Below are 113456 nucleotides of genomic sequence, written 5' to 3' on the forward strand. Positions count from 1 at the left end.
TCGACGCCGAGGACGGTGCCTTCCGGGCCGACGGCGGCGCGCAGCAGCGGGAGGGCGCGGCCGGTGCCGCAGCCCGCGTCGATCACGAACTCGCCGGGAGCCAGGCCGGTGTCGGCGATCGCGGCGGCGTACCGCGGGCTGTCGTCCGGGTACTTGCTGTCCCAGGTGGCGGCGCGCTCGGCGAAGAAGGCCCGGGTCCCGGCCAGTTCGCGGGCGTGGGCAGTGGTGTCGTCCATGGACGGGAGGCTACTCGGGCGGTGGCCGTGACCCGTCGCGGTCCGGCTCGTTGGAGCGGTGGGGGTGTCCAGCAGGGGCCGGGACGGGGGGCGGGCGGAGGAGTTCGCTCACCCGGACGGGTGATTCGAAGGGCCTGGTGGCGGCGGCTACCGAGCCCTCAAAGATAAGGTTAGGCTCACCTAACTTTTCAAGGGAGCTCCTGCTGTGACCCTCACCGTCGGCACCCCCGCCGCACCGGCCGGCGACGCGATCCTGCGCCGCCAGCGCATCCGCGAATCGGCCGCCCGCACCTACGCCCGGTCCTTCCCGATCGTCCCGGTGCGCGCGAACGGCATGACCGTGGAGGGCGCCGACGGCCGCCGCTACCTCGACTGCCTCTCCGGCGCGGGCACCCTCGCCCTCGGCCACAACCACCCCGCAGTGCTCGACGCGATCCGCCGCACCCTGGACAGCGGCGCCCCGCTGCACCTGCTCGACCTCGCCACCGCCGAGAAGGACGACTTCACCACCGCCCTGCTGGAGAGCCTCCCGGAGAAGTTCGCCGCCAGGTCCCGGATCCACTTCTGCGGCCCGGCCGGGACGGACGCCGTCGAAGCCGCCCTCAAGCTGATGCAGACCGCCACCGGCCGCCGCGGCGCCCTCGCCTTCACCGGCGCCTACCACGGCATGACCGCCGGGGCCCTCGCCGTCACCGGCAACACCGCCGTCAAGGCCCCGCTGCCCAGCGGCGGCGAGGTCACCCGGCTGCCCTACCCGTACGCCTACCGCTGCCCGTTCGGCGTCGGCGGCGAGCGCGGCGCCGAACTCGCCGCCGCCTACACCGAACGCCTCCTCGACGACCCCTCCGGCGGGGTGCTGCCGCCCGCCGCGATGATCCTGGAGCCGGTGCAGGGCGAGGGCGGCGTCGTCCCCGCCCCCGACGCCTGGCTGCGCGAGATGCGCCGGATCACCGCCGAACGCGGCATCCCGCTGATCCTGGACGAGGTGCAGACCGGCGTCGGCCGCACCGGACGGATGTGGGCCGTCGAGCACAGTGGCATCGAACCCGACGCGATGGTGCTCTCCAAGGCCATCGGCGGCAGCCTCCCGCTCGCCGTGGTGGTCTACCGCGACGAGTACGACGGCTGGCAGCCCGGCGCCCACACCGGCACCTTCCGCGGCAACACCCTGGCCATGGCCGCCGGAGCCGCCACCCTTCGGTACGTCGCCGCCAACGGCCTGGTCGCCCGCGCCGAGACCGTCGGCGCCCGGATCGCCGCCCGCCTCGACGGCGCCCGCGACCGCCTCCCCGTGATCGGCGACGTCCGCGGCCGCGGCCTGATGCTCGGCGTCGAACTCGTCGACCCCGCGGGCGAACCCGACAGCTGCGGCGCCCGCCCCGCCGACCCGCGCCTCGCCGTCCGGGTCCGCGAGGCCTGCCTCGCCCGCGGCCTGATCGTCGAACTCGGCGGCCGCCACGACGCCGTCCTGCGCCTGCTGCCGCCGCTCACCATCACCGACGAACAGGCCGAAGCCGTCCTCGAACGCCTCTGCGAGGCGATCGAGTTCGCGATGCGGCAACCGGTCAGCGACAAGTAGGCACTGCGGCAAGTGATGTGACGGAACGCCAGGAACGGACGAGGGTGGGGCGATGGACGGGCAGGTCATGAGTGGCGGGGCGGCCGGACTCTCCGGCGGGGTCGCCGGTGCGGAGGCCCTGCGGCCGCTGATCGACGAGGTGCTGGCCGGGCTCGGCGCCGGGGCGCGCCGCCGCGGCGGACCGATCGTGCCCGGCGAACCGGCCGAGGTCGCCGCCGAGGTTCGGGCGGTCCTCGCCGAAGCCCAGGGCCCCGGCGCCCTGGGCCGGTTGACGGAACTGCTGGCGTACGGCGCGGCCGACCCGGCCGACCCGCACTGCGCCGCCCACCTGCACTGCCCGCCGCTGGCCGTCGCGGTCGCCGCCGACCTCGCCGTCAGTGCGCTCAACCCCTCTCAGGACTCCTGGGACCAGGCGCCCGCCGCCACCGCCCTGGAGAGCGAACTACTCGCCGAACTGGCCGAGTTGGTCGGCTTCCGGGCCGACCGGGCGGCCGGGGTGCTGACCACCGGCGGCACCGAGTCCAACCTGATGGGGCTGATGCTCGCCCGCGACCAACGCCTCGGCCCCGACGTCGAGTTGAACGGCCTGCCGAGCGGCGTCCGCCCCCGCATCCTGGCCTCCGAAGCCGCCCACTTCTCCGTCCAGCGCGCCGCCGCCCTGCTCGGCCTCGGCGAACGCGCCGTCCGCGCCGTCCCCGTCGACCGCCAACTCCGGATGGACGCAGCCGCGTTGGCCGAAGCCTTCGCCGAAGCGGGCTGGGAGGGCGCCACCACCATCGCCGTCGTCGCCACCGCCGGAACCACCGACACCGGCGCGATCGACCCCCTTCCCGCCGTCGCCGACCTCGCCGCCCGCCACGGCGCCTGGCTGCACGTCGACGCCGCCTACGGTGGCGGCGCCCTCTTCTCGAAGCGGCTCGCCCCGCTCCTCGACGGCCTCGACCGCGCCGACTCCGTCTCCCTCGACTGGCACAAACTCGGCTGGCAACCCGCCGCCGCCGGAGTCTTCCTGGCCCGCGAAGCCCGCACCTACGCCTCGCTCGCCCGCCGCGCGGTCTACCTCAACCCCGCCGACGACGAAGAAGCCGGCTACCCCAGCCTGCTCGGCCAGTCCCTGCGCACCACCCGCCGCCCCGACGCCTTCAAACTCGCCACCACCCTGCGGGTCCTCGGCCGCGACGGCCTCGGCGCGCTGGTCGACCGCTGCCACCAGAACGCCCTGCGGGCAGCCGAACTCATCCGCGCCGCACCCGAGTTGGAACTCCACTGCGACCCGGTCCTGACCACCGCGGTCTTCCGCTACGCCGTGCCCGACCCCGTCGAGAGCGACCGCGTCAACGCCGAACTCCGCCGCCACCTGCTGCGCACCGGCCGGGCCGTCATCGGCCGCACCGAACTCCCCGGCCACGGGCCGGGCCGCGTCCGCCTCAAGCTCACGCTGCTCAACCCGCACACGACGGAGGCCGAACTGGCGTCCCTGCTCAGTGCCGTGGCCGAGAGCGGGAGAACAGGGGCGCGGGGAACTGCGCGCCCGGCCAAGTGAACGTCAGCGAGGTCGCGGGACAGTGCAAGTGATCATCCTGCATCGCGACCTCGCTGACGTGCTCCTCCGCTGCGCGCAGTTCCCCGCGCCCCTGGCGGTGCGCTGCCCGGCGGTGCGCTCTTCGTTCCCTACACGCCTTCGAGCAGGATCCCCCGGAGGGTGTCCCACTGGTCGGGGTCGGCGGCGACCAGGAGGCCGTTGGTGCCGGCGAGGGGTTCGGGGTGGTACGGGGTGCCGTCGAAGCGGGCGCTGCGGCCGCCCGCTTCGGTGACGAGGAGGGAGCCGGGGGCGTGGTCCCAGGGGAGGGTGCGCCAGTAGAGGAGGAAGTCGTGGGCGCCGATGGCGACGAGCGGGTACTCGATGCCCGCCGCGCCGCGGCCGGGGTCGAGCGGGCCGAGGGCGAGGGTGTTGGCGAGGAGCCGGTGACCGGTGGGCGGGGCGAAGTAGCGGGTCTTGAGGATGCCGGTCCACTGCTCGGGAGCGGTGGTGACCTTCGGCAGGGTGAGCCGTTCGCCGTTGCGCCAGGCGCCCGCGCCGAGCTCGGCGGTGTAGGCGGTGCGGCTGCAGGGCTGCCAGATCCAGGAGGCGACGGTCTCGCCGCGGCGGACCAGCGAGGCCATCACCGCGTACGAGGGGTGCCCGGCGACGAAGTTGCGGGTGCCGTCGACCGGGTCGACCAGCCAGGCGGCGGGTTCGTCGCGCAGGGCGAGGGCGAGGTCGGGGTCGGCGGCGACGGCCTCCTCGCCGACGACGGGGACGGGGAGCAGTTCGTGCAGGCGGCGGGCGATGATCCGTTCGGCCTCGCGGTCGGCGACGGTGACGATCTCGCCGGGGGCCTTCTCCATCACCTCGCCCTCGGCCAGCGCCCGGAACCGCGGCTCCACCGCTTCGGCCGAGGCCTCGACCAGGATCTCGGCGACCTTCTCCATCAACACGCCCGTGCTCCCTTCACCGCCTCCCACTCTCCCACGCCGGGGCGGTGCGGACGGTGCGCAGGTGACGGGTGGGGCGGGCGGCGGGCCCGGGGGCGGGTCACCGACCGGTGAGGTCCTCGTACTCGGCGCGCACCCGGCGGTCCATCGCGAGGGCGAACTGGGCGTCGTTGACGGCCCGGGCGAGCGGGCGGACGCGCTGGATCCGCTCGGTGAGCCGGGCGGCCTCGGCGGGGGTGAGGTCCTGGACGCGGGTGAGCCCGTCGAGCAGGTGGTCGCGGACCAGGGCCACGAAGAGGTCGGCCATGGCGTCGGCGTACTCGGCGGCGCGGCGGCTGACGTCCAGGACGGCCGCCAGCGGGACGCCCTCGCCGACCAGGGCGACGGTGGCGTCCATCAGGCGGCGGCTGACGTGGGTGATGCCGTCGGGGTGGACGGTGACGTAGCCCTGGGCGACGGATTCGGCGGTGTTGGCGGGCGTGAGCTGGTCGCCGAAGGCGGCGCGCAGCTCGTCCCAGTCGAGGTGGACGGGGGTCTCGTCCGACCAGGGGGCGACCAGGGCGGCCTGCAGGCCGATGAGTTCGGCGACGTCGCGGCCGTCCTGGCCGGCGTCGATGAGTTCGGCGATGCCGCCCAGGGCGTGGCCGCGCTCCAGGAGTTCGGCGATCAGCCGGAGCCGGGCCAGGTGCTCGTCCCCGTACCAGGCGATCCGGCCCTCCTTGCGGGGCGGCTGGAGCAGGCGGCGTTCGCGGTAGAAGCGGACGGTGCGCACGCTGATGCCGGCCGCCTCGGCGAGTTCGGCGACCCGGTAGGCGCGGGGGTGCTCGTCTTCCTGCTGGGTCTTCGCCACGCCGGTCAGCATAGGGCTCCCGGACGGCGCGCAAACAGCGCGGCCCCGCGCTATTCCACTGAGTGTCAACAAGGGCTACTCTGCCAAACGCGCCAGTGATTACTGGCAGCGTTCGCCGCCCGACCGCCCGACCGCCCAGCCACCAGCCAGCGCCCCCCACCCTCGCCAGGAGGCCCGCCCATGGCACCCCGCACCAAGAAGCCCCCCGCGCCCGCCACCGCCACCGGCCCGGAGCCGGACGCGCCCGTCCCGCACGTGCGGGTCGCCGTCGTCGGCTCCGGCTTCGGCGGCCTCGGCGCCGGCGTCCGGCTGCGCCGGGCCGGGATCACCGACTTCGTGATCCTGGAACGCGCGGACTCCGTCGGCGGGACGTGGCGCGACAACTCCTACCCGGGCTGCGCCTGCGACGTGCCCTCGCACCTGTACTCGTTCTCGTTCGCGCCCAACCCCGAGTGGCCCCGGGTGTTCTCCGGCCAGCCCGACATCCGCGCCTACCTGGAGCGGGTCGCCGACACCTTCGGGCTGCGCCCGCACCTGCGCTTCGGCGCCGAGGTCACCGAGCTGCGCTGGGAGGAGGAGCACACCCGCTGGCGGGTCACCTCGCGGGCCGGGAGCTGGACCGCGGACGCGGTGGTCTCCGCCGCCGGGCCGCTCGCCGACCCGCAGATCCCCGACCTGCCCGGCCTGGACTCCTTCCCCGGCAAGGTGTTCCACTCCTCCCGCTGGGACCACGACTACGACCTGGCGGGCAAGCGCGTCGCCGTGGTCGGCACCGGCGCCTCCGCCGCCCAGATCATCCCGGCCATCCAGCCCACCGTCGGCCGCCTGACCGTCTTCCAGCGCACCCCCGCCTGGGTCCTGCCGCGGGCCGACCGTGAGGTCACCGGCGTCGAGCGGTGGCTGCACGCCAACCTCCCGCCGACCGGGCTGCTGCGCCGGGCCGGACTGTTCGTGATGCGCGAGCTCCAGGTCGACGCGTTCGTCCGCCGCCCGCAGCTGCTCAAGCTCGTCCAGCAGGTCGCGCTGCGGCACCTGCACAAGGCCGTCGCCGACCCGGCGCTGCGCGCCAAGCTGACCCCCGACTACCGGATCGGCTGCAAGCGCATCCTGCTCAGCAACACGTACTACCCGGCGCTCGCCGCCCCCAACACCGAGGTCGTCGCGGGCGGCCTGCGCGAGCTGCGCGGCTCCACCCTGGTCGGCGCGGACGGCAGCGAGCACGAGGTCGACGCGATCGTGTTCGGCACCGGCTTCCACGTCACCGACCTGCCGATCGCCGAGCGGGTCTTCGGCATCGGCGGCACCTCGCTCGCCGAGGCCTGGAAGGACGGCATGGAGGCGCTGCGCGGCTCCACCGTGCGCGGCTTCCCCAACCTGTTCTTCCTGATCGGCCCGAACACCGGGCTCGGCAACAACTCGATGATCCTGATGATCGAGTCGCAGCTGAACTACCTGGTCGACGCCCTCGCCACCCTCGACGCGGTCGGCGCCGCCGCCATGCAGCCCACCGAACGCGCCCAGCGCCGGTGGAACCTGGAGCTCCAGCACAAGATGGGCCGCACCGTGTGGACCACCGGCGGCTGCCGCAGCTGGTACCTCGACCAGGACGGCAAGAACACCGTGCTGTGGCCCGCCTCCACCAGCGCCTTCCGCCGCGCCACCCGGCACGTCGACCTCACCGAGTACGAGCTGCTCAAGCGCACCGCGCCGGTCGCGCCCGCCGACGCCGAGGCGGTGACCGCGTGAGCCGCCGCATCCCCGCCGACTGCGTGCTGCCCGACCCGGCGGCCGTGCACACCGTCCGCTCCGCCGACGGCGCCGCGCTGAACGTCGAGGAGTACGGCCCCGCGGGCGCCCCGCTGGTCGTGCTCGCCCACGGCTGGACGTGCTCCACCGCGTTCTGGGCGCCGGTGGTCAACCGGCTGGTCGCCGACTTCCGGGTCGTCGCCTACGACCAGCGCGGCCACGGCCGCAGCCCCGCCCCCGCCACCGCCGACGGCTACTCCACCGAGAAGCTCGCCGACGACCTGGAGGCGGTGCTGGCGGCGACCGTCCCCGCCGGGCGGCGCGCCGTCGTCGTCGGGCACAGCATGGGCGGCATGACGATCATGGCGGCCGGCGACCGGCCCGGCGTCGCCGACCGCACGGCCGCCAACCTGCTGGTCAACACCGGCCCCGGCGCGCTGATCGCCGAACTGGCCGTGCTGCCGCCCGCCGTCCGCGGCAAGGGCCTGCGGCGCTTCCTGCACCGGCAGATCCTGCGCTCCCGGCTGCCGCTGGGCCCCGTCACGGCGCTCAGCCGGGCCGCCCTCAAGTACGCCACCATGGGCCCGGCCACGCCCCCCGACCGGGTCGAGGCCTGCGCGCAGGTGGTGCACGCCTGCCCGGCGAAGGTCCGCTTCCACTGGGCGGGCGTCCTGGAGACCCTCGACGTGCAGGACGGACTGGCCCGGATCACCGCCCCCACCGCCGTCGTCGCGGGCAGCCGCGACCGGCTCACCCCGCCCGTCCACGCCCGCCGGATCGCCACCGCCCTCGCCGACCCGCGCGGCCTGCTCGAACTGCCCGGCACCGGCCACATGAGCCCCGTCGAACGCCCCGCCGAGGTCGCCGCCGAGATCCGCCGGATCGCCGCCCCGGCCGCCACGCCCCTTGAGGAGACCGCATGACCCCGCCGCTGTCCTCGCAGGTCGTCGTCATCACCGGGGCCGCCCGCGGCCTGGGCGCCCTGATGGCCCAGAAGCTCTCCGAACGCGGCGCCAAGGTCGCCCTGGTCGGCCTGGAGCCCGCCGAGCTCAAGGCGGTGGCCGCCCGGTGCGGCGAGCACGCCTCCGCCTGGGAGGCCGACGTCACCGACCTGGACGCGCTCACCGAGACCGCGAACCGGATCAAGGACCGGTACGGGCGGATCGACGCCGTCGTCGCCAACGCGGGCATCGCGCTCGGCGGCCCGCTGCAGGACAGCGACCACCGGGCCTGGACCCGGGTGGTCGAGGTCAACCTGCTCGGCTCCGTCGCCACCGCCCGGGCCTTCCTGCCCGCGCTCGCCGAGAGCCGCGGCTACCTGCTGCAGATCGCCTCGCTGGCCGCGCTGACCCCCGCCCCGCTGATGTCCGCGTACTGCGCCTCCAAGGCGGGCGTCGAGTCCTTCGCCCACGCGCTGCGCGCCGAGGTCGCCCACCAGGGCGTCAAGGTCGGTGTCGGGTACCTGAGTTGGACCGACACCGACATGGTGCGCGGCGCCGACCAGGACGCCGTGCTGCGGCAGATGCGGGCCAAGCTGCCCTGGCCCGCCAACAAGACCTACCCGATCGGCCCGGCCGTCGACCGCCTGGTGGCGGGCCTGGCCCGCCGCTCCGCGCACGTCTACGCCCAGGCCTGGCTGCGCGGCATGCAGTCGGTCCGCGGCTTCCTGCCCGGTCTGATCGCCGCGGTCGGCTCCCGCGACGTGGCCCGGCTCGCCCCCGAGCTGAAGGCCACCGCCGCCAGCCGCCTGAACCCGGTCGGCGCGGGCGGCCTGGCCGACCAGCGGGCCCGGGCGGACCGGGCGGACCAGGTGGAGTGACCGGGCCGCCCGGTCCGCCCCGGCCCCGGACGCGCGTCGGGCCCGGCCCCGTGGGGAGGGGCGGGCCCGGGCGTGCGGAAGCGGTGCCGGGCCGTCAGTGCCGCGAGGGGCGGGGACGGACCGGCGGTGCGACTTCTATGGAGCGCGGGTGGAACTGGACGGGCATCGGTTCTCCTGGAAGGGATGGGCACCGCGTGGGACGGCGGTGCTGCCCGAAACCGTAGGGTGATCCGAAGAACGCCGGTGCGGGGCGCGCCGTCGGCGTCCCGCGGGTCGCCCGAAGGGCCGAGGCGTCCGTGGTCCGGTCGGTCGATGCGGCACCGGACTACCGCCCGGTACGGTCGGGTCCATGACCACCGCTCTCATCACCGGCGCCACCGCCGGCATCGGCGCCGCCTACGCGAACCGCCTCGCCCGCGACGGCCGCGACCTGGTGCTGGTCGCCCGCGACACCGAACGCCTCGCCGCCGCCGCGGCCGAACTCTCCGGCCGCTACGGCGTCCGGGTCGAGACGCTCACCGCCGACCTCGCCACCGAGGCCGGCATCGAGACCGTCGAGGACCGGCTGCGCGACCCCGCCCGCCCCGTCGACCTGCTGGTCAACAACGCGGGCTTCGGCCACCGCGGCACCTACCTGGACGTCCCCGTGCAGGACGAGCTCGACATGCTCAAGGTGCACGTCGAAGCCGTGCTGCGGCTCACCACCGCGGCCGTTCCCGGGATGCGGGAGCGCGGCTTCGGCGCGATCGTCAACGTCGCCTCCGTCGCGGCGTTCCTGCCCCGCGGCACCTACGGCGCGACCAAGGCCTGGGTGGTCAACTTCACCCTCGGCATCGCCCGCGACCTGGCCGGCAGCGGCGTCCGCCTGCAGGCCCTGTGCCCCGGCTTCACCCGCACCGAGTTCCACCAGCGGGCCGGCATGGGCACCTCCTCCATCCCCGCCTGGGGCTGGCTCACCGCCGACCGCGTCGTCGACGACTCCCTGCGCGACCTCGCCCGCAACCGCCCGCTCTGCGTCCCCAGCAAGCGCTACAAGGCGGCCGTCGCCGCAGCGAGGCTCCTGCCGCCGGGCGGACTCGGCAAGCTCTCCAACACGGCGGGACGCGACTACCGCAAGCCCTGAGCGGGCAGCGCGAAGCCAGGAAGCGCGAACCGGGAAGCGCACCGCCGGGAAGCGCACCGCCAGGGGCGCGGGGAACTGCGCGCAGCGGGAGTCGCACGTCAGCAAGGTCGCGAGATAGTGCAAGTTCGTGTCCTGCGTCGCGATCCGGCTGTGCGTGCTCGCTTGGCCGCGCAGTTCCCCGCGCCCCTGGTTGTGCTTCTGTCGGCGAGGCGGTTCTCCTCGCGCCCCTGGTTTCCCGTCCCCGCGGAATGTTCAGAAGCTTAGGTTTGCTAATGGTGAGCAAGGCTCGCTAAGCTCGGCGCGTCATCGCGCCCACCGACCCCGGGAGGTCCCCGTGCAGTTGAACCGGATCGACTGGGCCCCGCCCGAGGGGGAGGGCAAGCAGCCCGCGCAGGTGCGGCGGATCCTGCGGCTGTTCCGGCCGTACGCGGGGCGGCTGGGGGTGGTGGGGCTGCTGGTGGGGGCGTCGGCCGTCGTCTCGGTGGTGACGCCGTTCCTGCTGCGGGCGGTGCTGGACACCGCGATACCGCAGGGGCGGACGGGGCTGCTGAGCCTGCTCGCGCTGGGGATGATCGCCGCCGCCGTGGTCACCAGCGTGCTGAACGTGCTGCAGACGCTGATCTCCACCACCGTGGGCCAGCGCGTCATGCACGACCTGCGGACCTCCGTCTACCGGCACCTGCAGCGGATGTCGCTGGCGTTCTTCACCCGCACCCGCACCGGCGAGGTGCAGTCCAGGATCGCCAACGACATCGGCGGCATGCAGGCCACCGTCACCGGCACCGCGACCTCCCTGGTGTCGAACCTGACCGCGGTGGTCGCCAGCGTGGTCGCGATGGTCGCGCTCGACTGGCGGCTGACGATCGTCTCGCTGCTGCTGCTCCCGGTGTTCGTGTGGATCAGCCGCCGGGTCGGCCGGGAGCGGAAGAAGATCACCGGCGAGCGGCAGCGCCAACTCGCCGAACTCTCCTCCGCCGTCCAGGAGTCGCTGTCGGTCAGCGGCATCCTGCTCGGCCGCACCATGGGCCGCTCCGGCTCGCTGACCCGCGAGTTCGCCCACCGCTCGGACGAACTGGCCGCCCTGGAGGTGCGCTCCAGCATGGCCGGGCGCTGGCGGATGTCCACGATCGGGATCGTGATGGCGGCGATGCCCGCGCTGATCTACTGGGCGGCGGGCCTGACCTCCGCCGCCGGGGCGCCGATCGTCTCGCTGGGCACCCTGGTCGCGTTCGTCTCGCTCCAGCAGGGCCTGTTCCGGCCGACCGTCGGCCTGCTCTCCACCGGCGTGGACGTGCAGACCTCGCTCGCCCTGTTCCAGCGGATCTTCGAGTACCTCGACCTGCCGGTGGAGATCGACGAGCCGGAGCACCCCGTCCACCTGGAGCACGTCCGCGGCGACGTCCGCTTCGAGGGCGTCGAGTTCCGCTACCGCCCCGACCAGGACCGCCCCACCCTGTCCGGCATCGACCTGACCGTCCCGGCGGGCGGCTCGCTCGCCCTGGTCGGCGAGACCGGCTCCGGCAAGTCCACGCTGTCCTACCTGGTGCCGCGGCTGTACGACGCCACCGGCGGCCGGGTGCTGATCGACGGGGTGGACGTGCGCGAGCTGTCCTTCGAGACGCTGGCCCGGGCGGTCGGCGTGGTCTCCCAGGAGACCTACCTGTTCCACGCCTCGGTCGCCGACAACCTGCGCTTCGCCAAGCCCGACGCCACCGACGCCGAACTGGTCGCGGCCGCGAAGGCCGCCCAGATCCACGACATGGTCGCCGCCCTGCCCGACGGCTACGACACCATGGTCGGCGAGCGCGGCTACCGCTTCTCCGGCGGTGAGAAGCAGCGCCTGGCGATCGCCCGCACCGTCCTGCGCAACCCGCCGATCCTGGTCCTGGACGAGGCCACCAGCGCCCTCGACAACCAGACCGAGCACGCCGTCCAGCAGGCCCTGGACGCGCTCGCCGCGGGCCGCACCACCCTCACCATCGCGCACCGGCTCTCCACCGTCCAAGGCGCCGACCAGATCGCCGTCCTGGACCGCGGCGAGATCGCCGAACTCGGCACCCACGACGAGCTGGTGGCCCGCGGGGGCCGCTACGCCGCGCTGCTGGGCCGCGAGGCGCCGGTGCCCGCGGCCTGAACGCCGGGAACCAGGGCGGGGCAGGACAGGGCAGGACGGGACCGGGGCGGGGCTCACTGCCAGGGCCGGAGCTTCTCCGGGTTGCGCACCACCCAGACGTGGGTGATCCGGCCCCCGGCGGCGTGGAAGGCGAACACGCTCTCGGTGACCCCGTCCAGCTGCGCGACCAGCCCCGGCAGGCCGTTGACCGGGCACTCCAGCAGCACCGTCCCGGCTGGCCCGCCGGTGAACGAGGCCAGCGCGCGGGCGATCCGCTCCCCGCCCGCCAGCGGCTCCAGCAGCGCGCCGACCAGGCCGCCGCCGTCCGCGACCACGGTCGCGTCCGGGTCCAGCAGGGCGACCAGCGAGCGGACGTCCTTCGCCTCCCAGGCCCGCTTGAACTCCCGCACCAGCGCGCCCTGCCCCCGGGCCGGGGCGACCGCGGGCCGCGCCTCGCGCACCCGGCGGCGCCCCGAGGCGGCCAACTGGCGGCAGGCCGCCGCCGAACGGCCCACCACCTCCGCCACCTCGGGGAACGGGTAGCCGAACACGTCGTGCAGCACGAAGGCGACCCGCTCGGCCGGGGTCATCGACTCCAGCACCACCAGGAACGCCATGTGCACCGACTCGTCCAGGGTGATCCGGTCCGCCGGGTCCCCGTCCGGGCCCCGCCCCGCGCCGTCCCCCGGCACCGGTTCGGGCAGCCACTCGCCCACGTACCGCTCCCGCCGCACCCGGGCCGAGCCCAGCAGGTCCAGGCAGATCCGCCCGACCACCGTGGTCAGCCAGCCGCCCGGCGCCGCCACCTCGGCCCGCCGCCGCGGCGCCATCGCGTACCAGCGGGCGTACGCCTCCTGCACCACGTCCTCGGCGTCGGCCAGTGAACCCAGCAGCCGGTAGGCCACGTTGGTCAACTGCCGCCGCTCGGCCGCCACCGCGCGCAGCGCCTCGTCCCGCCGTCCGTCCACGCCGTCCTCCACCACGCGCCTCCTCGCCACCGGTCCCGTCGCATCCGTCGCAGCAGAAGACCGGACAGCGCCCCGGAATGTGACATCCGCCCCGCACCTCACACTTCGGCGGGCCGTTTCGTCGTACCGGCAGGAGCCGGAAGAGCGGCACCAGACGGACGGAGAAGAGCGATGGACACCTTCCAGCCGGTCGCGGACCGGGTCGAGATCCAGGCCCTGCAGGCCGAGTTCACCGACGCGGTGATGATGCGCGACCGCCCCCGGCTCGCCGCCCTGTTCACCCCCGACGGGGTGCTGCGGATGCCCGACGTCCCGATCGAGCTGACCGGCCCCGAGCAGATCCGGGCCGGGGGCGAGAAGCTCCAGGAGCAGTGGGAGTTCTTCGTGCAGAACACCCATCCCGGCACCGTCCGGATCGACGGCGACACCGCCACCGGACGGGCCCACATGTACGAGCTGTTCCGGCTGCGCGACGGTCGGCAGGGCGTCAACCACGCCCTCTACCACGACCGTTACCGGCGCACCCCGGACGGCTGGCGGTTCACCGAACGGGTCTACGAGATCCGCTACCTGGACACCGCCCCGCTCGGCGGCACCGCCCCCGGCAGCGCCCGTCCCGACCCCACCGCCCCCGCCACCGAGGACCGGCTCCAGCGGGCCGCCGCCGCGCTCGCCGCGCACGGCTTCGCCGTCGAGGTCCTGGACGGCGCGGAGGCCGCCCGCGAGCGGGTCCGCGCCCTGCTCCCCGACGGGGCGAGCGTGCTCACCACCGCCAGCGAGACGCTCCGGCTCTCCGGCATCGAGGAGGACGTCGACGCCCGCCCCGGCGCGGTCAGGCCCCGGCTGCTGGCCATGGACCGGGAGCGCGAGGCCGACGCACTGCGCCGCCTGCTCGCCGCCCCCGACGTCGTCCTCGGCAGCGTCAACGCCCTCGTCGAGACCGGCGCCCTCGTCCTCGCCTCCGGCTCCGGCAGCCAACTGCCCGCCCACGGCGGCGGCGCGGGCCACGCCATCTGGGTGGTCGGCGCCCAGAAGCTCGTCCCCGACCTGCCCGCCGCGCTGCGCCGCGTCCACGAGCACGCCCTCCCGCTGGAGAGCGCCCGCACCGAGGCCGCGTACGGGCAGCCCAGCGCCGTCAACCAGCTCCTGGTGCTGCACGCCCCGCCCCGCTTCGCCCGCGGCACCGTCCTGCTGCTGCGGGAGGCCGTCGGCTACTGAGGACGGCGCCGGGCGGCGGGGCGGGACGGTGCGGCGGACGGTGCGGCGGGCGGCGGTTCAGCCCCGGAAAGCGGCCGGGCGCTCCGGGGAGGCCTTCGCCAGCGCCTCGGTGACCGCCTCGACGCCGGCCCGCAGGCCGTAGACGGGGGTGTCGGGCTGCTGGCGCCAGGAGTCGTCGATGCCGCCCGCGTCGACGGTGTCGAAGCCGAGGGCGTCGATCAGCTCGCGCACCAGCTGCTTGGCGGCCGGGTCGTCGCCCGCGACCGGGAGGGCGATCCGCTCGGGGTCGCCCGCCGGGCGCGGGGCGTCCAGCAGGTCCTGGGCGTAGGTGCCGTTGAAGGCCTTGACCACCGGGTGGCCGAGCTGCTGCTCGACCCAGCGGCTCTCGGTCAGGCCGCCGTCCTCGATGGCGTCGATCCGGCCGTCCCGCTGCTGCGGGTAGTAGTTGTTGGTGTCGATCAGGACGAAACCCTCGGCCGCGCCCGCGAGCAGGTCCTTGGGCAGGGCGGGGACGTTCTTCAGCGGGACGGTCACCACGACCAGCTCCGCGCCGTTCGCGGCCTCGGCGGCCGGGACGGGGGTCGCGCCGGTCTCCGCGGCCAGCTCGGCCAGCGTCTCGGGGCCGCGCGAGTTGGCCACCGCGACCTGGTGGCCGAGGGCGGTGAGGCGGCGGGTCAGGTTGCCGCCGATGTTGCCCGCTCCGATGATGCCGATCTTCATGGATGCGCTCCGTAGCCTGTCGGGTCCGTGTCGCGGGCGCCGGGAGGGGCGCCCACGGAGATCCCGAACCGGCGGGCCCGCGCGGTTGTTCCCGGCGCCGGGGAACGGGACCCGAACGGCTGACGGGGCGTCAGGCGGCCTTGGGCGCCTCGTTGTACTGCTCGGCCGACTCCTGGCCGGAGAGCGCCTGGATCGCGGCCATCACCTCGTCGGTGACCTGGCGGCGGGCCTTGGCCGAGCGGGCCTGGCCGTGCAGCTCGTCGAAGCGCAGCGGCTCGCCGAACTTCACGCTGATCTTCCGCAGCCGGGGGATCCGCTTGCCGACCGGCAGGATGTGCTGCGGGCCCTCCAGCGCCACCGGCACCACCGGGACGCCCGCGGTCAGCGCCAGCCAGGCCACGCCGGTCTTGCCGCGGTACAGGCGGCCGTCCAGCGAGCGGGTGCCCTCGGGGTAGATGCCGAAGGCCCGGCCGGAGTTCAGGATCTCCAGGCCCTCGTCCAGCGAGGCGGTGGCGGCCCGGACGCTGCCGCGCTCCACCGGGACGGCGTTGATCACGTGGGTGAAGAAGAACCGGGAGACCGCGCCCTTGAAGCCGGTGCCGGTGAAGTACTCGGCCTTGGCCAGGAAGAACACCTGGCGCGGCGCGGCCAGCGGGATCACCACGCTGTCGACGAACGACAGGTGGTTGCTCGCCAGGATCACCCCGCCCTTGCGCGGCACGTTCTCCAGGCCCTCGATCGTCGGCCGGTACAGGGCCTTCGCGAGCGGCTTGAGCACGAGCTTGGTGACGAGGTCGATCACGGTGTGGCCCTCCCTGGCCGAATGAACGGTTCCGGCCGGGGGACGTCCCCGGCCGGGGTCCCGCCCCCGAGGGGCGAGGCGCGCGGCTCGGACTGGGCCGGACCACTGGGCAACGGATCGCAGACTACGACATGCACCCCGAGGTCCGTCCACATCCGCCGCCGTCGCGGGGCTGCGATCCTTGTCACGCCCGCCTGGCGGACGGATCGCCTCTCGCATGCTGAGACGGCGGCGGGTCAGGCCCGGACCGGGAAGATCCGGCTGACCACCCGTTCGGCGGCCCGTCCGTCGTCCCAGGGGCAGAACCGCTCCCGGAAGCGCTGCCGGGCCTCCGGCTCCGGGTCGCCCGCGAGCAGCGCCTCGACCAGCGCGTCCTGCTCGGTGGTGACCGCGCCGGGCGGCTCCTTCATCAGGTCGAAGTAGACGCCGCGGACCTCCTGGTACTCCTCCCAGTCGGGGGCGTACACGGCGATCGGACGGTCCAGCACCGCGTAGTCGAACATCATCGAGGAGTAGTCGGTGACCAGGACGTCCGCGGCCAGGTAGAGGTCCTCGACGACGGGGTGGTCGGAGACGTCCAGCAGGGTCGCCGCGCCGGGGGCGGCGGTCAGGTCGCCCGCGCCGCCGTCGTGGAAGTAGTGGGTGCGCACCATGACCGTCCAGCCGGGGCCGAGCCGCGCGGCCAGCGCGGGCAGGTCCAGCAGCGGCAGGTAGCCGCCGCGGGACTCGCGGTGGGTCGGCGCGTACAGCACGGTGCGCTGCCCGTCGGCGATGCCCAGGGCGCGGCGGGCGTCCACGCACTCCTCCAGGGTGGCCAGGGCGAGGCGGTCGTTGCGCGGGTAGCCGGTGTCGAGGATCTGGTAGGTGCCGGGGAAGGCGCGGGCGAAGTGCTCGCTGGTGTGCGGGTTCGGCGAGACCAGGTAGTCCCAGCGCCCGACCACCTCGCGCAGCCGCTCGAAGTCCATCCCGTCCGCGGCCAGCGGCCGGTCCACCAGGTCCATGCCCATCGCCTTCAGCGGCGTGCCGTGCTGGGTCTGCACGTGCACGGTGCCGGTCCGCTTGGTCATGGTGTGCGGGAAGTTGACGTTGTTGACGAAGTACTTGGCGGTGGCCATCACCTTCAGGTACGCGGGCGTGTTGACGATCACGTACGGCACCCCGGCGGGCAGCGTGGCGGCCCGCTCGGCGTTCTCCACCACCCACACCCCGCGCACCTGCGGGGCCAGTTCCCTGGCCTTGGCGTAGATCGCCGCCGGGTTGCAGGCGTACCCGCGGTGCCAGTACGCCGCGTACACCGCCAGGTTCTCGTCGATCGGCAGCCGCTTGAAGGCGTTGTACGCGGTGAACCGGGCCCCGCTGCGGACGGCCTTCTTCACGCCGGGCGCGACCGCCTTCGTCCCGCGCCTGACCGCGCCGGGCAGCCGCCCGCCGCGGCGCAGCTCGGCGTAGGCGCGCCGGGAGCCGCGGGCGGCCAGCCGGTACTGCACGCCGCGCACGCCGGACGGGTACTGGTAGCCGGCCGGGCGGTGCTCGGCGAAGTGGGCGGCGATCCGGGCGAAGAACTCCGGGCGCAGCTCGACCGGGACGAGCCCGGGGGTGTCGTAGAGGGTGAGGGCCTGCTTGACGGTGCGGTCGAAGACCAGGGTGCGCAGCCGGTTCGCGCGCTCGTTGCGGTCCAGGAAGGCGAAGATCGCGTCGTACTGGGCGAAGGCGTCGGCGTGCTTGGCGGAGGCGGTGGCGGTGATCGCGCCGGGGCGGCCGCGCCGGTAGTTGTAGCAGGGGCGGTCGAGGTAGAGCAGCCGGTCGGCGGCCAGCAGCGCCGGGTAGGTGACCGAGATGTCCTCGTAGTGGCCGCGGCCGAAGTGCACGTCCAGGCCGAGCAGGTAGTCGCGGCGGATCACCTTGTTCCACACCGCGAGGACCGAGTTGAACAGCGCCGGGTGCTCGGCGGCGGTGCAGCCGGAGACCAGCGGGGAGCCGGCCAGCACCTTGCGCCACGGGTTCGGCTCGGTGCCGCCGTCGTGGTAGACGTGCGTGAAGTCGGTGAGCAGCACGTCGGCGGGCACCTCGCGGGCCGTCTCGGCGCGCAGCTCGGCCAGCACGGCGTCGACGGTGCCCTCGGGCAGCCAGTCGTCGCTGTCGACGAACCAGACGTAGGTGCCGGTGGCCTCGGCCAGCCCGGCCGTGCGGGCGCCGCCGAGGCCCCGGTTCTCGGGCAGGTGCAGCACCCGCATCCGCGGGTCGGTGGCGGCGTGCGCGTCGAGCAGGGCGCCGCAGCCGTCGGGGGAGCGGTCGTCCACCGCGATCAGTTCGACCTCGCCGGGGGCGGCCCCGTCGGCCCGCAGCGAGCCGAGGCACTGCGGCAGGAAGCGCTCCACGCCGTGAACGGGGAGGACGATGCTGAGCAGGGGTGGCACGTGCGTTCACTCCGCGAAGGGATGGGGGCTGACGGCTGGGCGCCCGGTGAGGACACTCTACCGAGCGGGCCTGGGCACTCCCTGGGAGCGGAGGCGTGCGGAGGAGGGGAGGGCGGTCGTCCGGCCGGACCGCGGCACCCCGGGCGCAGGTGGTCGGGGTGGACCGGGGTGTCGCGGACGGCGGGGAAACGCGACCGCCGGTGCCGCGCCGTACCAGCGGCGGCACCGGCAGTCCGGTTGGCGGTCCGACCGACCCTCAACGATCGACCGCCGGTCCGTCCACCACATCGGAGTCGGGCCGCCGCAGCGTCGAGACGGCCTGACAGTGACTCACCGTGGTGTCGGAAGTATAACGGGATGGTCGGGTGATCTGTTCATACTTGAAATCACCCGACCGGGGATGGGTGGGTGATCCCCGCTATCCCGTGTCGATACAGATATTGCTTGGAGGTTTCGGCCGCGTCAATCCCTCGCGCGTGTTCAATTTCTGAACTCAAGGTGTCATGTCTGCGGGAGTGGCGTGCGCGGGGCGCGGTCCGGCCCGGTCCCCGCTCCGTTGCTGACATCAAGTCTCACAATCGGGGGTGCGCCGAGGGCGGCCGCCGCGCTCCGGCCGGCCGCCCGCGCGCCCGGCGCGCCCGCCGCCACCGGTGCGCCCCGGCAACGCCCCCGACCGCCGCGGGGACTGACGACCGGTCAGCGCCCGGATGGTGCACCATCAACCGATGCGTAGTCGTGACCGAGACCACCGAGCCCTGGTGAAGCGTCAGTTCCGTTCGCACGATACGGTGGCAGAACACCAGGACGGTTGTGTGAAGGCCGTCATAGCCGGATAGTCTTCGCCTCACGGCCCTGGCGCCTCGTAGGGGTGGGAAACAGATGGAACAGATGCAAGTGCGACCGCGGCCCCGGGTGCCCGCGATCCAGTGCGGTGTCGGCACGACCGGCCGCCGGATCGACCGACACCTGGCCGTCCTCGGCGCGCCCGCGCTCCCGACGGTGGACACGGCAGAAGCGCTCGGCCTGATAAGGGAACTCACTCCCCGCGGCCCCGGCGCCGCCACCCCGGCCGCGGCTCCGCGCCGCAGTGCCCGGGTCTCCCTGATGGCCCCGCTGCGTCGCCTCAAGCGGAGCCTCTTCGGCAGCCGGGGCTGACCCGGGGCCGGGCGCAGCCGCTCCGGCGGCCCCGCGCACCGGCCCGGGCGGCCTCCGCCGCCCGCTGCCACGACCCGACGGACGGGGAGTCCGTCGGGCTTTCGGCGTCCCCCGGCCCGTCTCCCGTCCCGTTCTCCGGCCGGTTCCCGGGCCGGTTGCCGGGAGCGGGCGAGCGCTGGCGCGCCCTGGCGAGACCCTGGCGGTCGGTGGCGTTCGGCCGTCGCCCCTACGAGGCGTGCCGCAAGATCGGCCAGGATGGCTCCATGTCCGACACTTTCCACACCCAGACGTTCGACATCGCCACCGGCCGCGACGAGGTCGCCCTCGACGTCACCGACCGCTGCCACGCCTTCCTGAGAGAGGTCGCGGACGGTCGCGACGGACTGCTCAACGTCTTCGTCCCGCACGCCACCGCGGGCATCGCCGTGATCGAGACCGGCGCGGGAAGCGACGACGACCTGCTCGCCGCCCTGCGCGACCTGCTGCCCGCCGACGACCGCTGGAGCCACCGCCACGGCAGCCGCGGCCACGGCCGCGACCACGTCCTGCCCGGCCTGGTCGCCCCGCACGCCACCCTGCCCGTGGTCGGCGGCCGGATCGCCCTCGGCACCTGGCAGTCCGTCGTCCTGATCGACACCAACCGCGACAACCCGCAGCGCACGCTCCGCCTCTCCTTCCTCGGCTGACCGCCCGGCGGGAGCCCGCGGTCACGGCGGTGCGGCGGGCGCCGTGGTGGGGGGCGGCCCGCCGGTCGTGGTGAGCGCGGAGCGGACCGTCCACGGTCGGGAGGCGGCACCGGCCGCCGGGTGAGCGGCGTACCCTGTCCGGCATGGGAGAGCACGCGGAGAGCGGGACCGAGACCGTTGCCGGGGCCGTTGCCGGGGCCGGGGTCGAGCAGGTCTGCGAGGTGGCCGCCGACCCGGAGCGGGCGCTGCGCGGGTTGCAGCCCGGCGGGGCGGGGGAGCGGGCCGCGTGCGTGCTGTGCGGGGAGCCCACCGAGTACCCGGCCGACGCCCCCGGCAGCCCGCTGTGCCCCGTCTGCACCTGGCAGCAGGCCCAGCGCGCCGCCTGCTCCGGTTGAGCGCCCCGTCGGCCGTCACCGGGCCGGACGCCGGGGCCGCCGAGGGCCGGTTGGAGCGGCCGCACGCCACCCTCGCGTACGGCGTCAGCGGGCGGCGCGGGCCGCTCGTGGTGCACGCGCACGGGGCGCTGTCCAGCCGGGCGCACGAGCGGCGGGCCGGACTGTTCGACTGGACGCCCGTCACGGCGACGCACCGGCTGGCCCGGTACGACGCGCGCGGGCACGGCGAGTCCACCGGGCGGGCGGTGCCGGACGACTACCGCTACGCCTCGCTCGCGGACGACCTGCTCGCGCTCTGCGACCACCTCTCGCCCGGCGCGCCGGTCAGCGGGTTCGGCGCGTCGATGGGCAGCGCCACCGTGCTGTGGGCCGCGCTGGCCCGGCCCGAGCGGTTCGAGCGGCTGGTGCTGGCGATCCCGGCGGTCGCCTGGGCGGCCCGGGAGCCCCGTCGCAGCGGGCTGCTCGCCGCCGCGTCCCTGGTCGAACGCCGCGGCCGGGGCGCGCTGCACGCCGCGGCGCGGCTGTCCGGGCCGCCCGCCGTCCTGGCCGGGGCCCCGCAGTACACCACCGAGTTCGACCTCGCCGAGCCGCTCCTCCCGGCCGCGCTGCGGGCCGCCGCCGCGTCCGACCTGCCCGCCCCCGAGAGCCTGCGCGGCCTCACCCACCCCGTCCTGCTGCTCGCCTGGGACACCGACCCCCTGCACCCCCTCGCCACCGCCCGCACGCTGGCCGCCCACCTCCCCAACGCCCGCCTGCACGTCTCGCATACCCTTGCGGAGGTGCGGAGTTGGGGCCGCCTGGCGGCCGCGTTCGTGGCGGAGGGGGAGCAGGACGATGACGACGATCGAGGTGCCGGGGCCTGAGCCGGACTGGGAGGAGGCGCCCGCCTACCAGGGCGGCAAGCGCAACCCGGCCTTCCAGCAGAGCCTGCTGGAGCACGCCCTCGGCACCTGCCGGGTGATCGCGGGGCTGCAGGTGCCCCTGGAGCCCCTGGCCGCCCGCCTGCGACTGATCGTGGAGCGGGGCTGGGAGGACATCGGCTACGCCAGCGCCGCGATGTTCATGATCGGCCGGACCTGCTTCGGCCTGAGCCGGATCGACGGCGACGCCTACACCCTCGTCCACGTCGACCGCGCCGTCACCGACCACGACGCGGCCCTCGCCACCCTGCTCACCGCCCTCGGCCTCGACTCCACCGCCCTGGCCTTCCGCGGCACCGTCGAGGACGGCTTCGAGAACTGCAACGGCTGGACCGGCTGAGCGGACCGCCGCGGGCAGGAGTCAGGCGTTCTCGCGGGTGGTGTGGTGGACGGTGGAGCCGGTGCGGTGCTTGCGGACCAGGAGTTGGGCGGGGATGCGGGTGCGGAGGTCGGCGACGTGGCTGACGATGCCGACGGCGCGGTCGCGTTCGCGGAGGGAGTCGAGGACGTCCATGACCTCTTCGAGGGCGTTCTCGTCGAGGGTGCCGAAGCCCTCGTCGATGAAGAGGGTGTCCAGGGGCATGCCGCCGGTCTCGTCGGTGACCACGTCGGCGAGGCCGAGGGCGAGGGCGAGGGAGGCGAAGAAGGACTCGCCGCCGGAGAGGGTGGCGGTGTCGCGTTCGCGGCCGGTCCAGGCGTCGACGACGTGCAGGGAGAGGCCGGAGCGCTTGGTGCCGGAGACCAGGCCGTCGCTGTGGACCAGGGTGTAGCGGCCGCCGGACATCTTCAGCAGGCGCCGGCTGGCGGCCGCCGCGACCTGCTCCAGGCGGGCGGCGAGGACGTAGGACTCCAGGCGCATCCGCAGCGCGTTCTCCGCGGGGGCGCCCGCGAGCAGGGCGGCCAGGCGGCTGATCCGGGCGTGGGCGTCCAGGACGGGGGCGAGTTCGGCGGCCAGCGCGGCCAGGTCGCGGCCGATCCGGGCCAGGTCGGCGACCCGGGCGCGGGCCTGGTCGTGGGCGGAGCGGGCGCGGGCGAGGCGTTCGTCGGCGCGGGCGGCCGCGGCGAGGGCCGGGCCGGTCTCCGCGGGCGGGAGTTCGGCGGCGGCCAGCAGGGCGGGGTCGGCGAGTTGGGCGGCGGCCAGTTCGAGGTCGGCGTCGAGCTGCTTGAACTTCCTTCGCAGCGCGTCGAGTTCGTACGAGGGCAGGGCGGCGGAGTCCAGCGCGGCCAGGTCGGGGAAACCCGCGTCGCGGGCGGCGCGCAGCAGGGCCTCGGCGGTCTCCCGGTGGTGGGCGGTGGCGGTGGCGGTGGTGCGGGTCGCGGTCAGGGCGGCGGTGGTGGCGGTGGCGAGCGCGGTGACGGCGGCGGCGCGGGCGGCGACGGACGGGGCGTCGCCGCGGGCGGCGGCGAGGCGGGCCTCGAGGGTGGTGAGTTCGGCGGTCAGAGCGCCGAGTTGACCGGCCAGGCGGGCGCTCTGCTCGCCCGCCTGGCGGAGCTGCTCGCGGTGGGCGGCGCCGTCCCGTTCGAGGCGGTCGAGCTGCTGGCCCAGCGGCAGCCAGCGCTCCGCGGCCTGCCGGAGCTGCTGCTGATGTGCCGTCAAGTCGGAGAGCGAGGCGGTGATTTCGGCGGCGGTGCGGCCTCCGGCGGCGGCCCCGGCGGCTGCGGCGGCCGCGGTGACGGCGCTCACCTGCCGGGCGGCGGCGGCGAGTTCGTCCTCGGCGGCGTGCTGGGCGGCGCGGGCGCGGCGTTCGTCCTCGGCGGTGACCTGCCCGGCCGCGGGCTCGGCGGGGGCCGGGTGCGCGGGGGAGCCGCACACCCGGCACGGGGCGCCGGGGGTCAGGGCGGCGGCCAACTCGGCGGCCATGCCCGCGAGTCGGCGCTCCTGGAGGTCCAGGGCGTGCTGCCGGGCGGCCTGCGCGGCGTCGGTGCGGGCGCGGACGGCGTCCTCGGCGGCGGTGAGTTCGTCCAGCAGTCGCAGGTGCCGTTCGGCGGAGCGTAGCTGCTGCGTCAACTCCTGCTGTCGGGCGTCGAGTTGCTCCAGTTCGGCGCGGGCCTCGCGGGCGGCCTCGCGCTCCTGCTGGAGCCGCTTCAGCTTCTCCTCGAAGTCCTCCAGCCAGCGGCGGGAGTCCTCGGCGAGGGCCTCCGCCTCCTCGTGCTTGCGCTGCAGCCGGGCGCGGTCGGCGAGCAGCGCGCCGTGGCGGGCCTCGTCGGCCGCGGCGGCCTCCAGGCGGCCGGTCTCGGCGCGCAACACCCCTTCGGCGGCCTGCAGTTCCTCGACGGTGCCGAGCGGGGAGCGCCAGTCGGCGGCGGCCGCGCGGGCGGCCAGCGCGGTGCGGCGGGCGTCCTCCTCGGCGGCGGCGGCGGCCAGCGCGGCCTGCGCGGCGCGGTGAGGGGCGCGCAGCGGGGCGGGGGCCTCGGCGGCCAGCGCGGCCTCCAGCCGGGCCCGTTCCGGGGCGGAGCGGGCGGCCAGGTCGGTGAGCCGCAGCCGTTCCCGCTGGGCCCGCTGGTGGCGGTGCTGCCGTTCGGCGAGGGCGCTCTGCCGTTCCGACCGCTCGCGGGCGGCGGCCCGTTCGGCCTCGGCGGCGGCCAGGTGCAGGGCTGCGGCGTCGGCCCGTTCGGCGGCGGTGGCGCGCAGCATCGCGGCCCAGCCGAGGGCCTCGGCGATCGGGGCGTCCTCGCCGGGGTGGTGGGCGGCCGCGTCGGCGGCCAGCGGCCCGGCGGCCTCCTCGGCGCGGGCCAGCAGGGCGTGCACCCGCTGCCGCCCGCCGAGCACCTCGCGCTCGTGGCGCAGCCGCAGCTCGGCCGTCCAGCGCTCCAACTGCTCGAACCGGCCGGTGTCGAAGAGCCGCCCGAGGAGTTCGGCGCGCTGCTTGGAGTCGGCCCGCAGGAAGCGGGCGAAGTCGCCCTGCGGGAGCAGCACCACCTGGCAGAACTGCTCGCGGTTCATGCCCAGCAGCCTGGTCAGCTCCTCGCCCGCCTCCTGGTGCGAGCGGCTGACCGCGACCCAGCCGGGCGCGCCCTCCCCGGCGTCGGCGGCCCACTCGCGCAGCAGGGTCTGCGCCTTCTCCGGGGTCAGGCCGGTGCCGCGCTTCTTGGGGCGCCACTGCTCGGGGCGGCGGGTGACCTCCAGCCGCCGCCCGCCGAGCGTCACCTCCAGCACCACCTCGGTGCGCACGCCCGGGGCGGCGTGGTCGCTGCGCACCCCGTTGCTGCGGCGGGTGCCGGGCAGTTCGCCGTACAGGGCGTAGCAGACCGCGTCCAGGACGCTGCTCTTGCCCGCGCCGGTGGCGCCGCGCAGCAGGAACAGGCCGGCCGCGGAGAGCAGGTCGAAGTCGACCCGCTCGGTGCCCGCGAACGGGCCGAAGGCGGTGACGGTGAGCCGGTGCAGCCTCATCGGGCGTCCTCCAGGGGGCGGGGGCGGGTCACCGGGCGTTCTCCTCGGCCCGGGCGGCGGCGGTGCGGCGCACCGCCTCCAGGCCCTCCAGCAGCCAGGACCGCTCGGCGCCGTCGAGCGCGCGGCTGGGGCGGACGTGCGCGACGAAGCCCTCCACCACCTCCCGGTCGGTGCGCCCGCTGACCCGCTGGGCGTACGAGGCCCGGTCGGTGCGCTCGCCGCCCTCCGGGTCGAAGAGCAGTTGCAGGGTGTGCGGGAAGCGGGCGCGCAGCCGCTCCATCGCGTCGGCCGGGCGGACCGGGTCGGTCAGGGTGGCCTGCACCCAGCGGTCGACGGCGTACTCGTGCTCGTCGCCGTCCAGCAGCTCGTCCAGGCGACCGCGCAGCTGGGCCAGTTCGCGCGGCACCGGGCAGTACACCCGCCGGGCCTCGACGGCGCCCGCCGCGTCCAGGTCGACCAGCCACATCGACTTGCGGTGCGCCGTCTCGGAGAAGGAGTACGCCAGCGGGGAGCCGGAGTAGCGCAGGTGCGGGGCCAGGGTCTGGCAGCCGTGCAGGTGGCCGAGCGCCACGTAGTGCACGCCGTCGAAGACCGCGGCGGGGACGGACTGCACGCCGCCGACCGCGATGTCCCGCTCGCTGTCGCTGGGGGCGCCGCCGGTGACGAAGGCGTGCGCCAGCACCACGGCCCGGGTGCCCGCGGGGCGGGCGGCCAGGTCGGCGCGGACGCCGTCCATCGCCGCGGCCAGCACCTGCTCGTGGCCGCCCGCGGCCAGGCCCAGCCGCTCGCGGACCAGGGCGGGCTCCAGGTACGGCAGCCCGTACACGGCGACCGGGCCGTGCTCGTCGGCGAGCAGGACGGGCTCGGCCAGGGCGCCCGGGTCGGTGCGCAGGTGGATGCCGGAGCGGTCGAGCAGTCGGGAGGCGGTGCCCAGGCGGCGGGCCGAGTCGTGGTTGCCGGAGATGAAGACCGCGGGCACGCCCAGTTCGGACAGCCGCCACAGCGCCTCGTCGAACAGCGCCACCGCCTCCAGGCCGGGCAGCGCCCGGTCGTAGACGTCCCCCGCGACCAGCACCGCGTCGACCCGCTCGGCGGCGACGGTCGCCACCAGGTGGTCCAGGAAGGCCTGCTGCGCGGCGTGCAGGTTCTCCCGGTGGAAGGACCGGCCCAGGTGCCAGTCCGAGGTGTGCAGCAGCCTCACTCGCCCGCTCCCCGCCGCATCGCCCTGCCGCCCCTCGTCCGTCCGGTGCTCAGGTACGAGTATCACAGGTCCCGGACACCGCTCCGGGGCCGCCTTAGCAGACGCGGTGACCCGGGTGGCGGTCGGGGCTGTTCATCGGTCGGGTGTTCGGGGAAGATCATCAGGTGGTGCGGCGGGCCGGCCGGAGAGCGGAGGGAGTGGCGATGGGCATCGAGTACAGCCCGGAGATCTCCGAGCTGCTCGGGCGGGTGCGCCGCCGTCCCAACGCGGGCTGGCCGTGGCGGCCGGGGGAGCGGGTGCCGGCCGGGCTGACGGTCAAGCAGTCCTGGGGGTGGCTGTTCGCGCCGGACGGGCGGGTGCTGACGCTGGTCAACCCGCGGGACGGCGTGGTCAGCCTGCCCGGCGGGTCGCTGGAGCCGGAGGACGGCGGGGACCCGGGCCGCGCGCTGGCCCGGGAGGCGGGCGAGGAGGCCCAGGCGGTCGTCGAGGGGCCGGTGTACCTCGGCTACCTGTACGACCGGGTCGGCTCGGCCAACGGCGGCCACGAGTGCGCCCGGGTGCGGATGGCCGCGGCGCTGCGCGCGGTGGGCCCGTCGGCGCCGGACCCGGCCTCGGGGCGGCACTACCGGCGGCTGCTGGTGGCGCCGGGGCTGGCGGTGGAGCTGCTCGGCTGGGGGCCGCCGGGGCTGCGGCAGGCGCGGGCGGCGGTCGCGGCGGCGGCCGCGCGCTGGGGCGTGCCGGTGCGGGCGGACGAGACGATCGAGGAACTGCCGTTCGCGGGCTGCCGGTTCCGCTGAGGAGGCGGACCCTCCCGTTCCGCCGGAACGACGGTCCGAAGATCCGACGAGGGGATTTCTGCAGCCCAGGTCAGGGGTGGGTCTGCGCGCGTAGCGGACGTTGGGGTCCCGTTCGGTGAGTGTTCGTCAATTTCTTTGGCATGACCGCTTCCCCGGGAGGCTACCGACTGGTATCCAAGTGTGGCCTGCGTCACTCCTGGAGGATCAGATGTCTCGCGTCCGTGCCCTCACCGTCGCGCTCACCGCGGCGGCCCTCTCCGTCACCACCCTCGTCGCCGCCACCCAGGCGAGCGCCGCCGGGGTCAACTACGTCGCCCTCGGCGACTCGTACTCGGCCGGCGTCGGCTCCGGCAGCTACACCAGTGACAGCGGCAGTTGCAGCCGCAGCACCAAGGCGTACCCGTACCTCTGGAAGACCGCGCACGCGCCGACCTCGTTCTCCTTCGTGGCCTGTTCGGGCGCGCGGACCGACGACGTGGTGGCCAACCAGCTGAGCGCGCTGAGCAGTTCGACCACGCTGGTGTCGATCACCATCGGCGGCAACGACGCGGGCTTCGCCTCCACCATGCAGACCTGCGTGCTGGACAGCGAGAGCTCCTGCCTGAGCGCCGTGAGCGCGGCCAAGAGCTACGCCACCAACACGCTGCCGGGCAAGCTCACCAGCCTGTACGGGCAGATCAAGGCGAAGGCGCCCAACGCGCACGTGGTGGTGCTCGGCTACCCGCACCTCTACCAGGTGCCCGGCACCTGCATCTTCGGCATCTCGAACACCAAGCGGACCGCGATCAACGGCGCGGCCGACACCCTGGACACGGTGATCGCCAAGCAGGCGGCGGACGCCGGGTTCACCTTCAAGGACGTCCGGTCGGCCTTCGCCGGGCACGAGATCTGCGGCTCCTCCACCCAGTGGCTGAACAGCACCACGCTGCCGGTCAGCGACAGCTACCACCCGAACTCGACCGGCCAGGCCAACGGCTACCTGCCGCTGTTCAGCGCCGCGGCCTGAGTCGTGCGGTAGGGCGCGAGGCGTCCGTGGGGGACGAACACCGGTGGCCGGGCCCGTACGACGGGCCCGGCCACCGCTGTCGTGGCGGCGTCGTCGCGGCTCAGCGCAGGTAGTCGGTGAGCGCCGCGGGCCGCAGGCCCGCCCGGGCGGCGGCGTCCAGGGTGCGCTGCAGGTCGCCGGTGAGGGTGTCGGTGAAGTGCAGGATGACGATGTCGCCGGGCTGCAGCGCGCCGCCGGGGTGGGAGGTGTTCGAGGCGCCCCAGCCGAAGTCGGCGTTCGCGGTGACCAGGTGCGTCATGCCGCAGTTCGCGGCGGCCTGCCGGGTGTCGGCGTTCCAGGCGAAGTACGGCGGGCGCAGCAGCGTCGGGACGGTGCCGTAGTGGGCGGTGACCGCGTCCCGGGCGTCGCAGATCTCGGCCTGCTGCTCGGCGAGCGACAGGGTGGTCAGGTCGCGGTGCGAGACGCCGTGGTCCTCGATCGCGGAACCGGGCACGGCGGTGGCCCGGGCGAAGTAGTCGGGCTCGAAGCCCTCCGGCATCGGCAGCGGGAACGCGGTGACCGGGACCTGCCGGTCGGCGATCAGCCGCGCGGCCGCCGGGTCGCGCGTCCAGCCGTCGTCGACGGTGACGAAGACGACCGGGTCGGCGGTCGGCACGCTGCTGGTCGGCGGCGCGGGCGCCGGGCTGTCGCCGCTCACCTCGACGTCGTCCACCGCGATCGGGCCCTGGCCGTACCAGCCGTGCACGTACAGCTGCACCGAGCCGGTGGCCGCCCCGGTGGTGAAGGAGGTGGTCAGCTGCTGCCAGCCGTCGCCGGTGGCGGCCGTCCAGGCGGGGGAGACGTCGTGGCCGGTGCCGGTGGCGCCGAGGAAGGCGTACGAGCCGTGCACCCAGGCGCGGTAGGTGTAGGTGGTGTTCGGGCGCACCGCGAGGGTCTGGGTGCACTGACCGGTGGAGTCGGCCGAGGCGGGGGTGATCGCCAGGGCGGAGCCGCCGGTGCGGGCCGCGGTGGTGACCGCGCCCTCGCCCGCCGCGCAGTGCCAGCCGGGGATCGAGCCCCAGTCGGCCAGCGGCAGGGCGGGGATCTCGAAGCCGGGATTGGTGGCCAGGTTCGGCGCGGGGGCCGCGGCCTGCGCGTGCGCGGCCGGGGCGGTGCCCAGGCAGGCCAGTGCGGTGGTGGCGGCGAGGGCCGCGAGGCGGCGGCGGGCGGAACCGATCACGGGTCAACTCCAGTGTGGGGGACGGGCGGAGGAGTGACTCCCGGAGGGGGCGGGGGTCGGTGGGGGCCCTGCCGCACCAGGCCGCAGCACACAATGGACTGGACCAATCCCGGCGGTCAAGCGGAACGGCCCGACCGGTGGGCGAGATCGGTCAACCGGCGTAGAGCTCCTCGATGTCCTGCGCGTAGCGCTCCGCCACCGCCGAGCGGCGGATCTTCAACGAGGGCGTCAGCAGCCCGTCCTCCACCGAGAACTCGCGCGGCAGCAGGCGGAACGCCCGGATCGACTCGGCCCGCGACACCGTGGTGTTCGCCGCCCCCACCGCCCGCTGCACCTCCTGGTGCAGCTCCGGGTCCGCCAGCGCCTGCCACACGTCCAGCGGAGGCCGCCCGCGGGCCCGCAGCCAGTGCGCCAGCGCCACCGGGTCCAGCGTGATCAGCGCCGCCAGGTAGGGCCGCCGGTCGCCCACCACCAGGCACTGGGCGATCAGCGGGTGCCTGCGCACCCGCTCCTCCAGCACCGCCGGGGCCAGGTTCTTGCCGCTGGAGGTGACGATCACCTCCTTCTTGCGGCCGGTCAGCACCAGGTAGCCGTCCTCGTCCAGCTCGCCCAGGTCCCCCGTGGCCAGCCAGCCCCGGCACAGCGCCTCGTCCGAGCAGCGCGGGTGGTTGAGGTACCCGGAGAACACCCCCGGCCCCTTCACCCACACCTCGCCGTCCTCGGCGATCGCCACCGTCGAGCCCGGCAGCGGGCGGCCGACCGTGCCGAACTTCGCCCGCCGCGGCGGGTTCGCGGTCACCGGCGCGGAGGACTCGGTCAGCCCGTAGCCCTCGTACACCGTCACGCCCGCGCCCGCGAAGAACAGGCCCAACTCCCGCGCCAGCACCGACCCGCCCGACATCACCGTCCGCACCCGGCCGCCCAGCACCGCCCGCACCCGCTGGTACACCAGCCGTTCGTAGGCCGCGTGCCGCAGCCGCAGCGCGGGCGAGGGGCCCGGGCCGCGGCGGTGCGCCCGGCGCTCGCGGGCCGCCGCCCACTCCACCGCGACCTGCTCGGCCTGCTCGAACAGCTCCAGCCGCCCCGCCGCCTCCGCGGCCTCCCGGGCCCGGCGGTGGATCCGCTCGAAGACGTACGGCACCGCGTGCAGGAAGGTCGGTTCGAACGAGGCCAGCGCGGGCAGCAGGCTGTCCGCCGACACCCTCGGGTGGTGGCCGATCCGGATTCCGCCGCGCACCGCCGCGACCTGGGTGATCCGCCCGAACACGTGCGCCAGCGGCAGGAACAGCAGCGTCGCGGGCTGCCCGCCGCCGGTGTCGCGGAACGCCTCGTCCCAGCCCGCCAGCATGGCGTCCGCCACCGCGGCGAGGTTCCCGTGCGTCAGCAGGCAGCCCTTGGGGCGGCCCGTGGTGCCCGAGGTGTAGACGACGCTCGCCAGCGAGTCCGGCGACACCCCCAGCCGCTGACGGTGCACCAGGGCGTCCGGCACGCCCGCGCCGTCCGCGGCCAACTGCGCCACGCAGCCCCGGTCCAGCTGCCAGATGCCGGTGAGCTCCGGCAGCGCGTCGCACACCGCGCCCACCGTCATGGCCTGGTCCTCGTCCTCGACCACGCAGGCCACCGCCGAGGTCTCCGCCAGGATCCAGCGCACCTGGTCCGGTGCGGCCGACGGGTACACCGGCACCGGGACGGCGCCGACCGCCCAGAGCGCGTAGTCGAACAGCGTCCACTCCCAGCGGGTCGCCGACATCACCGCGACCCGGTCGCCGTAGCGCACCCCGCGGGTCAGCAGGCCCTTCGCCAGGGCGAGCACCTCGTCCCGGAACCGGCGCGCCGTCACCGGCTCCCAGCCGCCGTCGCCCGTCCGCCGGGACAGCTGCACCAACTGCGGCTCCCGCTCCGCCCGGTCGAACACCGAGTCGGCCAGCCCGCCGGTCGGCGCACCGCCCAGCGCGGGGCTGCTGAACTCTCGCACGGTCCCCCCGATCCCGCCGTCCCCCGTCTCCGGTCCGCACGGCCGGAGCGGTACCGGCGAAGCTACCGGATCGGCGCGGCGCTGCCCAGAGTCACCGAGCGGCGACGCCCCGCACCGGCCGCAGGGATGCAGGTCGGGGCCATGACAGAACCCGGCCGGGAAATTAAAGGACGATCCGGACAACAGCCGATCACGATGCACTTTCACCCTACGAACGGGTGGTCAGGAAGTAGTAGGCTCGCGGCTCTCGACCCCCGCCGTACCACCCCCCTGCCCGCACCCTCCCCTGCCCACGCGCTCCCACCCGCGCCCGCCCACCCGCGTCCCGGGGCCCCTCCCCCGAGGACCACGAAGGACCCGTATGCGCCTGCGCCGCAGCTCGATCCGCGCGAGGATCGTCGCGCTGCTCCTGGTGCCCATCGCGGCGCTCAGCGGTCTGTGGGTCTACGCCACCCTCGTCACCACCGGCGACGTGCGGGGACAGCTCGACCTCAGCTCCACGTACACCGCCTTCGGCAACCCGGCCGACCAGTACGCCTACGACCTCCAGCAGGAGCGCACCGCCGCCGTCCTGCGGCTGGCCGCCCCCACCAACGCCGACTACGCCGCCGCCTACGCCAAGGCCCGCACCACCACCGACCGCGACCTGCAACTGCTGCGCTACCAGGGCGCCAGCCACGACGCCGACAAGCTCGACGCCGACCAGCGCGCCCGCTACCAGGACCTGCTCGCCGTCGCCGACCAGCTCGGCGCCATCCGCAGCCAGATCGGCCAGCAGAAGCAGAGCTGGGACGGCGCGCTCAAGGACTACAGCGACCTGATCACCCCGGTGTTCGCGTTCCGCTCCTCCTTCATCGCCAAGCAGTCCGGCTCGCTGCCCCGCCAGGGCACCATCCTGGTCGAGCTCTCCCGGGCCGGCGAGTACCTCGCCCAGGAGACCGCCGCGATGCGCGCCCTGCGGGCCGGCACCGAGGCCGCCGCCCGGGACCCCCGCAAGCAGCAGGTCGCGCTGGACGCCATGAACGCCCAGCAGGCCCTGTTCCGGATCTACGTCGCCGAACTCGACGGCGAGGACCGGGAGGCCTACAACGCGCTGCGGATGCAACAGGACTGGAGCTGGCTCACCGCCGCCGAGAACGGCTTCGACAAGGCCGCCGACCGGGCCCTGGAAGTGCGCGGCGGCCCCGTCGACTCCTGGGGCGAGACCGCCGACAAGGTCCTCGCCGAGATCGACGCCGTCAACTCCCGGCTCGCCGACAACCTCGGCAAGCAGGCCCGCCAGAACGCGATCGACGCGCTGGTCCGCGGCGGCACCGCCGGTCTGATCGGCCTCGCCGCCGTCATCCTGTCGATCGTCATCTCCTACCGCACCGGCCGCCGCCTGGTGCGCGAACTCGTCGGCCTGCGCAACGCCGCCGCCGACCTGTCCGCCACCCGGCTGCCCTCCGTGATGCTCCGGCTGCGCCGCGGCGAGGCCGTCGACGTGGTCGCCGAGGTGCCCCAACTCGACTTCGGCGCCGGGGAGATCGGCCAGGTCGGCCGGGCCTTCAACGAAGTCCAGCGGGTCGCCGTCGAGGCCGCCGTCGAACAGGCCGAACTGCGCCGCGGCGTCTCCGCCGTCTTCGTCAACCTGGCCCGCCGCAGCCAGGTCCTGCTGCACCGCCAGCTCACCCTGCTCGACACCATGGAGCGCCGCACCGAGAACCCCCGCGAGCTGGAGGACCTGTTCCGGCTCGACCACCTCACCACCCGCATGCGCCGCCACGCCGAGGGCCTGATCATCCTCTCCGGCGGCTCGCCCGGCCGCGCCTGGCGCAAGCCGGTCCGGATGGTCGACGTGGTGCGCGCCGCCGTCGGCGAGGTCGAGGACTACGCCCGGGTGCAGGTGCGGCCCTTCCCCGGCACCGGCCTGCTCGGCTCCGCCGTCGCCGACGTCACCCACCTGATCGCCGAACTCGTCGAGAACGCCACGGTGTTCTCCCCGCCGCAGACCCAGGTCACCGTCCAGGGCGAGGTGGTCGCGCACGGCTTCTGCCTGGAGATCGACGACCGCGGCCTGGGCCTGAGCGAACAGCACCTGGAGGAGATCAACCAACGCCTCGCCGTCGAGCAGGAGTTCGACCTCGCCGACACCGACCGCCTCGGCCTGTTCGTGGTCTCCCGGCTCGCCCGCCGCCACGGCATCCGGGTGCACCTGCGCCCCAGCGCCTACGGCGGCACCTCCGCCGTCGTGCTGATCCCGCGCGAGCTGCTCGCCGAGACCGTCGAGACCGCCCCCGACGCCCCCCGGCAGAGCGGCGAGGACACCGGCAGCCACCGGCAGCCTGCCGCGCCCGCCAGCAGCATCGCCCGCGGCAGCCTCGGCCGCACCGGCGCCGCCGGGCCGGGCCGCCGCCAGGGCGCCCACGCCGCACCGGCGGTGGCCGCACCGGCCGCCACCGCCGCGCTCGGCGGGCCCCGCCCCGCCACGGCCGAACCCTCCGCCACCCCCGGCGGCCTGCCCCGTCGCCGCCCCGGCGCCGCCCAGCAGTCCGCGCCGGGCGCGGGGGGTGCCGGGGGCACCGGGCGCCACCGCCGCCCCGAGGAGGATGCCGCCGCCGCGGTGGCCGCCGCCGTGCAGTCGCCTGCCGCTGCCGGGACGCCCGCTGCCGGGGCGCCCGCCGTTGCCGAGGGGCCCGCCGGGGGGCCCGCGCTGACCCCGGTGGCCGGGGGGCTGCTGCCCAAGCGCGTCCGGCAGGCCAGCCTGGCGCCCCAACTGCGGCCCGGCGCCGGGCCGGAGCCCGCCGAACCGGTCCGCGAGCGCAGCCCCGAGGAGGCCCGTTCCACGTTCGCCTCCTTCCAGCGCGGCTTCGCCCGCGGCCGCGGTGACCGACTGCAGCCCGCCTCGCTCACCGTGGTGCGCTCCGAGCCCGACCCGTCCGGCGCCGACGAGGGCGCCGAACGGCCCACGCCCGTACGGCCGTCGCTGCCCGGGCAGTCACCCCGACTGCGGGTCGCGCTGCCCTCCGCCCCGGTGCCGCACGCGCTGCCCCCCGCCCGCTCCGTCCCGTCGGCGCACCAGACGCCGACCGCACCGCCCGCACCAGCAGAAGGAACCGAATCATGACCGCAACAACACCGCCGTCCGGGGACCTCGACTGGCTCCTCAACGACCTGGTCGGCCGGGTGGCGACCCTTCGGCATGCGGTGATCCTGTCCAGCGACGGCCTCGCCACCGGCGTCTCCAGCGGCCTCGGCCGCGAGGACGCCGAGCACCTGGCCGCGGTCGCCGCGGGCTTCCACAGCCTCGCCAAGGGCGCCGGACGGCACTTCCAGGTCGGCGGCGTCCGGCAGACCATGGTCGAACTGGACGAGGCCTTCCTGTTCATCACCGCGGCCGGTGACGGCAGTTGCCTGGCCGTGCTCAGCGACGCCGAATCCGATGTGGGCCAAATAGCGTACGAAATGGCACTGTTGGTCAAGCGCGTCGGCGAGCACCTGGTCGCCGAACCGAGGACCGATACCACCCTGCCCGGGAGATGACCCATCCGATGAGCGAGCCCGACCCGACCGAGCCGACCGAGGCCCCCGCCCCGGCCGACCTCAGCGGTGCGACCGCGGACGGCGAGCCGGCCGACGAGCCGTCGGCCGACCTGTTCGCGCCCCGCACCCCGGTGGACGACCGCTGGTTCGACGACGACGCCGGACCGGTGGTCCGGCTGTTCTCGATGACCAGAGGACGCGCCCGCCCGGTCGACGACGGCCTGTTCGACCTCATCTCCCTCGTCACCGCCGCGGTGCCGGCCCTGGCCGGCCCCGGCGGCGGTCCGGACCTCGCGCTCGACCCGGAACACCACGCGATCCTCGAACTCTGCCGCGAAGAGCCGCTCAGCGTCGCCGAGTTGGGGTCCTACACCGACCTGCCGGTGAGCGTGGTGCGGGTCCTGCTCGGCGACCTCCACGACGCCGAACTGATCAGCGTCACCCGACCCGTCCAGCTCGCCCACCAACCGGACGAGCGCCTGCTACGAGACGTGATCAATGGCCTCCGTGCACTCTGACGCACCGTCAACTTCCCCCCTCCGCAAGGCCCCCTGGGGTGCCAACGCGGTCAAGATCCTGATCGCCGGAGGCTTCGGAGCGGGCAAGACCACCCTGGTCGGCGCGGTCAGCGAGATCCGTCCGCTGCGCACCGAGGAGTCGCTCAGCGAGATCGGCCGGCCGGTCGACGACACCGCCGGGGTGGAGGCCAAGCGCACCACCACCGTCGCCATGGACTTCGGCCGGATCGACCTCAGACCCGGCCTCGCGCTCTACCTGTTCGGCACCCCCGGCCAGGACCGGTTCTGGTTCGTCTGGGACGAGCTCGCCCGCGGCACCCTCGGCGCCGTCGTCCTCGCCGACACCCGCCGCCTCGCCGACTCCTTCCCCTCGGTCGACTACTTCGAGCAGCGCGGCATCCCGTTCGTGGTCGCCGTCAACTGCTTCGAGGGCACCGAGGTGTACGCCCCCGACGACGTCCGCGCCGCGCTGGACCTGCCGGCCGCGGTGCCGGTGCTGCTGTGCGACGCCCGGCGGCGCGAGGACGGCAAGGAGCTGCTGATCCGGCTGGTCGAGCACGCGGCCGTCCGGGCGGGCGTGCGGCTCTGACGTCCAGGCAGTTCCGCCCCGGGCGGTTCCGCTCGGGGCGTTCCGCCGCCGATCCCGCAGGTAGTTCTGCCTCCGATGTTTTTTCCGTTTCCGCAGGTCGGGGCGGTGGCGTCCGGATCGTGGACGTTTTCTGTCTCGGCCTGCGGATGTTACCCTCCAGCGGGTTGCCTTCCGGGCACCGGGCGTGGAAGTCTCGTACCCGTGCCCGCCGCCGTTCCGCCGCGGGCCGACGAAACGCAGGGGGAGGAGCCGCACCATGACCGCCACGGTCCGCATCGCCGCCCTCCCCGTGCTCACCGTCCGTCGGTACATCGACCACGGCCGGATCTACAGCGCCTGCTGTCGCTGACGCACCGCCACCCCTCCCCGTACCCGCGTACGCCGTCGGGAGGGCGGCGGTTCCGTGCGTCCCCGTCGACCCGTGCCGCGCTCCGGAGAGCAACCGTGCAGACCCGCACCCTCCTCGAACCCTTCTGGCCCTCACGCCGGAACCACCACTTCGACCAGACCTGTCGGCGCGCGACCCGCGCCTCCCGGCCCCGGACCTGACCAACCGTCAACTCCCGTGCGCCGGAAGCGCAGACGACGACCACCCACCGACCGTCACGCGCGAAAGAGCCCTCACATGTCGTACGCCACCGCCACCGCCACCGCGACCCCGCACCTGCGCGCGGTCCGCTCCCTCCCCAACCTCGCCCCCGCGACCGCCGCCACCGCCGAGCACCGGCGGGCCGCCGCGCCCCGCCCGGTCGTTCCGGCCGCCGCGTCCGTCGCCCCGGCCCCGGAGAGCCTGCTCGCCGGGCTCCAGGACGGCGCCGCCGTGGTCGCCGCCCTCCCGCAGTCCGTCCTCCCGCAGGGGCTGCTGGCCCAGCTCGGGGCGGCCAACTCCCCGCTGGTCGGCTACCTGGTGCTGGTGCCCGCCGAGACCCAGGCCCCCGCCGTGCCCGTCGCGCCCGTCGCGGAGGCCCCGGCCGCCCGGTCGTTCACCCGCCCCGCGGACAGCGGCATCTCCGTCGACCTGGACCGCCGCAACGCGTACGTCGACGGCTCGCTGCTCGACCTCACCTACCTCGAGTTCGAGCTCCTCGCCCACCTCACCGAGCACCCGCACCGCGTCCACACCCGCGACCAGCTCGTCCACACCGTCTGGGGCTACGGCCACGTCGGTGACGGCCGCACCGTCGACGTCCACGTCGCCCGCCTGCGCCGCAAGCTCGGCGCGGCCTACCGCGACACGATCGTCACCGTCCGCCGCGTCGGCTACAAGTACGCGCCCGCCGCCTGAGACCAGGGGCGCGGGGAACCGCGCGAGCGCCACACGCGCACAGCAAGGTCGCGACAGGGCATCGACTCACTGCCCCCGTCGCGACCTTGCTGGCGTTCTTCTTCCGCTGCGCGCAGTTGCCCGCGCCCCTGTCGGTGCGCTCCGGGGCTCGCTAGCGCTGGTCCGGGGGCAGCAGGAGAATCGCCAGGGCCTGTGCGCAGGACTTCGCGTGGGCGAGGGCGCGCGGCAGGGTCGCGTCGGTGAGGTGGGCCGGGGTGGAGCGGACGGCGAGGGCGAAGCGGGCGGTGGGGGTGCGGTCGAGGACGGGGACGGCGAGGGTGCGGACGCCGGGGGTGGACTCGCCGTCGTTGAGGGCGTAGCCGCGTTCGCGGGTGAGGGCGAGTTCGGCGTCCAGGGCGGCCGGGTCGGTGAGGGTGTGCGGGGTGTAGGCGGGCAGCGGCCCCTGCAGCGGCGGGTCGGCGGGGGAGGGCCAGGCCAGCAGGACCTTGCCGAGGGCGGTGGAGTGCAGGGGGCGGCGCAGGCCGAGGCCGGTGGAGGGCAGGACGGAGCCGCCGACCAGGATGACGGCGTGCGGGCCGGAGCGGATGGCGAGGTCGGCGGTGGCGCCGGTGCGCCGGGCGAGCTGGGCGAGTTCGGGGGCGGCGAGGTGCAGTCCGCGCTGGTGGAAGGTGAGTTGGCCGAGTTCGGCGACGGCCGGGCCGAGCCGGTAGCGGGCGGTGCGCTCGTCCTGGTCGAGGAAGCCGGTGGCGACCAGGGTGCGGGCGAGGCGGTGCGCGGTGGAGACGGACAGGCCCATCCGGCGGGCGAGTTCGGAGGCGCTGAGGTCGGGCCCGTTGTCGTGGAAGCAGTGCAGCAGGCCGAGCGCCCGGTGGACCGCCTGGGCGCCGCCGGGCGGGGCGGGGAGGGTTCCGGGGGCGGGCATCGCGCTTCTCCGGTTCGGCTCGTCGGTGGTCGACGTCGGTGACCGACGCCGCTGGTTGACGTCATGGTCAACTCCGGTGCTGTTTCCAGGATATGGGAGTGATCGCTGCGGCAGTGTGTCGGCAGTGTTGCGGCTGTCCGGCCTGCCGTGAACAGGTGATCCCATCATCTGGCAAGGCTTGATTCGGCCCCCGGTCAGGTGGAACGCTCGGTCCATCAGCCGGTTCGAACAGGAGGGAGTCCACCGTGAAGACGCACCGGTGCCACTCCTCCTGTTGTCGCTGACCCCTTCGCGAACCCCCTTCTCCCGCGCGGCCGTTCCCACCATGTGGCACGGTGCCCGCGCGCCTCCTGCCGATTCCCGGAGCCCCGCCATGAGCACGCCCCCCGCCGCGCCCCCATACCCCGACACCCTGTGGTTCACCCGCTGCCCCGTGCCGACCGCGACCGGCATCGCCGCCGACCGCGGCTGGCTGGCCGAGGAGTTCGCGGCCGAGGGCATCGCGGTGCGCTCGCTGCAGGACGTCCCGCCGGAGGTCGCCGCCGACCACCACTACACGCACGCGCTGACCGGCCTGTTCCGGGAGGGCGGCAACGTCCCGGCGCTGTGGGCCCGTTCGCGCGGCGAGCGGACCAGGCTGATCGGCCTGACCTGGATCGAGGAGCGCCAGACGGTGCTCGTCCGGGAGGGCAGCGGCATCGCCGCCGCGGAGCAGCTGCGCGGGCTCCGGCTCGCGGTGCCCCGGCACCCGATCGCGATCGACTTCTGGCGGGCGATGGCCCTGGCCGGGCACCACGGCGCCCTGGCCTCCGCCGGGCTGACCCCGGACGACGCCGAGTGGGTGGACGTCGAGGCCGCCCCCGGCGGCGGCCAGTGGGAGGCCGAGCTGGCCGCGCTGGCCGAGGGCCGGGTGGACGCGGTGTACGTGAAGGGTGCGCTCGCCGTGGAGGCCGCACGCCGCCACGGGGCCGTGCCCGCCGTGGAGCTGGACGCACTGGCGGACCGCCGCCACCGGGTCAACAACGGCACGCCCCGCCCGATCACCGTCCACCAGCAACTCCTCGACGAACAGCCGGAGTTGGTGGCGCGCTTCCTGGCGGTGCTGCTGCGCGCCGCCGACTGGGCGGCCGACCGGCCCGCGGACGTGGCCCGGATCCTCGGCGCCGAGACCGGGGCCGGCCCGGAGGGCGTCGCCGGGGCGTACGCGGCGGGCAGCCACCGCACCCTGCACCCCGACCTCTCGGCCGACCGCCTCGAACTCCTCGCCCAGCAGGAGCAGTTCCTGCACGCCCACGGCTTCCTCGCCGACCGGGTCGACGTCCACGCCTGGGCCGACCCCGCCCCGCTGGCCGCGGCCCGCGCCCTGCTCGCCGCCCGCTCCTGACGACCCCCACTGTTGGAGAACCCCATGCGCACCACCGTCCGCCGCCCGCTGCTCGCCGCCACCGCGCTGACCGCCCTCGCCGCGCTCGCCCTGACCGCCTGCTCCTCCGCGAAGGACACCGCGGCCTCCGCCGACGGCAAGGGCGGCGCCGAGGTGGTGCTGCGGGTGCCCGACCCCGGCAACTCCGGCTTCCTCGCCAAGGGCAAGAAGGACGGCTCGCTGGACAGGGCGCTGGCCGCCGTGCACGCCAAGGTGGTCTGGACGGGCAGCGCCGGGCCGTTCGCCCCCGCCGCCCAGGCCCTCAACGCCGACCAGCTGGACGTCGCCCAGGGCTCGATCACCTCGGCCGTCGCCGCGCTCGCCCAGAAGCCCGGCTTCAAGCTGTTCGCGCAGACCGAACCGGACGAGGCCGGCGAGGGCATCCTGGTGAAGAACGACTCGCCGATCAAGGAGGTCAAGGACCTGGTCGGCAAGAAGGTCGCCGTCTCGCAGGGCGGCACCTCCGAGTACCTGCTGCTCAAGGCGCTGGAGAAGAACGGAATCCCGGCCGACCAGGTCCAGCGGGTCTACCTGCGGGCCGACCAGACCTCCGGCGTCTTCAACTCCGGCCAGGTCGACGCCTGGGCGACCTGGGGCACCTTCTCGATCCCCGCCATCGCCAACGCGAACTCACACTTCCTGGCCAACGGCAAGGCCGTCGGCAGCGACAACTACGCGGTGTGGGCCGTGCGTTCGGCCTTCGCCGAGAAGCACCCCGAGGTGGTGAAGGCGTTCTACGGCTACCTGCACGAGAACGGCGCCAAGGAGAAGGCCGACCCGGCCGCCTATCTCAACGTGTTCACCGACGCCGGGCCGACCGCCGTCACCCCCGCCGAGAAGGAGATCGCCGTCGAGTTCGGCAAGCAGCGCGCCGTCGACTCCCCGATCACCGACGCCGACACCGCCCGGTTCGCCGTGGTCGCCAAGTTCTACGCCGACCAGGGCGTCACCAAGACCCTGGTCGACGTCAAGCCCTACCTGATCGACGTCAACTCCCTCGCCGGGAGCGGACAGTGACCACCACCACCGAGGCGGCCCGGGCGGCCGGACTGGTCGCCCCCCGGGCCCGCGCCACCACCGCCCGGCCGCGCGGCCTCTCGCTCGCCCTGCGCGCCCTGGGCCCACTGGCCCTGCTCGCCGCCTGGCAGATCTCCTCCGCGACCGGCGCGCTCACCCCCGACGTGCTCGCCTCGCCCGGCCAGGTCCTGCAAGCCGTGCAGGAGTTGTGGGGCAACGGGCAGCTCACCGACGCGCTGTCCACCTCGCTGACCCGGGCCGCCCTCGGCCTGCTGTTCGGCGCCGGCACCGGCCTGGTGCTCGGCGTGGTCACCGGCTTCTTCCGGCTCGGCGAGGAACTGCTCGACTCCGCGGTCCAAGTCCTGCGCACCGTCCCGTTCCTGGCGCTGGTGCCGCTGTTCATGGTCTGGTTCGGCATCACCGAGACGGCGAAGATCGCGCTGATCGGCGTGGCCACCTCCTTCCCGATGTACGTCTCCGCCTCCGGGGGCGTCCGCAACACCGACCGCAAACTCGTCGAGGCGATGCGCAGCTTCGGCCTCTCCCGCTGGGCGGTGGTCCGCGAGGTCGTGCTGCCCGGCGCGCTGCCAGCCCTGCTCTCCGGACTGCGGCTGTCGATGACGCTCAGCGTGATCGCGCTGATCGCCGCCGAGGAGATCAACTCCACCGAGGGGATCGGCTACCTGATGGCCCAGGCGCAGAACTTCTCCCGCACCGACGTGCTCGCCGTCTGCATCCTGATCTACGGCCTGCTCGGCCTGGCCGCCGACGGCGCGGTCCGCGTCCTGGAACGCGTCCTGATGCCCTGGCGGCCCGTCACCGGACGGCAGGTGGCCGGACGATGAGCACCTCCGCCACCACCGCCCCCGCCACCACCGTGCCCGCGGTCCACCTGCGCGGCCTGCGCCGGGTGTTCGGCACCCGCGCCGTCCTGGACGGCATCGACCTGGACATCGCCCGCGGCGAGTTCCTCGCCCTGCTCGGCGCCTCCGGCACCGGCAAGACCACCCTGCTGCGGATCCTCGGCGCCCTCGACCGCGCCGACCAGGGCACCGTCCTCGTCCCGCCCTCGCGCACCGTGGTCTTCCAGGAACCCCGGCTGATCCCGTCCAAGCGCGTCCTCGGCAACGTCACCGTCGGCCTGCCGCGCGGCGCGGCCACCCGGGAGACCGGCCGCCGGGCGCTGGCCGAGGTCGGTCTCGCCGACCACGCCGACGCCTGGCCCGGCACCCTCTCCGGCGGCGAGGCGCAGCGCGCCGCGCTGGCCCGCGCCCTCGTCCGGGAGCCCGAACTCCTGCTGCTGGACGAACCGTTCGCCGCCCTGGACGCCCTCACCCGGCTGCGGATGCAGGACCTGGTCGGCGAACTGTGCCGCAAGCACCGGCCCGCCGTCCTGCTGGTCACCCACGACGTGGACGAGGCGATCCGGCTCGCCGACCGGGTCGCCGTCCTGCGCGACGGCGCCCTCGTCCGCGACGAGACCGTCACCGTCGAACGCCCCCGGGACGCCGCCGACCCCGAATTCGCGGCACTGCGCCGCCGCCTGCTCGCCGACCTCGGCGTGCACCGGGGCGCCGCGCCGCAGCACGCCAACTAGCCACTCCTGCAAGGAAAGAGACCGCCATGACGATCACCGTCGGGGTGCACCGCTCCAACCCCTCCCTCTACCACCTGGCCCGACTCGACTACCTGCAGCAGGAGTTGGCCCCGCTCGGCGAGAGCGCCGAGTTCCACCACTACACGGACGGCACCAAGACCGGCCCCTACCTGGCCGACGGAACCATCGACTTCGGCGGCACCGGCTCCACCCCGCCGATCACCGCCCAGGCCGCGGGACACGACATCGTCTACACCGCCGTCTCCGCGCCCCGCCCCGACCACGGCGCGCTGCTGGTCGCCGCCGACGGGCCGGTGCACTCGGTCGCCGACCTCAAGGGCACCACCGTGGTGCTCGGCATCGGCTCCTGGCAGACCCACCTGCTCGCCAAGGCCCTGCACCAGCACGGCCTCTCGTACGGCGAGGACGTCAGCGCCGAGCGCCCGGCCGGGGACGAGGCCGAGCGGCTGCGCAGCGGCGCCATCGCCGGCTGGATCGCCCAGGGCGCCGAACTCGCCGCCGCCCGACGCACCGGGGAGTTCCGCGAACTGATCCGCACCGGCGACGTCATCACCGACCGCTCGGTGTTCTTCACCCGCCGCGAACTCGCCGTCCAGCGGCCCGAGGTGGTCGCCGCCGTCGTCACCGCCCTGCAGCGCGCCGACCACTGGGCCGCCGCCCACCCCGCCGAGGCCGCCGCCATCGCCGCCGAGGACCAAGGCGGCGAGGCCGCCGACTGGCACACCGCGCTGGCCGCCCTGCCCTGGCAACTGGAGCCCGCCACCGCCGAGTTCGTCGCCGAGCAGCAGGAAGCCGCCGACATCTTCCACCGGGTCGGCTTCATCGACCGGGCGGTCACCGTCGCCGACATCCACCTGCCCGAGCTGGAGCAGCCCGTCGCCGCCGCCATCTCCCGCGCCGCGAAGGAAGCCTGAGCACCATGGCCACCGAAGTCCTCTGGTACCTGATCCCCCGCGAGGGCCACTACCCCTGGGAGCCCGAAGGCCGCCGCCCGGTCGACCTCGGCTACCTCCAGCACCTCGCCGCCACCGTCGAACGCCTCGGCTACACCGGCGCGCTGCTCGCCACCGACCAGTACGACGTGTGGACGCTCGGCTCCGCGCTGGCCGCCGCCACCGGCCCCGGCTTCCAGCCCCTGCTCGCCGTCCACCCCGGCCTGGTCTCGCCCACCCTGCTGGCCAAGATGGCGCTCTCCTTCGAGCACCTGCACGGCCCCGGTCGACTGCGCTTCAACGTGGTCAACGGCTCCACCGGCCAGCTACGCGAGTACGGCCTGCACGTCGAGCACGACGACCGCTACCGGCTGTCCGCCGAGTACTGGAGCCTGGTCAAGCGCCTCACCAGCGGCGAAGTCTTCGACCACGAAGGCGAGTTCTACCAGCTGAAGAACGCCGGGGCCTCGCTGCGCGACCTGCCGCCGCTGCGCGAAGGACACATCCCGCTCTGGTTCGGCGGCTCCTCCCCGGCGGGCATCGAGGTCGCCGCCGAGCACGTCGACGTCTACCTCACCTGGGGCGAACCCCCGCACCTGCTCAAGGAGAAGCTGGAGCGCGTCCGCGAACGCGCCGCCGCCCACGGTCGCACCCTGCGGCTCGGACTGCGTCTGCACCTGATCGTCCGCGACACCGAGGAACAGGCCTGGGCCGCCGCCGACCGGCTGCTCGACGTCACCAGCGAGGCCACCTACGCCCGCCAGCTCGGCGGCCGGGCCGAGGAGGACGGCGTCGGCTGGCAGCGCCAGTTCCGCCAGCACGGCGGCCGCGTCCCGGCCCGCGCGCGGGAGTTGGAGACCCACCCCAACCTGTGGCCCGGCATGAGCCTGTTCCGCCCCGGCCCCGGCACCGCCGTGGTCGGCTCCACCGACCAGGTGGTCGAACGGCTGCGCGAGTTCCAGGAGTTGGGCGTGGACACCTTCATCCTCTCCGGCAACCCGCTGCTGGAGGAGGCCTACCGGGTCGCCGAGACCGTCCTGCCGAAGCTGCACCCCTGACCGCACCGGTGAACGGGCGGGTGGCCGAACTCCCCTCGGCCACCCGCCCGTTCACCGCCGCTACCGCCTCACCTGCCGATCCGGTCGATCTCCGCCAGCTCCTCCGCGGACAGCGGACCGGCCGCCAGCGCGTCCAGGTTCTGATCCAGCTGCTTCACGCTCGACGCGCCGATGATCACCGACACCACCCGCTCGTCCCGCAGCACCCAGGACAGCGCCAGCTGCGCCAGGCTCTGCCCGCGGCCCTCCGCGACCTTCGCCAGCGCCCGCAACTGCTCCAGCTTCGCCTCCGTCAGCGCCTCCTCCTTCAGGAAGTGGCCCACCGACATCCGCGAACCCGCCGGGACGTCGCCCGACAGGTAGCGGTCGGTCAACAGGCCCTGCGCCAGCGGCGAGTAGGCGATCAGCGCGGTCTGCGTCTCGCCCACCGCGTCCAGCAGCCCCTGCTCCGGCTCCCGGTTCAGGATCGAGTAGCTCGCCTGGTTCAGCAGGCACGGCGTGCCCAGCTCGCGCAGGATCGCCACCGCCTCCCGGTGCTGCTCCGCCGGGTAGTTGGAGATCGCCGCGTACAGCGCGCGGCCCGAGCGCACCGCCGTGTCCAGCGCGCCCATCGTCTCCTCCAGCGGGGTGGTCGGGTCCCACCGGTGCGAGTAGAAGACGTCGACGTAGTCCAGGCCCATCCGGTCCAGCGACTGGTCCAGGCTGGCCAGCAGGTACTTGCGGCTGCCGCCGTCCCCGTACGGGCCCGGCCACATGTCCCAGCCCGCCTTCGAGGCGATGAACAGCTCGTCCCGGAACGGGCGGAAGTCCTGCGCGAACAGGTAGCCGAAGTTGCGCTCCGCGCTGCCGTACGGCGGGCCGTAGTTGTTCGCCAGGTCGAAGTGCGTCACCCCCCGGTCGAAGGCCCGGCGCAGCACCGCGCGCTGCACCTCCAGCGGCTGGGTGTCACCGAAGTTGTGCCACAGGCCGAGCGAGACGGCGGGCAGCTGCACGCCGCTGCGCCCGGCGCGGCGGAAGGACATCGAGGCGTAGCGGTCTTCTGCGGGGAGGAAGCTCATGACCAGCATCCTGCCAGGTGGAGGCCCCGACGGGACCAACGACCCTGCCCGTGGACACCGCCCCGACGTACCCTGGCCGGACGGGCGCAGCGGCGCGCCACCACCCGTGACGGCACGTGACAGCAGGTGACGGAGCGGGGCGGCGACAGCACGGGACAGCACGAGAGGACACGGCCGTGGCACTACCGGACATCACCAGCCGGGCCGACCTGGAACGGGCCCTCCGGCTCTTCTACCGCGCCGCCTTCGCCGACCCGCTGATCGGCCCGCACTTCACCGAGATCGCCCGCCTCGACCTGGAGGCCCACCTCCCCCGGATCACCGACTTCTGGGAGAGCGCCCTGCTGCGCACCGCCTCCTACCGCGGCAACGCGCTCGCCCCGCACGCCGCCCTGCACGCCGCCGCCCCGCTCACCGCCGCCCACTTCGGCCGCTGGGTCCAGCTCTGGCGCGCCACCCTCGACGGCCGCCACGCCGGGCCCGTCACCGAACGCGCCAAGGCCCAGTCCCAGCGCATCGCCGTCGCCATGCTGCGCCGCCTCGGCGACGGCCGCACCGACGGCGGCACCGGCGGCTTCGTCCCGCTCGGCGCCGTCCGCCTGGCCTCCGGCAGCGCGATCGGCTGACCGCGCCACGGCCCGCCGTCGGGCAGCTGCCACTCCGTCGCCACCCGCGGATCGACACGTACGTCCCCATGGGGCCAGGCTGGCAGCACCGCGCCCGGGGCGTCCAACGGTTCGCGGCCCGCTTCGGGCCCACTTGGAGCCCGCTTGGAACGCAGGTGGGCGACGGTTGCGCGCGGGCATCGCATAGGCTCGATCCCACGATGGTGCGGATCACTGTGCTCGGGACACTGACGGCGCAAGTGGCGGGGGCCGCCACCCGGTTGGGAGGCCCGCGCCAGCGCAGCGTGCTCGCCCAGCTCCTGGTCGCCCGCGGGGCGGCCGTCCCCGCCGACCGGCTCGTCGACGACCTGTGGGAGGGGCGCCCGCCCGCCAAGGCCGCGACCTCCCTCCAGGCGTACGTCTCCAACCTGCGCCGCCTGCTGGAACCCGGGCGCGGCCCCCGGCAGGAGGCCCGCCTGCTGGTCAGCGAGGCGGGTGGCTACGCGCTGCGCGGCGTCCGCACCGACGCGCAGGAGTTCGAGGACCTCCTCGCCGACCCGCACCCGGAGGGTTCGGAGCGGCTGCGCCGGGCGCTCGGGCTCTGGCCGGGGCCGGGCCCGGCGTACGGCGAGTTCGCCGACCGTCCCTGGGCCGCCCCCGAGGTGGCCCGGCTGGAGGAACTCCGCACCGCCGCACGGGAGTCCGCCGTCGAGGCCGACCTCGCCGCCGGACACGCCCGCACCGCCGCGCGGGACGCCGCCGCCCTGGTCGAGGACCACCCCCTGCGCGAGGAGGCCTGGCGGCTGCTCGCCCTCGCCCTCTGGCACGGCGGCCGGCAGGCCGAGGCGCTGGCCGCCGTCCGGCGTGCCCGCAGCTACTTCGCCGCCGAGCTGGGCCTCGACCCCGGTCCGCTGCTCACCGCCGTCGAATCCGCGATCCTGCACCAGCGCACCGAGGAGCTGGCCCCGCGCCGCACCCCGCCCCGGCCGACGGCCGCCACCGGCGGGGGAGCGGCGGAACCCGCCGCCGGGGCGGTGTCGTCACCCGTCGGCGGAGCCGGTGCCGTCGCGGCCGCTACCCGGGTGCCCGGCGGGCCCGTACCCGCACCCATACCCGTACCCGTACCTGTGCACCCGGCCGCCGGGGCCGACCGTCCCGGGGCCGGTCCTTCCGGGGGCGATCCGTCCGGGGGCGGGCGTTCCGGCGCCGGGCGGGTGCAGGTGTTCGTGGGGCGGCGGGAGGAGCTGGCGGCGCTGTCGGGAGCGGCCGGGCGGGCGCGGGGCGGGGCCGGGTTCGCGTTGGTGAGCGGGGAGGCGGGGGCCGGGAAGTCGACCCTGCTGGGGCGGCTGCGGGAGCAACTGGGCGCCGGTGGCTGGCGGGTGGTGACCGGGCGGTGCCCGGAGAGCGCGGGGGCCCCGGCGGCCTGGGCGTGGACGGAGGTGCTGCGCGACCTCGCCCGGCACGAGCCCGCCGTCGCGGCCGATCCGCTGCTGGCCCCGCTGCTCGCCGACCCGGAGCTGACGGCACGTCAGGAGGCGGGATGGGGCCGGTTCCGGATGCACCGCGCGGTGGTCGCCCGGCTGCACGCCGCCGCCCGGACGGCACCGCTCGCCGTCCTGCTGGACGACCTGCACGCCGCCGACCCGGAGACCCGGGAGCTGCTGGGCGAGTTGGCCGCCGACCAGTCCGTGCCGGAGGCCTCCGGCGGCCTGCTGGTGGTGGCCGCCCTGCGCCCGGGCGAGGGCGAACTCGCGCACGTTCTCGCCAAGTTGGCCCGGCGCTCGCCGCTCAGGGTGCCGCTCGGCGGGCTCGCCGAACCCGATGCCGGGCGGCTGATCGAGGCGGTGTGCGCCGCCCCGGTGCGGCCGGAGACCGTCCGGGCGCTGGCCGAACGCACCGGCGGCAACCCGTTCTACCTCGCCGAGAGCGCCCAACTCCTGGCGCTGGGCGACGAGTCGACGGCCCTGCAGCAGGTCCCGCAGGGCGTCCGGGAGGTGTTGCGCCGCCGCTTCGAGCGGCTGCCCGCGCCCGCCGTCGACCTGCTGCGGCTGGCCGCCGTCGCGGGCCGGGAGAGCGACGTCGACCTGCTGCTGCGGGCCGGGGAGCAGGACGAGGAGACCGCCACCGAGGCGGTCGAGGCGGCCGTCGCGGGCGGCCTGCTGCTCGAACCCCGGCCCGGCACCGTCCGGTTCGCCCACGTGCTGGTCCGCGACACCCTGTACGCGGACCTCGGCGGCCTGCGCCGGGCCCGGCTGCACGGCCGGATCGGACACGCCCTGCGCGACCTGCGCCCCGGCGAACTCACCGCGCTGGCCCACCACTTCACCCAGGCCGCGACCACCGCCACGGCCGCCCTCGCGGTCGACCACTGCGTCCGCGCCGCCGAGGACGCCGAACGGCGCTACGCCCACGCCAGCGCCGTCAACCTGCTCCGGCAGGCCGTCGACAACCTGGAGCGCGCGGCCGAACAGCCCGGCGAGGACCGGCCCGCCCGCCGGATCGAGCTGCTCGGCGCCCTGCTGCGCGCCCAGGTCCGGGCCGGGCAGGTCACCGCCGCCACCCGCACCAAGGCCCGCGCGCTCCGACTCGCCCGGGAGAGCGGCCGGGAGGAACTCCTGGTCGCCGCCTGGACGGCCTGGACCGAGCCCACCCCGTGGGTCACCCACCCGTACGGCGCCCTCGACCAGGAGGCCGTCGACCAGCTCACCCGGCTGCTGCGCCGCACCGACCTGCCGCCCGCCACCCGCTGCCGACTGCTCGACGCGCTGACCCAGGAACTCGACTGCGCGGGCTCGACCGAGGCGATCGCCGCCGGGCGGGAGGCCGTCGCGATCGCCCGCGCCGAGGGCGACCCGCGGCTGCTGTGCCTGGCCCTCGCCGCCGAGGCCCGGGCCTGCGACCACGAGCTGGCGCCGGTCGACCGGGCCGAGCTGGCCGCCGAACTCGCCGCCCTCGCCGCCGAGCACGACCTGCCCGCCTACCGCTGGCACGCCGAGCACCTGGCCGCCACCGCCGCCGCCGTGCGCGCCGACCTGCCCGCGCTGCGCCGCCACATGGCGGCCGGGGAGGAGATCGCCCGCCGCTACGGGCTGGCCGAGTTCGTCGACGTGGTGCTGTTCCAGCGCGGCATGCTGGAACTCGCCGCCGACCGCGTCGAGGAGGCCGTCGCCCTCTACGAGCAGGCCCTGACCGGCCTGCGCGAACGCGGCTCGCTGCACGCGGACGGCCTGGGCGCGCTGATCCGGATCGTGGTCGCGCACCGGCGGGGCCGCCTCGGCGAGATGCTGCCGCTGATCCGGGAGCACCACGCCCAGTACGGCCCGCTGATCGCCGACGTCACCGCGCTCGCCATGCACGCCGCCGGGCACGACCCGGCGGAGGTCCGGCGGGCCCGGGGCGAGTACCAGGGCATCCAGGCCGACTACTTCCGCTCGCTGTTCCTGCAACTGCGCGCCGACCTGGTCATCGCCCTGGACGAGACCGAGGAGGCGGCCCGACTCCTGGACCAGATGCGTCCGTTGGCGCACCTGGTGGCGGGTGCGGCCTCCACCTCGGTGGCGATCCGCCCGGTCGCCCTCACCCTCGGCGAACTCGCCCGCCACCTCGGCCGCACCGCCGAGGCCGCCGACCACTTCCGGCAGGCCGCCGAGGTCGCCCGCCGCTGGGAGGCCCCCGGCTGGGAGGCCGAAGCCCACGCCGCGCTGGCCGCCCTCGGGGCCGGACGCCCGCCGTCCTGACTCCGGCCCCATCGTTCCGGCCCCGTCGTTCCCACCCCGCCGCTCCGGCTCCGCGCCGTCCCGACCCCCGCCGCGCCGCCCGGCCCGGGCTCGGCGGGGGCGCCAAGTGGGCTCCAAGAGCCGTCTCCCACACTGGGGTTCGACATCGGATCGACCGTCGCACGGAAGGCTTCTGCAATGTCCACACTCCTCGGCCGCCTCGGCGGGGCCGCGGCGGCCCGGCCCTGGCGCACCGTCGCCGCCTGGGTGCTGCTGCTCGTCGCGGTGCTCGGCCTGGCGCAGGCGTTCGGCGGCGAGCCGCGCGACAACTACCGGATCCCCGGCACCCCGTCCACCGCGGGCATGGACCTGCTGAACGCGCGCTTCCCGGAGACCTCCGGCACCAGCGCCCGGGTGGTGGTCCACGACCGCAGCGGCCGGGCGCTGCCCGCCGAGGCGCTGGCGGCGCTGCGCGGGAGCCTGGCGAAGGTGCCGCACGCGCTGTCGGTGAGCGAGCCGATACCCTCCCGGGCCGGGGACACCGCGCTGCTGACGGTCGGTTACGACGTCAAGGTCACCGCGATCAAGCGGATCGAGGGGATGGACGCGCTGCAGGCCGCCACCCGGTCCGCCACCGACGCCGGGTACCAGGTCGAGTTCGGCGGCGAGCTGCCCGAGCACTTCAGCGCCCCGAACGGGACGGCCGAGGCGATCGGCATGGGCGCCGCGCTGGTGATCCTGGTGGTCTCGCTCGGCTCGGTCGTCGCCGCCGGTCTGCCGCTGCTGGTCGCACTGGCCGGGCTCGGCGCCGGGACGGGGCTGATCACCCTGATGTCGGCCGTCACCGACATCAGCGGGATCGCGCCGACGGTGGCCTCGATGGTCGGTCTGGGCGTGGGCATCGACTACGCGCTGCTGCTGGTCTCCCGGCACGTGGAGGGGCTGCGCCGGGGCCTGGACGCCCGGGCCGCCGCCACCGAGGCGAACGCCACCGCGGGCACCTCGGTGGTGGTCGCCGGGGCGACGGTGCTGGTCTCGCTGCTCGGCCTGAAGCTGGCGGGCCTGTCCGTCTACGCCTCGTTCGGCTACGCGACCTTCGCCACCGTCGGCGCCGTGATGGCGGCCGCCCTGACGCTGGTGCCCGCGCTGGCCTCGCTCTCCGGCCCGCGCCTGCTGCGCCGCGCCGAACGCCGCGCCGAACGCCGGGCCGCCACCACCACCGCCGCGCAGCCGCCCGCCGCGCCGACCCGCACCGAGCGCTGGGCCCGGCTGGTCGGCCGCCGCCCGGTCAGCGCCGCGGTGCTCTCGCTGATGGTGCTGCTGGGCCTGGCCGCCCCGGTGCTGGGCATGCGGACCTGGCCGCAGGACGCGGGCAGCCAGGCGTCCGGCAACACCACCCGCAAGGCGTACGACCTGATCGCCGAGGCGTACGGCCCGGGCGCCAACGGGCCGCTGCTGCTGGCGATCGACCTGGAGCGACTGCCGAAGTCCGAACTCCCGGCTTTGGCAGAGAAGTTGACGGCCGATCCGGGGGTCGCCGCGGTGCAGCCGGCCCGGGTCAACGCGGCGGGCGACGCCGCCGTGATCAGCGTCCAGCCCCGCACCGGCCCGCAGGACGCGGCCACCCCGAAGCTGCTGAAGCGGCTGCGCGCGGACGAACTCCCGGCCGGGGTGCAGGTCACCGGCCAGGTCGCGGCCTTCTCCGACATCTCCGACCGGCTCTCGCAGCGGCTGTGGGTGGTCATCCCGTTCGTGGTGGTGCTCTCGCTGATCCTGCTGACGGTGCTGTTCCGGGCGCCGGTGATCGCGGTCAAGGCCGCGCTGATGAACCTGCTGTCGGTGGCGGCCGCGTACGGGGTGATGACGGCGGTCTTCCAGCACGACCCGGGCGCGCGGCTGCTGGGGCTGCCGCACGCGGTGCCGGTCTCCAGTTGGGTGCCGATCCTGATGTTCACCGTCCTGTTCGGCCTGTCGATGGACTACGAGGTGTTCCTGCTCTCCCGGGTCCGCGAGGACTGGCTGGCCACCGGCGACCCGCGCGGCAGCGTGGTGCGCGGCCTGTCCTCCACCGGGCGGGTGATCAGCAGCGCGGCGGCGATCATGGTGGCGGTGTTCACCGGCTTCGCGATCGACCCGGACATCACCGTCAAGATGATCGGCGTCGGTATGGCCGTCGCCGTCCTGGTCGACGCCACCGTGGTCCGGATGGTCCTGGTGCCCGCCACCATGACCCTGCTCGGCCGCCACAACTGGTGGCTGCCCGGCTGGCTGGACCGCCTGCTCCCGCAACTGCGGATCGAGCACGGCGCCGCTGCCGCACCCGCCCCCGCCGAGCGGCCGGTCACCGTCTGACCCGCCCGCGCCGCTCCCGCCCCCCGGGCCCCGCCGTGCGTACGGTGGGGCCCGTGAGCGTACGGGTGGAGCGGGTGTACGGGGAGCCGGACGGCGGCGAGCGGGTGCTGGTGGACCGGCTGTGGCCGCGCGGGTTGCGCAAGGAGGACGCGCAACTGGACCGCTGGGCGAAGGCGGTGGCGCCGTCGTCCGAGCTGCGCCGCTGGTTCCACGGGCCGCGGGGGAGTACGCGGAGTTCGTTCGGCGCTACCGGGCGGAGCTGGAAGCGCCGGACGCGCAGCGGGAGTTGGACGGGCTGTGCGCGGCGGCCGGGGGCGGGGAGCTGGTGCTGCTGACGGCGGTGAAGGAGCCGGAGCGCAGCCACGCGCAGGTGCTGCTGGAAGCGGTGCGGGAACGCTGCGGACAGAGATGATGATCATGACGGCGTGTTAAATCGGACATAGCCCTGCAATTCCGCTCTAATACGGTCATGAGCCTCCTGCGTGAGAACGCCGTTCTCGCCCTCTTCTTCTGCCTGGGCCTGGGCTACCTGGTCGGAAAACTCCGCGTCGGGCCGATCCAACTCGGCGGAATCTGCGGCGTCCTGATCGTCTCGATGCTGGTCGGCGCCCAGAACGTCTCGGTCAACGCCGACGTCAAGAACGTCGCGTTCGCCCTGTTCATCTTCTCCCTCGGCTACATCGCCGGACCGCAGTTCTTCGCCAACATGAACGCCAAGGGCCTGCGCTTCGGCGTGCTGTCCGTCATGGAGGCGGTCGTCGTCGTCCTGATGGCGCTCGGCATCGCCGAGGCCTTCGACCTGGACGTCGGCACCGCCGCGGGCATCCTGGCCGGCGCCGCCACCGAGTCCGCCGCCGTCGGCACCGCGCAGGACGCGATCGCCAAGCTCCCCGGCATCACCGCCGACCAGACCACCCAGTTGCAGGCGCACGTCGCCACCGCCTACTCGGTCTGCTACCTGTTCGGCCTGATCAGCATCGTCCTGCTGACCAGCCAGCTGTTCCCGATGCTGATGCGGATCAAGCTCCCCGAGGCCTCCCGCCAGGTCTGGGAGAAGATGCGCGGCGAGGGCGGCGAACTGGAGCCCGGCGAGGCCCCCTCGCTGCCCGCCCTGGTCGGCCGCACCTACCTGGTCTCGCAGGGCGAGGGCACCCGGATCAGCCAGATCCAGGAACGCTCCGGCCAACTCGTCACCGTCGAGGCCGTCCAGCGCGGCGGCAGGAAGCTCGGCGTCGACGACGACCCGGTGCTGCGCCGCGGCGACCAGGTGCTGGTGGTCGGCCGCCGCGCCGCGGTGATCGACGCCGGGCACGAGCTCGGCCCCGAGACCAGCGGCGTCCCCGGCCTGGACAGCCCGATGGCCGTCCGGCAGGTCGTGGTGACCAACAAGGAGATCGCCGGACACAGCCTCGACTCCGTCCGCGACCGGGACCGCGAGGTCACCGGCGGCGTGTTCCTCACCGACATCCAGCGCGTCGACCACCACCTGCCCGCCGTCGGCGAGACCGAGGTGCACCGCGGCGACACCCTCACCGTGGTCGGCGCCCGCTCCCGGGTCGAGCGGTTCGCGGGCAAGGTCGGCGCCACCGTCCGCTCCGACACCGCCGACTACATCTACATCTCGCTCGGCATCTGCCTCGGCGTCCTGCTCGGCAAGGTCAACGTCCACCTCGGCGAGGTCAACCTGACCCTCGGCACCGGCGGCGGCTGCCTGATCTCCGGCCTGGTCTTCGGCTGGGTCCGCTCGCTGCGCCCCACCTTCGGCGCCTACCCGCCCGCCGCCGCGCAGACCATGAAGGACCTGGGCCTGGCCATGTTCATCGCCGTCACCGGCATGGCCGCGGGCCCCGACGCCGGGCCGCTGCTCAAGCAGTACCCCGTCCTGCTGCCGGTCTCCGGCATCCTGATGGTGGTCGTCCCCGCCTTCCTCGGCCTGTTCATCGGACGCCGCCTCCTCAAGATCGAACCGCCGATCCTGGTCGGCGCGATCGCCGGACAGCAGTGCTCCACCCCCGCGATCACCGCCGTCGGCAACGTCGCCCGCAGCAGCGTCCCGATGCTCGGCTACACCATCACCTACACCCTCTCCAACTTCCTGCTCCCGCTGACCGGACCACTACTGGTCGGCCTGGTCGGCCTGAACGGAGGCTGACCGCGGATGGACTGGATCACCGACCACGTCTTCAAGCCCTACCCCGAACTGCTGATCTTCCTGACCATCGCGATCGGCTTCCTCGTCGGCCGCCTGCACTGGCGGGCCATCGGCCTGGGCGCCGTCACCGGCTGCCTGATCGCCGGGCTGTTCACCGGCTGGCTCACCGACGTCGAGGTCAACGGCACCGTCAAGTCGGTGTTCTTCATCATGTTCCTGTTCGCCCTCGGCTACAAGGTCGGCCCGCAGTTCTTCCGCGGCCTCAAGAAGGACGGCCTGCCGCAGGTCGCGGTCACCCTCGCGGTCTGCGTCAGCGGCCTGGCGATCTGCTGGGGCTTCGCCGAGATGCTCGGCTACGGGCCCGGGCTGGGCGCCGGACTGCTCGGCGGCGCGCTCACCCAGTCCGCCGTCATCGGCGTCGCCCAGGACGCCATCGCCGGCCTCCCCGGCCTCAGCCCGGACCAGGTCACCGCCCAGCAGAACCTCGTCCCGATCGGGTACGCCGTCACCTACCCGCTGGGCACCATCCTGTGCGCGATCCTGCTGGCCAACATCGCCCCCCGCTTCCTGCACAGCGACCTCGCCGCCGACTCCCGCGAACTGGCCGCCGAACTCGACGCCCCCGCCGACGACCCCGACCTCGCCGAGGGCTACTACGAGGTCGTGCTGCGCGCCTACACCGCCAGCAACGGCCTGATCGGCTCCACCATCGAGCAGTTCGAGCAGCGCGAGCAGGCGGCCGGGCGCCGGATCTACCTCACCCGGGTCCGCCGCGACGGCAGGATCATCGACCACGACCAGCAGACCGTCGTCGAACGCGGCGACGTGCTCGCCGTCAGCGCGCTCCGCCACGACCTGGTCGAGTTCGACCCCGTCACCGCCATCGGTCCGGAGAGCGACGACGTCGAACTGCTCGGCTACCAGACCGAGCACCTGCACGTCGTCGCCTCCGAGAAGGCCCAACTCGGCAAGACCATCGCGGAGCTGCGGCGCGAACCGTTCATGGTCGGGGTGTTCGTCGACAAGGTCTACCGCTCCGGTGCCGAGTTCCCCTACCGGCTCACCACCCAGCTCGAACGCGGCGACACCCTGCTGCTCTCCGGGCCCGAACGGCTGGTCGGCCCGGCCGCCCGGGCGATCGGCAAGCCCGTGCCCACCAGCTTCGCCACCGACATGACCTGGGTCGGCCTGGGCATCTTCCTCGGCGGCTGCATCGGCATCCCCGCGCTCACCCTCGGTGGCGTGCCGATCAGCCTCTCCACCTCCGGCGGCGCGCTGATCATGGGCCTGGTGTTCGGCTGGATCCGCGGCAAGTACCCGACCTACGGCAACGTGCCGCCCGGCGCCCAGTGGTTCATGGACACCCTCGGCCTCTGCGCCTTCGTCGCCATCGTCGGCATCAACGCCGGGCCGAGCTTCACCAGCGGCCTGTCCCAAGCCGGTTGGGGCCTGCTGCTGTGGGGCGCCGTCGCCACCGTCGCCCCGCTGGTGGTCGGCCTGCTGGTCGGCCACTTCGTCTTCCGGATGCGCCCGCCGATCCTGATGGGCGTGGTCGCCGGGGCCCAGACCACCACCGCCGCGATCGGCGCCATCAACGAAGCCTCCCGCAGCCAGATCCCCACCCTCGGCTACACCATCCCGTACGCCGCGGGCAACGTCCTGCTGACCATCTGGGGCGCGATCATCGTCGCCCTGCTCGGCTGAACCCCCGCCCTTTTCCCGAAAGAAGCGCACCATGAGCAAGCCGTCGATCAGCCGCGAGGAGATCCAGCGCCTCTCCCGGCTCAGCCCGTTCGAGCTCAAGGGCGAGTTCATCAGGCTCGCCGAGCACTACCAGGCCGACCGGCCCGGGCAGAAGGACAAGACCACCGTCCACATGCTCAACGCGGGCCGCGGCAACCCCAACTGGGTCTGCACCGGCCCCCGCGAGGCCATGCTCGCCCTCGGCCACTTCGCCCTCTCCGAGTCCCGCCGGGTCTGGACCGCCGACAACCTCGGCGGCATGCCCGAACGGCACGGCATCGCCGCCCGCTACGACCGGTTCGCCCGCTCCCACCCCGAACTGCCCGGCATCGACCTGCTCACCGCCTGCACCGGCCTCGCCGTCGACCGCTTCGACCTCGACCGCGACGCCTTCCTGCACGAACTCGCGGACGCCGCCATCGGCGACAACTACCCCGTCCCCGACCGGATGCTGACCTGCGCCGAGCAGATCGTCACCGGCTACCTGCAGGACGAACTCATGGACCGCCGGCCCCCCGAGGGGCAGCTCGACCTGTTCGCCACCGAGGGCGGCACCGCCGCCATGTGCTACATCTTCGACTCCCTGATGAAGAACGGCATCCTGCACAAGGGCGACAGGATCGCCCTGATGGTGCCGGTCTTCACCCCCTACATCGAGATCCCCGAACTCGACACCTACGAGTTCGACGTCGTCCAGGTCCAGGCCTCCTCCTTCGCCGAGGCGGGCGTGCGCGAATGGCGCTACCCCACCGAGGAGGTCGCCAAGCTCGCCGACCCCGCCGTCAAGCTCGTCTGCCTGGTCAACCCCAGCAACCCGCCCTCGCTCGCGCTCTCCCGGCGGGTCGCCGACCAGATCAGGTCCATCGTCGCCACCGACAACCCCGGCCTGATCATCGTCACCGACGACGTCTACGGCACCTTCGTCGACCACTTCCGCAGCATCGCCGCCGACCTGCCCCGCAACACCCTGCTCGTCTACTCCTACTCCAAGCACTACGGCTGCACCGGCCACCGCCTCGGCGTCATCGGCCTGCACCGCGACAACGTCATCGACGACGCCCTCGCCGCCCTCCCGCAGGCCGAGAAGGACCGGCTCGCCAAGCGCTACGGCAGCCTCAGCCTCGACCCCGGCGGCATCCGCTTCATCGACCGCCTGGTCGCCGACTCCCGGCAGGTCGCCCTCAACCACACCGCCGGGCTCTCCCTCCCGCAGCAGGCCCAGCTCACCCTCTTCTCGCTCTTCGCGATGCTCCCCGAGGGCAAGGCCTACAAGGCCAAGGTGCAGGCCATCGTCAAGCAGCGCCTCGACCTGCTGCTCGAAGGCTCCGGCATGAAGATCTCCGACGACCCGCAGCGGGCCGGCTACTACATCGAACTCGACCTGCTCGCCGAGGCCGAACGCACCGCCGGACCCGAGTTCGCGGCCTTCCTGCAGCAGAACTACGAACCCACCGAACCGCTCTTCCGCCTCGCCGAGCAGACCGGCGTCGTCCTGCTCAACGGCGGCGGCTTCGACGGCCCCCAGTGGTCCGTCCGGGTCTCGCTCGCCAACCTCGACGACCTCGACTACCTCAAGATCGGCCACCACCTGAAGGCCATCTTCGACGACTACCGCGCCGAATGGCAGGCCACCGGGAGCAGCTGACCCGTCCGGAGTGCGGTGCCCGCCCGGGAGCGCCCCGGGCGGGCACCGGTGCGTGCGGGGTTCAGCGCAGGAGGAAGACCGGGCGGGGCAGCAGCCAGCGGGCGAACGCCAGGTGGAGCGCGACCAGGGGCAGCGGGAAGGGGCCGAACAGGAGCAGCAGGGGGAGCAGCGGCAGGACCAGGGCGGTGCCCGCGTACCAGCGCAGACGGGGGGAGAAGCGCAGCGGGGCCACCGGCGCGAGGAGGACCGGGAGGACGGCGCAGAACGCCAGGAACGGAAGGCAGCGCTGGACGGAGTCCGCCAGGGCGTGCCCGGTCAGGGCGGTGCGCAGGACCGCGACGGCGAACCAGAACAGGACGGCGCCCAGCAGGTAGCGGGCGACCGTCCGGGCGTACCAGCGGCCGCCGCCCTCCGCCTTCGCCACGGCCGGCCGCCGAAGCGCCCGGTGGACGGACACGGTGCTCATCGCACACCCCCAGTCGGGGCACCGGGCGGGCGCGGGGAACCCCCGTCCGCCGGTGGTTCCCGGTGCCGTACCCGACACGCTACTCCGCTCCGCCGTCGCGGTGCGGGGCGGGGCGGACCACGCCGTGGTCGAAGGCGAAGACCACGGCGTGGATCCGGTCGCGGACGCCCAACTTGTCGAGCACGCGCCGGACATGGGTCTTCACGGTGGCCTCGCCCAGGTGCAGGGCGGCGGCGATCTCCGGGTTCGAGCGGCCCCGGCCCAGGAGTTGCAGGACCTGGTGCTCGCGCGGGGTCAGCCGCTCCAGGGCGGCGCGCGGCCGGGGAGGCGGGCGGCGGGGCGGAGCGGGCGAACTCGGCGAGCAGGCGGCGGGTCACCGAGGGCGAGAGCAGGGCCTCGCCGGAGGCCACCGTGCGGATGCCGTCCAGGAGTTGCTCGGGCGGGGTCCGCTTCAGCAGGAACCCCGCCGCGCCCGCGCGGACCGCCGCGAAGACGTACGCGTCCACCTCGAAGGTGGTGAGCACCAGGACGCGCGAGGCCGGGCAGCGGGCGGCCAGTTCGGCGGTGGCGGCGACCCCGTCCAGGACCGGCATCCGGACGTCCATCAGGACCACGTCCGGCCTCGACTCCGCGGCCAGGCGCACCGCCTGCGCGCCGTCGGCGGCCTCGCCGACCACCCGCACGTCCGGCTGGGTGCCGAGCAGCATCCGCAGACCGGCCCGCATCAGGTCCTCGTCGTCCGCGACGAGAACGGTCACGGCCACGGGAGTTCGACCTCCAACCGCCAGCCGCCCGGCCCCGGGCCGGCGGTCAGGGCGCCGCCCAGCGCCGCCGCCCGTCGGCGGGCCCAGGCCAGGCCGCGGCCCGAGGAGGGGAGCGAAGTGTCCTGTACGGGACGGCCGTTGTCGGTGACGGTGAGGCGCAGGGCGTGCCGGGTGCGGCGGAGCCGGACGGTGGCGGCGGTGGCCGTCGAGTGCTTCAGGGTGTTGGTCAGCGCCTCCCGGACCGCGTGGTGCAGCAGCTCGGTGCGCGCTGCGGTCAACTCCATTGCGGGTGACGGGAGTTCGAGAGTTACCGCGAGTCGCGGCGGCAGGTCGGCGAGCAGCGCCCGCAGAGCCGTTTCCAGGGGCGCGGGCGGCGGGAGCGGCTCCAGCAGCCCCAGCACCCGGTCCAGGTCGCCCATCGCGCCGCGGCCCACCCGCTCGATCCGCTCCAGCGTCGCGCGCAACTGCGGCGGGCCGTCGGCCGCACCCAGCCGCGCCGCGCCCGCGTGGGTCACCATCACCGTCACCGCGTGCCCCACCGCATCGTGCAACTCCCTGGCCATCCGCGCCCGTTCCTCCTCCAGCAGCCGCCGGGCCCGCTCCTCGGCCGCCGTCCGGCGGGCCCGGTCACGCCGCCGCGCCGCCACGCCCACCGCCGCCGCGGCGGCGTGCAACGCGCAGCAGAGCGGGGCGTCGGGGCGGCCGGAGAGGGCGAGCAGGACGGCGAGCACGGGCGGGGCGGCGAGCGCGGCGGCGGCAGCCGGAGGCCGGGTGCGCAGCAGCACCACCAGCGGCAGCGCCGACGCCAGCGACAGGTTCGTCACCGGTTCGCCCGCCGCCACCACCGCGACCGTCGCCCCCGCGCCCGCCCACAGCGCCGCCACCGGCACCAGCCGCCGCAGCAGCAGCGCCCCGAACCACACCGCCACCGCCGCCCGCGACACCGCCGAACCGGCCAGCAGCGAGGCCGTGTAGCCCGAACCGCCCACCGCGATCCCGGCCGACGCCCACGCCACCACCCCGTCCAGGGCGACCCACCAGCCCCGCGCCACCCGCCCGTCCGCCCGCCACCAGCTCACCCCGCTCACCCCGCTCACGCTAGGCCGCCCGGCCACCCGCCCGCGTCAGCCCGGGAGTTGACGCCGCATCCGCCGCCAGGGGGAGCGGGACGAGCGGGCGGAGGGACGACCGGCGGGGGTGCGGCGGGCCACGGTGGCGGCATGAAGAAGACACTGCTGGCGGTGGGGCTGGTGCCGGTCGGACTGATCGGCGGGACGGTCGGGGCCGGAGTCGGCCTGGTGGCGGCCGGGGCGCTCGCGCCCGTGCCGTGGGTGATGCTCGGCGGGGCGCTGCTGGGCCTGGCCACCGGCGGCGGACTGCCGCTGCGGGGCGCGGCCCGGCTCGGCGGCTGGCCCGCGTGGACCCCGGCCGTGCTGGCCGCGCTGCTGGCCGCCGGGCTCGGCGCGGCCGTCCTGCCGCCCGGCGAGCGGGCCCTCCCCGGGACGGCCGCCGCGTACTGGGACCTGCCCACCGGCTCCCGCCTCGCCTACCGCCTCACCCCCGCCCGCGGACCCGCCCGCGACACCCCCGTCATCCGGCTGCACGGCGGCCCCGGCACCCCCGGCGGAGCCGAGGACGGACTCGACGCGGAACTCGCCGCCGCCGGCTACCCCGTCTACGCCTACGACCAGTTGGGCTCCGGCGACTCCCCGCGCCCGGCCGACCTGGACGGCTACACCGTGCAACGGCAGGTCGACGACCTGGAGGCGGTCCGGCAGCGGATCGGCGCCGAGCGGGTCGTCCTGATCGGTGCCTCCTGGGGCGGCACCCTCGCCGCCGAGTACCTCGCGGCGCACCCCGGGCACGTCGCCCGGGTGGTCCTCACCTCGCCCGGCGCCCTCTGGGCCCCCGCGTACACCGACGAACAGGCCGGACAGCTCTGGGACCGCCTCACCGACGCGCAGCGCCGCCGGATCGGGGAGATCGGCGCCACCCCCCGCGCCACCCTCTGGTCACTGCTCGCCGCCGTCGACCCCGCCCAGGCCCGCGCCCTGCTCCCCGACGCCGAGGCCGATGCGCTCTTCCGGCGACTGCTCGCCGTCTCCGGCTCCGCCGCGACCTGCGCCCCCGGCATCGGCGACCTGCCGGTCAGGACGCCCGGCTACTACGCGAACCAGCTGATCGCCGAGGACCTGCGCCGCCGCCCCGACCCCCGGCCGGTCCTGCGCACCGTGCACGTCCCTGCGCTGGTGCTGCGCGGCGAGTGCGACTACAAGCACTGGCCGGTCACCCGCGAGTACCGCGACACCCTGCCGGAGGCCCGGCTGCTGTACGTCCCCGGCGCCGGGCACGCGATCGCCGTCGACCGCCCGCGCGAGTACCGGGCGGCGGTGCTGGCCTTCCTCACCGACGCGCCGCTGCCGCAGGCGCCGTACGAAGGGACGGAGGACCCGGCCGGGACGGGCCCCGGGCGGCCGGGCCGTCCCTGATTGTCGGGGCGGGGCCGGGCGGCGCATGCTGGAGGGGAGCGGCCGGGGCGCGCCCGGTCCGAGGAGTGCGCCATGGAGATCAGGGCAGCCAACGGAGTGGTGGCGGGGATCGACGGCTCGGCGCCCGCGGCCGAGGCCGCGGAGTGGGCCGCGCGGGAGGCGGAGTCCCGGGGGACGGGGCTGCACCTCGTGCACGCCGTCAACACCGGGACGGTGACGCTCTCGCCGCGCACCGGTGCCACCGTCACCGACCTGATCCTGCGGGAGGCCGCGGAACTCCTGGACGCCGTGCAGGCCACGCTGGAGGCCGCCCACCCCGGGCTGCGGATCACCGGGGACGTGGTGCCGCGCGACGCCGCGGAGGCGGTGCTCACCGCCGCCGAGCACGCCTCGCTCGCCGTCCTCGGGACGCGCGGCCACGGCGGCTTCGCCTCCCTGCTGCTGGGCTCGGTCAGCCTGAAGGTCGCCGCGCACGCCGCCTGCCCGGTCGCCGTGGTCCGCGGCACCGAGCACCCCCACGGGCCGGTGCTGGTCGCCGTCCACGACGAGCGCGACGCCGCCGCCCTGCGCTTCGGCTGCGAGACCGCCGCCCGCCGGGGCCTGGCGGTGCGGGCCGTGCACACCTGGTCACCGGTGGTGGCCGACGTGGGGCGGATGGCGCCGATGGTCGACGAGCTCGGCGAGGAGGCCCAGCTGCACGAGCGACTGCTGCGCCGCACCTGCGACCCGGTGCGCGAGGAGTACCCCACCGTCGAGGTGGAGAGCCACCAGCTGACCGGCGGCAGCGCCGCCACCCTGGTCGAGGCCTCCCGCACCGCCGCCCTGGTGGTGCTCTCCCGGCACGAGCCCGCGCCGCGCTTCGGCCTGCGGCTGGCGACGCCCGTGCACGCCGTCCTGCACCACGCACACTGCCCGGTGACGGTCGTACCGGTGTGAACCGCCCGGCCGCGCGATCGAGTTGACGGGCGTCGGCTCGAGGCGGGGAACGGGCCGACCGGGCGGGCGGCCGAGCGGCCGCGCGATCGAGTTGACGGGCGTCGGCTCGAGGCGGGGAACGGGCCGACCGGGCGGGCGGCCGAGCGGCCGCGCGGGTGGGCGCGGGCGCGGACGCGCGGGCGCGGGCGGGCGGAACCGCGGGGCCGGGTCCGGGCGTCGCCCCGGCGGCAGGCATACTGCTTGCCGCACGTGCGTGAGGCACGTCGTACGTACGCACCGCCACGGCCGCGCCGAGCCCGTCCTCCTCCCTCCGGCTCGCGGACGCGCGCCGCGGGCGGGGACCGGTAACGGAAGGCACGGGGGACCACGGGGCATGGGACTGACCAGCACGACACTGCTGCTCTTCACGATCGAGATCGCGGTGGCGGCACTGGGGGCCACCGTCTGGTGGTGGCCCGCCCTCGCCCGGCGGCACTGGCGGGCGGTGCTGGGACGGATCGGCATGCTGCTCGGCAGCCAGTTCGCGCTGCTCGCCGTGATCGGCCTGCTGGCGAACAACTACTTCTCGTTCTACAGCAGTTGGAACGACCTGCTGGGCACCGGCCCGGACGCCCCGGTCGCCGTCCGGGCCGCCGCCGGGCCCGCGCCCGCGCCCGGCCCGTCCGCCTCCGCCTCCGCCGGCACCGAGCCCGACCCGCCGAACCTCCCCGTCCTGCCCGCCCGGGAGACCGGCCGCGAACCCGTCGACACCGCGGGGCCGCGCGACCCGCAGCGGGTCGGCGAGATCCGCGCCGTCACGATCCCCGGCGCCCGCACCGGCCTGAGCACCGACGGCTACGTCTACCTGCCGCCGCAGTACTTCCAGCCCGGCAACGAGCAGCGCAGGTTCCCGGCGATCATCGCCATGACCGGCTTCCCCGGCGACGCCAAGGCCCTGATCACCCGCTTCAACTACCCCGGCGTCGCCCTCGACGAGATCCGGGCCGGACGGATGCAGCCCACCGTCCTCGTGCTGATGCGGCCCTCGCCCGCGATGCCCGCCGACCCCGAGTGCGAGGACATCCCCGGCGGGACGCAGGCCGGCACCTACTTCGCCAAGGACGTCCCGCGCGCGATCGCCGCCACCTACCGGGTCGCCACCGGCCCCCACGGCTGGGGCGTCATGGGCAACTCCACCGGCGGCTACTGCGCCGCGAAGCTCGCCATGCGGCACCCCGAGGTCTTCGCGGGCGGCGTCTCCATGTCCGGCTACCTCAAGGCCGCCGAGGACGTCACCACCGGCGACCTCTTCAAGGGCAGCCAGCAGCGCCGCGACGAGGCCGACCTGCTGTGGCGCCTGCGCAACCTGCCCGCGCCCGCCACCGGCGTCATGCTCAGCGGCGCGGAGAAGGGCGACGGCGACTTCCGCGGCGAGGCCGACGCCTTCACCGCCGCCGCGAAACCGCCACTGACCGTCGCCGTGGCCTCCGTCCCGGAGGGCGGCCACAACTACACGACCTGGATCAGGCTGCTCCCGGCCGGGTTCCAGTTCCTGTCGCAGCGCCTGACCGCGTAGTCCGGCGATGGCGCCCGCGGCGACGGCATCCGGTCCCGGTGCGCCGTCGCGGCGGGCCCCTCCGCCGCGAGCGCGGACTCAGTCCAGCTCCAGAGCACCCACCGTCTGGCCTCCGCTGGTCTCTCCGGTCGGGCGGAAGCCGAGGGCCAGGTAGAAACCGGCCGGGCCGTCCGCGCCGGGATGCCAGGTGGTGGTCAGGCGGGTGCCCCCTCGGCGCCGGATCTCGTCGGCCACGGACCGCACCGCGAAGCGCCCGTACCCCCGGCCCTGCTTCCCGTCGGCGATGTTGAGGCGCCAGAGTCCGGAGCGGAAGTCGGTGCCCTCGCCGGTCCAGTCGATGTCGAAGAACGCCATGAGGAACCCGACGGCTTCGGTGCCGTCGCAGATGAGTCGGGGCCACGCGACGCCGGGGTGGACGTACGCCTCGGCGAGCGACTTCACCACGGGCGCCACCAGGTGCTCCTGGTCGGGGGCGACGCGCAGCTCGACGGCGCGTTCGAAGTTGTCGGGGGTGATCTCTTGCAGGCACGGCGAAGTCGGCATGTCCGCACTCTAGCGACCACCCGGGACCCGGCCGCGGGCCGGCGATCTCGCGGGCGGCGCCGGGCGGGCCCGTCCGGCTACCGGGCGGGGGTGAGGGTGCCGGTGTGCAGTTCGCCGACCCGGCCGGTCTCGCCCTCCCACGTCCAGAACACCTTGACCGTCAGCGCGTTGAGGTCCATCACGTGGCTGACGGTGATGCCGCTGCGCTCCGTCCAGGAGACGAACCAGACGTTCGGGGCGACCTCCGCCACGTGCAGCGGGACGTCCTCGTACTGTCCGGCCGACTCGCCCAGGCCCTCCCAGCGCAGCCGGGTGCCGTCCGCGGAGTAGGAGTTGCGGAAGGAAGCGCCGTTGTCGACCTCGAAGAGGTAGGTGCGGCCGGCGAAGCCCGGCAGGGGGGCGTTCATGGGGGTCATCGGTCCTTCGGGCGGATCGGTTCGGCGGGTGCGACCGGGTCGGCCGCACCCGCCCAAACCTATCGGACCGGGCCCCCGGACGGGGCTCGGACCCGGGGCGGTCAGCAGCCGAAGTTGACGCGGTAGAACGTCGCGTAGTGGTCGGAGGTGTAGTAGTCCTCGTGGTAGACCTTGCCGGTGACGATCCGCCGGGCGCCGCGGGTCGAGCTGCCCGGGGTGATCACCGTGTACTCGTGGTAGTAGCCGGACGTCTGCGCGGGCAGGACGCCCTCCCGGTTCTGGAACACCACGCCGTCCTGCGAGTACGGGAACGGCCCGCCCGCGTCGATCAGCCGGATGGTGTCGCGGCCCTGGCTGGGCAGCGCCGAGTAGCAGATGTTCCCGCTGACCGCGGCCTGCGCCTCACCGGCGGCCACGACGGACGGGGCGAGGGCCAGCAGGCCGAGGGCGGCGACCGAGACGGCACGGATCTTCAACGCGCGTAGAGTCATTCGCATGCCAGCAGTCTGACGCCCCGTCCGCCCCGGCGGAACCCTTGTCGCGAACACTTCACCCACGGGTTGCCGTCGCACCACCCGGCCGCCTCGTCGAGGTCACGGCCCGGGCGCAGGGCCGCACGGGAGCGGGGCGCCGGAGCGGCAGCCGTACGGGCGGCGGCCGGGGGCGGGGGTCCGGCGGGGGTGTGAGAGTGCTCTCAGCGGGGGCGGGATCCTTGGAGACAAAGCGACAATCCGCCTAGCCTGCGAGGGCGCCCCGGACGGGGCGCACCCGCCGTCGGGACGCCGAATCCCGCCCGGTCGACGGCGTTCCCACAGCACAGCACGGGCGGGAGCGGGGGACCCACGGCAGTACGCCCTGCCCGGCCACCGCCCCTGCCCGGCGGTGGGGACCGGGCGCGGCTCGGGGTGAAGCCGCGCGCGTGCGTGCGGCCGGGCGCGTGCGGTGACCTCCGCGGCGGACCGAACCCGACAGCTCACCTCGCAGGCGTCGCGGAGGACCCCACCCCATGCGACCCACGCCCCTCACCCGTACCACCCCCGCCCGGCTCGGCGTCCTGGCCGGTGCCGCCGCCCTGATCGGCGTCCCGCTCGCCGCCGGGCCCGCCGCGGCCCTCACCACCGGTGCCGTCAGCGTCGTCCAGGACCGGCTCGCCCCCACCGGGATGACCACCGGCAGCGCGAGCACCGCCTCGCTCACCCTGCACGCGAGCCGCTGCTTCACCGCGAAGACCGTCGGCGTCGGCGTCCGCGACGCGGCCGGGACCAACCTGGACTTCCCCGGCAGCGCGAGCAACGTCCGGATCTGCCCCGGCGGTGCCACCGTCACCACCGGCGCCCGCACCCTGCCCGCCGGGAGCTACACCCAGTTCGGCTTCTGGCAGGACACCGCGGGCGGCTGGCACAACCTGCCCGCGCGGACGCTCACCGTGGCCGACGCCGCGCCCGCCGCCCCCGCCGCGCCCGCTGTGCCCGCCCCCGCCCAGGGCAAGGCGCTGACCTGGGCGGAGGAGTTCTCCGGGCCGATCGCCTGGGGCAGCAAGTGGACCGGCGACCGCAGCAGCGCCTACCGCTACGGCACCCACAACCCCGACGACAACAAGCTGGACTGGCTGGCCCCGTCCGCCGTCACCGTCTCCGGCGGCGTCGCCACCTTCACCGCCACCCCGTCCGCGCACACCCTGGAGAACGGCAAGCAGGCCTGGGACACCGGGCTGCTCACCACCGAGTACAGCCAGGACGGCTTCCAGGTCCGCACCGGCGACTACATCGAGGCCCGGGTGAAGCTGCCCTCCGGCACCGGCGCCTGGCCCGCGCTGTGGACCTGGAAGGACGGCAACAACGAGATCGACAGCTTCGAGTACCACCCCGACAACCCGAACCTGCTGGAGCTCTCCAACCGGATCCGCTCCGGCCTGGACTACCACACCGACGCGAACGCGATCGCCCCCGACCGCTGGGTCACCGTCGGCACGTACTACGGCGCCGACTCGGTCGACTGGTACGTCAACGGCGCGAAGGTGTTCTCCGACGGGACGGGCGTCGGCGCGAACTGGTCGGCCTACCCCATCCTCAACCTGTCGCTCAGCGCCGGGCAGTACCACCCGGCGGCGAGCGGCAGCGCGCCGATCGCGTTCAGCGCCGACTACCTGCGGGTCTACCGGTGACGGGGCGCTGAGGGCGATCAGGAGACGGTGAGCGTGAACGGCGTCCGGTCGTTCGCCGGGTCGCGGTCGTCCGCGCTCACCACCCGCACCTGCCCCACGGCCTTCAGGCCGTGCGGCAGGCGCGCGTCGGCCCGCACCGGCACCAGCGCGGTCGCCGAGCGCAGCGGCGGCAGGCCGGCCGGGAACGTGCAGCTGACGGTCCGGCCGGTCGCGGTGCAGGAGGACGGGAAGTAGGGCCCCTCCGGGCTGAAGCCCGGGGGGAGCTCCACCAGCACCGTGAACGGCGAACCCGTGGTCTGCGGGCCGCCGTTGGCCACGAAGCCGTGCACCGTGGTCGTCCCGCCCGGGGCCACCGGGTCCGGGTCCAGCCGCACCACCCGCAGGTCCGAGTCCGACGGCGCGGCGGCCGCGCCCGGGGCGGCCAGGGTGCCGAGGGTGCCCAGCGCGAGCGCGGGGGCGGCGAGCAGGGGGAGGAGACGGTGCACGGGGCCCTCCTGGGGCGAGTGATCTGGCGGACACCCAGCGTAGTGGCGGCCCCGGTGCGGCCGGGGCGGACCACGCCGCGGCGTCGGACCGCGCCCGGGCCGGGGGCGTCAGGGGCTGCCGTTACAGTGCGCCGCATGACTTCCCTCCCGCCGTCCGCTTCCCCGTCCTCCCCGTCCTCCCCGTCCTCGCTGATCGACGCGATCCGCGCGCACGAGGACGCGGCCGCCTTCCTCGGCCGGTCCTGCGACTTCGAACTCGACCGCTCCGACCACGGCGAGCCCGTCCACCTCGCCTCGGGGGCCCGTCTGGAGGGTTTCGCCAAGAGCGGCGCGGGCGGCACCTTCTTCTTCTGCGGCGAGGGCGGCGAGGAACGCCCGGTCCTCTACGCCGACTCCGAGGGCGGCGCCGCGCTCCTCGCCGTCGGCCTGCCCGACCTGCTGCGCCTGCTGCTGGTCGCGCCCTGGTGGCGGGACTGCCGGAAGCACACCGCCGAGGAGGGCCGGAGGATCGCCGCGCAGTACCTGGAGGACGAACCCGACCTGCTCGCCGGACGCGACGCGGCCGCCGCCGCCCTCGGGCTCGAACTCCCGGACGAGGGCGAGGCGTTGAGCCGCCTGCGGGAGACGGCCACCGTCACCGGCCGCGACTACCGGCTGATCTTCACCCCGGAGGGGAGCGCGTACGAGGACCTGATCGGCTGAGGGCCCGGGCGGGCGTGGCGCCTGCCGGCCGCAGGCGGGCCGATGCGTGCGGACGCGGCCCGGGGGAGAGGCTGTCGGGGTACCGGTAGCGTGGGGGGATGGGGTCTGTGCGGGGTGGGGCGGGGCGGGAGTCGTGGACGGCTGAACTGCCGCAGGCGGCACGGGAGTTCCTGGCCGGGGGCGAGGTCGTCTGGGAGCCGGTGAACGAGGGGGCGGTGCGGACCTTCGCGCGGTACGTGCGGGAGTTCGCGGGGGAGCAGGAGGAGGCCGTGCTCGCCGGACTGCGGGTGGTGACCGGCCTGGTGGACCACGTCCGGGGGCCGGAGTACGAGGCGCTGGCCGCCGCGTACCGGGAGGCGGCCGAGGGGCGGCTCGCCGAGGTCGTGCGCGCCGCCCGGGCGTGCGCGGACCGCTTGGACGTCGCGGCCGAGGTGATCGCGGTCGAGCAGAGCGAGGTGGTCGCGGAGCTGACGGCACTGGCCGCCGACCGCACCCGGCCCGCGCCGTCGCGCCTGGCCGCCGCACGCCGACGCATCGCGTCCATGGAAGGGCACTTGGAGCAGTACGTGGTCGACCAGGTCAACGAGGGCGCGATCGGGCGGCTGCTGGTGGTCGTCGAGCGGGCCTCCCGGGCGCCGGAGGAGCCGGGGGAGGGGGAGCTGCGCGCCGCGTGCGGCGGAGGGGGCGAGGGCGAGCCGGTGCCGGACGAAGTGCTGCGCGCTGCGGGGGAGTTGCGGCGGCTGCAGGAGCGGCTGCCGTTGCTGACGGAGGCCTTCCTGGCCCGGCTCGCCACCGTCGACTTCGAGGCCCCGGCGGGGCCGGACGACGGGCTGCTCGGCGAGTTCCTGATCGACCGGGGGACGGCGGTGGCGGTGTTCGGCGCCGACCGGATGGTCACCCTGGACGAACGGGGGCCGGACGGGATCGGGCACCGGCCGACCCGGGTCTTCCTGCGGGAGGTCGGACTGCCCGACGACACGGTGTTCTTCGATCTGGCCCGGGGAGTCCGCGACGGCGAACCCGCGACCTGGGAGGAGTCCTGGGCGCCGCACGTGCAGCCGTTCGACGCGGTGCACTGGATGCACCTCGGCGAGTACAACACGGACACCTACCACCTCGACACCGCCACCGGCGAGGTGTACTGCGTTCCGGAGGAGGCCGCCCCGCACCTGGTCGCGAGCAGCCTGGACCGCTTCGTGCTGGCCCTGGCCGCGCTGGAGGCGGAGCGCCCGTTCTACGACCCCGACCGGCAGCGCTTCGAGGACCTCGACCCGGACGGCGTGCAGGAGCGCTTCCTCGCCCTGCTGCGCCGCACCGACCCCGGGGTGCCGACGGGCCCCGGTTCGCACTGGGTGCGCGTCCTGGAGCACGTGCACAAGGCGCTGAACTGCTACTGACGGCCGGGAGGCGGCGACGCGGCCGGGGCGTCAGAGCACCTCGCCGAGGCGGGCGGCGATGGCCTGCATGAGGGGGACCAGCCCGGCGGCGCCGGACTGGGCCTCGAGGGCCTGGATGCGCGCCTCGGGGCCGGAGACGGAGAGCGCGGCGGGGGTGGGGGCGCCGGGGACGGCGACGGCGATGCAGCGGACGCCGATCTCCTGCTCCTGGTCGTCGACCACGTAGCCGAGCTCGCGGGCGGTGGCGAGCTGGCCCAGCAGCGCGCCGGGGTCGGTGACGGTGTGCGGGGTGTGGGCCTGGAGCGGGCCGGGGCCGAGCAGGGCGCGTGCCTCGTCCTCGGGGAGCTGGGCGAGCAGGGCCTTGCCGACGCCGGTGCAGTGCGGCTGGACGCGGCGGCCGACCTCGGTGAACATCCGCATGGAGCGGCGGGACTGCACCTGCCCGACGTAGACCACCTCGCCGCCCTCCAGGACGGCCAGGTTGGCGGTCTCGCCGGTGGCCTCCATGAGCTCGGCCAGGTAGGGGCGGGCCCAGGAGCCGAGCAGGCGCCCGGCGGTCTCGCCGAGGCGGATCAGGCGCGGGCCGAGGGTGTACCGGCGGGCGGTGTCCTGCCGGACGTAGCCCTGGGCGACCAGGGTGCGGACCAGGCGGTGGATCGTCGGCATCGGCAGGCCGGAGGTGGCGGAGAGTTCGCTGAGGGTGGCGACGCCGCCGGAGTCGGCGAGCGCTTCGAGGAGTTGGAAGGCGCGCTCGACGGACTGCACCGATCCGGTGGTGCGTTCGGGGGAGGTGCTGGCCACGAGCGTTCCCTTCAATGTCCGGGGAGGAGTAGAGTCCACGCGATCATCAACAAACCGTTGAAATTCTGTATCGCGGAAACTAGTCTCCACTGTACAGAACGGAACAGCCCAAGGAGAGTCCTGCCATGGCCGCCGCAGATCAGGGTCCGTCCCCCGCCGTCCCCGGTGTCTCGGTCGTCGGTCCGCCGGTGCCGCGCGCCGAGGAGGTGCTGACCCCGCAGGCGCTGGCGTTCGTCGCGGACCTGCACCGCACGTTCGAGGGCCGCCGCCAGGAACTGCTGGCCGCCCGCCGCGAGCGCCGCGCCGAGATCGCCCGCACCGGGACGCTGGACTTCCTGCCGCACACCGCGGACGTCCGCTCCGGCGACTGGAAGGTCGCCCCCGCGCCGCGCGCCCTCACCGACCGCCGGGTGGAGATCACCGGCCCCACCGACCGCAAGATGGTCGTCAACGCGCTCAACTCCGGCGCCAGGGTCTGGCTCGCCGACTTCGAGGACGCCACCGCCCCGACCTGGGAGAACGTCGTCTCCGGGCAGGTCAACCTGATCGACGCCTTCGAGGGCCGGATCGACTTCACCAGCCCGCAGGGCAAGGCGTACGCCCTCAAGCCCGCCGCCGAACTCGCCACCGTCGTGGTCCGCCCCCGCGGCTGGCACCTGGACGAGCGCCACCTCACCGTCGACGGCGCCCCGGTGGCCGGCGCCCTCGTCGACTTCGGCCTGTACTTCTTCCACAACGCCGCCCGGCTGATCGCCAAGGGCGAGCAGGACCCCAACTCCGGCCCGTACTTCTACCTCCCCAAGACCGAGAGCCACCTGGAGGCCCGGCTCTGGAACGAGGTCTTCACCCGCGCCCAGGCCGCCCTCGGCATCCCGCACGGCACGATCCGCGCCACCGTGCTGATCGAGACCATCACCGCCGCCTTCGAGATGGACGAGATCCTCTACGAACTGCGCGACCACGCCGCCGGGTTGAACGCGGGCCGGTGGGACTACCTGTTCTCGATCGTGAAGAACTTCCGGGACTGCGGCGAGCGCTACGTCCTCCCCGACCGCAACACCGTCACCATGGCCTCCCCGTTCATGGCCGCCTACACCCGGCTGCTCGTGCAGACCTGCCACAAGCGCGGCGCCCACGCCATCGGCGGCATGGCCGCGTTCATCCCCTCCCGCAAGGACCCCGAGGTCAACGCCGCCGCCCTGGTCAAGGTCCGGGCCGACAAGGAGCGCGAGGCGGCCGGCGGCTTCGACGGCTCCTGGGTCGCCCACCCCGACCTGGTGCCGGTCGCCCGGGAGTGCTTCGACGCGGTGCTCGGCGAGCGCCCCCACCAGAAGGACAACCCCGGCTCGCCCGAGCAGGTCACCCCCGCCCAACTCCTCGACGTGGCCGGGGCGGGCGGCAGCTGCACGCACACCGGGCTGCACAACGCCGTCCAGGTCGGCGTCCGCTACATCGAGGCCTGGCTGCGCGGGCTCGGCGCCGTCGGCATCTTCCACATGATGGAGGACGCCGCCACCGCCGAGATCTCCCGCTCGCAGATCTGGCAGTGGATCCACAACGGCGTCGTCCTCGCCGACACCGGCGAGAAGACCACCGCCGAACTGGTCCGCCGCCTGGTCGCCGAGGAACTCGCCGCGCTGCGGGCCGAGTTGGGCGAGCAGGCGTACGCCGCCGGGCGCTGGACGGAGGCCGCCGCGCTGTTCGAGCAGGTCGCCCTCGCCGAGGACTTCCCCGACTTCCTCACCCTCCCGGCGCTCGCCCTGATCGACTGAGCGGGCGCCCGCGAACTCCGCCCCGTACCGCAGGCACCCTCACACCGGCCGCGGTACGGGGCGGTCCCACGAAAGGAGCACCATGGCACGCATCTTCTTCAACGGCCAGGCGATGACCGGCGGCCCGTTCCACGCCAAGGTCCACGGCCACCTGGTCGGCCCGGCCCGCACCGCCCCCGGCTACCGCTTCTTCTCCATCCGCGACGAGTGCCCCGCCCTGCTCGCCGACCCGGGCGTCGACACCGCCATCGAGGGCGAACTGTACGACCTCCCGCTGGAACACCTCCGGGACGCCGTCCTGCCCGGCGAACCGCTCGAACTGGAGCTCGGCGTCATCGAGTTGGCCGACGGCACCCCTTCGCTGTCGATGGTGCTGGCCCGCGGCCAGCTGGAACGCGGCGTGCACCGCGAGATCACCGAACACGGCGGCTGGCGCGCCTACTTGGCGACCCTCGGCCGCGAGGCCTGAACCGGGGCGGCGGGGCCGCCGGGGCGGACGGGGCGGGCGGAAAAACAGGTGTGGGGCGGGGAGCGCGCTGGCTAGAGTGATCCTCGTCCAGGTGCGCAGGCGGGGGTTACTTCCTTTCGCGGAGTGGGTCGCGGGTTCGAACCCCGCCACCGGCCCCGGCCGGTGTAGCTCAGTTGGGAGAGCAACTGTGTCACCCCCACCGCTCCTCGATCTCTGGACGCCCAACTTCACATGACTGCCACCTCCCGGTGCGCAGGCGCCGGTTACTTCCTCCAACGAAACCACCGGCACCGCTTCAGATCTCGGGAGGCACCGCGCCGGGGCGTCCGGTGCGCAGGCGGGGGATACTTCCGGATCCGGCGGTTCCAGGTTCGAATCCTGGTCGTCCGTGCTCGCACGGGCGGTAGCTCAACGGGACAGAGCACCGGACTTGTCACCTCCGCCGAGGCGGGCCGCCCAGGCCCGCACGATCTCGGACGCCCCGGTTCGGCATGCCTCCCCGCAGGACGCAGGAGGACTTCCCCATGGCCCGCTTCAACATCCGCCGCACCGCCAAGGCCGCCGCCGGCCCGACCTCGCCCGTGGCCACCACCGGGCGCACCGTCCCCAACCACAACGGCGGAACGGGCCACCTGCGCGAGGAGAAGTCCGAACTCTTCCTGCTCGCCGTCGCCAACCTGGTCGGTCAGGACAGCTTCTACGAACGCGGCGGCGCCCGCGACGACCGCTACACCGCGCTCGTCCGCCAGCTCGCCGCCCACGACCCGGAGTGGACCCTCGGCCTGCTGCGCTGGCTGCGCCACGGCGCCGCCATGCGCACCGCCTCGCTGGTCGGCGCCGCCGAGTTCACCCGCGCCCGGCTCGACGCCGGGCTGCCCGGGCACTCGCGCCAGGTCGTCGACGCGGTCCTCCAGCGCCCCGACGAGCCCGGCGAACTGCTCGCCTACTGGACCTCCCGCTACGGCCGCAACCTGCCCAAGCCGCTCAAGCGCGGCGTCGCCGACGCCGTCGCCCGGCTCTACGACGCGCGCGCCCTGCTCAAGTACGACACCGCGAGCAAGGGCTACCGCTTCGGCGACGTCCTGGAGCTCACCCACCCGGCCCCGCACCGCGACAAGCCGTGGCAGGGCGAGCTGTTCCGCTACGCGCTGGACCGCCGCCACCGCCCCGACGAGGCGCTCCCGCCCGCCGGGAACGCCGTCCTGGCGGCCCACCGCGAGCTGATGGCGCTGCCCGTCGCCGAACGCCGCGCGGTGGTCACCGGCCCCGGCGGGGCCGAGCGCCTGGCCGCCGCCGGAATGACCTGGGAGGCCCTGGCCGGCTGGTTGCAGGGCCCGCTGGACGCCGCCGTCTGGGAGGCCGTCATCCCCTCCATGGGCCCGATGGCGCTGGTGCGCAACCTGCGCAACTTCGACCGGGCCGAGGTCCCGGACGAGGTGGCCGCGGCCGTCGCCCGCCGGATCGCCGACCGGGGCGAGGTCAGGCGCTCGCGCCAGTTCCCGTTCCGCTACCTCGCCGCGCACCGGCACGCGCCCTCGCTGCGCTGGGGCCACGCCCTGGAACAGGCCCTGCGGCACTCGCTGGAGAACGTGCCGCACCTGCCCGGACGCACCCTCGTCCTGGTCGACCGCTCCGGCTCGATGTTCGACCGGCCCAGCGCGCAGACCGAACTCAACCGGGCCGACACCGCCGCCGTCTTCGGCACCGCCGTCGCCCTGCGCTCCGCCGACGCCGACCTGGTCGAATTCGGCACCACCAGCCGGAAGATCGACCTCCGGCCCGGGGACTCCCTGCTCAAGGCGGTCGACCGCTTCGGCGACCTCGGCGGGACCAGCACCGCCAAGGCCGTCCGCACCCACTACCGGGGCCACGACCGGGTGGTGATCGTCACCGACGAGCAGGCGTACGGCGACTTCGCGCACGACCCGCTGGAATCCGTCCCCGCCCACGTCCCCTGCTACACCTGGAACCTGGCTGGCTACCGCACCGGCCACGCCCCCTCCGGCACCGGCAACCGCCACACCTTCGGCGGCCTCACCGACGCCGCCTTCCGCCTCGTCCCGCTCCTGGAGGCCGGGCAGGACGCGGCCTGGCCGTGGGAGCAGCAGGTCTGAGCGGGGGCGGGTCCCGCGTCAGTCGCCGGAGACGCCGAAGAAGCCCACGTGGGTGGGCTCGCCGTCGGTGTGGAGCAGGACGTGGACGCCGGTCCAGCGGCCGTCGACCTCCTCCCGCAGGTGCGGGTTCCCCTCCAGCGCCCGGGTGTACTGCTCGACGGTGGGCCGGGTGGTGCCGAAGTACTCCTCCAGGTCCTGCGGTGGGAGCGGGCGGAGGGTCCCGAGGTCGGCGGGCTCCGTGCTGTCCGTGACGGCGTACGGGACGTCGAGCACCGAGTGGGTGCCCTGCGTGCCCATGAACTCCTCGTCGGACCACAGCGCCTCGAGGCTGTCGTACTCCGCGGCCCAGCCGGCGGTGGCGAACACCTCGCGGTGCAGCGCGTCCAGGCTGCGCTGGGGGGAGCCCAGCCAGGGGGTGACGTAGTTCCACTCGCTCGCGCCCACGCGGGCCTCCTCGTCTCGTGCGAACGGCCGGAGGCTACCGCGGGGCGCCGACAGGCAGGGGTCGGCCCCGGGCCCCTCGCCGGGGGTCCGGGGCCGTGGGCCGGGGGTCCGCCGTCGTCCCTGGCGGTGGGCCCCCGGGGTTCGAGGGGGGTGGGGTCAGGTGCGGGAGGCGAGGTCGCGGGCGGCGCGGGCGGCGGCGAGGGCGATGCGGTCCTCGTCGACGGTGGTGAGGCGGCCGTTCTCGACGACCGCGTTGCCGTTGACGAACAGGGTGGCCAGCGGGGGGAGGGCGCCGAGGACGAGGGCGGCGACCGGGTCGGCGATCGAGGAGTGCATGACGCCGTCGACCTTCCACAGGGCGAGGTCGGCGAGCTTGCCCGGCTCGATCGAGCCGATCTCGTCCTGGCGGCCCAGCACCCGGGCGCCGCCCATGGTGCCCAGCCGCAGCGCCTGGCGCACCGTCAGGGCGTCGGGGCGGCCGTGCAGGCGGTTGATCAGCAGGGCGTTGCGCAGTTCGGTGCCCAGCTCGCCGGACTCGTTGGAGGCGGTGCCGTCCACGCCGAGGCCGACCGGCACGCCCGCCTTCAGCATGTCGGGGACGCGGGCGATCCCGGCGGCCAGGCGGGCGTTGGAGGACGGGCAGTGCGCGACGCCGGTGCCGGTCTCGGCGAACTTGGCGATGTCGGAGTCGTTCATGTGGACGCAGTGCGCCATCCAGACGTCCTCGCCGAGCCAGCCCGTCGACTCGAAGTAGTCGGTGGGGCCCATCCCGAACAGCTGCTTGCAGAACTCCTCCTCCTCGGCGGTCTCCGAGCCGTGGGTGTGCAGCCGCACGCCCTTGCGGCGGGCCAACTCGGCCGACTGCCGCATCAGTTCGGTGGAGACCGAGAACGGGGAGCAGGGCGCGATGGCGACCTGGAGCATCGAGCCGAACGAGGCGTCGTGCCACTTGTCGACGGCGCTCTCGGACGCGGCGAGGATCTCGTCGGTGTCCTCGACCGCGTGGTCCGGCGGCAGGCCGCCGTCCTTCTTGCTGCGGTCCATCGAGCCGCGCAGCGCGGTGAAGCGCAGGCCCAGCTCCTGGACGCCCGCCACCGAGGCGCCGAGCACGTCGCCGCCGCCGCGCGGGAAGACGTAGTGGTGGTCGGAGGCGGTGGTGCAGCCCGACTTGAGCAGCGCCGCGGCGGAGCCCTGGGTGGCGGCGTGCACCAGGTCCTCGTCGATGCGGGCCCAGGTCGGGTAGAGCGCCACCAGCCAGTCGAACAGGATGTCGTCCTGGGCCAGTCCGCGGGTGATCCACTGGTAGAAGTGGTGGTGCGTGTTGACCAGCCCGGGGGTGAGCAGGTGCCCCTCGCCGTTGATCCGTCGCGCCACGTTGTCCAGCCAGGCGGGCGCGGGCCCGTCGCCGACCGACTCGATGGTGTTGCCGAGCAGCACCACGTGGCCGCGGGCGTACTCGGTGTCCTGGGCGTCGACGGTGGCGATCGCGACGTTCTCGATCACGATCCGCCGGTCGGCGGCTGGGGGCTGGACTGCCATGGGGGAACTCCTTGGAGGGAACGGCCGGCGGAGCCGACGTGGTGGAACAGCAGGTTGAGCAGCACCGCGGCCAGGCAGCCGGCCGAGATGCCGGAGTGCATCAGGGTGCGGACGGTCTCCGGGAACCCGTCGTAGAAGGTCGGTACGGCGATCGGAACGATCCCTACCCCGAGCGAGACGGATACCAGGATGGTGTGCGAGGTGGATTCCATCCCGGCCTCCGCGAGGGTGCGGATGCCGGACGCCGCGACCGTGCCGAACAGCACGATCCCCGCGCCGCCCAGCACCGGCTGCGGCACCAGCGACACCAGCGAGCCCAGCACCGGGAACAGGCCCAGCAGCACCAGGATGCCGCCGCCCGCCGCGACCACGTACCGGCTGCGCACCTTGGTGAGCGCCACCAGTCCGATGTTCTGGGCGAACGCGCTGCACGCGAAGCCGTTGAACACCGGGCTGACCGCGGTGGCCAGGCCGTCGGCGCGCAGGCCCGCCGCCAGGGTCGGCTCGTCGGCCTCGCGGTCGACGATCCGTCCCAGCGCCAGCATGTCGGCGGTGGACTCGGTCATCGAGACCACCATGACGATGCACATCGACGCGATCGCCGCGGCGTCGAACCGCGGCCCGCCGAAGTGGAACGGCGAGGGCAGGGCGAACACCTGCGCGTCGCCGACCGCGGAGAAGTCGGCCAGGCCGAGCGGGAAGGCCGCGACGGTGCCGACGGCCAGGCCGATCAGCAGCGACATCTGCTGCCAGAAGCCGCGCAGCAGCCTGTTGCCCAGCACCACGGCGGCCAGCGTGAACGCGGCCAGGCCGACCGCCTTCGCGGAGCCGTAGCCGGGCGCGCCCGGCGAGCCGCCGCGCGCCCAGTTGACCGCGACCGGCAGCAGGGACACCCCGATGAGGGTGATCACGGTGCCCTGCACGACCGGCGGGAAGAACCTGACCAGCCGGCAGAAGTACGGCGCCGCGAGGAGGCACAGGACCCCCGCGACGATCACCGCTCCGAAGATCACCGGGAGGGCGTCCTTCGGGCCGTGCTCCTTGGCTATCGCCAGCATCGGGGCGACGCCGGCGAACGAGACGCCGTTGACGAACGGGAGCCGGGCCCCGATCCGCCAGACGCCGAGGGTCTGCAGCAGGGTGGCCAGGCCCGCGGTGAACAGGCTGGCCGAGATGAGCAGGGCGAGTTCGCCGGGGCTGAGCCCGACGCCCGCGCCCACGATCAGGGGTGGGGCGACCACGCCGGCGTACATCGCGGCGACGTGCTGCAGCCCGGTGCCGAACAGTTTCGGCGGGGAGAGCACCTCGTCGACCGGGTGGGTGGGGGTGGAACCGTCGTCAGTGGTGGGGGTGGTGCGGAGTGCCATGGAAGAGCCCCTTTGCTGTCCCTGGCTCTCGGCGCGACCCGGGCGCTGGAGAGGGTGGTGGTTCCGGCCGGAGGGCGGGACGACGGTGCAAGGGTCCCTCCGGCCTGCTCTCCGGCCCCCGGGGCGCCGCCGTGAGGGCGGGCGCGGTCTCCGAACGGTGTGGGGGAGGGAGAGTGAAGCGCGGTGCTGCGGGTGGAGACTGGCGGTGCGTCAGACCACCGGGATGACCGGGGTGACGCCCTCGCGGTGCACGGTGCCCTCGATCAGGCCGTACATCCGGTCGGCGGCGTAGTAGACCTCGTTCTCGTTCTTCAGTCCGAACGGCTCCAGGTCGACCAGGAAGTGGTGCTTGTTCGGCAGCTCCAGGCGGACCTCGTCCACCTCGGCGCGGTTGTTCAGCACCCGGGTGCCCATCGCGTGCAGGGTCTGCTGCAGCGAGTAGGAGTAGGTCTCGGCGAAGGCCTCCAGCAGGTGGCGGCGCACCTGCTGGTACGAGCGGTTCCAGTTCGGCTCCGGCTCGCCGTCGCGGCCGTGGAAGCCGAACGCCCAGCGGGCCGTCACCTGGGTGGCCAGGATGCGGTCGTACGCCTCCTGCAGGGTGGTGTACCTGTCCTTGATGTAGCCCCAGAACTCGGAGTTGGTGGTGTTCATCACCACCAGGTCCTTGAGCCCGGAGACCACCCGGAACCGGTCGCCGTCGTACACCACCTCGGTGGTGCGCACCTCCTGGCCCTTGCGGACGAAGGAGTGGCCGACCTCCTCGGAGCCGATGAACCGGGAGGACGAGTCGGGGGTCCTGATCCGCTCCCAGGCGTACTCCTCGATCCGGATCCGGGCCCCGCGCACCACGCCGCGCTCGGTGTCGTCGACGAAGTGCCGGGCCAGCAGGATGCCGAAGCCCTCGGCGGACTCGATGCCGTGCTCCTTGGCGAAGGCGTACACGGTGTTCTTGGTGGTGTCGGTGGGCAGGCAGTTGGCGTTCGAGCCGGTGAGGTGCACGTCCTCGAACTCGCCGCGCAGCGAGACCGAGACGTTCAGGTCCTTGATCTCGTGGCGGGTGGAATCGCGGTAGACCCGGACGATGCGGTTCTCCGCCTTGCCGTACTGGTTCTGACCGAGCACGTGGGCCATGGGGTGGCTCCTAGGGTTCCGTACGGCCTACCTAGCTTCCGCGGTAGACCGAGTAGCCGAACGGGTTGAGCAGCAACGGCACGTGGTAGTGGTGCTGCGCGGGCGCGACCGTGAAGACGATCGAGACCTCGGGGAAGAACGGCTGTTCGGCCGACCCCGCGTGGTACGCCGCGGTGTCGAACAGCAGCCGGACGACCGAGCCCGCCTCCACGGCCGGCAGGTCCTTGACCCGGCCGTCGGAGTCCGTGGCGGAGGTGCCGAGCACCTGCCAGCCACCCTCGGTGTGCAGTGCCAGCTCGACCGGGACGCCTTCGGCCGGGCGGCCGAGGCTGGTGTCGAGCACATGCGTGGAGATGCCGGTCATGGGGTGAAGGCCTCACTGAATGGCAGGAAGTGACTTTCCGTCAGTTCACTGCGGTGCGTCAAGCAGTTGACTGATGCGAATCTCGTTGATCTTCCGCAGCTCGCCCCGGACGATCTCCGCCTCGGTGGCGGCGTCGTTCGGGTAGCGCTCGCGCAGCGCGGCGAGCATGCCGTCCGCGGTGCGGCCGGTCGCGCAGATCAGGAAGACGTGGCCGAACTTGGCCTCGTAGGCGGCGTTGGCGGTGCGCAACTCGTCCAGCACGGACGGGTCGACGCCCCGGACGCCCGCCTGCTCGCGCTCGGAGACGGCGTCACCCGGCTTCGGGGTGCCGATCCGGGCGTGGCCGGCCATCGCGTCGCGCAGGTCGTCCGCGGAGAGGTCCGCCATCGCCTCCGCGTTGGCGGCGAGCAGGTCCTCGCGGTCCCGCCAGGGACGGGACGCCGCGACGGCGGCGGCCCAGGCGGGGCTGGAGCAGACCTCCAGCAGGATCTCCCTCAGCTCGGACGCGCCGGTGGCGTCCAGGGCGGCCAGGGCGGAGGGGGAGGGCGGGGCAGGGGGTGGCTGGGTCACGGGTGGACCTCCTGAGGGTTGGTGCCACCCGCACAAGCTAGATCGGCCGCAACAGGCCGTCAACACTTTGTTGAACTGTTTGTGCTGACGTGACACGGCGCCGGGCCCGGGGCCCGACGCCGTGTGCGATCCACCAAGAGCGGCCCCGCCGGAACGCGGGGAGCGGCCCGGCGGGTCAGCCCTTCTCCTGCCGGTTCAGGTAGTTGTACACCGTGAACCGGCTGACGCCGAGCGCCGACGCGACCGTCTCCACCCCGTGGCGGACGGTGAACGCGCCGCGCTCCTCCAGCAGGGCGACCACCCGCTGCTTCTCCGCGCGGTCCAGCTCGGTCAGCGGCCGCCCGTCGAACTGCCGGGCCATCTCGGCCAGCAGCCGGTCCAGCGCGCTGCTCAGGTGCGGCAGCCGCACCGCGACGGCCGGCGCGCCGTCCCACTCCAGCACCACGTCCTCCGCGCGCGCCTCGGACGGGTCCAGCGCGGTCGCGCCGACCGCGGCCAGCAGCGGCTCCAGGGCGGCGGCGAGCGGGTGGTTCAAGGTCTCGCTCACTGCGTATCCCCTCCTTCGGGTCCTTCCGGGCCGGGCTCCGCGGAGGGCTCGGGCTGCTCGTCCAGCACGCTGACCTGGACCGAGATCCGGCTCGCGCCCGCCGCCAGGGTCTCCCGCAGCAGGCGGGTGACGGCGGCCAGCGCCTGCTCGGCGTCGCCCTCGGCGCTGGTGCCGAACGGCCCCACCGAGACGGCGAGCCCCGCCTCGTCCACCGCGCGGCGCGCGGCCTTGGCGTGCTCGGGGAACCCGTCCAGTTCGAACGGCTCTGTCGTGAACTCCACCATCAATCGCACCCGCTCACCTTATCGACCCGGTCGGCCTGGGCGATCGGACAGCAGTGCGGGAGCGGGCGGCCCGGCGTTCGGCTGCTTCAACAAATTGTTGCGAGTTTCTTGACAGCTCGGGCGGCGGCGGAGAAGCTTCCATCAAGCAGAATCCAGCTTCCGGATCGTGGAAGTTGACCGGCGCGAGAGCGAGAGAGGTGAACGACGTGACCGCTGCCGCCCAGCACCGCTTCACGGTCAACCTGTCCATCCTGTTCGGCGAACTGCCCCTGCTGGAGCGGCCCGCGGCCGCCGCGGCGGCCGGCTTCACCGCCGCCGAACTCTGGTGGCCCTTCGGCGAGGAGCCCGCCCCCGGGAACGACGAACTCGACGCGCTGGTCGCGGCGTTCGAGACCGCCGGGGTCGAGCTCACCGGCCTCAACTTCCTCGACGACCTCGCCCGCGGCGCCCGCGGCACGCTCTCCGTGCCCGCCGAGAGCGAGCGCTTCCGGGAGAACATCCCGGTCGCCGTCGCCCTCGCCGAACGCCTCGGCACCGGCGCGCTCAACGCCCTCTACGGCAACCGCGTCCCCGACGCCGACCCCGCCGCCCAGGACGCCCTCGCCCTGGAGAACCTCGCGCTGGCCGCCCGGGCCGCGCACTCCGTCGGCGCCGTCCTGCTGGTCGAGACCCTCAACGCGGCCGAGTCCCCCGACTACCCGCTGGTCACCGCCGCCGCCGCGGTCGACGTCGTCGACAAGGTCAACGCCGCTACCGGCCTCGGCAACGCCAAGTTCCTCTGCGACCTGTACCACCTCGCCCGCAACGGCGAGGACCCGGCCGCCGTCATCGACGCCCACGCCGACCGGATCGGCCACGTGCAGATCGCCGACACCCCCGGCCGCAACGAACCCGGCACCGGCGAACTCGACTTCGAGGACCTGTTCGCCCGCCTCACCGCCGCCGGGTACCGGGGCCGCATCGGCCTCGAGTACCGCCCGGCGGGCGGCGTCAGCGCCGAGAGCTTCGACTGGCTCCCGCGCGAGCTGCGCGGCGCGCGCTGAACCCTCCGCCGACCCGGACCCACCGAGACCCTCACACCTAAGGACCCGCACGCGATGAGCCGCAAGATCGCCTTCATCGGCCTCGGCATCATGGGCAAGCCCATGGCCGTCAACCTGGTCAAGGCCGGCCACCACGTCACCGGCTACAACCTCACCCAGGAGCCCATCGACGCCCTGGTCGCCGCGGGCGGCCACGGCGCCGGCTCGATCGCCGAGGCCGTCGCCGACGCCGAGGTCGTCATCACCATGGTCCCCGCCGACCCGCACGTCGAGCAGGCGATCCTCGGCGAGGACGGCGTCCTGGCGCACGCCAGGCCCGGCACCCTGGTCATCGACATGTCCAGCATCACCCCGCAGACCTCCATCAAGGTCGACGCCGCCGCGCGGGCCGCGGGCCTGCGCAGCCTGGACGCCCCCGTCTCCGGCGGCGAGGCCGGTGCGGTCGAGGCCGTGCTCTCCATCATGGTCGGCGGCGCCGAGGCCGACTTCGCCGAGGCCAAGCCGCTGTTCGACGCGCTCGGCACCACCGTCGTGCACGTCGGCCCGGCCGGCGCGGGCCAGACCGTCAAGGCCGCGAACCAGCTGATCGTCGCCGTCAACATCCAGGTCCTCGCCGAGGCCGTGGTCTTCCTGGAGAACACGGGCGTCGACCTCGCCGCCGCGCTCGACGTGCTCGGCGGCGGGCTGGCCGGGTCCACCGTGCTGAACCGCAAGAAGGGCAACATGCTCGCCCGCGAGTTCGCCCCCGGCTTCCGGATCGACCTCCACCACAAGGACATGGGCATCGTCACCGACGCGGCCCGCGCCGTCGGCGCCGCGCTCCCGCTCGGCGCGGTCGCCGCCCAACTGGTCGCCTCCGCCCGCGCCAACGGCGACGGCGCGCTCGACCACTCCGCGCTGCTGCGCGGCGTCGAGCGGCTCTCCGGCCGCGAGGTCAAGTAACCGACTCCCCCTGGCGGCGCGTACCTGTCCGGTCGTGCCCGCGCCCCCAGGGGGTCCAGACCCCCTCCCCGCCGAGGGGAGCCTCCCGCACGTCGGAAGCGGGACGGGAGGTCGGCGGGGAGGGAGACCCTCCGGCAGACGGAGGGGAACGCACCAGGGGCCCGGGGAACGGCGGGTCCGTGCTGCTGGCGGCCGGAGCCCATCGATGTGTCCGTGCTGCTTCGGGCCGCGGTAACAGAACCCGAAGCCAATGGCGCGCACCGGCAGTGAACCCGCAGCAGCCCCGAGCCCGCCGTTCCCCGGGCCCCTGGCGGGGCCCTCGTGACGGGACCCTCCCCGAGCTCCCAGACAGTTCCTCCTCTCGAAAGGCCCGGTGTCGTGCGAGGTCATGTGGTCGTTGCCCCCGACAAGTTCAAGGGCTCGCTGGAGGGCGCCGAGGTCGCCGCGCGACTCGCGGCGGGGCTCCGGCGGGTCGCGCCCGGGGTGGAGGTGCGGGAGCTGCCGGTGGCCGACGGCGGGGAGGGGACGCTGGCGGCGGCCCTCGCGGCCGGGTTCTCGCGGGTGGAGGTGAAGGTCGCGGGGCCGACCGGCCTGCCGGTGGTCGCGGGGCTGGCGGTGAGGGGGGAGACCGCCGTCGTCGAGCTGGCGCAGGCCTCGGGCCTGGCCCGGCTGCCGGGGGGCCGGACGGCGCCGCTCGGGGCGGGCTCGTACGGGGTGGGCCAGCTGATCGCGAAGGCGGTCTCGCTGGGGGCGTCCCGGGTGGTGCTGGGCCTGGGGGGCAGTGCCTGCACCGACGGCGGTGCGGGCATGGTGCAGGCGCTGGGCGTGGAGCTGTACGACGCGGACGGCTCGCCGCTGCCGCCGGGCGGGGCCGCGCTGCGGCGCCTGGCGCGGGTGGAGCCCGGCCCGCTCGCGGAGCGGCTGCGCGGGGTGGAGGTGGTGGTCGCGTGCGACGTGGACAACCCGCTGCTGGGCCCGCGCGGCGCCGCGGCCGTGTACGGCCCGCAGAAGGGCGCGGACGCCGCGGACCTGCTGGTGCTGGAGGAGGGGCTGACCCGTTGGGCGGACGCGGTCGCCGGGCTGGCGGGCCGCGAGGTCCGGGCCGCGGCGGGGGCGGGCGCGGCCGGCGGGGTGGGCTTCGCCGCGCTGGCGCTGCTGGGCGCGCGGATGCGCCCGGGCATCGAGCTGCTGCTCGAGCTGCTGGGCTTCGAGCGGGCGGTGCGCGGGGCGCGCCTGGTGGTGACCGGCGAGGGCTGCCTGGACGCGCAGACCCTGCACGGCAAGGCCCCGGCGGGGGTGGCCGCGGCGGCGGCGCGGGCCGGGGTGCCGGTGGCGGCGGTGGCCGGGCGGCTGGAGCTGTCGGAGCGGGAGTGGCGGTCGGCGGGCTTCGTCCGGGCGCTGGCGCTGGCCGACCTGGTGGCCGATCCGGCGGAGTCGATGACCCGGGCGGGCGAACTCGCGGAGCTCGCGGGGGAGCGCCTGGCGGCCGAGCTGCTGTCCTGACGGACCATCGGGTCCTCGTACATTCCTACATTGACGTTTTGTTGAAGGCGGGCCTACGCTCCCAGCACTCCTTCGACCCACCCTCGCTCCCCACGACGCTCGGAGGTCCCCTCATGCCCATCGGCGACAGCACGGTGATCCGCTCCCGGCGGGTGGTCCTGCCGGACGGCGAGCGCCCCGCCGACGTGCTGGTGCGGGCCGGGAAGATCGAGCAGGTCGCCGCCCACGGCGCGCTGCTCGTCGGCGACCGGCAGCTCACCGACCTCGGCGAGGTCGCGCTGCTGCCCGGCCTGGTCGACACCCACGTGCACGTCAACGAGCCCGGCCGCACCGACTGGGAGGGCTTCGCCTCGGCGACGAAGGCCGCCGCGGCGGGCGGGGTCACCACGATCGTCGACATGCCGCTCAACTCGATCCCGCCGACCACCACCGTCGCGGGCCTCGACGCCAAGCGGAAGACCGCCGACGGCCAGGCCTGGGTCGACCTGGGCTTCTGGGGCGGGGCGGTGCCCGGCAACACCGGCGACCTGGAACCGCTGCACCGGGCGGGCGTGTTCGGCTTCAAGTCCTTCCTGACCCCGTCCGGGGTGGACGAGTTCCCGCACCTGGCCACCCCCGCCGACCTGGAGTCGGCGCTCGCCGAGCAGGCCCGGATCGGCGCGCTGGCGATCATCCACGCCGAGGACCCGGCCGTGCTGGACGCCGCCCCCCAGGTGCCCGGCACCCACTACCGCGACTTCCTGGCCTCCCGCCCGGACGACGCCGAGGCCGCCGCGGTCGCCGCCCTGCTGGCCGCCGCCCGCCGCACCGGCGCCCGGGTGCACGTCCTGCACGTCTCCTCCGCCGCCGTGCTGCCGCTGCTGCGGCAGGCCCGCGCGGACGGCGTCGCCGTCACCGCCGAGACCTGCCCGCACTACCTGACCCTGGCGGCCGAGGACGTCCCGGACGGCGACACCGCGTTCAAGTGCTGCCCGCCGATCCGCGACGAGTCCAACCGCGACCTGCTCTGGCAGGCCCTCGCGGACGGCGAGTTCGCCGCCGTGGTCTCCGACCACTCGCCCTCCACCCCCGACCTCAAACTCCTCGCCCGGTACGGCGGCAGCGGCGACTTCGCCGCCGCCTGGGGCGGCATCGCCTCCCTCCAGCTGGGCCTGCCCGCGGTGTGGACCGAGGCCCGCCGCCGCGGCCACACCCTGGCGGACGTGGTCCGCTGGATGTCCGCGGGCCCCGCCGCCCTGGTCGGCCTGACCGGCACCAAGGGCGCGATCGCGCCCGGGTGCGACGCCGACCTGGTGGCCTTCGACCCGGACGGCGAGCTGACCGTCCGCGCCGAACGCCTCCACCACAAGAACCCGGTCACCCCGTACGCGGGCCGCACCCTCACCGGGCTGGTCCACCGCACCTGGCTGCGCGGGCGGCCCGTCGACCCCGACGGTGCCCCGCACGGCCGGCAGATCGTCCGACCCTGACAGTCCAACGCTGAAAGAAGGAGCACCAGTTGAGTACTGACCTGACCTCGAACGCGCCGTTCACCGAGCTGGTCGACCTGGCCTCCCGGCTGCTGGGCGCGGGCGTGGTCGCCACCAACGAGGACACCTTCGCGGACGCCGAGAACCTGCTGGTCGCCAAGCCCGCCGAGTTCCGCCCGCACACCTTCGGCCACAAGGGCCAGATCATGGACGGCTGGGAGTCCCGCCGCCGCCGCGGCGCGAGCGCCGAGCAGCCGCACCCCACCGAGGACGACCACGACTGGGCGATCGTCCGGCTCGGCGTCGCGGGCCGGGTCCGCGGCGTGGTCGTCGACACCGCGCACTTCACCGGCAACTACCCGGAGACCGCGTCCGTGCAGGCCGCGTCCGTCCCCGGCCACCCCTCGCCCGAGGAGCTCGCCGCCGCCGAGTGGACCGACCTCGTCCCGCGCACCCGGCTCAAGGGCGACACCGCGCACCACTTCCCGGTCGACGACCCGACCCGCTGGACGCACGTCCGCCTGAACATCTGGCCGGACGGCGGCGTCGCCCGGCTGCGGGTGCACGGCGAGGTGCTGCCCGACCCGCGCGACCTGGCCGGCCTCACCTTCGACCTCGCCGCCCAGGAGTACGGCGGCGTCGCCGAGGCCGCCTCGGACCGCTACTTCTCCTCCCCGCACAACCTGAACGCTCCCGGCCGCGCCACCGTCATGGGCGACGGCTGGGAGACCCGGCGTCGGCGCGACAAGGCCAACGACTGGGTGCGAGTGGCCCTGGCCGGGGGCGGCGAGGTGCTGGCGGCGGAGGTGGACACCTCCTGCTTCGTCGCCAACGCCCCCGGCTGGGCCGAACTCGTCGGCACCGACGCCGAGAGCGGCACCGAGACCGTCCTGCTGCCGCGCACCCGCCTGCAGCCCGACACCCGCCACCGCTACCGCCTCCCTGCGGGCACCCCGGTCACCCACGTCCGGATCAACGTCTACCCCGACGGCGGCCTCGCCCGCCTGCGCCTCACCGGCCGCCTCACTCCGGCCGGCCAGGACGCCCTCGCGCTGCGCTGGTTCAACGCCCTCCCCCTGCGCGAGGCCCGCGAGGCCCTCGCCGCGGCCGGCCTCCCGACCGACCCCGCCGAGGCCCGCCCGCTCACCGACGCGACGGCCATCCGGCCGCTGTACGCGGGCTGACGGCGCGTCCCCCTCCTCCTGTTCTTCCGCACGCCCGAGAAGGATCACCCATGCCCAGAACCCTCACCACCGAGTCCGGCGCACCCGTCGCCGACAACCAGAACAGCGCGTCGGCCGGCGAGTACGGCCCGCTGCTGCTGCAGGACCAGCACCTGCTGGAGAAGCTGGCCCGGTTCAACCGGGAGCGCATCCCGGAGCGGGTGGTGCACGCCCGTGGGTCGGGCGCGTACGGGTACTTCGAGGTCACCGACGAGGTCGCGCAGTACACCAAGGCGGCGTTCCTCTCCCGGGTCGGCCGGCGCTCCGAGGTGTTCCTGCGCTTCTCGACCGTCGCGGGCGCGCTCGGCTCCACCGACGCGGTGCGCGACCCGCGCGGCTTCGCGGTGAAGTTCTACACCGAGCAGGGCAACTACGACCTGGTCGGCAACAACACCCCGGTGTTCTTCATCAAGGACCCGATCAAGTTCCCGGACTTCATCCACTCGCAGAAGCGCGACCCGTACACCGGCACCCAGGAGGCCGACAACGTCTGGGACTTCTGGGCGCACTCCCCGGCCTCCACGCACCAGATCACCTGGCTGTTCGGCGACCGCGGCATCCCGGCCTCGTACCGGCACATGAACGGCTACGGCTCGCACACCTACCAGTGGGTCAACGCCGAGGGCCGGGCGCACTGGGTGAAGTACCACTTCAAGACCAACCAGGGCATCCGCTCGCTGGACGCCGCCCAGGCCGCCGAGACCGCGGGCGGTGACGCCGACAGCCACCAGCGCGACCTGCACCAGGCGATCGAGCGCGGGGTGTACCCGTCCTGGACGCTGTACGTGCAGCTGATGCCGGTCGAGGACGCCGCCGACTACCGGTTCAACCCGTTCGACCTGACCAAGGTGTGGCCGCACGCCGACTACCCGCTGGTCAAGGTCGGCCGCCTGGTGCTCAACCGCAACCCGGAGAACGTGTTCGCCGAGGTCGAGCAGGCCGCGTTCTCGCCGAACAACTTCGTGCCCGGCATCGGCCCCTCGCCCGACAAGATGCTGCAGGGCCGCCTGTTCGCGTACGCCGACGCCCAGCGCTACCGGCTCGGCGTCAACCACACCCAGCTCCCGGTGAACGCCCCGCGGGCGGCGCAGGCAGCCAACTACGGGCAGGACGGCCTCGGCGCGCTCAACCCCAACGGCCGCGACAAGAACTACGAGCCCAACTCGTACGGCGGCCCGGCCCAGACCGACGAGCCTCTGCACGCCCCGCAGCCGGTCTCCGGCCACACCGGCACCTACCCCACGCCCGCGCACAGCAAGGACGACGACTTCTTCCAGGCCGGCGAGCTCTACCGGCTGATGACGGACGCCGAGAAGTCCCGCCTGATCGCCAACCTGGCCGGCTCGCTGGCCCAGGTCGGCCGGGACGACGTGGTGGAGAAGAACCTCGCGCACTTCCACGCCGCCGACCCGGAGTACGGCGCCCGGCTGGCCGCCGCCGTCGCCGAACTCCGCGCGGCGCACGAGGACTGACCGACCGCCGGACACCGACCGGCCCCGGCGCGCGTGGTGCGCCGGGGCCGGTCAGGCGGCCGTGAGCAGCAGCCGACCGCCGTCCGCGGACCGGGCGACCGACACCGGGCGGCTGCTCCCGTCCGGGAACCGCAGGGTGAAGTGCGGGTCGAGTTCCAGCAGGAGGTCGAAGCCCTCGCGCGCGGCGCCCGCGGGCAGTCCGGGATCGAGGACCGCCTCGTACCGCAGGTCGCCCCCGTCGGCGGGGCACGGGGAGATCCGCAGGCGGTGGGGGCCGACGCAGAGCTCGTCGTTGGCCCACCACTCCAGCGCGGCCGTTCCCGGGTGGTCGTCCATGCCCGCGTCCTACCGCACCGGGGCATATGCCTGTCAAGGCCGCCCCGGCCCGCCGGGGCGAATATCCGGTGAGGGGACGGTGCGGGAGCCGTGCCGCCCCTACCCTGGAGGGGAGGCGGGACGGCGCGGGAGGGGGCCAGACCATGTCCGCGGTGAGCAGGGACCGGAGCGACGGGGTGCTGGGGTCGGGCGGCGGCTCCGGGCCGTTCGGGGCGCTGCGGCGGGCGCTGCGGCTGCTGGAGGCGGTGGACCGCAGGCCGGAGGGCGCCTCCCAGGCCGAACTGGCCCGGGAGTTGACCCTGCCGGAGGCCCAGGTGCAGCTGCTGGCCGAGGAGTTGGAGACCGAGGGCTACCTCGTCCGGCTGGACGGCGGCTGGGCGCTCGGCGGGGCGTTCACCCTGCTGGGCACGCAGCACCGGGAGCCGATGGTGCGGGCCCGGTTGCAGCACCGGCTGGAGGAGCTGCGCGACGAGCTCGGCGCGGCCGTCTACTTCAGCCGCTACCACGACGGGGAGCTGTCGGTGGAGGCGGTCTGCGCGGACGAGGACGCCCCCGCCGTGCACGAGTGGGCCGACTTCCGGGCCACCGCGCACGCCTCCGCGATCGGCAAGTGCCTGCTCGCCCAACTCGACCACGACGCCCGCCTCGACCACCTCTCCCGCCACCCGGCCGCCCGGCTGACCGCGCGCACCATCACCGAGACCGACCGCCTGCTGCACCGGCTCGACCGGCAGCCCGCCACCGTCCCCGTCCTGGACCTGCAGGAGTACTCGATGGACACGGTGTGCGCGGCCGTCCCGGTCGTCGCCGGGAACACCCTCGGCTGCCTGGCCACCTCGCTGCCGCTGGCCCAGGCGCACCGGCTGCGCGAGGCCGCCGAGCTGCTGTCGGTGCGGGCGGCGCCGCTGATGCTGGCGATGGCGGTCTGACGGGCGGTCCGGCAGCGGGCCCGACAGCAGACCGACGACAGGTCGACTCGCTTGTCGAACGGTGCGTTCGAAGGAAGGATGCGGCGGATGAGCGATCATCCCCGACGGCCCGTCGTCCGCCCCTACCGGCCCACCGACCGGGACGCCCTGTTCGACATCTGCGTCCGCACGGCCGAGAACGGCGGCGACTCCCGGCAGACCTACCCCGACCACGAACTGCTGCCGAACATCTTCGCCGCCCCGTACGCCGTGCTGGAACCGGAGTTGGCGTTCGTGCTGGACGACGGCGGGCAGGCGGTCGGCTACGTGCTGGCGACCGCCGACACCCCGGCGTTCGTGAAGCGCTTCCGAGAGGAGTGGATCCCCACCGTCGCCGACCGCTACCCGCCGCCGACCGGCGAACCGACCACCCCCAGCGAGGTGATGGTCCACCTGCTGCACACCCCCGAGCGGATGGTGCTGCCCGAACTCGCCGACTACCCCGCCCACCTGCACATCGACCTGCTCCCCAGCCACCAGCGGGCGGGCCACGGACGGGAGTTGATGCACACCCTGCTCGACGCCCTGGCCGCCCGGGGCGTCGGACGGGTCCACCTCGGCATGGTCACCGCCAACACCGCCGCCCGCGCCTTCTACGACCGCCTCGGCTTCCACGTCATCCCCGTCCCCGACCCCGGACCGCTCACCTACCTGGGCCGCCGCACCACCCGCTGAACCGGCCCCGCCACGATCGCGGCCCACCGAACCGGAAGGAGCGCACACCCGATGGGTCTGTTCTCACGCCGCACGACCGACCGGGCCGCCGGCCTCCTCGACGAGGCCGTGCAGGCCGGCGCCGGACAACGAGAAGAGGCCCGCCGGTCGGATCGGGGGCGATCCGGCCGGCGGGCCCGCACCGTTCGACGTGTCCCCTCAACCACCGGCGGATCCCCCCTGGATGGCTTCACGTCGACCGCGAGGCGCCCCGAGCGGCCAGGGCTTCCTTCGCGCGGACCACGTTAGCCAACCGGGGCGGCCCCGCCTTGGCGGTGCGTGCACAGTGCCTTGGCGCTGCGTCCACCCCGCGCCGGATCACCCCCGGTCAGCGGCCTGCGGCGCACCGTCCGACTCCCCGCCCGGCGTCCGGTCCAGCGCCTGCCTGCGGTGGTCGCGGGGGGAGAGCCCGTACGCGGCGCGGAAGGCCCGGCTGAAGTCGTCGGGGCGCGGGATGCCGCAGCGGGCGGCCAGGACGTGGATGGGGGTGCCGCGCAGCGTCGGGTCGGCGAGGTCGCGGTGGGCCTGCTCCAGGCGCCTGCGGCGGGTCCAGGCGGCGACGGTCTCGCCGCCGCTCTCCTCGGTGAAGATCCGGTGCAGGTAGCTGACCGAGATGTGGTGCGCGGCGGCGATCACGCCGGGCGTCAGCTCGGGGTCGTGCAGGTTGCGCCGGACGAAGGCCCGGACGTTCTCGACCAGGGCGCGCCGCCGGGTCTCCGGCGACAGCGCGGCCGTCAGCTCCAACTCCTCGGTCAGCCAGGCGGACACCAGGTCGACGAAGACCGGCCCGAGCCGGCCCACGGACGCCGGGCCCAGGGACTCGGCCTGCCGGTTCAGGCTGAGCAGGAAGTCGGGGATCAGCGCTGCGGTCCCCGACCGGGGCCGGTAGCCGCGTCCGAGCAGGGGGCGCAACTGGTGCGACGGCAGCGGCAGCAGCGCGCTCGGGAAGTCGATGCCCAGGGCCTCGACCCGGGGCGACTGCCCCCCGTCGAGCGGCGCCCCGAGGGCCCGCAGGTGGTAGGGGCGGGAGCTGTCGAGCAGGGTGACGTCGCCGGGCACGGCGGTGAAGTCGGCCTCGTGCGGACGGGCCAGGTCCAGCCGGCCGTGCAGCATCAGGGTGAGGTGGAAGACCGCCGGGTCGGAGCGCCGCACCTGGGCGGCGGTGCGCTTGAACTGGGCGTTCGGGAAGGACGTCCCGAGGAAGGTCACCGGGCCCAGCTCCAGCCGCCGCAGCTCGGCCGAGAACCTGTCGGTGTACGGGGTGCTGGCCTCGCAGCTCCTGGTCAGCGCGATCAGGTCCCGCCAGGTCTCGAAGCGCTGCTCCGATCTCCGTTTCCACTCCAGGACGTCGTGCTCCGTCGCGGTCATGGTCCGCTCCACTTCCTTCGTTCGTGCCGTACGGCCCCCCGACGGCCCGCCCAGCATTTCAGGTGGTGGGAGGCCTGGGAATGCCGGGCCCGGCCCCGCTCCGACCCCTCGCCCGCCGCACGACGGCGCACCTCATCCGAACCGCTCATCCGGACGCTCCTGGAGGGACATTGACACGCGTGACCGCGCCGGACGGACGCCAAACCCCGGGCCGCGAACCGCCGGCCTACCTCGCGGCCGCGCGGTCCTACCTCGCGGCCGCGCTGCGCGGCGTCGCCCAGGTCGTCCTGCAACCGCGGCTGTCCACCGGGGCGTTGGTCCTCGCCGCGCTGTGGGCGGCGGGCCGGGAGGTCGGCCTGTTCGCCACCCTCGGCACACTGCTCTCCACCGCCGCCGCGTACGCCCTCGGCGTCGACCGCCGCTCCGTGGCGCTCGGCCTGCAGGGTTACTCGGGCTGCCTCACCGGCATCGCCTTGGTCGGCTCGCTCGGCGACCACCCCGCCACGTACCTCCTCACCGCCGTCGGCTGCGTGCTGTGCACCGTCCTGACCGCCGCGCTCACCACCCTCCTCGCCCCCTGCGGGCTGCCCGTGCTGACGGCGCCGTTCTGCCTGGTCACCGGGGTGCTCCTGGCCGCCGTCCCCGCTCCCGTCCCCGCCCCTGACCCCGCCTCCGCCACCGGGCTCACCGCCGCCGACCTGTGGCACGCCTTCTTCGCCAACGTCGCGCAGGTCTTCCTGGTGGACAACTGGTACGTCGGCCTGGCCGTGCTGGTCGCCCTGGCCTGCGCGGGGGCCAGGGCGGTGCTCGCCGCGGCGCTCGGCTCGGCCGTCGGGACGGCCGCGGCCTGGGCGCTCGGCGCACCCGCCGGGCAGGTCGCCGCCGGGCTGCACGGCTACAACGCCGTGCTGGTCGGCATCGCCCTCGGCGCGGTCCTCCCGGCCCGCACCCCCTGGAACGCGGGCTACGCGCTGTTCGGCGCCGCCCTGTCCACCGTCCTGGCCACCACGCTCACCGCGCTCCTCGCCCCGCTCGGCGGCCGCACCCTCACCTGGCCGTTCGTCCTCACCACCTGGGCGCTGCTGGCCGCCGTCCCGCACCTGCCCCGGCTGCGGGCCGCCACCGCCTGACCGGCCGACCGGGCGCGGGCGGCGGCGGGCTACAGCTCCAGCGAGGGGCGGGACGGGTCCAGCAGGTCCGGGTCCCGGCGGGCCAGTTCGTCCTCGAAGGCCCGCCAGCCCCGCTCCGCGACGAACGCCGCCTCCCGGTCCGAGACGGGCAGCAGCCACACCACCCCCACCTCGCTACCGTTCTCGACCGTGACGCTGCGGAAGCCGTCGTCGAAGTACACCGGCAGCGCCGCGTACAGGCCCGTCATCGTGCCGCCCGGCAGCGGGACCGGCAGCGGCAGCACCTCGCCGCGCAGCACCGCGGCGCCGTGCGCGAACAGCCGCCCGGCGACGTACTCCAGCACCTCGGGGAAGAACCCGGCGTCGCCGGTGTGCCGCTCGTACTCGCAGACCAGCAGTTCCAGGTGGAGGTGCCGCCCCGAGGGCGCGTCCCACAGCGGGGTGCGGGACAGGCCGACCGTCGCGAAGGAGCGGACGCCCGGCAGTCGGCCGTCGGCGAAGTGCGCCACCATCGGGGCGCCCGGCGGCGAACGCGCCGGGGGCGGCCAGCCGCCGGACGTCCGGCCCAGCCGGCTCTCCAGGTGTTCCACCAGTGTCGACATCACGCACGCACCATGGCCGGGACAGTAGCGGGCGGGCCCTGGACAGCGGGCGGCGGGGCGGCGCAGGATGCGCGCGGGGCCCGACAGGCGAAAGCGCCTGGACATGCGAAAAGCAGGGAGCCCGTGCTCTCCTGCCGTTATCAAACTTATACCGCAAGGGGGGCCTTGCCGCAAGGCCCCCCCGATGCCGCACAATCGCTGATCTGAACCGGGGAACCCGCGCAAACAGCACAAACGGGGCAGACCGCGAGCAGCACGCGGACGGAGCGCGGCCGACCCGGCAGCGGATCGGAGTCACCACCCATGAACCAGCCGACGACCAGCGCCTTCGACCTGCCCGAGCGGCTCGCCGCCAAGGCGGACCCGGCCCTGATCGCCGCCGACGACCGGCACTTCGCCGAGGTCGCCGACACCCTGCGACGGGACACCGCGGAGCTGACCGCGCGCCTGGAGGAGGCCCGCCGCAGCCCCGGCGGGGCCGGACGGGCGGCGATGGACCGGGACAACGAGGTGCACCAGCTCTCCGCCCGGCTGCGCACCCTGAGCCGCTTCGGCCACGACCTGTGCCTGGGCCGGATCGTCCTCGCCGACGACCCCGAGCCCGTCTACATCGGCCGCCTCGGCCTCGCCGACGCCGACGGCCGCCGCCTGCTGGTCGACTGGCGCTCGCCCGCCGCCGAACCCTTCTTCGCCGCCACCCACGCCAACCCGATGGGCCTGACCAGCCGCCGCCGCTACCGCTGGCAGCGCGGCAAGGTCGGCGACTACTGGGACGAGGTGTTCACCGCCGACGGCCTCGACGGCCACGCCGCCCTGGACGACCAGTCCGCGTTCATCGCCAGCCTCGGCAGCTCCCGCTCCGAGCGGATGCGCGACGTGCTGGCCACCATCCAGGCCGACCAGGACGCCATCATCCGGGCCGGCTCGCGCGGCGCCCTGGTCGTCGACGGCGGCCCCGGCACCGGCAAGACCGTCGTCGCCCTGCACCGCACCGCCCACCTGCTCTACTCCGACCCGCGCCTGGGCCACCGCAAGGGCCGGGTGCTGTTCGTCGGCCCGCACCAGCCGTACCTGGCGTACGTCTCCGACGTGCTGCCCAGCCTCGGCGAGGAGGGCGTGCAGACCTGCACCCTGCGCGACCTGCTGCCCGAGGGCGCCGCCGTCGCCCCCGAACCCGACCCCGAGGTGGCCCGGCTGAAGGCCGCCGCCGGGATGGTGCACGCGATCGAGAAGGCCGTCGCCGTCTACGAGGAGCCGCCCGCCGAGGGCCGCAAGCTCTCCACCGAGTGGTACGAGCTGTGGATCGACCCCGAGGACTGGGCCGAGGCCTTCGCCGCGCCCGGTCCCGGCGTCCCGCACAACGAGGCCCGCGAGCAGATCCTCGACGAGCTGATCACCATCCTGCTCGACAAGAACGCCGACTCCTTCGACGACGAGGACGGCATCTCGCCCGAGGTGCTGCGCCGCGAACTGCGCCGCGACCCCGAACTGCTCGGCGCGCTGCGCCGGGCCTGGCCGATCCTGGAGCCCACCGACCTGGTCGGCGACCTGTGGACCGTCCCCGCCTACCTGCGGCTGTGCGCGCCCTGGCTCAGCCGCGAGGAGGTCCGCACCCTGCAGCGCGCCGACCCCGCCGCCTGGACGCTCGCCGACCTGCCGCTGCTGGACGCCGCCCGCCGCCGTCTCGGCGACACCGACGCCGACCGCCGCCAGCGCGCCCACCGGGCCCGGATCGCCGCCGAACGCGAGCTGATGGACGGCGTGGTCGACCACCTGCTCACCGCCGACGACGACGGCGAGGGCGCGGTCACCATGCTGCGCGGCGCCGACCTGCGCGACGCGCTGATCGACCACACCGAGAGCGAGCCCGTCGACCCGGACCTGCTGGCCGGGCCGTTCGCCCACATCGTGGTCGACGAGGCGCAGGAACTCACCGACGCCGAGTGGCAGATGCTGATCGCCCGCTGCCCGTCCCGCTCCTTCACCATCGTCGGCGACCGCGCCCAGGCCCGGCACGGCTTCACCGAGTCGTGGACCGAACGCCTGGGACGCGCCGGGCTGGACCGGGTCACCCTCACCTCGCTGACCGTCAACTACCGCACCCCCGAAGAGGTGATGGCCGAGGCCGAGCCGGTCATCCGGGCCGCCCTGCCCGACGCCAACGTCCCCACCTCGATCCGCCGCAGCGGCCTGCCCGTCCACCACGGCGCCCGCGCCGAGCGCGACGCGCTGCTGGAGGCCTGGCTGGCCGAGCACCCCGAGGGCACCGCCTGCGTGATCGGCGACCCGACCTTCCTCGGCGGGGGCCGGGTCCGCTCGCTCAGCCCCGAGCTGGTCAAGGGCCTGGAGTTCGACCTGGTGGTGATCGTCGACCCGGAGTCCTTCGGCGAGGGCATCGAGGGCGCCGTCGACCGGTACGTGGCGATGACCCGCGCCACCGGGCAGCTCGCGATCCTGCGCTGACCCTCCGGCCGGAGGTCCCGGGGGGCGGCGCTCCGCGGGGCCTCCGGGGCGTTCCCGCGCGCGAACGAGAGGTCAACTCCCGGCCCGAGGGCGGCGCTCCGCGCATACTCGACCGCATGAGCGAGCAACCGACGGCCGCCCCCGCCGCCGCCCCCGACCCGCCGCAGCTCGCGGGCGCCGCGCCCGCCCCCTGCCCCCCGGCGAGCCGTGCCGCCGTGCAACAGCCGTACCTGAAACCGTACTTGGACCCGTTCCTGGACCCGGAGTTGGCCGCCGCGCTGGCCGCCCGCGGCGGAGTGCCCGCCCCGCTGACGCCCGACGGGCTGGCCCGCTGGCAGCAGCAGGACGCCGCCCGGCGGCCGCGCCCGACCCTGCGGCAACTCGCCCACGGCGGACGCTTCGAGACCGCCGAGCACGACGCCGACGGCACCCCGGTGGTCGCCGCCCGCCCGGCCGGGGCGGACGGGCCGCTGCCCGCGCTGCTCCACCTGCACGGCGGCGGACTGATCGGCGGCAACGCGTACGCCGTCCTGCCGCGCGTGCTGCGGGAGTTGGCGCAGCCGCTCGGCCTGGCCGTGCTCTCCGTCGACTACCCGCTCGCCCCCGCCGCCCGCTACCCCGCACCGCTGCACGCCTGCCGCACCGCCCTGCACTGGGCCGTCCGGCACGCCGGGCGACTGCGGATCGACCCCGGGCGGATCGTGCTGACCGGGAAGAGCGCGGGCGGCGGGCTGGCCGCCGCCCTCGCCCTGCTGCTGCGCGACGGGGGAGGCCCGACACCGCTGGGCCAACTGCTGCTCAGCCCGATGCTGGACGACCGCGGCACCACCGCCTCCACCCGGCAGGCCGCCGGGCACGACACCTGGGACGCCGTCTCCAACGCCACCGCCTGGCAGGCCGCCCTCGGCCCGCTGCACCGCGCCCCCGACCTCCCCCCGTACGCCGCCCCCGCCCGGGCCCGCGACCTCGCCCGCCTCCCGCCCGCCTACCTGGAGGTCGGCTCCGCCGAAACCTTCCGCGACGAGGTCACCGCCTACGCGAACGCCCTGTGGCGCGACGGCGGCCACGCCGAACTGCACGTCTGGCCCGGCGCCTGCCACGGCTTCGACACCCTGGCCCCGCACGCCGCGATCAGCCGCACCGCCGTCGCGGCCCGGGCCGGCTGGCTGCGACGGCTGCTCGCGCCCGGCCCGGAGCCGCTGGGCCGACCGACGTATTGACGGCGGCCGGGGACGCGCTGGGATCGTGGTGGGATGACTCTCTGCCCGCACTGCTCGAAGCTCGTCGGTCCCACCGGGCCCGGGGTGTCGACGAGTTTCCGCGACGGCCCGCACTGGTGGATCCCCGTGGTGGAGAACATCCACGGCTGGAGCCCGGACTTCCTCTGGCACCCGCACTGCTACGCGCAGCAGTACGGCATCACGGAGCTGGAGCGGCTGATCGGCGACCACCAGCGGACGCGACTGCGCAACGCGCCGAAGCAGATCGAACCCCCCGCCTGAGGGCCCGGGCCGGTCAGGACGGGCCGGTCGGCGCACTCCCGGGCGTCCGGGAGCGGAAGCTGTGGCCGAGTTCCGGCCCGAGTCCGTAGTAGTGGCGGAAGTTGTAGATCAGCGGGCTCCAGGCGGTCGGGTCGACGTGCTGGGAGCCGGGGACGACGATCCGGGGATCGGCATGGACCTCGAGCACGTGGGCCTCGACGAGGAGGAACGCCCCGGTCGCGTCGGTGCGGACCCGGGCGGCGCGGGCCTCCAGCTGGAGGGGGCACTCGGCGACGCGGGGCGGCCGGACCGACCCGGAGGGTTCGGGCCGTAGGCCGGCGGCGGTGAACTTGTCCGGCTCGAAGCGGAAGGCGCCGCGCTTGGCCGCGGGCACCGGGGTGCGCCCGGTCAGCGGCGCCAGGCGTTCCACCGCCGGCCACTGGGCGGGCGCGGGCAGGTTGACCACGAGCTCGGGCCGGCTGCGGAGGTTGTGCGCGGTCTGCCCGTCGACGCCCACGCCGAGGACGATCACCTGGCCCAGCGCCCAGGCCGACGACATCGGCGCCAGGTTGAAGGTGCCGTCCTCGTTCTCCGTCGAGAGCAGCACGACCGGCGTTCCGAAGTACAGGATGCTCGGCGTGATGGTCAGGTGGTCGGCTGACGTGGCGCGGGGCGCGCTGCTGGGCGTCGCGGTGTTCATGGGTTCGACGGTAGGGCGGAGACCCTTCGGTGCCTGCCGAAGTGTCGCGGGTGGATGATGGGCGGCGATGAAGCACCGCGACGCGCACACCGAAGGCCCGGACCTGGCCGCCCTGGCCGCGCTGCTGGCCGACGGCACCCGTGCGACCTTCTGCCTGGCGCTGCTGGACGGCCGCGCGTGGACCGCGACCGAACTGGCGCGCCACGCCGGGGTGGCCGCCTCGACCGCGACCGAGCACCTGAACCGCCTCGTCGCAGGAGGCCTGCTCGCCGAGGAGCGCCAGGGCCGCCACCGCTACGTCCGCCTCGCCGACCTCGAGACGGCCGGACTGATCGAGAACCTCGCCTCGCTGGCTCCGCGACGCCCCGCCCCGCCCAGCACCCTGCCCGCGGTCAACCGCAGCCGGGCCCTGGCCCGGGCCCGCACCTGCTACGACCACCTGGCCGGCGCCCTCGGGGTCGCGATCACCGAGTCGATGACCCGTCGGGGCCTGCTGGACTGGGAGCACGGGCCGGCGCTCACGGGCGACGGGACGGCCTGGCTGGCCGAGCTCGGCATCGCCCTGCCCCCGGCCACCCGGCGTCCGGCCGTCCGCTCGTGCCTGGACTGGACCGAACGCCGCCCCCACCTGGCCGGAGCCGTCGGCGCCGCCCTGTGCGCCCACGCCTTCGACTCCGGCTGGATCACCCGGATCGGCACCGGCCGCGCCGTCGCTCCCACGGCCGTCGGTCGGCAGGCACTCCGCGAGCACCTCGGCCTGTCCGACGAGTTCGGCACCCCCAGCAGCTGAGAACCGCTGCTAGCCGGGCAGGCGGGCGTCGGTCCAGCCGGTGTCCGTCCAGCCGGAGGGGGTGCGGGTGTGGCGGCGGCGCAGGTGGTGGCGGTCGGGGCCCGCCTGCCAGAACTCGGCCTCGGCGGCGTGCAGCGCGTAGCAGTGCAGTGCGGGCGAGGGCGTGGCGCAGCCGGGGGAGGGGCGGACCGGGCCGCGCAGGCGGACCTGGCGGCCGTGCCGCGGCCAGTAGACGGTCAGCGCGGCGTCCGGGCGGGCGGCGAACTGGCGGGCCTTGGGCGACTCCGGCTCGGTCCAGAAGTGCCAGGCCGCCGCCGGGAGTTCGACGTCCCGCAGGACGAGTACCCGGGCGTCCGGCCGCCCCTCGGCGTCCACCGTGGCCAGCGTCAGCACCTGCGCGTCCGGCACCCCCGCGGCGAGGGCCTCCAGCAGCCAGGCGGTGAACAACTTGCCCGGCCCGGTGGGCCCGTGCTCCGGCGCCGGGTACGCGGGCGCGGCCAGCACCGGGTGCGCGATCAGCGCGCGGACGAGGGGGGAGGGGGCGTCGGTCACGGGACCCACCCTGGCGGTTCGCGGGGGAGAGGGCAAACGGGTCCACGGGGGCGGACGGGTTCGCGGGGGCCCGGCCGTCCGGACGGGCGGCTTATTAGACTCGATGTTGATAAGGATGGTCGAAACCCTTGTCGGGCCCGCTACCCGCGAGTAGTTTGCCGGTGTGCCCGGTGGGTCGCCGCTGGGCCGCCCCCCGTCCGCCGCGCGTCAGGAGGCACCCCCATGCCCCGCCCCACCCCGCCCGTCACCGTGCACGACAGCCTGGTGCTCGAACCGCGCGACGTGCACTTCGACTGGTCCGAGCTGCCCCTGCACTGGATCCCCGACGAGCCGATGGCCACCCACACCATCAACGTGCTGCACCTGCTGCTGCCCGAGGGCGAGCGGTGGTTCGTCAAGGTGTTCAAGGACGCCCTGCCGCTGATCCGCGACGAACAGCTCCGCGAGGAGGTGCTCGGGTTCATCGGGCAGGAGGCGATCCACGCCGAGGCCCACCAGGAGGTCCTCGACCACCTGCTCGGCCAGGGCCTCGACCCCCGCCCCTACGTCCGGCAGATCAGCTGGCTCTTCCGCCGCGTCCTCGGCGACAAGCCCGGCCTGACCGCCCGCCAGCGCCGCGAGAACACCATCGAACGGGTCGCCTTCGTCGCCGCGATCGAGCACTTCACCGCCTTCCTCGGCAACTGGGCCCTCAACTCGCCCGGCCTCGACCGCGCCGGGGCCGACCCCACCATGCTCGACCTGCTGCGCTGGCACGGCGCCGAGGAGGTCGAGCACCGCAGCGTCGCCTACGACCTGATGCGCCACCTCGACCCCGGCTACCTGCGCCGGGTCCGCGGCATGTTCGTCTCCGGCCCGCTCCTGATCCACCTCTGGATCCGCGGCGCCCGCTTCATGCTCGCCGCCGACCCCACCCTGGAGGGACGCCTCGCCCCCACCTGGCGCGAGGCCCGGCGCGCCGCGCGGCGCGGGCTGCTCCCCGAACCCGGACGCTTCCTGCGCTCCGCCGCCCGGTACTTCGGCCCCGGCTACCACCCCACCCGCGAGGGCAGCTCCTCGCAGGCCCTCGCCTACCTCGCGAAGTCGCCCGCCGCGCGGGCCGCCGCCACGCACTGAACCGCTCCGCGACACCGGGAAGCGGGGCAGGCGGCGAAACCAGGGGCGCGGGGAACTGCGCAAGAGGGAACGGAGCTTCGGAGAGGTCCGGAACCCGGGTGCCCGAATCCTGATCGCGGCCCCCGCGGAGCGTGTCACCCCCGCGGCTCCGCCCGCCCGCCGCCGACTCTCCGTCCACGGACCTCGCCCTCGTCCCGTTCCCCTTCGCGCAGTTCCCCGCGCCCCTGGCTTCGCAGCCCTTCCCCCTCTTGGAGTCGTCGCCCCATGGACCTCGAAACCCCGCCCCCCGACCTCTACGGACGCCCCCGCGCCGACCGCTTCTTCGCCCGGCTGACCGCCTTCGGCGACTGGTACAGCCCCGCGCTGGGCCGCCCCGGGTTGCGCCGCAGCCCGCGCCGGGGCCAGGCGCGGGGGGTGCCGCCGCTGCACCTGGTGGTGCTGTCGCACCGGGTGGTCGCCGAGGACGTGGTGGAGCTGCGGCTGGGCGACCCGTCCGGGGGGACGCTGCCGCCCTGGCAGCCCGGGGCGCGGATCGTGCTGACGCTGCCGTCGGGGCGCGAGCGCCACTACTCGCTGTGCGGGGACCCGGCGGACCGGCACGCCTACCGGATCGCGGTGCGCCGGATCGCGGACGGCGGCGGCGGTTCCGTCGAGGTGCACGACGCGCTGCACGTCGGGATGCGCCTGCGGGTGCGCCGCCCGCGCAACGGCTTCGCGTTCTGCGGGGAGGAGAAGGTGCTGTTCCTGGCCGGCGGGATCGGCGTCACGCCGCTGCTGCCGATGGCCCGGGCCGCCCAGCAGGCGGGCGTGGACTGGCAGTTGGTGCACACCGGCCGCACCGCCGCCGCGCTCCCGTTCACCGCCGAGCTGACCGCGCTCGACCCGGCCCGGGTGACCGTCCGCACCGACGACGCGCACGGCGTCCCCGACGCGGCCGAACTGCTCGCGCACGCGCCCCGCGGCGCCGCCGTCTACGTGTGCGGGCCCGCGCCGATGCTGCTGGCCGTCCAGCGCGCGCTGCCCGCCTCGCCCGCCGCGTCCCTGCACTTCGAACGCTTCGGCGCCGCGCCGATCCGAGGCGGCCGCCCGTTCGCGATCCGGATCGGCGACGCGACGCTGACCGTCCCGGCGGACCGCTCCGCCCTCGACGTCGCCCGCGAGCTGCGCCCCGACCTGCCGTACTCGTGCAAGCAGGGCTTCTGCGGCACCTGCGTGCTCAAGGCCTCCGGCGGGACGCCCGAGCACCGCGACCGCCGCCTGACCGAGGAGCAGCGGGCCGCGGGCCTGCTGCTGCCGTGCGTGTCCCGGGCCGCCGAGGGCGAGACCCTCGTCCTGGAGGTGTGAGATGCCGAAGGTGCCGCGATTCCCGTACGACGAGCGCGACCTGGCGAAGTTCCGCGAGGTCCAGCAGCTCGCCTACCACTGCGCCGAACAGGTCGCCGCCTGGATCGAACCCGGCGTCACCGAACGCCAGGCCACCGCCGAACTGCGCCGCTGCCTGGTGCGGGCCGGGGTGCAGGACTTCTTCCACGTCCCGTTCGCCTGGTTCGGCGACCGCACCGCGTTCCGGCACTTCCACACCCCGCTGCAGTTCTTCGCGGGCTCCCGCGTCCTCGCCGAGGGCATGCCGTACGTGCTGGACTGCGCGCCCGTGGTGGACGGCTACACCGCCGACATCGGCTACGGCGGCAAGGTCGGCGACAATCCCGTCTGGGACCTGCTCGCCAAGGACCTCCGGACCTACCGCGACCTGATCCTGCGCGAGGTCCGCGCCCGCAAGCCGCTCGCCGAGGTGTACGCCGCCGTCGACGCCCAACTCGCCGCCCACGGCTACGACAACCGCCACCAGGTCTACCCCGGCCGGGTCATCGGCCACCAGGTGACCAGGAACACCGCCCGCGGCCCGGCCGGCGTCAACCTGTTCGGCTTCGGAGTGCGTACGCTGCAGACCCTCGGACGCGAACTGGTCAAGGAGCGCCTGGAGGGCCGCTCCCCGCTCTGGGCGGGCGGCCGCGCCTCCCGGCACGCCCCCACGCCCGGCCTGTGGGCGGTCGAACCGCACATCGGCTTCCGCGACGTGGGCATCAAGTTCGAGGAACTCCTCGTCGTCACCGACGAGGACGCCTACTGGCTCGACGACGACCTGCCGCACGTGCGGCGCTGGGCACTCCAGGAGGACGCAGCATGACCGGCCGCCGCACCGACATCCGCCGCCGCACCGTCGACTCCGGCGGACTCGCCCTCGCCGTGTACGAGCAGGGCGACCCGGCCCGCCCCACGGTGCTCCTGGTGCACGGCTACCCCGACGACCACTCGGTCTGGGACGACGTCGCCGCCGACCTGGCCGCCGACCACCACGTGGTGCGCTACGACACCCGCGGCTCCGGCGCCTCCGGCGTCCCCGCCGCCCGCGAGGACTACCGGCTCGAACTGCTCGGCCAGGACCTGTACGCCGTCGCCGACGCCGTCAGCCCCGACCGCCCCGTGCACGTGGTCGCCCACGACTGGGGCAGCGTCCAGGCCTGGGAGGCCGTCACCGCCCCCGGCGCGTACCGGCGGATCGCCTCCTACACCACCATGTCCGGCCCCTGCCTCGACCACATGGGCCACTGGATCCGGCACCGGCTGCGCCGCCCCACCCCCCGGCACCTCGCCCAACTGCTGCGCCAGGGCGCCCACTCCTGGTACATCGCGCTGTTCCAGCTGCCCGTGCTCGCCCCCGCCGCCTGGAAGCTCGGCCTGGCCCGGCTGTGGCCCCGCGTGCTGCGCGACCTGGAGGCCGTCCGCCCCCGGCCCGGCCACCCGCAGGCCACCCTCGCCGAGGACGCCGTGCACGGCATCGAGCTGTACCGGGCCAACATGCGCCCCCGCGTCCGGGCCCCGCGCGAACGGCGCACCGAGGTGCCGGTGCAGCTGATCACCCTGCAACGCGACCACTACGTCGCCGACTTCCTCTCCGAGGGCCTGGAACGCTGGGCCCCCCGCCTCACCCGGCGCAGCCTCGACGCCACCCACTGGTCCGCGCTGCTGGAGAAGGGCCCCACGGTCGCCGCGATGGTCCGCGAGTTCACCGCCCGCGACCACGGCGCCGTCCGCCAGGAACCCTCCGCGGCGGGCGAGTTGGCCGTCGTCACCGGCGGCGGCAGCGGCATCGGCCGGGCCACCGCCCTCGCCTTCGCCGACCGGGGCGTCCGCGTCGTGGTCTGCGACCGCGACCTGCCCGCCGCCCAGCGCACCGCCGAACTCTGCGAACTCTCCGGCGTCAAGGCCGCCGCCTACCGGGTCGACGTCAGCGACGGCGCCGCCGTCGACGCCTTCGCCCGGCAGGTCGCCGCCGACCACGGCGTTCCCGACGTGGTCGTCAACAACGCGGGCATCGGCCACTCCGGCACCTTCCTGCAGACCACCGAGGAGGAGTGGTGCCGCGTCCTCGACGTCAACCTGTGGGGCGTCATCCACGGCTGCCGCGCCTTCGGACGGCTCATGGTCGAACGCGGCACCGGCGGCCACATCGTCAACCTCGCCTCCGCCGCCGCCTACCTGCCCGCCAAGCGGCTCGCCGCGTACGCCACCTCCAAGTCCGCGGTCTTCATGCTCTCTGACTGCCTGCGCGCCGAACTCGCCCCGCACCGCATCGGCGTCTCCACCATCTGCCCCGGCATCGTCCACACCAACATCACCCGCACCAGCACCTTCTCCGGCCTCGACGACGCCGCCCTCGCCGCCAAGCAGGCCAAGGTCTCCAAGCTGTACGCCCGCCGCGGCTTCCCCCCGGAGAAGGTCGCCGCCGAGATCCTCCGCGCCGTCCGCACCCGCAAGCCCGTCGTCCCCGTCACCTTCGAGGCCAAGGCCGCCCGCCTGCTCGGGCGGCTCAGCCCGGCGCTGCTGCGCCTGGCGGCCCGGACCAACGCGGGCTGAGAACCCCCCTGCCGGGGGCTGCGAAGCCGAGGGCCGCGAAGCCGGGAGCTGCGAAGCCGGGGGCGCGGGGAACTGCGCGGGAGGGGACGGGACGCGGGCAAGATCCGTGGACGGTGCGCCAGTTGCAGGTGGGCGGAGCCGCGGGGGGTGACACGCTCCGCGCGGGCCGCAGCCAGGATTGGGGTTCCGTTGCCGACCGGATCTTCCCGAAGCCCCGTTCCCCCGCGCACAGTTCCCCGCGCCCCCGGCTTCGCGGCCTCGAGCTTCGCAGCGGAAAGCGGCTGCGGGGAGGGCCCTGACCAGGGCAGACTGCGCGCCATGGAACAGACGCCCGAAGCCCGCGCGGCCCTGCGGCACGTCGCGGCCCGCAGCAGCGGCGACCCGCTGCCCGCCGGGCTCGACGTCACGCTCAACTTCCACCCCGACCGCACCGGCCCCGACGGCGTGCCGGTGCTGGTCGCGATGGCCCGCGACGGCGTCTACCGTTCCCAGTTCAGCACCGGGACGAGCAACGGCGGCCTCACCGCCCACCCCGGGGGCGACCGCTGGAAGTGGGAGAGCCGGATCTTCGGCGGCGCCTACGACGAGGCCCCCGCCGGGAGCCGTCCCGTCTACGGCGCGCTCAACCGCCACCGCAGCCCCTACGGCGGCGCGCCCCGCTTCGGCTCCGCGCACTTCCGCCTCGCCCCCGGCACCCTGCACCGGGCCACCTTCTGCTACCCCGACAGCTTCCTCGAGCCCGAGGACTTCGGCACCGTCGAGGCGATGCCGCTGCTCGCGATCGCCGAGGCCGACGAGCAGGACGCCCTGGACGACTACATCGAGGCCCAACTCCACGACCCCGTCCGGTTCGACCTGCACGTCGCCGCCCTCGTCCTCGACCCCAGCCACCGCGGCACCGAGGTCGAGGCCGCCGCCCGCGCCCTGCCCTGCCCCGTCGAGTGGCACCCGGGTTACCGCCTCCCGGCCGCCGAGCTCCCCCGGTACGCCGACTACCGGGGTCCGCACATCACCGCGCTCGCCGCCGCGGTCGCCCGCGACGGCGTGCTCGACCCGGCCGCGATCGGCGCCGCCGCCCGCAGCGGGGAGCACGACCCGCAGGAGCTGAAGAAGGTGTGGCACTGCCTGGCCCGGTTCGGCCGCCCCGCCCACCCGTAGGCCGCCCGCCCGCCCGTAGACTGGCAGTCCATGGACCTGACGACGATGGCCGGACCGCTGGCCTCCTTCGCCCTGGTGGTGGGCCTGCTCACGCTCACCCCGGGGCTCGACACCGCGCTGATCCTGCGCACCGCCGTGCTGGGGCGGCGGCGCCAGGCGTGGGGCGTGGTCCTCGGCATCCAGACCGGCACGCTGATCTGGGGCACCGCCTCCGCGGCCGGGATCAGCGTGCTGCTCACCGCCTCCCGCCTCGGGTACGAGACGCTGCGCTGGGCGGGCGTCTGCTACCTGCTGTGGATGGGCGTGCGGATGCTGCGCAGCCGCCACCAGCAGCCGGACGAGGCGCCCGAGCGGGACGACACCGGCGGCGGCTGGTGGGCCGGCTGGCGGCGCGGGACGCTCACCAACCTGCTCAACCCGAAGGTCGGCGTCTTCTACGTGGCCGTCCTGCCGCCGTTCATCCCGGCAGGAGCCCCGCACCTCGCCGCCGGGGTGCTGCTCACCTCGGTGCACGTGGCCGAGGGCCTGCTGTGGTCCGGCGTCCTGATCGCCTTCGCCCGCACCCTGCGCACCCGGCTGCGCCGCCCCTCCGTCCGCCGCCTGCTCGACCGGGCCACCGGCGTCGCGGTGCTCGGCTTCGGCGCGAAGCTCGCCCTGGGCGACTGACCGCAGGCCGTCCGCCACCCACCGCCGACCGCCCGGGTCGGGCCGCCCCCGCTCGTCCCGGCCGGGCGGGGCCGCCGCTTCAGCCGCGCAACTTGTCGATCCCGGCCCGCAGTTCGTCCGCCGACATGCACGGCGTCACCGTGACCTTGGCCCCGAGCTGCATCCACAGCGGCTCCATCGTGGTGACCAGCGAGGACTCCTGGTCCACGTCCACCACCAGGGTGAACCCGCGGTGGCCGTTCAGCGGGTAGAAGTACGCCGCCTCGGGCCGCAACTGCTCCATCAGCTTGCCCATCATCTCGGGCATCTTCCCGCTGGTGATCAAGTCGTTGGACTTGTCGGTGTCGATCTCCGCAACGATCAAGGTTCGCATCGCACGCCTCCTGCGCCTGTTCAGGGCTTCCGCGAACCGTTCCATTCTCCTGCGCCCACCCGCCCCGGTCACGCCGGAACGTCCGCTGGGAGAACCGGGAGGACGGGGAGCACACGGCGCGGGCCTCCGGGTGCCGGTGGCAGGCGGTCGGCAGGTCGACAAGTCGGTAGGCCGAGAGGTCGACGGAGCGATCTCCCGTGCGCCCTCCGCGTGCCCGCCGTGCGCCCCGGCCGGGGCCCCGGTCCGGGCCGGGCGGTCGGGGGCGTCCGGTGCCGGGGGCGGGCAGGGGCCGTGGCGAGAAACTGACGGCCCGTCAGGAGGGGGCGCACGAGGCGCACGCGGTTCTGATCGCCGTGCTTCGTGACGGACCGTCAATTTCCTTCTCCAGCAACCCGGATGGCCGTATTCCGCTTAACATTCGGCCAAAAGAGGTGCGTTCCGAGCCGTCCGGGCGATCTTCCGACGGCCGCTCGGCGCGCCTCCCGGACCGACGACGAGAGCAGGGAATGGCCAAGACAGATCAACAGACCAGGGCGCCCGTACCGGGTGCGGCCCGCCGCCGGGTCGAACGGGCCGCCGCCGTGGTGGCGGCCTTCGCGGCGGCCACCGCCGTCGCCGCCCCCTCGGCCTCCCCGGCCGGCGCGGACGGCTCGGTGACGGTGCGGGTGGTCCGGGCCGTCGACGAGAGCGGCACGTGGACCCCGGCGCTGGAGCCGGGGATGGGCGGGGTGACCGTCACGCTGACCGGGGACGACGGGGCGGTGCGCACGGGGGTCACGGCCGCCGACGGCACCGTGACGCTGACCCCGGCGAAGGCCACCGCCAGTGGGAAGTACCGGGTGGAGGTGGTCAACCCGAAGCCCGGCGTGCTGTACCCGGCGTTCGCCGCCCGCGAGGGCCTGGCCGGGGCGCCGAACAAGCTGAGCAGCAACGAGGAGTTCGTCGACCTCTCGGCGGGCAAGCAGGCCGCCCTCACCACCGGCCTGTGGAACCCCGCCGACTACTGCCAGCGCAGCGCCCCGCTCGCCACCGCCTGCCAGCCCCCGATCGGCGCCCCGGCCGGCCAGCGCACCCTGCTGACCTTCCCGTACGAGTCGCGCGGCGTGAACAAGGACGTCACCGACCTCGGCACCGGCGGCGAGACCGGCAACGTCTTCGGCATCGCCTGGAACCGGGACGACCGGCGGCTGTTCAGCTCCGCCCAGGCCAAGCGCGCCACCGCGTACGGGCCCGGCGGGACGGGGGCGATCTACGTCACCGACCCGGCGAAGCGGACCACCGCGCTGTTCGCGACCGTCCCGAACGCCGGGACGACCGCGCACACCGGCGGCGACGACGCGGCGTTCCTGCCCGCGGTCGGCAAGGAGAGCCTCGGCGGGCTGAAGCTCACCGAGGACGGCCGCGACCTGTACGTGGTCAACCTGCACGACCGCAAGCTGTACCGCTACGACGCCACCGCCCCGACCGCGTCCGCCCCGAAGGCCGTCTACGCCGTCCCCTCCGGCGGCTGCCCGTCGCCGGACGACTGGCGCCCGTACGGCCTCGGCATGCAGGACGGGGTCGGCTACGTCGGCGGCGTCTGCTCCGGCCAGTCGACCGGGAGGATCACCGACCTGCGGGCCGTGGTGCTGCCCTTCGACCCGGCCACCGGCGTCTTCGGGGCGGCCGTGCTCGACCAGCCGCTCGACCACCGCGGCACCCCGGCGCAGATCTGCGCGGGCTACTACTGGTACCCGTGGCAGGACGACCAGCCGCTGCAGAACGGCCAGGTCTGCGGCCTCAACCCCGAGCCCGAGCTCGGCGAGGTCGGCTTCGAGACCGACGGCTCGATGCTGCTCGCCTTCCGCGACCGGTACGCCGACCAGGCCGCCGCCGCCCCGCCCGAGGGGCAGCCGCTGCCGAACGGCTTCGTCTACGTGCTCGCCTCGGCCGACCTCAACAAGGCCTGCAGGTCGGGCGACGCCTACGTGCTGGACGTCAACCTCGGCTGCGGCCGGACCACCCGCAACCAGGGCTTCTTCGACCTGAGCCGGCCCTACCCCGGCGGCCACCCGTACCCGGCGTTCGCGGGCATGGCGCTGTCCAAGGTCGAGAACTCGATCGCCGCCTCCGGCTACGACGTCTCCAACAACATCGTCACCGCCGGAACGATGTTCACCCTGCGCACCGGCGCACCCGACCCGGGCTTCGGCAACGAACTCTCCGACGGCCGCTCACGCTTCGGCAAGGGCGCCGCGATGGCCGACCTCGAAGTGCTCTGCGACCGCGCCCCGCTGCAGATCGGCAACCGGGTCTGGTACGACCCGGAACGCTCCGGCCTGCAACTGCCGCAACAACGGCCCGTCCCCGGCGCGACCGTCCACCTGTACGACGCGGACGGCAAGCTGGTCGGCACCACGAGGACCACCGCCCGGGGCGAGTACTACTTCGACGACGGCAACGTCACCGGCGGGCTGAAGCCGCGGACCTCGTACACCATCCGGCTCGACGACCCCGCCGACTACGCCGAGGGCGGCCCGCTGCACCACTGGGTCCCGACCAGGGACAACGTCGGTGACAACCGCCTGACCGACTCCGACGGCACCGTCCCGAAGGGCGGCACGTACGTCGAACGGGCGCTCACCACCGGCGGCCCGGGCCAGGACGACCACAGCTTCGACTTCGGCTTCCAACGGCAACGGGGCGCGCTGCGCCTGGTCAAGCACGACCAGGACGGCAAGCCGCTGCCCGGCGCGGTCTTCCGGCTGTGGCGCGAGACCAACGGCACCGACGGCCTGCAGCGCGACGGCGCGAAGCCGGACACCGCCGTCGGCGACCCGTGCACCACCGGCGAGGACGGCACCTGCACCAGCCAGGCCGACCTCGGCACCTACTACTGGCAGGAGGTCACCCCGCCCGAGGGCTACCGGGCGCCCGAGCAGCCGGTCCTCGGACCGGTCGTGCTGGACGACGCGCACCTCGACGCGGGCATCACCACCACCGCCGTCAACACCCCCGTCCCGCCGCCCAGCCCCAGCCCCACCCCGACACCCACCCCGACGCCCACCCCGGCCGCACCCGCGCCGCCGCAGGCCCGCCCGGCACCCTCGGGCAACCTCGCCAGCACCGGCCTGGACGGGGCCGTCCCGTACGCGCTCGCGGGCGGAGCGCTGCTGCTGGTGCTCGGCACCGGCCTGCTGGTCGCGGTGCGCAGGCGCCGCACCGGCTGACCCCCCCACCGACCGACGGGGCCCCGGGTGCGAACCCGGGGCCCCACCCGTGAACTCCCGCACCCCGCAGAGGAACCCGTGGCCACGCAGAAGAAGAACCGTCGACGGTACGCGGTGGCGGCCGTCCTGGCCGCCGTCCTGACCGCCGCGGGCGGGGTGACGGCCTGGCAGGTCGCCGCCCGCCAGGACGACGCCCGCCCGCTCACCACCGAGGAGGCCTCCCGGCTCGCGCTCTCCCGGTTCACCCTCTACGGCACCAGCCCCGCCGCCGTCGACCTGACCGTCCGGGAGGGCGGCGGCACCGTCGTCGAGGTGCACGGCGTCATCGACTACCGCACCCGGCACGCCGCGGGCAGCTACCGGGTCACCGGCAGCCGGGGCGTCCTCGACGAAGGACTCGTCGTCTGGGACACCGGCGGCCTCGGCCTCGCCAAGTCCCCCGCCGGGGCGGACGGACAACCCTGGGAACGCGCCGAACACGTCCCCCGCACCGGCTGGACCTCCCGCCCCTACGGCACCGACCCGCTCGACGCCGGACTCGACCTCGCCGTCCAACTCGGCGCCGACCGCCCCGACAACCCGCTGCTCCTCGCCCAGGCCGGCCCCCGCCTGCTCGGCCACGACCGCATCGACGGCCGCGACCACGACCGCGTCTCCGGCCCCCGCCCGCGCGAAGCCGCCACCAGCGGCGACCCCTCACCGCTCACCTACTGGGTCGACGCCGACGGCGGCCTGCGCCGCGTCACCATGCGGATGACCGGCCTCGGGACCCCGACCACCCTGGACTTCCACGGGCCGCAGCCCGGGGCGAAGCTCCCGGAGGCGCCGTGGGCGACGGCGGGGTGAGGCGGGGCGTCGTCGTCTCAGACTCCGGTGGGCAGCGGGTAGGCGTCCGGGTCGACCCGGCCGGGCAGGTCGACGGCGGGGGCGGCCGGGGCCTGCGGGTCGGGCAGCGAGGGCTGCGGGGGCGGCGCCGGGACGGCGTTGAAGGCCGTTCCCGGCGGGGCCTGCACGCCCGCCGTCCGGCCCGCCGGGACGGGGCCCGCGCCCGGTGCGTCGCAGGCCGCCAGTTGCTCCAGCCGGTCCGGGCTCTGCGTCGAAGGGCCGTTGCCGGTGAAGCAGTTGCCCGGGTCGGCCGCCGAACTGACCAGGTCCACCCCGTTGCCGGTGACCGCGTTCCCGGTGACCCGGTTCCCGGACGCCGGGTGCCCCGGCGGGTCCGTCACCAGCACGCCCGCCGCCCGGTTGCCCCGCACCAGGTTCCGCTCCACCCGGTTGCCCGTCCCGCCGCCGATGCCGATCCCGATGCCGAAACCGCCGTCGGCCTGTTCCGGGGAGTCCGCCGCGTTGTTGTCCGCCACCACGTTGCCCGCGATCACCGCGGCGTGCTGCGGCGCCAGCGACTCCAGGTCGTTCGAGTTGACCGTCACCCCGACCCGGTTGCCCACCACCCGGTTGCCGACCACCGTCAGGTTCTCCGAGGCGTTGGTGATCTCGATGCCGACCGCGTTGCGCTCCACCGTGTTGCCCCGCACCAGGGTGTCGCACGGCTTGCACTGCCCGACGTAGATCCCCGAGTCGGCCTGTCCCGACGCGTACGACTCCTCGATGACCCCGCCGCGCGCGTCGAACGCGTAGATCCCGTACAGCGCGTTCCCGTACGCCGTCACCCGGGTCGCCCGGAAGCCCTGCACCGGTGGGAAGCGCGCGGTGTCCAGCGGGTCGTACGCGGAGCCGCCCGCGCCGTGGCGCTGCAGCTTCTCGTCGGTGACGCCGGTGAACAGCACGCCGTTGGCCAGGTAGCCGTGCACGGTCAGGTTCTCCACCACGCTGCCCGGGCCCGTCGCCGTGACGCCGTTGACCAGCTTCAGGCCGCCGTCGAACACCACCGCGTTGCGGTCCGTTCCGCGCAGCACCACCCGCGGCTTCGTGATCCGCACGCTCTCCCGGTACGTCCCCGGGCCGACCAGCACCAGGTCGCCCGGGTTCGCGACGTCCACCGCCCGCTGCACGGTCGGGAAGTCCTCCGGCACCCGGACCACCGCCCCCGGCGGATGGCGGTCGGCGGACGTGCGGCCGTCCCCGCCCGGGGAGCAGCCGACCGCGGCCGGGAGCAGCAGCAGCGCCGCACCGAGCGCCAACCGGCCCGTCCGGGCCTGACGGTTCATCAAGGAAAAGAGAGATAGGCGGAGTTGCATGAAACGTGTTCTATCGTCTGCAATGGCGGCCGTGCACACCGAACCGGGGAACCCGCAGGACGCCGCCGCACCGCCACGGGCCCGGATCGACCGCCGCACCCTGTTCGCCGCGGGTGCCGCCCTCGCGGCGGGTGCCGCCGGAGCCGGTGCCGCCACCGTCCTCGCCCGCGAGGAGCGGCACCCGGCCGCCGCCCCGCCGCCGCCCGCGCCGGTCCCCTTCCACGGCGCCCGGCAGTCCGGCGTCACCCAGCCCCCGCTCCCCGCCACCCGGCTGCTCGCCCTCGACCTGCCCGCCGACACCGACCGCACCGCGCTGCGCGCCCTGCTCGCCGCCACCGGTGACGTGCTCGCCCGGGCCGCCGACGGCACCCTCGACGACCCGCGCCTGGACGGCGCCCCGCCGCGCACCACCTCGCTCGCCGCGATCGGCCCCGCCCTCGCCGCCCGCCTCCGGCTGCCCGCCCCCGAGGGCTTCGCCGAACTCCCCGCCCTCCCCGGCGACCGCCTCGACCCCGCCCGCAGCGGCGGCGACCTGCTGCTCCAGGTCGGCGCCGAACAGCCCTGGACCACCGGCGTCCTGACCGAACACCTGCTCACCGCCGCCACCGCCGCGGGCGCCGCCCTCCGCTGGCACCAGGGCGGCTTCCTGCCCCCCGCCCCCGACGGCCGGACCCCGCGCAACCTGTTCGGCTTCAAGGACGGCACCGCCAACCCCGACCCCGCCGACCCCGCCCTCTGGCAGCGGGACGGCACCGTCCTGGTCTACCGCCGCATCCGGATGGACACCGCCGCCTTCGCCGCCCTCCCCGCCGACCGCCGCGAACTCGCCGTGGGCCGCCGCGCCGACACCGGCGCCCCGCTCACCGGCAGCGCCGAGCACGACGACCCCGACATCTACGCCAAGCACCCCGACGGCTCCTACGTCATCCCCGCCACCGCCCACGTCCGCCTCAGCAGCCCCCGCCTCGACGGCGGCGCCCGGATGCTCCGCCGCGGCTGGTCCTACGACGACGCCCCCACCGACCGCGGCCTCCTCTTCTGCGCCTTCATGCCCGACCCCGCCCTCTTCGCCCGCGTCCAGACCCGCCTCGCCGAACGCGACGCGCTGACGCCGTTCCTGACGCACACGGCCTCCGCCGTCGCCTGGGTCCTGCCGGGCGCGCGGGAGGGCGGGACGCTGGGGGAGGGGCTGTAGCGGGAGGCACGGTAACGGGAGGGAAACCACGGGGCGTCGGGGCCGGAGGCGGTGCCATACTCGGGCCTCCTCCCGGCGTACGGGTCGGGGGTGTCGAAGGGGGAGAACAGAGATGGCGCGCAAACCGATCGGCCGCAGAACGGCTCCCACCGCCGTGGCCGTCCTCCTGCTGGGCCTCGCGGCCTGCACCCAGGGCTCCGGCGCCCCGGACGACCACGCGACGGCCGTGGCCCCCACCGGGGCGCCCACCGGGTCGGCGAGCCCCACCGGGGCGCCCACCGGGTCGGCGGCCCCCGTGGCGGGGTTCCCGGCCGAGGCGCGCAGCCAGGCGCTGGAGAGGGCGGCGGCCGAGGGCTGGTCACCGGTGGAGGGCTCCGTCGCCCCGATCGGTGGACACGGCGGTCAGGTGCCGCAACTGCTCTGGCAGACGGCGTCCGGGGACGTCTGCCTGGTGGAGGCGGTCACCCGCCTCACCCCGGCGTCCACGTGCGAGGGGCCGGAGAAGCTGGCCGTGACCGGTCCGGGCCTGCGGCACGTCTTCTGGTCCACGCTGAACGCCGACGACACCATGACGGCCCTGCT

The 113456-nt window shown here is 74.8% G+C and carries 98 protein-coding genes and 3 pseudogenes (2 of these 101 only partly in view); 65 read left to right on the plus strand and 36 right to left on the minus strand.

All coding sequences use genetic code 11. The annotated features are described in order from the left end of the window. Positions 1-236 carry the 5' end (the start) of a class I SAM-dependent methyltransferase gene (locus ACFY00_RS04270; RefSeq protein ID WP_388027015.1) on the minus strand. Its footprint begins 373 nt before the window's first position, so only the first 236 of its 609 coding nucleotides appear in the window; the start codon lies at positions 234-236; its stop codon lies beyond the left edge, outside the window. Between the two features lie 205 nt (positions 237-441). On the opposite strand from ACFY00_RS04270, the gene ACFY00_RS04275 reads away from it, so the two are divergent. Together ACFY00_RS04275 and ACFY00_RS04280 are read left to right on the plus strand one after the other, a co-directional pair. Continuing rightward, positions 442-1815: a diaminobutyrate--2-oxoglutarate transaminase family protein gene (locus ACFY00_RS04275; protein ID WP_388027016.1), complete on the plus strand. Its 1374-nt coding sequence runs from the start codon at positions 442-444 to the stop codon at positions 1813-1815. A gap of 52 nt (positions 1816-1867) precedes the next feature. Then, positions 1868-3358, plus strand: a complete 1491-nt coding sequence (locus ACFY00_RS04280) for a pyridoxal phosphate-dependent decarboxylase family protein (RefSeq protein ID WP_388027018.1) — start codon at positions 1868-1870, stop codon at positions 3356-3358. 128 nt (positions 3359-3486) lie between these two features. Here the strand turns inward: ACFY00_RS04280 and ACFY00_RS04285 are convergent, their stop codons facing one another. Continuing rightward, positions 3487-4287, minus strand: a complete 801-nt coding sequence (locus tag ACFY00_RS04285; protein ID WP_388027360.1) for an inositol monophosphatase family protein — start codon at positions 4285-4287, stop codon at positions 3487-3489. A 103-nt stretch (positions 4288-4390) separates the two neighbouring features. After that, on the minus strand, positions 4391-5152 hold the full coding sequence (locus ACFY00_RS04290; RefSeq protein WP_285732569.1) for a MerR family transcriptional regulator: 762 nt from the start codon (positions 5150-5152) through the stop codon (positions 4391-4393). Positions 5153-5320: 168 nt separating this feature from the next. Here ACFY00_RS04290 and ACFY00_RS04295 point away from each other — a divergent pair, with 168 nt between their 5' ends. The 5 genes from ACFY00_RS04295 to ACFY00_RS04315 all read left to right on the plus strand — a co-directional run bounded on the left by ACFY00_RS04295 (position 5321) and on the right by ACFY00_RS04315 (position 11962). After that, entirely contained in the window at positions 5321-6886 is a 1566-nt protein-coding gene (locus ACFY00_RS04295; RefSeq protein ID WP_388027019.1) for a flavin-containing monooxygenase, read from the plus strand. A 23-nt stretch (positions 6887-6909) separates the two neighbouring features. After that, positions 6910-7809, plus strand: a complete 900-nt coding sequence (locus tag ACFY00_RS04300) for an alpha/beta fold hydrolase (RefSeq protein ID WP_388027363.1) — start codon at positions 6910-6912, stop codon at positions 7807-7809. Continuing rightward, positions 7806-8705 carry an SDR family oxidoreductase gene (locus ACFY00_RS04305; protein WP_388027021.1) on the plus strand — a complete coding sequence of 300 codons (900 nt, stop codon included), beginning with the start codon at positions 7806-7808 and terminating at the stop codon, positions 8703-8705. The genes ACFY00_RS04300 and ACFY00_RS04305 overlap by 4 nt, the downstream gene beginning before the upstream one ends. Before the next feature lie 349 nt (positions 8706-9054). Further along, positions 9055-9828, plus strand: coding sequence for an SDR family NAD(P)-dependent oxidoreductase (locus tag ACFY00_RS04310; RefSeq protein WP_388027023.1), 774 nt, complete (start codon positions 9055-9057; stop codon positions 9826-9828). 334 nt (positions 9829-10162) lie between these two features. Next, positions 10163-11962 (plus strand): ABC transporter ATP-binding protein, encoded by a 1800-nt coding sequence (locus ACFY00_RS04315; protein ID WP_388027025.1) that lies wholly within the window; start codon positions 10163-10165, stop codon positions 11960-11962. A gap of 53 nt (positions 11963-12015) precedes the next feature. Here the strand turns inward: ACFY00_RS04315 and sigJ are convergent, their stop codons facing one another. Continuing rightward, positions 12016-12924, minus strand: coding sequence for an RNA polymerase sigma factor SigJ (gene sigJ, locus ACFY00_RS04320; RefSeq protein ID WP_388027027.1), 909 nt, complete (start codon positions 12922-12924; stop codon positions 12016-12018). Positions 12925-13080: 156 nt separating this feature from the next. Between sigJ and ACFY00_RS04325 the strand changes: the two genes are divergently transcribed. Next, the gene (locus tag ACFY00_RS04325) at positions 13081-14127 is read left to right on the plus strand and encodes a nuclear transport factor 2 family protein (protein ID WP_388027029.1); all 1047 of its coding nucleotides are present in this window, start codon (positions 13081-13083) and stop codon (positions 14125-14127) included. 57 nt (positions 14128-14184) lie between these two features. Here the strand turns inward: ACFY00_RS04325 and ACFY00_RS04330 are convergent. The 3 genes and pseudogenes from ACFY00_RS04330 to ACFY00_RS04340 form a co-directional block, all read right to left on the minus strand. Then, positions 14185-14853: pseudogene (locus ACFY00_RS04330) on the minus strand (NADPH-dependent F420 reductase); the annotation flags it as partial. A gap of 124 nt (positions 14854-14977) precedes the next feature. Beyond that, entirely contained in the window at positions 14978-15649 is a 672-nt protein-coding gene (locus ACFY00_RS04335) for a lysophospholipid acyltransferase family protein (RefSeq protein WP_388027030.1), read from the minus strand. Between the two features lie 236 nt (positions 15650-15885). After that, complete coding sequence (locus ACFY00_RS04340) at positions 15886-18066, minus strand: CDP-glycerol glycerophosphotransferase family protein (protein WP_388027031.1); 2181 nt, start codon at positions 18064-18066, stop codon at positions 15886-15888. Between the two features lie 879 nt (positions 18067-18945). Between ACFY00_RS04340 and ACFY00_RS04345 the strand changes: the two genes are divergently transcribed. The 5 genes from ACFY00_RS04345 to ACFY00_RS04365 all read left to right on the plus strand — a co-directional run bounded on the left by ACFY00_RS04345 (position 18946) and on the right by ACFY00_RS04365 (position 21562). Continuing rightward, positions 18946-19221: a hypothetical protein gene (locus tag ACFY00_RS04345; RefSeq protein ID WP_285732585.1), complete on the plus strand. Its 276-nt coding sequence runs from the start codon at positions 18946-18948 to the stop codon at positions 19219-19221. A 263-nt stretch (positions 19222-19484) separates the two neighbouring features. Then, a complete protein-coding gene (locus tag ACFY00_RS04350) occupies positions 19485-19907 on the plus strand; it encodes a YjbQ family protein (protein WP_388027034.1) in 423 nt (140 codons plus the stop codon). Between the two features lie 143 nt (positions 19908-20050). Then, entirely contained in the window at positions 20051-20302 is a 252-nt protein-coding gene (locus ACFY00_RS04355; RefSeq protein ID WP_388027376.1) for a hypothetical protein, read from the plus strand. Next, entirely contained in the window at positions 20299-21165 is an 867-nt protein-coding gene (locus ACFY00_RS04360) for an alpha/beta fold hydrolase (protein ID WP_388027036.1), read from the plus strand. The genes ACFY00_RS04355 and ACFY00_RS04360 overlap by 4 nt, the downstream gene beginning before the upstream one ends. Further along, positions 21137-21562, plus strand: coding sequence for a hypothetical protein (locus tag ACFY00_RS04365; RefSeq protein ID WP_388027039.1), 426 nt, complete (start codon positions 21137-21139; stop codon positions 21560-21562). Before ACFY00_RS04360 ends, ACFY00_RS04365 begins: the two co-directional genes overlap by 29 nt. 21 nt (positions 21563-21583) lie before the next feature. On the opposite strand, the gene ACFY00_RS04370 is transcribed toward ACFY00_RS04365, so the two are convergent. Together ACFY00_RS04370 and ACFY00_RS04375 are read right to left on the minus strand one after the other, a co-directional pair. Beyond that, positions 21584-24613: an AAA family ATPase gene (locus ACFY00_RS04370; protein ID WP_388027042.1), complete on the minus strand. Its 3030-nt coding sequence runs from the start codon at positions 24611-24613 to the stop codon at positions 21584-21586. 28 nt (positions 24614-24641) lie between these two features. Next, a complete protein-coding gene (locus tag ACFY00_RS04375; protein ID WP_388027044.1) occupies positions 24642-25814 on the minus strand; it encodes an exonuclease SbcCD subunit D in 1173 nt (390 codons plus the stop codon). Between the two features lie 203 nt (positions 25815-26017). On the opposite strand from ACFY00_RS04375, the gene ACFY00_RS04380 reads away from it, so the two are divergent. Further along, the gene (locus ACFY00_RS04380; RefSeq protein ID WP_388027046.1) at positions 26018-26611 is read left to right on the plus strand and encodes a hypothetical protein; all 594 of its coding nucleotides are present in this window, start codon (positions 26018-26020) and stop codon (positions 26609-26611) included. 208 nt (positions 26612-26819) lie between these two features. Then, positions 26820-27617: an SGNH/GDSL hydrolase family protein gene (locus ACFY00_RS04385; RefSeq protein WP_388027047.1), complete on the plus strand. Its 798-nt coding sequence runs from the start codon at positions 26820-26822 to the stop codon at positions 27615-27617. A gap of 100 nt (positions 27618-27717) precedes the next feature. On the opposite strand, the gene ACFY00_RS04390 is transcribed toward ACFY00_RS04385, so the two are convergent. Beyond that, the gene (locus ACFY00_RS04390) at positions 27718-28836 is read right to left on the minus strand and encodes a polysaccharide deacetylase family protein (RefSeq protein ID WP_388027049.1); all 1119 of its coding nucleotides are present in this window, start codon (positions 28834-28836) and stop codon (positions 27718-27720) included. Positions 28837-28987: 151 nt separating this feature from the next. Next, a complete protein-coding gene (locus tag ACFY00_RS04395) occupies positions 28988-30811 on the minus strand; it encodes an AMP-dependent synthetase/ligase (protein WP_388027051.1) in 1824 nt (607 codons plus the stop codon). A gap of 361 nt (positions 30812-31172) precedes the next feature. Here ACFY00_RS04395 and ACFY00_RS04400 point away from each other — a divergent pair, with 361 nt between their 5' ends. The 5 genes from ACFY00_RS04400 (at position 31173) to ACFY00_RS04420 (ending at position 36725) form a co-directional block, all read left to right on the plus strand. Further along, complete coding sequence (locus tag ACFY00_RS04400) at positions 31173-33917, plus strand: nitrate- and nitrite sensing domain-containing protein (RefSeq protein ID WP_388027053.1); 2745 nt, start codon at positions 31173-31175, stop codon at positions 33915-33917. Next, positions 33914-34333 (plus strand): roadblock/LC7 domain-containing protein, encoded by a 420-nt coding sequence (locus ACFY00_RS04405; protein WP_388027056.1) that lies wholly within the window; start codon positions 33914-33916, stop codon positions 34331-34333. Before ACFY00_RS04400 ends, ACFY00_RS04405 begins: the two co-directional genes overlap by 4 nt. Positions 34334-34341: 8 nt before the next feature. Continuing rightward, complete coding sequence (locus ACFY00_RS04410) at positions 34342-34851, plus strand: DUF742 domain-containing protein (RefSeq protein WP_388027059.1); 510 nt, start codon at positions 34342-34344, stop codon at positions 34849-34851. Next, positions 34832-35440: an ATP/GTP-binding protein gene (locus ACFY00_RS04415; protein WP_388027061.1), complete on the plus strand. Its 609-nt coding sequence runs from the start codon at positions 34832-34834 to the stop codon at positions 35438-35440. Before ACFY00_RS04410 ends, ACFY00_RS04415 begins: the two co-directional genes overlap by 20 nt. A 625-nt stretch (positions 35441-36065) precedes the next feature. Next, positions 36066-36725 (plus strand): winged helix-turn-helix domain-containing protein, encoded by a 660-nt coding sequence (locus ACFY00_RS04420; protein WP_388027064.1) that lies wholly within the window; start codon positions 36066-36068, stop codon positions 36723-36725. Between the two features lie 151 nt (positions 36726-36876). Here ACFY00_RS04420 and ACFY00_RS04425 read toward each other — a convergent pair whose 3' ends face one another. Further along, a complete protein-coding gene (locus ACFY00_RS04425; protein ID WP_388027067.1) occupies positions 36877-37647 on the minus strand; it encodes an IclR family transcriptional regulator in 771 nt (256 codons plus the stop codon). 373 nt (positions 37648-38020) lie between these two features. On the opposite strand from ACFY00_RS04425, the gene ACFY00_RS04430 reads away from it, so the two are divergent. The 6 genes from ACFY00_RS04430 to ACFY00_RS04455 are packed head-to-tail and all read left to right on the plus strand — an operon-like array spanning position 38021 to position 43695. Next, positions 38021-39031 (plus strand): ABC transporter substrate-binding protein, encoded by a 1011-nt coding sequence (locus ACFY00_RS04430; protein ID WP_388027070.1) that lies wholly within the window; start codon positions 38021-38023, stop codon positions 39029-39031. A 24-nt stretch (positions 39032-39055) separates the two neighbouring features. Continuing rightward, a complete protein-coding gene (locus tag ACFY00_RS04435) occupies positions 39056-40087 on the plus strand; it encodes an NrtA/SsuA/CpmA family ABC transporter substrate-binding protein (protein WP_388027072.1) in 1032 nt (343 codons plus the stop codon). After that, positions 40084-40932, plus strand: a complete 849-nt coding sequence (locus tag ACFY00_RS04440) for an ABC transporter permease (RefSeq protein ID WP_388027074.1) — start codon at positions 40084-40086, stop codon at positions 40930-40932. Before ACFY00_RS04435 ends, ACFY00_RS04440 begins: the two co-directional genes overlap by 4 nt. After that, complete coding sequence (locus tag ACFY00_RS04445; protein ID WP_388027075.1) at positions 40929-41684, plus strand: ABC transporter ATP-binding protein; 756 nt, start codon at positions 40929-40931, stop codon at positions 41682-41684. Before ACFY00_RS04440 ends, ACFY00_RS04445 begins: the two co-directional genes overlap by 4 nt. A 26-nt stretch (positions 41685-41710) precedes the next feature. Then, on the plus strand, positions 41711-42619 hold the full coding sequence (locus tag ACFY00_RS04450) for an ABC transporter substrate-binding protein (RefSeq protein ID WP_388027077.1): 909 nt from the start codon (positions 41711-41713) through the stop codon (positions 42617-42619). Positions 42620-42624: 5 nt separating this feature from the next. Beyond that, positions 42625-43695, plus strand: a complete 1071-nt coding sequence (locus ACFY00_RS04455; protein ID WP_388027079.1) for an LLM class flavin-dependent oxidoreductase — start codon at positions 42625-42627, stop codon at positions 43693-43695. A gap of 68 nt (positions 43696-43763) precedes the next feature. Here the strand turns inward: ACFY00_RS04455 and ACFY00_RS04460 are convergent, their stop codons facing one another. Further along, on the minus strand, positions 43764-44753 hold the full coding sequence (locus tag ACFY00_RS04460) for an aldo/keto reductase (protein WP_388027081.1): 990 nt from the start codon (positions 44751-44753) through the stop codon (positions 43764-43766). A 176-nt stretch (positions 44754-44929) separates the two neighbouring features. Between ACFY00_RS04460 and ACFY00_RS04465 the strand changes: the two genes are divergently transcribed. The 7 genes and pseudogenes from ACFY00_RS04465 to ACFY00_RS04495 all read left to right on the plus strand — a co-directional run bounded on the left by ACFY00_RS04465 (position 44930) and on the right by ACFY00_RS04495 (position 56966). Beyond that, positions 44930-45379 (plus strand): group III truncated hemoglobin, encoded by a 450-nt coding sequence (locus tag ACFY00_RS04465; RefSeq protein ID WP_388027082.1) that lies wholly within the window; start codon positions 44930-44932, stop codon positions 45377-45379. Positions 45380-45579: 200 nt separating this feature from the next. Further along, complete coding sequence (locus ACFY00_RS04470; RefSeq protein ID WP_388027083.1) at positions 45580-49095, plus strand: BTAD domain-containing putative transcriptional regulator; 3516 nt, start codon at positions 45580-45582, stop codon at positions 49093-49095. A 177-nt stretch (positions 49096-49272) separates the two neighbouring features. Continuing rightward, the gene (locus ACFY00_RS04475; protein WP_388027084.1) at positions 49273-51426 is read left to right on the plus strand and encodes an MMPL family transporter; all 2154 of its coding nucleotides are present in this window, start codon (positions 49273-49275) and stop codon (positions 51424-51426) included. A 110-nt stretch (positions 51427-51536) separates the two neighbouring features. Continuing rightward, positions 51537-51838: pseudogene (locus ACFY00_RS04480) on the plus strand (DUF488 domain-containing protein). Positions 51839-51895: 57 nt separating this feature from the next. After that, positions 51896-53578, plus strand: a complete 1683-nt coding sequence (gene aspT / locus ACFY00_RS04485) for an aspartate-alanine antiporter (RefSeq protein WP_388027087.1) — start codon at positions 51896-51898, stop codon at positions 53576-53578. Between the two features lie 6 nt (positions 53579-53584). Further along, positions 53585-55282, plus strand: a complete 1698-nt coding sequence (gene aspT / locus ACFY00_RS04490; protein WP_388027088.1) for an aspartate-alanine antiporter — start codon at positions 53585-53587, stop codon at positions 55280-55282. A gap of 31 nt (positions 55283-55313) precedes the next feature. Next, positions 55314-56966: a bifunctional aspartate transaminase/aspartate 4-decarboxylase gene (locus ACFY00_RS04495; protein ID WP_388027090.1), complete on the plus strand. Its 1653-nt coding sequence runs from the start codon at positions 55314-55316 to the stop codon at positions 56964-56966. A 61-nt stretch (positions 56967-57027) separates the two neighbouring features. On the opposite strand, the gene ACFY00_RS04500 is transcribed toward ACFY00_RS04495, so the two are convergent. The 3 genes and pseudogenes from ACFY00_RS04500 to ACFY00_RS04510 form a co-directional block, all read right to left on the minus strand. Further along, positions 57028-57432 carry a hypothetical protein gene (locus tag ACFY00_RS04500; RefSeq protein ID WP_388027093.1) on the minus strand — a complete coding sequence of 135 codons (405 nt, stop codon included), beginning with the start codon at positions 57430-57432 and terminating at the stop codon, positions 57028-57030. A gap of 79 nt (positions 57433-57511) precedes the next feature. Beyond that, a pseudogene (locus tag ACFY00_RS04505) lies at positions 57512-58196 on the minus strand (response regulator). Beyond that, a complete protein-coding gene (locus ACFY00_RS04510) occupies positions 58187-59284 on the minus strand; it encodes a sensor histidine kinase (protein WP_388027095.1) in 1098 nt (365 codons plus the stop codon). The pseudogene ACFY00_RS04505 and the gene ACFY00_RS04510 overlap by 10 nt, the downstream one beginning before the upstream one ends. A 132-nt stretch (positions 59285-59416) precedes the next feature. Between ACFY00_RS04510 and ACFY00_RS04515 the strand changes: the two genes are divergently transcribed. From ACFY00_RS04515 to ACFY00_RS04525, 3 genes are all read left to right on the plus strand, one after another. Next, positions 59417-60685, plus strand: a complete 1269-nt coding sequence (locus ACFY00_RS04515) for an alpha/beta fold hydrolase (RefSeq protein ID WP_388027096.1) — start codon at positions 59417-59419, stop codon at positions 60683-60685. 72 nt (positions 60686-60757) lie between these two features. Continuing rightward, positions 60758-61621 (plus strand): universal stress protein, encoded by an 864-nt coding sequence (locus ACFY00_RS04520; RefSeq protein ID WP_388027098.1) that lies wholly within the window; start codon positions 60758-60760, stop codon positions 61619-61621. A 373-nt stretch (positions 61622-61994) separates the two neighbouring features. Further along, complete coding sequence (locus tag ACFY00_RS04525) at positions 61995-63176, plus strand: alpha/beta hydrolase (RefSeq protein ID WP_388027099.1); 1182 nt, start codon at positions 61995-61997, stop codon at positions 63174-63176. A gap of 78 nt (positions 63177-63254) precedes the next feature. On the opposite strand, the gene ACFY00_RS04530 is transcribed toward ACFY00_RS04525, so the two are convergent. From ACFY00_RS04530 to ACFY00_RS04540, 3 genes are all read right to left on the minus strand, one after another. Then, a complete protein-coding gene (locus tag ACFY00_RS04530; RefSeq protein ID WP_388027102.1) occupies positions 63255-63719 on the minus strand; it encodes a GNAT family N-acetyltransferase in 465 nt (154 codons plus the stop codon). Positions 63720-63796: 77 nt separating this feature from the next. Continuing rightward, positions 63797-64126, minus strand: coding sequence for a MoaF N-terminal domain-containing protein (locus tag ACFY00_RS04535; RefSeq protein WP_388027104.1), 330 nt, complete (start codon positions 64124-64126; stop codon positions 63797-63799). A 110-nt stretch (positions 64127-64236) separates the two neighbouring features. Then, positions 64237-64632: a ribonuclease domain-containing protein gene (locus tag ACFY00_RS04540; RefSeq protein WP_388027106.1), complete on the minus strand. Its 396-nt coding sequence runs from the start codon at positions 64630-64632 to the stop codon at positions 64237-64239. 509 nt (positions 64633-65141) lie between these two features. Here ACFY00_RS04540 and ACFY00_RS04545 point away from each other — a divergent pair. Beyond that, positions 65142-66299 carry a hypothetical protein gene (locus ACFY00_RS04545; RefSeq protein WP_388027107.1) on the plus strand — a complete coding sequence of 386 codons (1158 nt, stop codon included), beginning with the start codon at positions 65142-65144 and terminating at the stop codon, positions 66297-66299. A gap of 17 nt (positions 66300-66316) precedes the next feature. Here ACFY00_RS04545 and ACFY00_RS04550 read toward each other — a convergent pair whose 3' ends face one another. Next, the gene (locus tag ACFY00_RS04550) at positions 66317-66784 is read right to left on the minus strand and encodes a hypothetical protein (RefSeq protein ID WP_388027110.1); all 468 of its coding nucleotides are present in this window, start codon (positions 66782-66784) and stop codon (positions 66317-66319) included. Between the two features lie 135 nt (positions 66785-66919). Between ACFY00_RS04550 and ACFY00_RS04555 the strand changes: the two genes are divergently transcribed. Beyond that, positions 66920-67486: a hypothetical protein gene (locus ACFY00_RS04555; protein WP_388027113.1), complete on the plus strand. Its 567-nt coding sequence runs from the start codon at positions 66920-66922 to the stop codon at positions 67484-67486. 98 nt (positions 67487-67584) lie between these two features. Next, positions 67585-68883: an SUKH-4 family immunity protein gene (locus tag ACFY00_RS04560; protein WP_388027116.1), complete on the plus strand. Its 1299-nt coding sequence runs from the start codon at positions 67585-67587 to the stop codon at positions 68881-68883. Positions 68884-68913: 30 nt separating this feature from the next. Here the strand turns inward: ACFY00_RS04560 and ACFY00_RS04565 are convergent, their stop codons facing one another. Then, positions 68914-69684 (minus strand): IclR family transcriptional regulator, encoded by a 771-nt coding sequence (locus ACFY00_RS04565; protein WP_388027118.1) that lies wholly within the window; start codon positions 69682-69684, stop codon positions 68914-68916. A gap of 125 nt (positions 69685-69809) precedes the next feature. On the opposite strand from ACFY00_RS04565, the gene aceB reads away from it, so the two are divergent. The 3 genes from aceB (at position 69810) to ACFY00_RS04580 (ending at position 74039) form a co-directional block, all read left to right on the plus strand. Then, entirely contained in the window at positions 69810-71456 is a 1647-nt protein-coding gene (gene aceB, locus ACFY00_RS04570; protein WP_388027120.1) for a malate synthase A, read from the plus strand. An 82-nt stretch (positions 71457-71538) separates the two neighbouring features. Continuing rightward, positions 71539-71925, plus strand: a complete 387-nt coding sequence (locus ACFY00_RS04575) for a gamma-glutamylcyclotransferase (protein ID WP_388027122.1) — start codon at positions 71539-71541, stop codon at positions 71923-71925. Positions 71926-72449: 524 nt separating this feature from the next. Next, positions 72450-74039, plus strand: a complete 1590-nt coding sequence (locus ACFY00_RS04580) for a TROVE domain-containing protein (RefSeq protein ID WP_388027125.1) — start codon at positions 72450-72452, stop codon at positions 74037-74039. Positions 74040-74057: 18 nt separating this feature from the next. Here ACFY00_RS04580 and ACFY00_RS04585 read toward each other — a convergent pair whose 3' ends face one another. The 8 genes from ACFY00_RS04585 to ACFY00_RS04620 all read right to left on the minus strand — a co-directional run bounded on the left by ACFY00_RS04585 (position 74058) and on the right by ACFY00_RS04620 (position 80285). Further along, positions 74058-74483: a hypothetical protein gene (locus ACFY00_RS04585; RefSeq protein WP_388027128.1), complete on the minus strand. Its 426-nt coding sequence runs from the start codon at positions 74481-74483 to the stop codon at positions 74058-74060. Between the two features lie 156 nt (positions 74484-74639). Next, complete coding sequence (locus ACFY00_RS04590) at positions 74640-76022, minus strand: 8-oxoguanine deaminase (protein ID WP_388027130.1); 1383 nt, start codon at positions 76020-76022, stop codon at positions 74640-74642. Beyond that, positions 75983-77389, minus strand: a complete 1407-nt coding sequence (locus ACFY00_RS04595) for a nucleobase:cation symporter-2 family protein (protein WP_388027133.1) — start codon at positions 77387-77389, stop codon at positions 75983-75985. The genes ACFY00_RS04590 and ACFY00_RS04595 overlap by 40 nt, the downstream gene beginning before the upstream one ends. Before the next feature lie 210 nt (positions 77390-77599). Beyond that, complete coding sequence (gene pucL, locus ACFY00_RS04600) at positions 77600-78520, minus strand: factor-independent urate hydroxylase (RefSeq protein ID WP_388027135.1); 921 nt, start codon at positions 78518-78520, stop codon at positions 77600-77602. A 31-nt stretch (positions 78521-78551) separates the two neighbouring features. After that, the gene (gene uraH, locus ACFY00_RS04605) at positions 78552-78884 is read right to left on the minus strand and encodes a hydroxyisourate hydrolase (RefSeq protein ID WP_388027138.1); all 333 of its coding nucleotides are present in this window, start codon (positions 78882-78884) and stop codon (positions 78552-78554) included. A gap of 45 nt (positions 78885-78929) precedes the next feature. Next, positions 78930-79454, minus strand: coding sequence for a 2-oxo-4-hydroxy-4-carboxy-5-ureidoimidazoline decarboxylase (gene uraD / locus ACFY00_RS04610; protein ID WP_388027141.1), 525 nt, complete (start codon positions 79452-79454; stop codon positions 78930-78932). A 175-nt stretch (positions 79455-79629) separates the two neighbouring features. Continuing rightward, entirely contained in the window at positions 79630-80001 is a 372-nt protein-coding gene (locus ACFY00_RS04615; protein WP_388027144.1) for a helix-turn-helix domain-containing protein, read from the minus strand. Then, positions 79998-80285, minus strand: coding sequence for a thiamine-binding protein (locus tag ACFY00_RS04620; protein WP_388027365.1), 288 nt, complete (start codon positions 80283-80285; stop codon positions 79998-80000). The genes ACFY00_RS04615 and ACFY00_RS04620 overlap by 4 nt, the downstream gene beginning before the upstream one ends. A gap of 197 nt (positions 80286-80482) precedes the next feature. On the opposite strand from ACFY00_RS04620, the gene ACFY00_RS04625 reads away from it, so the two are divergent. The 6 genes from ACFY00_RS04625 (at position 80483) to ACFY00_RS04650 (ending at position 87937) form a co-directional block, all read left to right on the plus strand. Further along, positions 80483-81328: a TIM barrel protein gene (locus tag ACFY00_RS04625; RefSeq protein WP_388027146.1), complete on the plus strand. Its 846-nt coding sequence runs from the start codon at positions 80483-80485 to the stop codon at positions 81326-81328. Positions 81329-81382: 54 nt separating this feature from the next. Continuing rightward, positions 81383-82270 carry a 2-hydroxy-3-oxopropionate reductase gene (locus ACFY00_RS04630; RefSeq protein ID WP_388027147.1) on the plus strand — a complete coding sequence of 296 codons (888 nt, stop codon included), beginning with the start codon at positions 81383-81385 and terminating at the stop codon, positions 82268-82270. 390 nt (positions 82271-82660) lie between these two features. Further along, a complete protein-coding gene (locus ACFY00_RS04635) occupies positions 82661-83773 on the plus strand; it encodes a glycerate kinase (protein ID WP_388027149.1) in 1113 nt (370 codons plus the stop codon). 113 nt (positions 83774-83886) lie between these two features. Continuing rightward, positions 83887-85242: an allantoinase AllB gene (gene allB, locus ACFY00_RS04640; protein ID WP_388027152.1), complete on the plus strand. Its 1356-nt coding sequence runs from the start codon at positions 83887-83889 to the stop codon at positions 85240-85242. Positions 85243-85271: 29 nt separating this feature from the next. Beyond that, a complete protein-coding gene (gene alc, locus ACFY00_RS04645; RefSeq protein WP_388027154.1) occupies positions 85272-86426 on the plus strand; it encodes an allantoicase in 1155 nt (384 codons plus the stop codon). 50 nt (positions 86427-86476) lie between these two features. Further along, entirely contained in the window at positions 86477-87937 is a 1461-nt protein-coding gene (locus ACFY00_RS04650) for a catalase (RefSeq protein WP_388027157.1), read from the plus strand. Positions 87938-87988: 51 nt separating this feature from the next. On the opposite strand, the gene ACFY00_RS04655 is transcribed toward ACFY00_RS04650, so the two are convergent. Then, complete coding sequence (locus tag ACFY00_RS04655) at positions 87989-88273, minus strand: hypothetical protein (RefSeq protein WP_388027159.1); 285 nt, start codon at positions 88271-88273, stop codon at positions 87989-87991. A gap of 152 nt (positions 88274-88425) precedes the next feature. Between ACFY00_RS04655 and ACFY00_RS04660 the strand changes: the two genes are divergently transcribed. Together ACFY00_RS04660 and ACFY00_RS04665 are read left to right on the plus strand one after the other, a co-directional pair. Then, positions 88426-89202 carry an IclR family transcriptional regulator gene (locus ACFY00_RS04660; RefSeq protein WP_388027162.1) on the plus strand — a complete coding sequence of 259 codons (777 nt, stop codon included), beginning with the start codon at positions 88426-88428 and terminating at the stop codon, positions 89200-89202. 87 nt (positions 89203-89289) lie between these two features. Beyond that, positions 89290-89916 (plus strand): GNAT family N-acetyltransferase, encoded by a 627-nt coding sequence (locus ACFY00_RS04665; RefSeq protein ID WP_388027165.1) that lies wholly within the window; start codon positions 89290-89292, stop codon positions 89914-89916. A gap of 357 nt (positions 89917-90273) precedes the next feature. On the opposite strand, the gene ACFY00_RS04670 is transcribed toward ACFY00_RS04665, so the two are convergent. Then, positions 90274-91323: a helix-turn-helix domain-containing protein gene (locus ACFY00_RS04670; protein ID WP_388027167.1), complete on the minus strand. Its 1050-nt coding sequence runs from the start codon at positions 91321-91323 to the stop codon at positions 90274-90276. A gap of 263 nt (positions 91324-91586) precedes the next feature. On the opposite strand from ACFY00_RS04670, the gene ACFY00_RS04675 reads away from it, so the two are divergent. Then, positions 91587-92453 carry an urea transporter gene (locus tag ACFY00_RS04675; RefSeq protein WP_388027368.1) on the plus strand — a complete coding sequence of 289 codons (867 nt, stop codon included), beginning with the start codon at positions 91587-91589 and terminating at the stop codon, positions 92451-92453. A 29-nt stretch (positions 92454-92482) separates the two neighbouring features. Here the strand turns inward: ACFY00_RS04675 and ACFY00_RS04680 are convergent, their stop codons facing one another. Then, the gene (locus ACFY00_RS04680) at positions 92483-93055 is read right to left on the minus strand and encodes a suppressor of fused domain protein (protein WP_388027170.1); all 573 of its coding nucleotides are present in this window, start codon (positions 93053-93055) and stop codon (positions 92483-92485) included. Between the two features lie 303 nt (positions 93056-93358). Here ACFY00_RS04680 and helR point away from each other — a divergent pair, with 303 nt between their 5' ends. From helR to ACFY00_RS04695, 3 genes are all read left to right on the plus strand, one after another. Next, positions 93359-95518: an RNA polymerase recycling motor ATPase HelR gene (gene helR / locus ACFY00_RS04685; RefSeq protein ID WP_388027173.1), complete on the plus strand. Its 2160-nt coding sequence runs from the start codon at positions 93359-93361 to the stop codon at positions 95516-95518. 116 nt (positions 95519-95634) lie between these two features. Further along, complete coding sequence (locus tag ACFY00_RS04690) at positions 95635-96738, plus strand: alpha/beta hydrolase fold domain-containing protein (RefSeq protein ID WP_388027176.1); 1104 nt, start codon at positions 95635-95637, stop codon at positions 96736-96738. A gap of 33 nt (positions 96739-96771) precedes the next feature. After that, a complete protein-coding gene (locus ACFY00_RS04695) occupies positions 96772-97020 on the plus strand; it encodes a hypothetical protein (protein WP_388027179.1) in 249 nt (82 codons plus the stop codon). 13 nt (positions 97021-97033) lie between these two features. Here the strand turns inward: ACFY00_RS04695 and ACFY00_RS04700 are convergent, their stop codons facing one another. Next, the gene (locus tag ACFY00_RS04700) at positions 97034-97699 is read right to left on the minus strand and encodes a flavin reductase family protein (RefSeq protein ID WP_388027182.1); all 666 of its coding nucleotides are present in this window, start codon (positions 97697-97699) and stop codon (positions 97034-97036) included. Positions 97700-97766: 67 nt separating this feature from the next. On the opposite strand from ACFY00_RS04700, the gene ACFY00_RS04705 reads away from it, so the two are divergent. Beyond that, positions 97767-98489 (plus strand): ArsR/SmtB family transcription factor, encoded by a 723-nt coding sequence (locus ACFY00_RS04705; protein WP_388027185.1) that lies wholly within the window; start codon positions 97767-97769, stop codon positions 98487-98489. Positions 98490-98498: 9 nt separating this feature from the next. Here the strand turns inward: ACFY00_RS04705 and ACFY00_RS04710 are convergent, their stop codons facing one another. Further along, a complete protein-coding gene (locus tag ACFY00_RS04710; RefSeq protein WP_388027187.1) occupies positions 98499-99041 on the minus strand; it encodes a pyridoxamine 5'-phosphate oxidase family protein in 543 nt (180 codons plus the stop codon). Between the two features lie 222 nt (positions 99042-99263). Between ACFY00_RS04710 and ACFY00_RS04715 the strand changes: the two genes are divergently transcribed. The 6 genes from ACFY00_RS04715 (at position 99264) to ACFY00_RS04740 (ending at position 105899) form a co-directional block, all read left to right on the plus strand. Continuing rightward, positions 99264-100157 (plus strand): metal-dependent hydrolase, encoded by an 894-nt coding sequence (locus ACFY00_RS04715; RefSeq protein WP_388027189.1) that lies wholly within the window; start codon positions 99264-99266, stop codon positions 100155-100157. A 264-nt stretch (positions 100158-100421) separates the two neighbouring features. Next, on the plus strand, positions 100422-101501 hold the full coding sequence (locus ACFY00_RS04720; protein ID WP_388027192.1) for a PDR/VanB family oxidoreductase: 1080 nt from the start codon (positions 100422-100424) through the stop codon (positions 101499-101501). A gap of 1 nt (position 101502) precedes the next feature. After that, complete coding sequence (locus ACFY00_RS04725) at positions 101503-102345, plus strand: M24 family metallopeptidase (protein WP_388027195.1); 843 nt, start codon at positions 101503-101505, stop codon at positions 102343-102345. Beyond that, positions 102342-104075, plus strand: a complete 1734-nt coding sequence (locus tag ACFY00_RS04730; protein WP_388027198.1) for an SDR family oxidoreductase — start codon at positions 102342-102344, stop codon at positions 104073-104075. Before ACFY00_RS04725 ends, ACFY00_RS04730 begins: the two co-directional genes overlap by 4 nt. A gap of 318 nt (positions 104076-104393) precedes the next feature. Then, a complete protein-coding gene (locus ACFY00_RS04735) occupies positions 104394-105233 on the plus strand; it encodes a DUF3626 domain-containing protein (RefSeq protein WP_388027199.1) in 840 nt (279 codons plus the stop codon). Between the two features lie 30 nt (positions 105234-105263). Beyond that, on the plus strand, positions 105264-105899 hold the full coding sequence (locus ACFY00_RS04740; RefSeq protein WP_388027201.1) for a LysE family translocator: 636 nt from the start codon (positions 105264-105266) through the stop codon (positions 105897-105899). 79 nt (positions 105900-105978) lie between these two features. Here the strand turns inward: ACFY00_RS04740 and ACFY00_RS04745 are convergent, their stop codons facing one another. After that, entirely contained in the window at positions 105979-106272 is a 294-nt protein-coding gene (locus ACFY00_RS04745) for a hypothetical protein (RefSeq protein WP_388027204.1), read from the minus strand. A 506-nt stretch (positions 106273-106778) separates the two neighbouring features. On the opposite strand from ACFY00_RS04745, the gene ACFY00_RS04750 reads away from it, so the two are divergent. Next, the gene (locus ACFY00_RS04750; RefSeq protein ID WP_388027206.1) at positions 106779-109481 is read left to right on the plus strand and encodes an SdrD B-like domain-containing protein; all 2703 of its coding nucleotides are present in this window, start codon (positions 106779-106781) and stop codon (positions 109479-109481) included. A gap of 78 nt (positions 109482-109559) precedes the next feature. Continuing rightward, positions 109560-110327 (plus strand): hypothetical protein, encoded by a 768-nt coding sequence (locus tag ACFY00_RS04755; protein WP_388027209.1) that lies wholly within the window; start codon positions 109560-109562, stop codon positions 110325-110327. A 17-nt stretch (positions 110328-110344) separates the two neighbouring features. Here ACFY00_RS04755 and ACFY00_RS04760 read toward each other — a convergent pair whose 3' ends face one another. Continuing rightward, the gene (locus ACFY00_RS04760; protein WP_388027211.1) at positions 110345-111649 is read right to left on the minus strand and encodes a nitrous oxide reductase family maturation protein NosD; all 1305 of its coding nucleotides are present in this window, start codon (positions 111647-111649) and stop codon (positions 110345-110347) included. 52 nt (positions 111650-111701) lie between these two features. On the opposite strand from ACFY00_RS04760, the gene ACFY00_RS04765 reads away from it, so the two are divergent. After that, positions 111702-112874: a Dyp-type peroxidase gene (locus ACFY00_RS04765; RefSeq protein WP_388027214.1), complete on the plus strand. Its 1173-nt coding sequence runs from the start codon at positions 111702-111704 to the stop codon at positions 112872-112874. 112 nt (positions 112875-112986) lie between these two features. Then, positions 112987-113456, plus strand: partial view of a hypothetical protein gene (locus tag ACFY00_RS04770; protein WP_388027216.1) — the 5' portion only. 226 nt of this gene lie beyond the right edge of the window; 470 of the gene's 696 nt are visible here — the first part of the coding sequence; it begins with the start codon at positions 112987-112989; its stop codon lies off the right edge, out of view.

It is taken from the genome of Kitasatospora sp. NPDC001540, from assembly GCF_042894345.1.
GTDB classification, from domain to species: Bacteria; Actinomycetota; Actinomycetes; order Streptomycetales; family Streptomycetaceae; genus Kitasatospora; species Kitasatospora phosalacinea_C.

Coding starts and splice junctions, on each gene's coding strand:
- ACFY00_RS04280 (WP_388027018.1), top strand. CDS start 1,868: ATGGACGGGCAGGTCATGAGTGGCGGGGCGGCCGGACTCTCCGGCGGG.
- ACFY00_RS04285 (WP_388027360.1), bottom strand. CDS start 4,287: ATGGAGAAGGTCGCCGAGATCCTGGTCGAGGCCTCGGCCGAAGCGGTG.
- ACFY00_RS04290 (WP_285732569.1), bottom strand. CDS start 5,152: ATGCTGACCGGCGTGGCGAAGACCCAGCAGGAAGACGAGCACCCCCGC.
- ACFY00_RS04295 (WP_388027019.1), top strand. CDS start 5,321: ATGGCACCCCGCACCAAGAAGCCCCCCGCGCCCGCCACCGCCACCGGC.
- ACFY00_RS04305 (WP_388027021.1), top strand. CDS start 7,806: ATGACCCCGCCGCTGTCCTCGCAGGTCGTCGTCATCACCGGGGCCGCC.
- ACFY00_RS04310 (WP_388027023.1), top strand. CDS start 9,055: ATGACCACCGCTCTCATCACCGGCGCCACCGCCGGCATCGGCGCCGCC.
- ACFY00_RS04325 (WP_388027029.1), top strand. CDS start 13,081: ATGGACACCTTCCAGCCGGTCGCGGACCGGGTCGAGATCCAGGCCCTG.
- ACFY00_RS04345 (WP_285732585.1), top strand. CDS start 18,946: ATGGAACAGATGCAAGTGCGACCGCGGCCCCGGGTGCCCGCGATCCAG.
- ACFY00_RS04350 (WP_388027034.1), top strand. CDS start 19,485: ATGTCCGACACTTTCCACACCCAGACGTTCGACATCGCCACCGGCCGC.
- ACFY00_RS04355 (WP_388027376.1), top strand. CDS start 20,051: ATGGGAGAGCACGCGGAGAGCGGGACCGAGACCGTTGCCGGGGCCGTT.
- ACFY00_RS04365 (WP_388027039.1), top strand. CDS start 21,137: ATGACGACGATCGAGGTGCCGGGGCCTGAGCCGGACTGGGAGGAGGCG.
- ACFY00_RS04370 (WP_388027042.1), bottom strand. CDS start 24,613: ATGAGGCTGCACCGGCTCACCGTCACCGCCTTCGGCCCGTTCGCGGGC.
- ACFY00_RS04380 (WP_388027046.1), top strand. CDS start 26,018: ATGGGCATCGAGTACAGCCCGGAGATCTCCGAGCTGCTCGGGCGGGTG.
- ACFY00_RS04385 (WP_388027047.1), top strand. CDS start 26,820: ATGTCTCGCGTCCGTGCCCTCACCGTCGCGCTCACCGCGGCGGCCCTC.
- ACFY00_RS04400 (WP_388027053.1), top strand. CDS start 31,173: ATGCGCCTGCGCCGCAGCTCGATCCGCGCGAGGATCGTCGCGCTGCTC.
- ACFY00_RS04405 (WP_388027056.1), top strand. CDS start 33,914: ATGACCGCAACAACACCGCCGTCCGGGGACCTCGACTGGCTCCTCAAC.
- ACFY00_RS04410 (WP_388027059.1), top strand. CDS start 34,342: ATGAGCGAGCCCGACCCGACCGAGCCGACCGAGGCCCCCGCCCCGGCC.
- ACFY00_RS04415 (WP_388027061.1), top strand. CDS start 34,832: ATGGCCTCCGTGCACTCTGACGCACCGTCAACTTCCCCCCTCCGCAAG.
- ACFY00_RS04420 (WP_388027064.1), top strand. CDS start 36,066: ATGTCGTACGCCACCGCCACCGCCACCGCGACCCCGCACCTGCGCGCG.
- ACFY00_RS04425 (WP_388027067.1), bottom strand. CDS start 37,647: ATGCCCGCCCCCGGAACCCTCCCCGCCCCGCCCGGCGGCGCCCAGGCG.
- ACFY00_RS04430 (WP_388027070.1), top strand. CDS start 38,021: ATGAGCACGCCCCCCGCCGCGCCCCCATACCCCGACACCCTGTGGTTC.
- ACFY00_RS04435 (WP_388027072.1), top strand. CDS start 39,056: ATGCGCACCACCGTCCGCCGCCCGCTGCTCGCCGCCACCGCGCTGACC.
- ACFY00_RS04445 (WP_388027075.1), top strand. CDS start 40,929: ATGAGCACCTCCGCCACCACCGCCCCCGCCACCACCGTGCCCGCGGTC.
- ACFY00_RS04450 (WP_388027077.1), top strand. CDS start 41,711: ATGACGATCACCGTCGGGGTGCACCGCTCCAACCCCTCCCTCTACCAC.
- ACFY00_RS04455 (WP_388027079.1), top strand. CDS start 42,625: ATGGCCACCGAAGTCCTCTGGTACCTGATCCCCCGCGAGGGCCACTAC.
- ACFY00_RS04460 (WP_388027081.1), bottom strand. CDS start 44,753: ATGAGCTTCCTCCCCGCAGAAGACCGCTACGCCTCGATGTCCTTCCGC.
- ACFY00_RS04470 (WP_388027083.1), top strand. CDS start 45,580: ATGGTGCGGATCACTGTGCTCGGGACACTGACGGCGCAAGTGGCGGGG.
- ACFY00_RS04475 (WP_388027084.1), top strand. CDS start 49,273: ATGTCCACACTCCTCGGCCGCCTCGGCGGGGCCGCGGCGGCCCGGCCC.
- aspT (WP_388027087.1), top strand. CDS start 51,896: ATGAGCCTCCTGCGTGAGAACGCCGTTCTCGCCCTCTTCTTCTGCCTG.
- aspT (WP_388027088.1), top strand. CDS start 53,585: ATGGACTGGATCACCGACCACGTCTTCAAGCCCTACCCCGAACTGCTG.
- ACFY00_RS04495 (WP_388027090.1), top strand. CDS start 55,314: ATGAGCAAGCCGTCGATCAGCCGCGAGGAGATCCAGCGCCTCTCCCGG.
- ACFY00_RS04500 (WP_388027093.1), bottom strand. CDS start 57,432: ATGAGCACCGTGTCCGTCCACCGGGCGCTTCGGCGGCCGGCCGTGGCG.
- ACFY00_RS04515 (WP_388027096.1), top strand. CDS start 59,417: ATGAAGAAGACACTGCTGGCGGTGGGGCTGGTGCCGGTCGGACTGATC.
- ACFY00_RS04520 (WP_388027098.1), top strand. CDS start 60,758: ATGGAGATCAGGGCAGCCAACGGAGTGGTGGCGGGGATCGACGGCTCG.
- ACFY00_RS04525 (WP_388027099.1), top strand. CDS start 61,995: ATGGGACTGACCAGCACGACACTGCTGCTCTTCACGATCGAGATCGCG.
- ACFY00_RS04530 (WP_388027102.1), bottom strand. CDS start 63,719: ATGCCGACTTCGCCGTGCCTGCAAGAGATCACCCCCGACAACTTCGAA.
- ACFY00_RS04535 (WP_388027104.1), bottom strand. CDS start 64,126: ATGAACGCCCCCCTGCCGGGCTTCGCCGGCCGCACCTACCTCTTCGAG.
- ACFY00_RS04540 (WP_388027106.1), bottom strand. CDS start 64,632: ATGCGAATGACTCTACGCGCGTTGAAGATCCGTGCCGTCTCGGTCGCC.
- ACFY00_RS04545 (WP_388027107.1), top strand. CDS start 65,142: ATGCGACCCACGCCCCTCACCCGTACCACCCCCGCCCGGCTCGGCGTC.
- ACFY00_RS04555 (WP_388027113.1), top strand. CDS start 66,920: ATGACTTCCCTCCCGCCGTCCGCTTCCCCGTCCTCCCCGTCCTCCCCG.
- ACFY00_RS04560 (WP_388027116.1), top strand. CDS start 67,585: ATGGGGTCTGTGCGGGGTGGGGCGGGGCGGGAGTCGTGGACGGCTGAA.
- aceB (WP_388027120.1), top strand. CDS start 69,810: ATGGCCGCCGCAGATCAGGGTCCGTCCCCCGCCGTCCCCGGTGTCTCG.
- ACFY00_RS04575 (WP_388027122.1), top strand. CDS start 71,539: ATGGCACGCATCTTCTTCAACGGCCAGGCGATGACCGGCGGCCCGTTC.
- ACFY00_RS04580 (WP_388027125.1), top strand. CDS start 72,450: ATGGCCCGCTTCAACATCCGCCGCACCGCCAAGGCCGCCGCCGGCCCG.
- ACFY00_RS04590 (WP_388027130.1), bottom strand. CDS start 76,022: ATGGCAGTCCAGCCCCCAGCCGCCGACCGGCGGATCGTGATCGAGAAC.
- ACFY00_RS04595 (WP_388027133.1), bottom strand. CDS start 77,389: ATGGCACTCCGCACCACCCCCACCACTGACGACGGTTCCACCCCCACC.
- pucL (WP_388027135.1), bottom strand. CDS start 78,520: ATGGCCCACGTGCTCGGTCAGAACCAGTACGGCAAGGCGGAGAACCGC.
- uraH (WP_388027138.1), bottom strand. CDS start 78,884: ATGACCGGCATCTCCACGCATGTGCTCGACACCAGCCTCGGCCGCCCG.
- ACFY00_RS04620 (WP_388027365.1), bottom strand. CDS start 80,285: ATGGTGGAGTTCACGACAGAGCCGTTCGAACTGGACGGGTTCCCCGAG.
- ACFY00_RS04630 (WP_388027147.1), top strand. CDS start 81,383: ATGAGCCGCAAGATCGCCTTCATCGGCCTCGGCATCATGGGCAAGCCC.
- allB (WP_388027152.1), top strand. CDS start 83,887: ATGCCCATCGGCGACAGCACGGTGATCCGCTCCCGGCGGGTGGTCCTG.
- ACFY00_RS04650 (WP_388027157.1), top strand. CDS start 86,477: ATGCCCAGAACCCTCACCACCGAGTCCGGCGCACCCGTCGCCGACAAC.
- ACFY00_RS04655 (WP_388027159.1), bottom strand. CDS start 88,273: ATGGACGACCACCCGGGAACGGCCGCGCTGGAGTGGTGGGCCAACGAC.
- ACFY00_RS04665 (WP_388027165.1), top strand. CDS start 89,290: ATGAGCGATCATCCCCGACGGCCCGTCGTCCGCCCCTACCGGCCCACC.
- ACFY00_RS04670 (WP_388027167.1), bottom strand. CDS start 91,323: ATGACCGCGACGGAGCACGACGTCCTGGAGTGGAAACGGAGATCGGAG.
- ACFY00_RS04680 (WP_388027170.1), bottom strand. CDS start 93,055: ATGTCGACACTGGTGGAACACCTGGAGAGCCGGCTGGGCCGGACGTCC.
- helR (WP_388027173.1), top strand. CDS start 93,359: ATGAACCAGCCGACGACCAGCGCCTTCGACCTGCCCGAGCGGCTCGCC.
- ACFY00_RS04690 (WP_388027176.1), top strand. CDS start 95,635: ATGAGCGAGCAACCGACGGCCGCCCCCGCCGCCGCCCCCGACCCGCCG.
- ACFY00_RS04695 (WP_388027179.1), top strand. CDS start 96,772: ATGACTCTCTGCCCGCACTGCTCGAAGCTCGTCGGTCCCACCGGGCCC.
- ACFY00_RS04700 (WP_388027182.1), bottom strand. CDS start 97,699: ATGAACACCGCGACGCCCAGCAGCGCGCCCCGCGCCACGTCAGCCGAC.
- ACFY00_RS04705 (WP_388027185.1), top strand. CDS start 97,767: ATGAAGCACCGCGACGCGCACACCGAAGGCCCGGACCTGGCCGCCCTG.
- ACFY00_RS04715 (WP_388027189.1), top strand. CDS start 99,264: ATGCCCCGCCCCACCCCGCCCGTCACCGTGCACGACAGCCTGGTGCTC.
- ACFY00_RS04720 (WP_388027192.1), top strand. CDS start 100,422: ATGGACCTCGAAACCCCGCCCCCCGACCTCTACGGACGCCCCCGCGCC.
- ACFY00_RS04725 (WP_388027195.1), top strand. CDS start 101,503: ATGCCGAAGGTGCCGCGATTCCCGTACGACGAGCGCGACCTGGCGAAG.
- ACFY00_RS04730 (WP_388027198.1), top strand. CDS start 102,342: ATGACCGGCCGCCGCACCGACATCCGCCGCCGCACCGTCGACTCCGGC.
- ACFY00_RS04735 (WP_388027199.1), top strand. CDS start 104,394: ATGGAACAGACGCCCGAAGCCCGCGCGGCCCTGCGGCACGTCGCGGCC.
- ACFY00_RS04740 (WP_388027201.1), top strand. CDS start 105,264: ATGGACCTGACGACGATGGCCGGACCGCTGGCCTCCTTCGCCCTGGTG.
- ACFY00_RS04745 (WP_388027204.1), bottom strand. CDS start 106,272: ATGCGAACCTTGATCGTTGCGGAGATCGACACCGACAAGTCCAACGAC.
- ACFY00_RS04750 (WP_388027206.1), top strand. CDS start 106,779: ATGGCCAAGACAGATCAACAGACCAGGGCGCCCGTACCGGGTGCGGCC.
- ACFY00_RS04760 (WP_388027211.1), bottom strand. CDS start 111,649: ATGAACCGTCAGGCCCGGACGGGCCGGTTGGCGCTCGGTGCGGCGCTG.
- ACFY00_RS04765 (WP_388027214.1), top strand. CDS start 111,702: ATGGCGGCCGTGCACACCGAACCGGGGAACCCGCAGGACGCCGCCGCA.